Genomic DNA, 115,343 nt, shown 5'->3' on the forward strand with positions numbered 1-115,343 from the left:
GTGCACGGTGAGCAGTACCAAAGGCATCGTTAACATAAACATCGCCCAGTTTAGCAAGTTTTTGTGCAAAATCTGCATCGCCGGCTTCTTCTTCTGCATAAAAACGAAGGTTTTCAAGAAGCAGCACTTCACCCGGCTTAAGACCTGCAGCAGCAGCGTCAGCTACTTCGCCCACACAGTCTTCAGCAAACTTAACCTCTACACCCAGCACTTCGCTAACTTTAGCAAGAATGTGCTTAAGGCTGTACTTCTCCTCTTTACCTTTCGGGCGGCCCAGGTGGCTCATTAAGATCACGCTTCCGCCGTCTGCCAAAATTTTATCGATAGTAGGTTTAGCAGCAGTAATACGGTTATCGTCAGTAACGTTAAAGTTCTCATCAAGAGGTACATTAAAGTCTACACGTATAACGGCTTTCTTATCTTTAAAATCAATGTCGGCAAGAGTTTTCATAAAGTGTTTCTAAGATTTGTTTACATTAGGTGAAAGGCAAATATAGGCGTTTCTGTTAATAATTCGCTAAAAAATTGTTCATAAAGATTTTTACAATTCTAATAAATAATTGAATATCAATTGATTGTTAGTGTGTTAAATTTTAATTTCCTACATGAAACGGAAGAAATCTGTAATGAGATTTTGAGGGTAGAGATGAGCGAAAACGATTAAGTAAATAAATGGGGAGAGCTTATTTATCTGTAGTCTTTGCGAGCGGAGGAACGGAGCGCGGCAATCTTTAGAGTCTATTATATTTGCAACTTAATAAATTCTCTGTAACCTTGGCTGACACAGTTACGTCTAATCTACCCAATCGTATATAACTGCACAACGGAAAGCTTTGTCTATGAAAGATTGCCGCGCTCCGTTCCTCCGTTCGCAATGACTATACCTGAATAAAATGAACCATAACTTTGCTACTTTGTAACTCTGCAACTAACCAACTTTCCCCTATCTTTGCCCCATGCTTTTTTCAGAAATTTTAGGGCAGGACCACATCAAAAGCCACTTAGCCACCAGTGCCACTAGCGGCCGTATACCCCATGCACAGTTGTTTATAGGGCCGGAAGGTTCGGGTACGCTACCGTTGGCCATTGCCTATGCGCAGTATATTTTGTGCAGCAATACCGGTGGCGAAAACCAGGGAGGCAATGAAGCCTGTAACCTGAAATTCCGCAACTTATCACACCCTGATCTGCACTTTGTATTTCCGGTGGCGGCTAACAGCGAGGTAAAAAGCCACCCCGTAAGTGCCCACTTTTTAAAGCACTGGCGCGAGTTTATTGCCGAAACACCTTACGGCAGCCTGTTTGACTGGTACAAGAAGATAGACATTGCAAACAAGCAGGGACAGATAGGTGTAGACGAGGCGACCGAAATTGTAAAATCGCTTTCGCTAAAGGCGTATGAGGGCGGTTACAAGGTGATGATCATCTGGATGGCCGACCGCATGAATACCGCCACGGCAAACAAGCTGCTAAAGCTGCTCGAAGAGCCACCGCAAAAAACGGTATTCCTGCTTATTGCCGAAAGTGAAGATGATATTTTGCAAACCATACTTTCCCGCTGCCAGGTGCTGAATTTTAATGCGTTGCCTGAACAGGTTATTGCAAACGCTCTTGTTTCACGTGAAAATATAGAACCTAACGCCGCCATGAAACTGGCACACCAGGCGCAGGGCAACTACAATAAAGCCTTACACTTACTACATAAAACCGACGACGCCCTTCCGTTTGAGGAATGGTTTGTAATGTGGGTGCGCGCTGCCTTTCGCGCCAAAGGAAACGCCGCTGCAATACACGACCTTATAGCGTGGAGCGAGCAGATTGCCGGCATTGGCCGCGAGGCACAAAAGCAGTTCCTTAATTTTTGTATCGATATGTTCCGCCAGGCATTACTGCTTAATTATAAGGCAGATAAACTGGTATTTATGGAACCTAAAGTAGATAAGTTTAAACTCGAAAATTTTGCACCGTTTGTAAATGGCAGCAACATCAACGATATTTTTAAAGAGCTGAGCGATGCCCTGTACCACATAGAGCGCAACGGTAACGCCAAAATTATCCTGACCGATTTGAGCATTAAGCTTACAAGGCTAATTCATAAGAAGTAGTTTTTTAGTAGGCAGTGTTCAGTCGCAGTAGGCAGTAGCTTCACTTTACTGTAAAGCTTTGTGTCCTTCCTCCGCAGGAGGTAATCTTTGTGGTTCTTGGCGCCTTCTTTGTGCAACTTTGTGGTAAAAAAATCTGCAGTTGTAAAGCAGCAACGTCATCCGCATGCCATAAAAACAAAAACACCGCTCTCTTACAAAGTTTTACTATTTTTGACTACCAAAATAAACAAACACAATACAATGGAAACAAACCTGAATCCCGTAATCATTATTACCCTGGCGTTTTTTGCCATTACATTTATACAGTCGGGCTACGACAAGATCATGGACTGGAAAGGCAACATCGGCTGGCTAAAAGGCCACTTTGCCGCTACCCCAATTAAAAATATGGTACCGCTTTCGCTAATGCTCATTCTTGTTTTAGAAATACTTGCGGGTGCTTTTGCCGTTATTGGCATCATAAAAATATGGATGGATGAAGGTACAGAATTTGCTTTCTATGCCGGTGTGCTTAGCGCCATTACGCTGCTTTTTCTGCTACTTGGCCAGCGCCTTGCTAAAGATTATGACGGCGCCCGTACCATAGTAATTTACTTTATCCCCGCTATACTCCTGCTTACCTGGGTATAGTGCAGAGGGTTTGAATTGTCAGATAATTCTACCGTTAACTTATATTAAAAACCTGCGGGCCTTTGCTTCGCAGGTTTTTTTGTGTCGTATCAAAATTATTACTTTATCAATATTAATTGTATGTAATTATTAATCAGTAGCTTTATGTAGTAATTTAAACCCAAAAAATTATGAAAACACTACTACTCTGCATACTTCTCACTACTATTTCTACCGTTGCACAACAGCCTGCCATTACCTGGCAAAAATCTCTTGGCGGCACACAATACGACGGGCTAAATGATATAAACCCAACGCCCGATGGCGGGTATATTATTTGTGGATACACAACTGGCGTTGACGGACAGACCGTTGAAACCTTTGGTGGGAATGATGGATGGCTAACCAAGCTGGATGCCAACAAAAACGTAGTATGGCAAAAAGCATATGGCGGCAATAAAAACGACCAGTCTTCTAAAGTACTCCCCACGCCAGATGGCGGCTATGTTTTTACAGGATTTTCTTACTCAGACCAGGGCACGTTTGCAGCAGCCCACGGCAATGCAGATATGTGGGTAGTTAAAACCGATGCCTCGGGCAATGTGCTTTGGCAAAGGCTTTTGGGCGGAAACGAACAGGATATAGCAATGGGCATTGCCCTGGCTCCCGACGGCGGCTATGTGCTTACAGGCCAAACCTATTCTAACAATGGCGACGTTGCCCAAAACCTTGGCGCATCAGACTGTATTGTGTTAAAACTTGACGAACAGGGAAATACAATATGGACTAAATTATTTGGCGGTAATAACCTTGATTATCCTAATAGTGTGAGCAATACCGCTGACGGAGGATATATTATCGGCGGGCATCTTGGCTCTGCCGATAGTAATGCCCAAGGCCTGCATTACGACCCCGACTATGGCATGGCCGAAGCATGGGCCATAAAAATTGATGGCAGTGGCAACCTACAATGGGAACGGGCTTACGGAAGTATTAAAGGTGAGCAGGCTTACACCATAAAACAAACATCTGACGGAGGTTACATAATGGGTGCCATTACAGACCTTGAGCCTGATACCCAAAATGGCGATATAGCATCGGCATACGGAAACAGCGATTTCTGGATCGTGAAGCTTAATGCAACCGGTAACATTGTATGGGAAAAAACACTGGGAGGCACCATGGGCGATCATTACGCAGATATTGTAGCAACCACAGATGGTTTTATTGCTGTAGGCTCTTCAACGTCAGAAGATACAAACGTTAGTGCGAACTATGGTGAGACCGATATCTGGATGGTAAAAGTAAGCAGCAACGGGCAGTTAGTCTGGGAGAAAAACTTTGGTGGTATATTGTCTGACCGTGCAGAAAGAATTTTTATTGATAATCAGGGAACTATCATTGTTGGAGCCAATACAGAATCGCGTAATTTTGATGTTGCCCAAAACTTTGGGCGCAGCGATATATGGCTTTTTAGTGTCAACGATCCTACCTTGATATCAGGTACTTACGGGTTTTCTCAACCTACCCTCTACCCTAACCCGGCTTCAGAATACATTTACCTAAACAATATTTCTCAACCCTTGTCCAACTATAGCATTACAGATAATTCAGGACGTATAGTACTAAAAGGCAATAGTGTAAATAAGATAGATGTCAGCTCTTTAGCATCAGGCATTTACCAGATACAAACGGGAAATACAACGGGTTTAAAATTCATTAAGAACTGATTACGAAAGCGTTGCCTTGTATATCCTTAATTCGCCGTAGGTAAATTTATCACCATACTTTTCTTTAAGCGGTCCCAGGGCATCTTCGGTATAACCCTCAAACGCCTCGGCAAGTTCGGCTATCTTATCCTGTGGCAACAGGTCTTCAATTGCAATTTTTCCGCTTTGCACAAGCCCTGCAAGGTGGCTTTGCACAGTAGTTTCGGTAAGCTTGCGGTGTGCTGCTATTTCTTTAACCGTCATATTCTGCTGATGCAGCTCCAAGGTTTCTAAAAGAGTCGACTTTTTCGGCTCTTTTTTCTTTTTAGGAGCATAGCGGTCTTCATATTCCTCCGGTTCTTCTTCAATAATTGTGGTAGGGTTATTACGCATAATTACCATTATAGCTTCAATCTTATCTGCCTTATACGATTGTATTTCCTGAGTAGACAGCGTTTCTTTATTAATGGTTTCACCCGCAGCCAGTACATCAACGAGCTTTTTAGCCCGAAGCATTTTTAATACAGCATTGGTCTGCAACTCTTCAATCTCAGAGAGTTCGTCATAAAAAGCCTTGGCGCGCTTTGTGCGCTTTACCTCCTCTATTTTGCTGTACAGGCTTGTTGCAATGTTATCCATAACCGGAAAAAAGTAACCTACGGCGGCATATACCCGTTCTTTAATATGCTGAATATCTGCCGGGCGGTCTGCAAAAAGCTTTTCGAGCTGCAAAACAAATTTACCCGCCGCACCTATTAGCATATGAATGCGGTCTTCCTGCTGGGCTGCCCACTGGCGGTGCGGCGCTTTAACCGTTTTTTCACCTTCGTGCAGGTAACTGTGCTTGTGCCCCTGCCATTGCCTGGCAAGTGTTGTCCAGTTAAAGCTATTTTTTAGAAAGTTAGCAGCAAAGTTCAGGGTTTCCTGTTCCAGCGAGTTGGCCAATTCATCTTCTCCTGCCTTGCCCTGGGCATACTCCATTACGTCTTCATCATTACTAATACCATTCATACGCATCGGAGAAAGCAAAATAAGCCCCTCTAACGAACGCAAACGGCTTAAAGCAACATATGCCTGTCCCGGCATAAAAACGTGCGATACGTCGAGCACAGCTTTATCAAATGTTAATCCCTGGCTCTTGTGCACCGTTATGGCCCATGCCAAACGCAACGGATAATGCACAAACGTGCCCAAAACTTCTTCTATTACTTCTTTAGTATTTGGGTCTACGGTATAGCGCACGTTTTCCCATTCGTACTTGTCTACCGTTATGGTTTCTTTATCTTCAAACTCTACTACAACCTCGTCTTTAGTAAGCGATTTTATAATACCTATCTTCCCGTTAAAATAACGCTTCTCCGGCGAAAGGTCGTTTTTGATAAACATTACCTGGGCATTAACTTTCAGGCGTAACGATTGTTCCACGGGATAGATCTTCTCCGGAAAATCGCCTACAATATCCGGCATATAGATATATTCCTTCCCTTTCAGGTCGGTCAGTGCCGTAGCATTCATGGCATCGGCCTTATTGTTGTGGGTGGTAAGGGTTATGTAACCGGGATGGTCTTTGAGTTCGAAATCGGTCTTTACAAATTCGTTCAAAACCTTAAGGTCATCATTGGTTATTATATTGTTCCTCAAATTGTTAAGCACCCCTATAAAGCGGTCGTCGGTCTGCCTGTAAATTTTATCAAGCTCAATATACACTGGCGCATTTTCTTGCACTACATGACTGTGAAAGAAGAACTTACCTCTATAAAAATGCTGTAAAACACTCCATTCTTCATTGCGCACTACGGGCGGAAGTTGTAGCAAATCGCCAATAAACAATACCTGTACACCACCAAAGGGGGTATTGCGCTGGCGTACACTGCGCAGCATAAAATCCATGGCATCGAGCAAATCTGCACGCAGCATACTAACCTCGTCTATAACCAGCAATTCCATATTAAGCAGCACATTTTTCTTTTCGGCACGCATGGTAAAATGACGGCGCAGGCTAACTTTATTTTCAAACCTCACACTTTCAGATGCTTGCGGAGCCTGGTCTACCGTAGGCAAAAAACCGGCAAACGGCAGCTGAAACATACTGTGTATGGTAACGCCGCCCGCATTAAGCGCAGCAATACCCGTAGGAGCTACAACCACAACATTTTTATGCGTGGTACGGATAATCTCTTTAAGCAGTGTGGTTTTTCCTGTACCGGCTTTACCGGTAAGAAAAATACACTTGTTGGTTTGGTTTATAAAACGCAGCGCATATTCTGCCGCGGGCGAAAAGTTTTGCATGGCAAATGAAATAGTGGTTAAAAATACATCTTTTTAAGAAAATATTCTTACATTCTTTAAATAAAAAATGCTCCTAATTTAGGAGCATTGATTTTATATCAAATAGATATTATTTCTTTTCTTCTTTAGCTTCTTCCGCTTTAGCAGTAGTAGTATCTTCTTTAGCAGCACCTTTGTATTTAGAATTTACCTGGCTAAGTATCTCTTTTGTAATATCATAGCTGTCTTTAGCATAAAGAATACTTGCAGCATCGCCAGTACCATATACATAGTCATAGCCATTTTTCTTGCCATATTCTTTAATTACACGCTTCATCTGGCTTACAATAGTATCGCGTTTAACGCCAAATTCTTTAGCAAATTCCTGCTGAATTGTTTGTTGCTTAACAGTAAGCTCCTGGTTTCTTTTTTGAAGATCCTGGCCACGTAGCTGTGCCCATTGCTCACCTTTAACTGCTGCTTCTTTCTGAAAGCTTGCAGCATCCAGCTGTAACTGCCTTGCGTCATTTTGAAGTTCACGTCCCAGCTCTTCTTCTTTAACTTTTGCTTTATCTTCAAGATCTTTTAGCTCCTGAGATTCTTCTACAAGTTTAGAAGTATCTACATAAGCAGTTTTAAAACCTGAAGCGGTTGCAGCACCTTCTTTGTTACATGAAACTAATGCAAGGGCAGCGCCCAGTATTAAAAGTGATTTTTTCATTTTCTGAAATTAGTTGTTTTAAATTTTTGGTAAAAATAAGAATAATGCCCAACGTACCAAAAATGAAGCATTTTTTCTGTGATTTTTACACTATAAAGTTAATCTATTAATATTGCGTATTACTATAAGCTTCGTTAATCAAAACCGACTCAAAATAAAGCGATTTGCGGCACTTTTAAAAAATTGGCAACAAAAGCCATGTTAAGCCTTATAAACGTTTAATTGGCAGCTTTATTTTAGTTTTTAGTATTCTTTAGCACATAAATATGCGACGAATAGTCAAAATTTTTGCCTGCTTTGACATTTGATACCAATCCGCGATAAAAACCGCCCACAAAATTCATTTTCCCGGTTTTATACTTTTCCGAAAGTAAGCTTACATAAAAGCTGTCAAATTTCATTGGCAGTACTTCTATCAAATCTATACCCTGCAACCCAAAAAGTTTTTTGATAGCTGTTTTACTAAAATGCCAAAGGTGCCTTGGCACATCATAAGCTGCCCAAAACTTTCCGTAGTATTGGGCATCGTATGATTTGTAGTTTGGCACTGCAACTATAATAACGCCATCCGGCTTAAGGATACGCTTTAATTCTGTAATCTGCTGCTCTACGTCGGGCACGTGCTCTAATACATGCCACATGGTAATAACATCTTTACTGTGCGATGGTACATCTGATAATTGCGATGCAAAGCTTATACCTTTACCTATAGCTATACCCCTTGCCTTTTCACTTGGTTCTACACCCGTAATATTCCAACTTGCATTTTTTGCTACAACTAAAAAATCTCCGGTTCCGGCACCAATATCCAGCAATTCGCCTTTAGAGGGTTTAAACTTTTGTATTAGCGAAATTTTATCGCGCAATGCCTTTTGTTTTACCGTGTGGTATAATTTCTCAAAAAGCGAGCGCTTACCATCGGTATGTGAAATATAATCTTCGCTTTCATAATACCTGCCCAAATCTGCCGGTGCGGGCTGTGGATGCGTTTTAAGGAGTTCCAGGTCTTTGTCGAGCAACAGCTCAAAAGTTTCTCCGGAAACAGAATGGTCTTTTACTGTAATGTAAACGTTGTGGTCTTTAAAATCCATTTATAGGTTGTTGTATTCGTCTTTTAAGTTTTTAAGGTATTTTAAGGCAATGTTGTAGAAAAGTGAGTTTTCTTTAAGGCAATCTTCGTTAGCATCTGTAATCATAGAAATCCCGATAAATTTTTCTGTAGAACCAATCACGTTTTGCTCATTCTCCTGCTTGGTTACCATAAACTGGCCCATATCAAAATATTTCTGCAATTCATCACTGGTGTAAACAAATACTTTAAAACGATATCCTTCAACTTTTACCCAATAGCTTACTTCGTCATATTGCCCTACCGCATACTTATCTGCTGCAAACTGCGCAAAAATTATTTTACGCGGATTGTTTTCAAAAATAAATGCGGTAAGCCCTTCTTGTTTACCTAGTATTTGCTTTCCGTTTTCTACCAGTACATAATCCTGTATTTCTACAGTATGGCGCGGTGCTACACATGATGCAAATGTACACAGCACTAAAAACACCAAAAACCCTTTTATAAAAAGGGTTTTTATTTTTGCTTGTTTCACGTGGAACATCATTATCTGCCCATATGTATTAAAAGCACCGAAATATCGCTTGGCGTTACACCGCTTATGCGCGATGCCTGCGAAATGGTAACGGGCTTAATTTTTTTCATCTTCTCTTTAGCCTCAAAAGACAATGACTTTATTTTATCATAATCAAAATTCTCAGGAATTTTTACGTCCTCGAGCCTGTTTAGTTTATCGGCATTGTTTTTTTCCTTTTCGATGTAGCCTGAATATTTAACCTGTATTTCTGCCTGCTCTATCACTTCCCTATCCAGGTTGTGCTCGGCAATATATTCCTGTACTTTTTCGAATTTAAGAATATCTTCCAAATCCAGTTGCGGACGAGAGAATACCTTAAACATTTTATCGGCCTGTACAATTGGCGACGATTCTTTAGCTTCAAGAATAGGATTAGCTTCTGCAACGGTTACACTCGTTTCTCGGAAGAAGTTTACAAAGGCATCGCTCGCATCGCGCTTCTTTTCCATGCGGCGCAGGCGGTCTTCTTTAGCAAGGCCTATTTCATAAGAAAGTGGCGTAAGCCTAAAGTCTGCATTATCCTGACGTAATAGTGTACGGTATTCTGCACGGCTGGTAAACATGCGGTAGGGCTCTTCGGTACCTTTTGTAATAAGGTCGTCTATAAGCACACCTATGTAGGCTTCGTTGCGTTTTAGTACAAACGGATCTTTATCCTGCACTTTAAGCGCAGCATTGATACCGGCCATTAAGCCTTGCGATGCCGCCTCTTCATAACCTGTAGTGCCGTTTATTTGTCCTGCGAAATACAAACCGTCTACAAGTTTAGTTTCAAGCGTATGCTTAAGCTGTGTTGGCGGGAAATAATCGTACTCGATAGCATATCCCGGACGAAGGAATTTCACCTTCTCAAAACCTACCACACTGCGCAATGCCTTAAACTGAATATCCTCCGGAAGGGAGGTACTAAAGCCATTAACGTAAACTTCGATGGTATTCCATCCTTCTGGCTCTACAAACAACTGGTGGCTGTCTTTATCTGCAAAACGGTTTATCTTATCTTCTATCGACGGACAGTAGCGCGGCCCAAGGCTTTTGATGCGCCCATTAAACATAGGTGAACGGTCAAAACCCTCTTTAAGTACATCGTGCACCAGCTGACTGGTGTAGGTCATATAGCAAGAACGCTGTTCTTTTAAGGGCTGCGTTATATCCATGTACGAGAACTTTTCAGGGTTAATATCACCGGGCTGTTCTATCATTTTACTATAATCAAGCGATCGTCCGTCTACACGAGGAGGTGTACCTGTTTTCATTCTGCCCGACATAAAACCTGCTTTAACCAGGTCTTCGGTAATGCCGTAAGCAGCACTCTCTCCTGCCCTGCCACCACCAAATTGTTTCTCCCCAATATGGATCAATCCATTCAGGAATGTGCCATTTGTAAGCACTACGGTTTTACCTTTTATTTCTACACCCAACGATGTACGTATCCCTTTTACAACACCATTTTCGATGATGATTCCTTTAACCATTTCCTGGTAAAAGTCAAGATTCGGGGTACGCTCCAGCATCAGCCTCCACTCTTCAGCAAAACGCATACGGTCGCTTTGTGCACGCGGGCTCCACATCGCAGGCCCTTTACTCTTGTTAAGCATCTTGAACTGGATAGCGGTCTTGTCTGTAACAATCCCGGAATATCCTCCAAGTGCATCAATTTCGCGTACAATTTGCCCCTTTGCTATACCACCCATTGCAGGGTTGCACGACATTTGGGCTATGTTTTGAAGGCTCATGGTAACCAGCAATGTGCTGCATCCCATATTTGCTGCTGCCGCCGCAGCTTCGCTGCCGGCGTGCCCAGCACCCACTACAATTACATCATATTCTTCCTGAAACATTTTATTCTCCTTTCGATTGTTCCACGTGGAACTTTCTTTGTTTTATTTTGAAACCATAATCGTGTTCCACGTGGAACACGATAAATTTAAAGAGATGTTTAATCTACTGTTCCACGTGGAACAACTTCATTTTCTCCTCTTCTTTAACGCGCATTATCTGCTCATCTTCCTCTGTCTTGTCTTTATAGCCGCAATAGTGTAATACACCATGTGCCATAACACGACGAAGTTCTTCTTCAAAAAGCACGTTATACTCAACAGCGTTTTCTTTTACACGTTCTATAGATATAAAGATATCGCCACTTATAAGGTTACCCATTGTATAGTCAAAACTAATAATATCGGTAAGGGTATCGTGGTCTAAAAATTCTATGTTCTTTTCTAAAAGGTAAGCATCATCACAAAAAATGTAGTTGATCTCCCCCTCTGTTTTATCTTCACTTTCGATAACATCGGCTATCCATTCTTCATATTGAGCTTCATTAGTAAGCTCAAAATTTGTTTCGTAATTAAAACTAATCATTGCCTTTAAAATAGGTTTGCACCTTTTGGTTAAAATTTGGGCGCAAAGGTAGTGTTTGTCTATTTAAAATCTCTACGCTGTTTAAATAATCTTTCAGGGCATCAGGCAGTTGGTTAGCGGTGTTGTTAAACTCCTTTTTATTGGTTTCGCTCTGCCTTTTGTTATCCTGACCCTGCTCAAGCATTGCTTTATCAAGCTTTAAAAGTTCCTGTTTAAGGTTCTGCATTTTTTGCAGGGTTTCATTTTTAAAGCCTTTATTAAGCAACTGTTTTTCTATATCTTTCATTTGGCGCAAAGCTGCCTGGCCGTTGCCACCCATACCCTGCTTATCCAGCATTTGCTGTAGCGACTCACGCAGCTGCTGCTGTTCTTTATATATTTCTAATAGTTTCTCGGCATTGCCTTCTCCACCATCGCCGCCTTCACCGTCGCCCTGGCCTTCTCCCTGTTTACCACCGGGCTGTTTGCCACCAGATTCTTTGCCGTCTTTTTGTCCGCCTTTCTGTTTACCTCCTTCTTTCTGGCTCTGGCCATCCTGCTTACCTCCGCCTTCCTGACCTTTCTCTTCGCTACCATCTTTCATGCCTTTTTGCATTTTTTGAGAAAGTCCCTGTTGCTTCTGGATGATATCAGACAATTGCACATCTTTGCCAGACTTACCTTTGCCTTTACCCTGACCTTGTCCCTGTCCGCTCATTTCCATCTGCATATTATTAAGCGCATCACTTAAAAAATCGGCAAGCTTATTAGCAGACGTTATAGCATATTGCTGGTTAGACACACCGCGTGGCACTACATTATCGGCAAGATCTGTCAATGCCTTGTCTACATAATAATGCACATTGCCTACCTCTTTAGTAATCTCTTCGGTTATCTTAGGGTTGCGTAATGACATGGCAAAAATGCTATCGTCAACATGGTTAAACTGTACTTTAAGATCCTGTTGCTTTTTAAGATATTTGGCAAAGTTTGCATTACGGTTACCTGCATTTTTAAACTGCCCCATAACATCTTCCTGAGAGAATGAATATGCCAAGAGGTTATCCAATATCTGGCGGAGCACCTTTACATCTTCTTCAAGCTGATCTGCCTGTCCACCCTGCATTGAGCTTTGCATCTTTTGCCCCATCTGCTTCATTTTAGCAGCAGCACTTTTTTGCTTTGGTTTGGCTTTATCCTGTTTGCTTTTTTGATCGCCGCCTTCTTTTTGAAGTTCCTCTTTAGCCTTATCCTGATCCTGGTCGATGCTTTGTTCCTGCTTTTCATCTACCGGAATATCCATAGGTTTTTTAAGTTCCTTGTTTTGTTTATCAAGGTCGCGCATTTCCTGTTGCAGCTTGTCAAATTCTTTATTAACCTTATCCTGCTCCTGAGCATTGTTATCTTTACTGTCAGATAATTTATCCTGCTTTTCGGCAAGCTTATCCAGTTTTTCCGCAACCTGTTCAGCTTTCTTTTCTACATAAAAACGCTTGGTAAGTTCTACCAGCTGCTCCAGGTTTTTTGTCTGGTCTTTGCTTTGTTTTTTAAGCTGGTCTACCTTATCAAACAATTCTTCTTCCTTAAGCTTATTGGTAAGTTCCTTAAGTTCGTCAAGCAGTTTTTTATTTTTTTCAGATTCTTTTTCATTCTTTTCAAGGCGCTTCATCAACTCTTCCTTAATCTCATCTTTCTTTTCAGGAAGAAACTGCTCCAGGTTTTCCTGAAGTTTTTTGCTCATCTCCTGCTTGTTTTGCTCAAGGGTTTGCTGACGGTTTATAAAGTCCTGAACTTTTTTCTGGTCTTTAAAATCCATGTTAGATTTCTCCTTGCCCATTTGTTGCAGCTTATCAAGCTCAGTATTTTGCTTGTCCTGGTTTTTGATCGATTTCTCTAAACCGCTAATACTGCTGTTTTGCTCTTGGAGTGCTTTATCCTGCTGCTCATCCTGCGTAAGTTCTCTGTGCGAAAATACCGATGACTTTGTACTCTTAAAACCATGCACGGCATCGTTATCAAAAACCTCAAAATAGTATTCGTAGTTAACACCATCCTTTAGCGCAAGCCCATCCGGGAAGCTGTAGTAAAAACGGTCTACCGTTTGTTTCTTAACCGGAAGTGTTCCACGCTTGGCAGCCGCAGGGTTATCCTGAGGGTAATACACCACCTGAAGTTTTGTAAGCCCATTATCATCGCTCAACTGCCCCAGCACAATTTCTCTTTTAAGCTTTAAACCGTCAGGAGCGTTCTGTGCGGTAATGGTTGGGTACTGGTCTTTAAGCGTTGTGATCTGATATTGCAGCTTTTCGTGGTTTTTTACCTTAAAATTACTCGTAAGAATTTGATATTCTGTATTTTGAAGTATATTTTTAGATAATGTAAAGCTGTTTTCATTGTTAGAGAACGGCGTAACAGCATTATCAGTCATATAGTTGACAGAATTTGTTGCCAGGGCGTTAATTTTCCAGGTTACCTTAGTGCCTTCCGGTACCACGGCATTGCCACTACCCTTAACCACTTCCTGCTTTTTGCCAAGGTAACCGGGGAACTGTAATACCATTTCAAAATTTGCAATGGTAGGCACCGCCACCACATCCAGCTCATACGGCTTAGAAATTACATTATTTGCGTTAAGCTGAAATTCAATATTTTTTGTAGGCTTTTCAAAACGGTAGGTAAACACGCCGGGCTTTACGCTTTCAAGGTAATAGTTTTCATTGCCTATAGTTATCATCGCATTCTCCGGCACTACACTCCCCTGCGTTTTTACTTCGAGTACAAAATCAGTATCCTGCTGTGCCATCAGCGATTTGTTTACAATTACAAATTCAAACGGAGCCGGTGGCGCGTAGTGCTTATTGTAATTAACAACACGGCCAAAACTGTTTGTTATAACTGCGCTGTTACCACTAATAAGGAAAACCAAAATAAGCAACACGGGTATGGCTGCATATGGCAGGTACTTTATATTCTTATTAAAATTTACGGCATTAGTAAACGGTACCGGTTGCAGGTTGCTTGCCTTTTGTTCTATCGAAGCCAGTAACAATTCGCTTTGGTTAGCATCATTGCTCAGCTGAAGGAAATTTGTAAGCTTATCGCTCACCTCGCTAAAGTGACTGCCAATGATGGCCGATGCCTGTTTGTAGTCGATACCCTTTTGAAGTTTGAACAATTTAAACAGCGGAAACAAAATAAAACGTGCCAGGAGAATCGCTTCTACGAAAATAAAAATCCAGAAGAGTGCTGTACGCCCTTTTTCAGGCAGCCACAAAAAGTACTCCACCAGAAAGGTAATGATAAAGTAAAGTAACCCGAGGGCTATAAAAAAGATTGTTCCACGAATAACTTCGTTTGTGTAATACTTTTTAATAAAGGCTTCGAGCTTTGCGTATATGATGTTTTTTGCTTCCAAATTGTTCAAAAAATAGTGGCGATTGTTAATAACCGATAAAAATACAAATTCTTATAATGCGGTGGTGTTATTTTTTAAGTGTTCAGTATTCAGTACCAGTACGCAGCAGCTTCACTCTTACCGACCGGTTTTTTAATGAAGCTTAGTCTGTTATTTGATATTTCTTATTTGGAATTTTAATAAGTCCTATCTTTGTGCCTTTAAAAAACAAAAAGTTATGTCAAGACCGGTACGTGTGCGTTTTGCACCCAGCCCTACAGGCCCGCTGCACATAGGTGGTGTGCGCACGGCGCTATTTAATTATTTATTTGCCAAAAAACATGGCGGTACTTTTTACCTGCGCGTAGAAGATACCGACCAAAACCGCTTTGTGCCCGGTGCCGAAGAGTATATTGTTGAGGCACTTAACTGGCTTGGAATACCTTTTGACGAAGGTGTGGGCAAGAACGAAAAGTTTGGCCCGTACCGCCAAAGCGAACGTAAAGAAATGTATCAGCAATATGCACAGCAGCTTATAGACAGCGGCTGGGCTTACTATGCTTTTGATACTGCCGAGGCGCTTGATGAACTTCGCAAACAGTTAGAGGCAGAAGGAAAAACCTTTATATACAACCATGCTAACCGTGGAACATTAGACAACTCGCTTAAAATAACTGCTGAGGCAACCCAGGAGCGCATTGCAAACGGTGCCGAATATGTTATCCGTTTTAAGACACCGGTGGGCGAAACACTACACCTTAACGACATTATTCGTGGGGATATAAAATTTGATACCAGCCTGCTTGATGACAAGGTATTGTTTAAAAGCGATGGTATGCCTACTTATCACCTTGCAAATATTGTAGACGACCACCTTATGGAAACATCTCACGTTATTCGTGGAGAAGAGTGGTTGCCATCTATGCCATTGCACGAACTGTTATACAAAGCCTTTGGTTGGGAAGCGCCTAAGTTTGCACACCTTCCACTAATATTAAAGCCTGTAGGCAATGGCAAACTAAGCAAGCGCGATGGCGATAAGCTGGGCTTCCCGGTGTTTCCGCTGGAGTGGAAAAATGCCGATGGCACATCCTCTATGGGTTACCGAGAGCAGGGCTTTTTGCCTGATGCCGTTATTAACTTCCTTGCGCTGTTAGGCTGGAATCCGGGTACTGACCAAGAATTGTTTACACTTGATGAACTGGTACAATTATTTGATTTAGAAAGGGTACATAAGGCTGGAGCAAAATTTGATCCGGATAAGAACAAGTGGTTTAACCACCAGTATTTCCAGAGAGAAGATAATGCTGTTCTTGCCAAAGGGCTATCGCATACGCTGATAGAAAAGGGTATTAACAAACCTATTGAAGATGTTACCCGTATTGTAGGCCTGGTTAAAGAGCGTGCTACTTTTGCCAGCGAACTGTGGAACCTGAGTGATTACTTTTTTGTAGCCCCGGAAAGTTTTGAAGAAAAAGCTGTAGCCAAACAATGGAAGCCCGATACTGCAGAAATACTAAAAGAGGTAGCCGATGTGCTTTTAAATACTTTGGATTTTAGTTCTGCCAATACAGAGAGCGTTGTAAAAGCCTGGATTGAGCAAAAAGGCATTGGGATGGGTAAAGTTATGCCTCCATTGCGATTAAGCCTTGTAGGCGATTTAAAAGGCCCGCATTTGTTTGATATCATCGAACTGATAGGTAAAGACGAAACCCTGAAAAGGATACATAAAGCGGTAGATACGCTATAAAATTTTAAAGCCTCTGTAACAAGAGGCTTTTTTTTGCGTATAACTTATATAACAATTATAAAACCAATTAAATCATGGGAACAATTTTTCTCGTAATTATCCTGTTTTTCGGGCTTATCATTCTATTTTCATCCTTCTTTACGGTAAAGCAGCAAACATCTGTTGTGGTAGAACGTTTTGGTAAATTTCAGGGCATTCGCCATGCGGGTCTTCAGCTTAAAATTCCGATAGTAGATAAAATAGCAGGCCGCATTAACCTGAAGATACAGCAGCTGGATGTTATTATCGAAACCAAGACTAAAGAGAACGTGTTTGTAAAGATGAAGGTTTCGGTACAGTTCAAGGTAATACAGGACAATGTGTATGATGCTTTTTACAAACTTGAATATCCGCACGACCAGATAACATCGTATGTATTTGACGTTGTACGTGCCGAGGTACCTAAGCTAAAGCTGGATGACGTTTTTGAACGCAAAGATGATATTGCCATTGCCGTAAAGCGTGAGCTTAACGAAGCCATGACTACATATGGATATGATATTATCAATACCCTGATAACAGATATTGACCCGGATCCTCAGGTTAAAAATGCAATGAACCGCATTAATGCTGCCGACCGTGAAAAATCTGCCGCTGAATATGAAGCAGAAGCACAGCGCATACGCATTGTAGCCAAGGCTAAAGCTGAGGCAGAAAGCAAAAGACTACAGGGACAGGGTATTGCAGACCAGCGTCGTGAAATAGCACGCGGCCTTGTAGAGAGTGTAGATGTACTTAATAAAGTGGGCATTAACAGCCAGGAAGCATCTGCGCTTATTGTGGTTACACAACACTATGATACGCTACAGGCTATAGGCAGCGATACTAACAGTAACCTTATCTTATTGCCTAACACGCCACAGGCAGCTAATGATATGCTAAACAACATGATCGTATCTTTTGCAGCATCTAATAAGATAGCTGAAATGCCCGGCAGAAAAGAAAACCATAAAAAAGATGACCATGGCTATAAAAGGCCAAACCTTGATAAACCGGATGCACCATCTGAGTCAAACGACTAATACTAAAGCTACCCTAACCGGTAGCTTTTATTTTTTAAGGGTATATTTTTTATATAGGGTATAAAGTGCATATATTATAACAGCCGTTAGGGCTACCATAAATAACTGCCATAAAAATAAAGATGTAGAAAATTCAGATACAGACGTTTCCATAGTAAAAAGATTTAATTGGTTGACGTAAAAATACAAAAAAAGGCTACTCATTGGCAGCCTGTACTGTTATTATTCTACAGAATATAACTTAAAATATCTTTTTAAAAAGCCAGGTTAATGCGGCATTTTTTAATGGGCCGGAGAACGCACCTACAACATTTAAAATCTTTTTGGGCGTCTCCCCTATTATGTTGCCGGGTTTAAGGCTCTCTTTAGTTTCATCAAGATCTTTCTTAAAACGCAGGTATGCAATATCCCTTTCCATCTTAAGAATTTCAAGATCTTTATTTATCTCATCAAAGGTGCGGTAAACTTTAGTACTTCTTACTGCCATAACTATTCGTATGTTTTAAATAATAATCTTGAAAAGGTAGCTACAAGCGGCCCTTCCACTATCTTATCCTGAACTTTGTATATTACTATAGCCATGATAAGATAAATAAAACCTACGGTTAAAAAGCCGTAAGCAAAGTTATCGAACCAGTAACCAAAAGCAAGTGCCAGGGCAATTGAAAAGAAAAGAGTTACAATAACCAGCATGGTAGCAAGCAAAAACAACTTGAGCATCATGGCGGTAGACTTCATTGCAATCTTAAAACCCCACAGCTTATAGTATGCTAAGTTAGCATCTATTAACCGTTTGGCTTCATTTTTTAGGTCTTCTGCGTTTTCTTTAATTTCTTCAAATGCCATAGCACGCTTTATGATTTAGAATTAGTTTGCAGATGGCGCATCGGCCTTAGCATTCTTTTTAAGTTCTTCAAGTTTTTTTTCAAGGGTAGAAATTACTTCATCAGCTTTATTTTCTACGCTCGATACAAGGTTGTTAAGACCGGCTTCGATATCCTGCTTAGCAAAACCAAATTTGCTTTTTACAGTTTCTGTAAAATCGCCCACTTTGTGCTTAAGCTCATCTGCTTTTTCAGTAGCGCCGTCTTTAATTTTTTTTCTTGTCTTTTTACCTTCGTCCGGGGCAAACAAAATACCCAGGGCTGCACCTACGGCCGCACCTGCAAGTACGGCAACGATTGTTCCTGTTTTACCAGCCATGATTAAAATTTTTAAAGATTAAAATTCTTCTTTTTGTTACTTATTATAAAGGTAAGGCATTTTAACACTCGCAGGGTGTTAATTCGAAGTTAATTGAAAGCTAAATATTACAAAAATTAAATGCAGACCATTTACAGAACGTATATGATAGTAAATAAGGATTTACCTTACCCATTTTTAAAAATGTCTTAGAAACAATTTATAGAGGTCACTTTTAATAAATTATAATTATACAATTTAAATAAAACATAGTATTTATATATAATAAAAAACTCCCACTATAAGTGAGAGTTTCTATAAACAAAAATTATATTGAGTTTGGGTTACTCCTTATTTTCGACTTTTGCCCAGGTATCACGAAGGCCAACTGTTTTGTTAAAAACTAATTGTTCTGCATTCGTATCTGTATCTACGCAAAAATATCCTAAACGCTGAAACTGGTAACGCTCGCCCGGCTCAGCACTTTTTAGTGATGGCTCCAGGTAACCGGTAATAACTTCAAGCGCATTAGGGTTAATGTATTCTTTAAAGTCTACATCTTTATCGCCATCAGGGTTTTCATGGGTAAAAAGCCTGTCATAAATACGCACTTCTGCCTTAACAGCATGTGGTACAGATACCCAGTGTATAGTACCCTTTATTTTTCTAAGGCTGGCTTCGCTACCGCTTCCACTCTTAGAATCAGTATCATAAGTGGCATGAATTTCGAGTATATTACCCGCTTCATCTTTTACAACACTTTCACCTTTAATTATATAAGCATTTTTTAAACGTACTTCTTTACCCAGCGTAAGACGGAAATACTTGTTGTTAGCATTTTCCATAAAGTCTTCGCGCTCTATGTAAAGTTCACGGCTAAACGGTACTTCACGAAATCCTGCAGCTACGTCTTCAGGGTTGTTCTCTGCCTCCAGCCATTCTTCCTGCCCTTCCGGATAGTTAGTAATAACCAGCTTAACAGGGTCTAATACAGCCATAACACGAGGGGCAGTTTTATTAAGCTCCTCACGCACACAAAATTCTAATACACTAACGTCTATAAGGTTAGTACGTTTTGCAATACCTATGGTATTGGCAAAGTTTACAATAGACTGTGGCGGATATCCCCTTCTGCGCATACCACTAATGGTACTCATACGCGGGTCATCCCATCCGGTAACATAGTTATCCTGTACCAGTTGTAATAGCTTACGCTTACTTACTACAGTATGGCTAAGGTTACGGCGGGCAAATTCGCGCTGTTTAGGACGTGTTTTATTGTTGTCGTATATCTGGTCTAAGAACCAATCATACAATTCCCTGTGCATCATAAACTCAAGTGTACAAAGCGAATGGCTTACCCCTTCAAGGTAGTCGCTTTCGCCATGTGCCCAGTCATACATAGGGTATATGTTCCACTTATCGCCGGTGCGGTGGTGGTGTTTTTTAAGTATGCGGTACATAAGAGGATCGCGCATTAGCATATTGCTGCTGCTCATATCTATCTTAGCACGAAGCACATGCGTACCTTCGTCAAAATCGCCGTTCTTCATACCTTCAAATAAGGCAAGATTCTCATCTATAGACCGGTTACGGTACGGGCTATCAGTACCCGGCTGGCTTGGCGTACCTTTTTGCTTAGCCATATCTTCAGAACTCTGGCTGTCTATATAAGCTTTGCCCTGTTTTATAAAGGCTACAGCCCAGTCATACAGCTCCTGAAAATAATCTGAAGCATACAGTTCTTTATCCCATTTAAAGCCCAGCCACTCTACGTCTTTTTTAATGGCATCTACATACTCCTGCTCTTCTTTAGCAGGGTTAGTATCGTCAAAACGCAGGTTTACAGGGGCATTGTACCTAAGGCCAAGGCCAAAGTTAAGACAGATAGAACTGGCGTGACCCACGTGCAGGTAGCCATTAGGCTCTGGTGGAAAACGAAAACGCAGTTTATCATCCGGGAAGCCGTTACCCAGGTCTTCCTCTATAATTTGTTCAATAAAATTGAGTGAACGCTCTTCAGTTGACATAGCTTGTTATAAATAAGATTGCAAAGGTATGAAATAGTGGCAAAGTTGCAGAGTAGCTAAGCAACTTTGTTACTTTGACATTAATCAAAAAGCTAAGGGGCTAAAAACTTTGTAACTTTGCTACTTAATAACTATGCAACTCAAAAAAAATGGGCATTATAAAACTTAAGAACATTCGTACTTTTTCATACCATGGCTGCCTGGTTGAAGAAAGTAAAATAGGCAGTGATTATACTGTAGACCTGGAAATTAAGACCGACCTGCGCAAAAGTATGATTACTGATGAGCTGGCCGATACCGTAGATTATGTGCACCTTAACCGAATAGTAATGGAAGAAATGGCCATACGTTCTAAACTTTTAGAACACGTGGCACACCGCATTGTAAAACGTACTTTTGATGAGCTGCCACAGGTAAGCCGTGTATTATTATCGGTTTCTAAGGTTAATCCGCCCATTGGTGGCGATGTAGAGGCCGTAACCATACAGATAGAGGAGTTCAGAGCGTAATGTTTGTTTGAGGTTTAAAGTTTCAGGTTATTTTCAACGTTGAAACATAAAACTGCCTGAATTGTATGCGCTTATGTAAAAGGCTTAGCTTTGTTAGCAGATTATTATAAAAATGCTTCATGCACTTTTTTATAAAAAATAAATATTTTAATGATTTAAAAATTAAATGATTAAGAAACTCATGTCAAGAATTTTTAAATCTTTTGAATTTTTAAATCTTTCAATTTAAAAAAATGTTTACATTTGCCATCCAATAAAGACTGGCATCTTGGCCGAGCGGCTAGGCACAGGTCTGCAAAACCTGCTACAGCGGTTCGAATCCGCTAGATGCCTCTTAACAAAAAAGCTCTCATTTCTGAGAGCTTTTTTTATGCTTATAACTTAAGTAGTATTACTGGTTTGAGTGTTCTATCTGGTTTATGGTTTCTTCCATTTTAGAAGGAAACCAGCCCTGCAGTAACAATGCCACACCAAATATCATGAGGATAACGCTTATTATTTGTTTCATTTTCATGATGTTTTTTGTGGTAAGCTTGCTTCGCAGTTGCTTAGCCAGTGCTATCTTGCCCAGGTCTATAATAAAGTAGGTACTTACTATGGCAATAAAGAACACCAGCATGCGCGATGGTTCAAGGTCTAATTTTGGCCCCCAGGCGATGATAATAGTAAGCCAGAAGCCCAATACCCCAATATTGATAAAATTAAGCAGGAAACCCTTTATAAACAGGTTTAGGTAGTTCTTTTTTACAATGTCTTTACCGGCATCGTTTATAAGTGCTGTGCGCGATGTTTTTTTAACCTTTACAAGCGATATAATACCGTAGGTTAATAAAACAAGCCCGCCAAATATAAACAGGGCGGGCTCATCTTTTATTTTTTCGAGCAGTTTATAACTGCTAAAATATGCAATAAGTATAAAAACAATATCTGATGATATAGCGCCCATATCAAAAGCAATAGCTGCTTTAAACCCTTTTAAAACACTGGTTTCCAAAAGCACAAAAAAAACGGCTCCCGGCATGATGCTTAAAATAAAGCCTATGGGAATGGCACTAAAAATGTCCTGTATCATTAAATTTATTTAACGATGCAAGTTACCATTTTTAATTCATAATAAAAATATAACAAAGAGCAGGTATTATATAAACTTAAATTACAGTTTGATATTTTATTACTTAACTACTTCTATGTGCGCATCAGATCCTTTAGTTTCTGTAACCTTTTTTGGATTGCCATAAATTTTAAGTGAACCGTCTGAAGATACTACTGCTTTTACACTACCCCTGGCTGTAATAACACCCGAAGCATCTGAAGATAAGGAAATAGAAGTATTTTCTGTTATCAGGTCCTGGCCTTTAAAAACGGCATCAGATGCAAATGATGCATGATGGTCTGTAGCAGTACCTGTAAGTGTTACTACCGCATCTGAGTTTGCAGCTGTACTAAGGTTTTTAACGTTTATGTTAAGCGATACTTTTGCATCAGATGCAGCTGTTACACTAAGCGATGGCGTTTTAATTTCGTCTGTACTGTTTATTTGTGCATCTGCGGCAGCCACAATATTTTCGAGTGCATTTTTATAGTATATGGTAATATTATTAACATCGCCGTTTAAAGTAAGCATACCATTTTTAACGTCAATTTGAAGTTCACCATCTTCATAGTTGTTAGTAACCAGTTTATTTTCGGTAGATTTTACCAATGTAACTTTTAAATCTGCACCTATCGTTACACTTTTAAATTCATTAAGCTGGATAGTTTTTTGAGCAGTAGCCAGGCTAATGGCAGCCAGGGCAGTAATGGTTAAAAATGTCTTCATATTTTTCAATTTTAAAAATTTACAGATTAGTTCTTATCACAAAGACAGTATAGTTTACAGGATGTTACAGCAGGCCTAAAAAAAATAACCTCACAAGAAAAATTCTTATGAGGTTATCTTAATATCTGTGATAGATTATTTTATAACGTTGATGCTGCCACCGGCAAATGTTTTCTGGTCTACCTGCTTAGGGTTACCATAAATATCTATATCGCCACCTGCCTTAGTTTTTGCATCTACATATTCTGTAGCAAATATCTTAACATCGCCACCTGCACTTACACTTACCGTAGTTTGTGTAGTAGTAAGCGATTTACCTCTAAATATACCGCCCGATGTAACGCTTATATCATTGTTAGTGGCAGTACCGGTAACTTCTAATATACCGCCAGAGTTAGCTTTAGATTTTAGTTTAGATACCTCAAGGTTAAGCTTTATGGTAGCACCTTCTTTAGCATTTATCTCAAATCCGGTAGACTTAAACGTATCTGCAGATCCTACAAAAGATCCTTCACTGGCTTCTACCGTATAAATAGGCCCCGAGTAGTATACTGTTGCAGTAACATCATCTCCGGACAAGAGCTTGGTTACCTTCATCCTGATCTTAAGATCGTTGTTTTTTGTTACAACCTCTACATCATTGGCCCTGTTACCATTGATAACTATTTTATCTTCAGTAGATTTTACAAGGGTAACGTTTATTTTATCAAATACACGTACTGTGGTAAAGTCGCCCAGGTTCTTGGTTACCTGCGCCGATACAAACTGGCTGATGCCAATAAAGGCAAATAAAATTAATTTTTTCATGTTTTTATTTCTTTGATTGCTGATGTTACTACTTCGCTTTATTCTTACAAAGTAAGCACTACTACAAAGACAGTGCCGTTAAAAATTTGTTACACTTTACAATAAATATTATTAATAATATGTAAACATTACACTTACCGTTTAACGTTATAAAAATGCCTTTCATCGAAGTATAATATGCAATCGTCTGATTATTTTACAATTAAATTTTTCATAATATAGTTTTACACGAAACTACACTATTATGAGCAAGCTATTTTCTGGACAATTGTTTCTTATTGATCATGATGAAGATCGTGTCACCTCATTTAAAAACAATCTGAACAGTTTAAATCATTCTATTTTCTTCAATCACTTCAACTCTGTACATGAAGCTTTTAAAATGGTATTAACACCCGGTATTATAGCTCCTGAATTTATTTACATTCATGTTTGCCTGGCTACTTTTGAAGCTAAAGATATCTTGAACAAAATAAGGAAAATACAAAAAACAACATATACAAAAATTATCGTTTTTGGCAATGTTATACCAGATGGTATGGTAGCAGCATCTATAAAATATAATTTCCGGATTGTGAAGACACATCCGGAAATTGAAAAATCTGAATGCTGCTTATTTTATTCAGATTTTATTAGCTTAAATAGAAAATTAATATGTTCTCCACTTTGCAAATGTTGCTAAAGTATGCTTTACTACTTAATATAGTTTCAAACTTTGAGGTAATTGTTACTCATTCTTTCGCAGGTAAGTAAAGTCGAGCTGTTTTTTAACCAGGTCAGCATTTTTAACTTTTACATATACCTCGTCTCCCAGCTGTAGTATGTTACCACTACCCTCGCCTACTAAAGCATACTGCTTATCATCAAAGGTGTAATAATCATCCCGTATCTCGCGGATGCGGCACATGCCCTCACACTTGTTAGAAACAATTTCTACATAAATGCCCCACTCTGTAACACCCGATATTACACCCAGGAACTCTTCGTCCTGATGGTCCAGCATATATTTAACCTGCATATATTTAATACTGTCTCGCTCTGCATTTGCAGCCAGGCTTTCCATGGTAGATGAGTGTTCGCACATCTCTTCATAATGTTCTTTATCGGCCGTAGTACCGCCATCTATATAGTGCTGTAACAGCCTGTGTGCCATAACATCGGGGTAACGGCGTATGGGCGATGTAAAATGCGAATAGTAATCAAACGCTAAGCCATAGTGGCCTATGTTATCTGTACTGTATTTAGCTTTGCTCATACTGCGTATGGCAAGTGTATCTACAAGGTTTTGTTCTTTTTTACCCTGAACATCAGTTAATAAATTATTCAGCGATTTAGAAATATCTCCCTTAGACCTGAAGTCTATTTTATAACCAAATTTAGAAATTACCGTTTGCAGGTTGATGAGCTTATCTTCATCAGGCTCATCGTGAATACGGTACACAAATGTTTTTTCAGGACGTTGCTTACCAATAAATTCGGCTACTTTTCTGTTAGCCAGCAGCATGAATTCTTCTATAAGGTGGTTAGCATCTTTAGCTACTTTAAAGTATACACCTACCGGTTCTGCGGCTTCGTTAAGATTGAATTTTACTTCTACCTTATCAAAAGATATGGCACCGTTTGCCATACGCTTACTGCGCAGTATTTTAGAAAGTTCGTTAAGCTTAAGTGTTGCAAACTGTATCTCTGGCGAAACAGTGTACTCCTCCCCTGTCAGCGATATATCTGCCGAAATGGTGTTGCCTTTTGTTTCAATAATATGCTGCGCTTCCTCATACGCAAAACGCTGGTCAGAATAAATAACTGTACGGCCAAACCACTGGTTTCTAACTTCTGCTTTTTCGCTAATTTCAAATATGGCAGAGAATGTATATTTTTCTTCGTGCGGGCGCAGTGAACATGCAAAGTTACTAAGCACCTCAGGCAGCATGGGTACTACCCTGTCTACCAGGTAGACTGATGTGGCTCGTTGGTATGCTTCGGCATCAAGCACGGTACCTTCCTGCAGGTAGTGCGATACATCTGCAATGTGTATACCTACTTCATAATTACCGTTCTCTAATTTTTGGAAAGATAAGGCATCATCAAAGTCCTTAGCATCTTTAGGATCTATGGTAAAGGTTAAAACATTACGCATATCCCTTCTGCGGGCTATTTCTTCAGGATGTATCTCTGTATCTATCTTTTGCGCAAAAACCTCTACATCGACAGGAAAATCGCTCGGAAGGCCATATTCTGCCAGTATCGCGTGTATCTCGGTATTATGTTCTCCGGGTTTTCCTAAAACTTTAATTACACTACCAAAGGGGCTGTCTGCTTTTTCTGGCCAGTCGTCCATCTTTACCAGTACCACATCGCCGTTTTGTGCATCGCCCAGTTTATTTTTCGGGATAAAAATATCTGTGTACATCTTGGCATTGGCTGTGCTTACAAAAGCAAAATTCTTTTGTATGTCTATAACACCCACAAATTCTGTTTTGTGGCGTTCTATAATTTCTACTACTTCGCCTTCTGGTCTGCGGCTCTTGCGACGGTTATAAATATATACCTTAACCTTGTCTTTATCAAGGGCTTTGTTAAGGTTATTAGTGGGTATAAATACATCATCTTCCAGCTCAGGAGAAACAAAATAAGCTGTTTTCCTACTGGTCATGTCAATTTTTCCTTCCACATAATCCGTCCTGGCTATCACACGGTACTTACCTTTTTCAAGCTCTTCAATCTGCTCTTTAGCTGCCAGTAGCTTTAGTTCTTTAATGATAAGGTTCCTGCTTTGGGTATCATTAAGTTCTAATGCGGCCGATATCTGTTTGTAGTTGAATGACTTATTAGGGTCTTTGGAAAGTATCTTGTAAATTTTGTGTGAAAAGTCTTTTTCTTTCTTCGCTGACGGTTTTCCGTTCTTCTTACTCATATAAAATCTTAAATATTGGCTGAAAATTACGAATATCTATCAGAATTATAAGACACCTTAATGAAATAATAACGTTTAAATGCCTACTTTTATATTCAATCTACGTTTCAAAATATTGGTATGAAGCAATTTGTAACCGCAGCAGTATTTACTTACCCTCACGAAATAGCCATTTTAAAACACCTGCTAACCGATGCCGGCCTTAGTTTTTACTTTGAAAACGAAGCTATGGTACAGGTTGTACCTATGTATACACACGCACTGGGTGGCATAAAACTTAAAGTACACAAAAATGATCTGAGCACTGTACAACAAATTATAGAAGACTTCAATTTTAATAATCACTTAAAAATTGTCTGAAGCTGCTTTCAAAGTTTTCAACATACATTAAAAATAAAAAAAAGATTTTTTAAAAATTTAAATTTTATTGATGGTTATTATTGCTTGTTGAAAAGTGGGATAACTTTTAGCAAGACCCTTTGATTAACGACTTATACAATCTTATACAATTGTTTCAACAATGTTAAGAGAATGTAAAATTATAAAAGTGAGGTGTTTTCGTAATTTTCGTAAAAGGTTATTAACAATGGTCAACTTATGGTTTGATATACTTTTTATGGATAACTTGTCCTGTTAATAATTGTTAATAAACCCTACCGGTATGCTGATAACTCCACAACAAAAAATAAGAAATTTATTTGCACACGTCACTTCTATTTTGCCTTATAAAAAATTACCGGATTTCTATAAAAAGATAAATTTTTCAATTGTAGAGTTATCAACAAAGTTGTGTAAAACCTATTCCCTTTGTTTTCAGTACCTTTTTAAAGTTACCAACATCGTAGGATTTTAACATAATTGTTTGTAAGTTATACACGTGGGTACGTAAGTACTTATAACCTAATTATTTGGCATAGGTTTATAAGAATATGCCTAATTTTGGTACCTTTGTGTATAATAACACACTAATTAAGACTATGAAAATTTCTATTGGTAACGACCACGCAGGCCCTGAATATAAAAAAGCCATTGTAGCACACCTGGAAGCTAAAGGCTACGAAATTATTAACCACGGTACAGATACGGCAGATAGTGTAGACTATGCAGATTTTGTACACCCGGTGGCTAATGATGTAGAAAATGGTGTGGTAGAATTTGGTATTATAATTTGCGGCAGCGGAAACGGGGCATCTATGACTGCTAACAAGCATCAAAAAATTCGCGCTGCACTGTGCTGGACTAAAGAAATTACCGAACTGGCACGCCAGCATAACGATGCTAATATACTAAGCATACCTGCGCGTTTTACCAGTAAAGAACAGGCTATAGCCATGGTAGATACTTTTTTAAATACCGCTTTTGAAGGTGGCCGCCATAAAACACGCATTGATAAAATGCCGTGTATGTAATACAGGAATTGACGGAATTAATGTAAATTCCGTCAACTGACTGACTCAATTAATGTAAATTCCGTCAATCAACTGACGGAATTTACATTTTTTTGTATAATTTTGTTTCTGTAAAAAGCAAAATTATTATGGCTAATTTTTATCAACGCATTGTTTTAGAAGAATTTAAAACTAAAGTTGTACCTAATAAAGTACTTATTTTATTAGGAGCACGCCGTGTAGGTAAAACCCGCCTGATAAAAACCTACCTCGAAACCCATACCGATGCAAAATATTTACAGCTAAATGGAGAGGATATTAATGATGCCACCCTGTTGCAGGAACGGTCTGTAGCTAATTATAAAAGGCTGCTGGATGGTACTAACCTGCTTGTAATAGACGAAGCCCAAAACATACCCGATATAGGCCTGATTCTTAAACTTATTGTAGACAGTATAGAAGGTATTAAAGTTATTGTTACAGGGTCGTCTATGTTTGACCTTACCAATAACCTGGGCGAGCCACTTGTGGGCAGAAAAAACACACTCTACCTCTACCCGCTTGCGCAAATGGAATTTAACGAGTTTGAAAATTATAAGCAAACTACCGAAAATTTAGAGCAGCGCCTGCTCTTTGGTGGTTACCCTGAGCTGGAGCAATATCCTGACTGGGAAGAAAAAAAGGATTACCTGTTCGAGATTATTAATGCCTACCTGTTTAAGGATATACTTGTTTTTGAGGGTATCAAAAACTCTGATAAGATTTATGACCTGCTGCGTATGATAGCGTTTCAAGTGGGTAAAGAAGTATCGTTACAGGAGCTGGGCAACCAGTTGCAGCTGTCTAAAAATACGGTAGAAAAATATCTTGACCTGCTTACTAAAGTGTTTATACTTTTTAAACTTGAGGGTTACAGCAAAAACCTGCGTAAGGAAATTACCAAATCGAGCCGGTGGTATTTTTATGATAACGGTATTCGGAATGCCATTATTAACAACTTTAACCGCCTGGATAACCGTACAGATGTGGGCGACCTGTGGGAAAACTACCTTGCTGCAGAGCGTATTAAAAAACAGCAGTACCGCAAAATAAGGGTTCGTAATTATTTTTGGCGTACGTATGACCAGCAGGAACTCGACTGGCTTGAAGAAGGCACAGACAGCCTTGCAGGTTTTGAATTTAAATGGAACGAAAAGCGTAAGGCTAAAATACCCACAGCCTTTGGCAAAGCCTACCCGGAAGCTACGTTTGAGGTTATAAACAAGGGCAATTACCTAGATTTTATAATGTGATGTGTATTATGATGACTTCTTTTTAATATCCTTTATAAGCCTGTTGTAGCAACCTAAAACCAAACCCTGAGAAGATTTTACAAGGTGTACATCGCTGGTGCTGTCAGTAGGTTTATGTGCGCTGCCCTGTGCGGTTTGAGAGTAAATAACCATACCATTTTTAAGGTCGTAAACTTCGAGGGTTACGGTACTCATATTTTGCCTGTTGTCTGACATATGCGAAACGTTGAGGCTTACGGCAGCAAGGTTATCTTTAACCATATTAGTCTTGATGTTAATAAAGTAATCAAACTTAGTGCCCTTATATAAATCGGTAATTTGTTTTTGAGACGGGTTTAGCGGAATTTTAACGCCCAGTAAAAGTCCGTTTGTGTTTCCGGTTTCGCTCAGGCGGGTGCCCACAAAGCCGGAGAAATCTTCTACCGCTTTTTTATAGATCATGTTGTTAACATCATTATTACCGTCTATGCTGTTTAGCAGCCATTTTCCATCTTTAAAACTAAGGCCGGCCTGTGCCGGATTTGTAAATACATAAGATGGTACAGAACACGAAAGAAAAAGAAATGGCAGTAACAAAAGTAATCGGGTAATACGCATGATGGTTGGTTTTTAAGCAAATATAACGAAGAGATTTTAATAAAATTGCACTTCCCTACTACCTGGCCTCAGCATTTTTGTCATGCTGACGATAGGAAGCATCTCAGATATATTTAAATAAAAAAATCCGCCATCGGCGGATTCCTTATATTATCTTCAGCTGTGTTTTCCATTTCGACGGCAGGAGAAATCTCGATACTGAAATTAACTACCGCAATAGAAAATGCTAATATGCAAACATACTATCCCAGCACGTGCTGCGCCAGTACCCTTTGCACATCATAAATATCAACCGACTTGTTGAATTTTTTAGTGATGCTTGGCAGCGCCTCGCTCGATACCCATATTTTAAGTTCGGCATCAAGGTCAAACGTACCCGCTGTTTCTACGCTAAAGCGCGAAATGCTCTTGTAAGATATAGAAAGGTATTCGGTTTTTTTACCGGTTAGTCCCTGAACGTCAACAATAATAAGGCGCTTGTTTGTAAAAATAAAGGTATCGCGTATTAGCTTAAAGCCTATTTCTATCTGTTCGCCATTGGCCAGTAGCTTGCCATATTCGTCCTGAAGTTTAGCTTGGTCTACCACGCCGGCATTGCCCAGTAATGAAGAAAAAATTCCCATGAGTTATAGATTTTTTGTTTTATGATTCAGCGGCTAACATACAAAAATTAACAACGGCTTGTTGTTATGATTTTAAGAAAAATCACTCCGTAAACTTATCAATATAATGTTGACGTTGCGGTTCATCTATTTGCAGTACTTCGTGAATGTAATTATCAACAGATCCATATTGCTGCTCAATAACGTCAAACGTAGCGGCAAGGTAACCACTTTCTATCCAGCTAAGTTTTTCCAGTACGCCTACATCCAGCTTAGGGTATATGATATGTGCCCTTTTAGCCATTTTCAGTCGTTTGTAGACAATATCTTTGCGTAGGTTATTAGAGTTAAGGTAATCGTTATAAATCGTTGCATCGTCAAACCTAAGCACTTTTAGCACCAGAGCCGTAATAATGCCCGTACGGTCTTTACCGGCGGTACAGTGGTAGAGCAGGGGAGCATCGGCCTGTAGCACACGGTGCACAATGTCCCGAATTACCTCGGGCCTTTCTACGGCATAGGTTTTATAGAAATCCAGCATACGGTTTTCGGCATCGGTGCGGGTTACTTCGCCATGCAGTACCAGTTTGCGTGCCTGTTGCAGCTGGTCGCCCTTATCTTCAAACGCCGCCAGGTTTACATAGTCTACACCGGGCGGAATGTTATCGGGGCTTTTAGCAATCTCGGCAGGGGTGCGCAGGTCGATAACCTGTTTTATGCCCAGTGCCTCAAAATCGTCATATAGCTTAGGCTTTAGCCCGTGCAGGTTGGCACTGCGATATATAAGCCCGTCCTTAAGTTTTTTACCCTCGGTATTTGTAATGCCAGATACATTGCGCAGGTTGGCAATACCTTTTACGGCCACGGTTTTTTCAGTATTGTCTTTTGCATATTCAGGCTCGGTAAATTTAAACGAAGAGCAGGAGGAGAGCGTGCTTACAAACAGTATAAAGCTTAGCTTTTTCAGCATTTTTTATTTTAAAGGTACGGATTGTTGTGGGTATAAAAAAATTAGGCTAGAGGGCGTGATTGGTTGTCGTAAGATTTTGGTTCTCGCTGGTGTAAATAGCAAATACATATTACAATATATAATCGTATTACATTGAAATTATTATAAATCATTTAAAACTGAATGATAGCATTTCCTTTTAGGCAATTATTTATAAATGAGTTAAGAAAATTTTTCCCACCTCCTAAACTATTATAAAATCCTATTGTACGCGGAGTAATTTTTGTATCAGTATCATAGATTTTGGATTTAATAGTAGCTAATGCCATAATCGCATTTTGGATAGATGTAGGACTAATTTCAGAGGGCATAGGAATTAATCCTGTAATTTTATCTCCACTTATTCCTAAAGATTGAACAACTAAGGATCCAGAAACTTTTTTAGCTTGTGCAGCAATTCCTAATGCAAAAAGATTTCCTAAGTCAATACTTCCTTCATTTACAGTAATATTTACTGTAAGTCTTAATCCAATTCCTACATATAGAGGTGTTGATCCATTTATTGCGGTAACTCCTGCGGGAATATTTTCAACTAGATCAAATAGTAAGACATCATCGTTATTCTTAGAATATCTAAAAAGTTTAGGATAAGTTTGAAATTTCATATAGTCCATTATTACTTCATAACTATGACCTTTGTAACCAATTTTTGCAGGACCATAAGTAGCTCCTCCACTTCCATCAATCTCTCTTATTGCTAATCTCATGGTTTCATCGCCTAAAGCATTTAATATTTCATTATGTTTTGATAGTGGATCTACAATGCTAGCACCTACTTTTACATCAACGGGTAATGGATCAAGAGGCTGATATCCATATGCTACTACTTTTTCACCTGACGTCGCTGGCAACGTGGAATTACAACTATACAAAAAACTAACTGTACAAATTATTAAAAATAAATTTTTCATAAAATAAATTTTAAGTTATTGAAATTGAATATATAAACATATAAAATTAACAAAAAAACTATTACATATTATAAATTATTAAAGTTTTTCTTAAACAAGAATTATATAAACTTTTTCTCCATATTTGCATCCCATATTATAAAAACCATGACAAACATTCAATATATATCCGGACAGGTAACTGCCCCGGCAAAAAGCATCGAAGCCACACTAAAATTACTTTCAGAAGACTGCACCATACCCTTTATTTCCCGCTACCGTAAAGATGCTACCGGCAACCTCGATGAGGTAGTTATAGAGCAGATAGCCAAGCTGAGCCAGGTGTATGACGCCATTGTAAAACGCAAGGATGCCATTATAAAAAGCATACAGGAGCAAAACGCCCTTACGCCGGAACTTGGTACTAAGATTAACCAAAGCTTTGACCTTACCGAACTGGAAGACCTGTACCTGCCGTACAAAAAGAAAAAGAAAACCCGTGCCGATGCCGCCCGCGAAAAAGGGCTGGAACCACTGGCTAAAATAATAATGGCGCAAAATGCCGATGATGTCGACTTTATCGCCGCCAAATACCTGAACGATAAAGTAGCCAATGAAGACGAGGCACTACAGGGGGCACGCGACATCATAGCGGAATGGATCAATGAGAACGTGTACATACGCAAATCGCTGCGCCGCATCTTTGGGCGCAAAGCAGCCATTACAACCAAGATCGCCAAGGATGCCGACCCTGAGAAAGCCAAGAAATTTGAGCAATACCTGGACTGGAGCGAGAACCTTACTAAAGCGCCATCGCACCGCCTGCTTGCCATGCTGCGTGCCGAGAATGAGGGCGTGATTAAATTTAAGGTTGAGGTAGACAACGAGGAGGCCATCGACCTGATGGAGCAAACCGTTATTAAGAACAAGCGCGACACTGCCACCCAGCTTAAAAAGGCCATAGACGACAGCTACAAACGCCTGCTGGCTCCGGCCATAAGCAATGAGGTTTTGGCCGAAGCCAAAGCCAAGGCAGATGCTACCGCCATTCAGGTTTTTGCGGGTAATTTAGGGCAGCTGTTGCTTGCACCGCCGTTGGGTCAAAAACGCATTCTGGCTATCGACCCGGGCTTCCGCAGCGGATGCAAAGTAGTGTGCCTTGACGAACAGGGCGGACTGCTGTATAACGAAACCATATTTCCGCATGCGCCTCAAAATGAGAGTGCCATTGCCATGAAAAAAATTCGTTCTATGGTTAACGCTTATAAGATTGACGCTATATCGATAGGCAACGGCACCGCCAGCCGTGAGACGGAGCATTTCATTAAAAAAATAGCTTGGGATAAACCCGTACAGGTGTTTATTGTGAGTGAAGCCGGGGCTTCGGTATATTCTGCGTCAAAAATCGCGAGGGATGAGTTCCCTAAATACGATGTTACCGTTAGGGGTGCGGTGTCTATTGGGCGTCGCCTGAGCGACCCGCTTGCCGAACTCGTTAAGATAGAGCCTAAAGCTATAGGTGTGGGGCAGTACCAGCACGACGTAGACCAGAGCCAGCTTAAAGATGAGCTGGATACCGTGGTAATGCGCTGCGTAAACTCGGTGGGCGTAAACCTAAACACGGCGAGTAAGTCGCTGTTAGGATACGTATCTGGAATAGGGGAGAAGCTTGCCGAAAATATAGTTACCTACAGGAGCGAGAACGGCCCGTTTGAAGATCGCAAGCAGCTTAAAAAAGTGCCAAGGCTGGGCGAGAAGGCCTATCAGCAGGCAGCGGCGTTTGTACGTATCCCGAATGCAAAAAACCCGCTTGATAACAGTGCTGTGCATCCGGAAGCGTATGCCATTGTAGAAAAAATGGCAAAAGACCTGAAACTAAAAACCAGCGACCTTGTTTCTAACAAAGACGCCATTAAAAAAATAAACGTAGACAGCTATGTAACGCCACAAGTGGGCAAACTTACGCTACAGGATATACTAAAGGAACTTGAAAAACCGGGCCTTGACCCGCGCAAAGCTGCTAAGGTTTTTGAGTTTGACCCTAACGTAAAATTAATGGCCGACTTGCGCACGGGCATGGTGCTGCCGGGTATTGTAAACAACATTACTAACTTTGGCTGCTTTGTAGACATAGGTATTAAAGAGAGTGGCCTAGTGCACATTTCTCAACTTAAAGAGGGCTTTGTAAGCGATGTAAATGAGGTGGTAAAGCTGCACCAGCACGTTACCGTTAAAGTTACCGAAGTAGATGAAGCCAGGAAACGTGTGGCATTGACGATGATTCTTTAGTTTGGTTGATGGTTGTCAGTTGCCGGTTGTTGGGAGCTTCGCTCAGGTGTTGTTTCGTAGGTTGTCGTCCTGACCTGCCTTTTGCCGGCCGGCAAGCGATAGGAAGCATCTTAAAGTTGTACCGAGGTTTTCCATGCCGACCGCAGCGCAGCGGAGTGGAGGTATCTCAAAAAGGAGCCAGCCTTGCCTGCCGGCAGGCGCGGATGCTCCGTATTCACGATTAATACGCATTTAAACAGGCGCGAAGCTATTGCCCTCTCAGATGGGTGCCCGTAGAGCAAGGTGGTTAACATACAAGCTAAGTAACAGAAATCACAATAATATATTTTACTCTAAAGCCTTGCTGTTGCAGGGCTTTTCTTATTATTAGCCATAGCACTAAAAAAATATTTTACACTTTTTGTAAATACATTTAAATAAAATGTATATTTGTACTATGTATAGTAAAGAACTCACTAAAGGAACCCTGCAGCCCATTATTTTAAAGCTGCTAAGCGATAGCGAAAAGATGTATGGGTATGAAATTACCCAAAAGGTAAAAGAACTTACGCAAGGTAAGATAGACATCTCTGAAGGTGCGCTGTACCCTATACTGCACAAGCTTGAGGCAGATGGGATACTGGAAACCGAAAAGGTGTATATAGGTAAACGCGTGCGTAAATATTACACAGTAACGGGTAGCGGAAAAACTGCTGCCGAAAATGTTACCCGTGAAATATCTGACTTTATAAAGACCCTGTCGATAATTTTTAACCAAAAACAACCTGCGCATGATACTATCGGATGATCAGGTAACATACATAGAGAATAGCCTTACCCAGTATGGCGTTATAGAAACAGAACTTAATGAAGGCCTTACCGACCATATTTGCACGTACATAGAAAATGGCGATCATACAGATTTCCAAATAGCATATAATGAGGCGCTGCAAAAGTTTGGCGGGCAGTTTGGGTTGTTTGCCCTACAGCGCCAAACGTTTTATGCAGTAGCGCTAAAAAAGATTCTGCGCCGCAAAAAACTACAGTTTATAGTAGGTTTTTTAGCTGCATTTTTAATTAGTACCGCACTAATATTTAAGCTTATGCACTGGCCGTATGCGGGGCTGCTAATTTTTATAGGCTTTATAATATTAAACTTTGGCTTCCTGCCGCTGTTTTTTTATAATCGCTATAAAAGTTCAAAAAATAAATTATTCATCAATTAAATATCATCAATCATGAATCGAGCAGTTAATCTATTTGGCTTTTTAGCCGCATTTACCCTTAGCACGGGTTTCTTGTTTAAACTTATGCACTGGCCGTTTGCAGGTATAATTGTATTTACGGGTTTTATGTTGCTCAATTTTGGGTTTTTACCCACTTTCTTTTATCAACGGGCAAAAACTGCCTAAAACACGAAAGCCGCTTATAATGAGCGGCTTTTTTGTGATCAATTTTTAATTTTAAAATGACTTAGATAAAAACACGATACATGCCCAAAATACCCAGGGAATACAATTAATCAGTAGCCACCAGTATTTGTTATGCTCTTTAAAGTTTACAACCCTTAAAATGTATACAGCGTTAATAAACGAAGCCAAAAGACTTATTAAATGCAATGAAATTACAATGATAAAGAAAGCTTTTTTATTTATTAAAAATGAAAAAGTACGCAGTAATTGAGCAATTATAAACCCAAGGGTAAAGAGTGCCAGCACCCAAAAAGTGTTGGTCTTATAACTGCTGAATTTTAAATTCAAAGCATTTACTAGACTATTTATTTTTTGATTTTCTTTCATAAATACTGATACATACGGTTACAGTCATACATAGACCGGTGAAAATATATGGCTAGCTTTTTTCTTGTAGATACTTAAAATAAGCCTTAAAACTTACAGATGCATTAAGATGGTACACAGCCATGCCGTAGATGAGTATCATTAACAGTATAGCTATATGTGCCGGCCAGGTTAGCACAAATAATGAGATTATCCCTAAAAATATCGCCAGGGTACAGAGTATCGTGAGCATTACCCTTGCCCAGTTTTTACCCTGAAAAACAAAGTACATTATTAAAATTGTAAACCCAAAGCGGACAATCTGCTGAATGAGTTTTTTGGTGTCTAAAAATTCTAATGGAAGCTGATAGGTAACTATTGTGAAGATGGAAATTAACAGTATACCTGCAAATATGCGTATTGTAATATTTCTTCCCGTAATTTGTAAATGGTTCATTGTCTATCGCTTTGGTTGGTGCGTAAAAATATAAAAACTGTATAATACCATAACCGAAAAAGTTTCAAAATGATACCGGGATAAGATTGATTGTAGAATTACAAATTCAATTTTTTTGATTCAGGCTCAATTTAGAATATTCTCCATATTTAACCCTCACATAACTCTAATATCAAATTTTAATATTTGCATTGCCACTATGCGTTTGTAACAAAAACAGAATCAGGAGTTACACCTGTAACAGTGCTATTTCGCTTAACGGGTAGAAAGCGGTTTTGGTCGAAAGATAGCAGTATATTCATCTAAAATTTTAACATTTGCAGTATATCCTTTTATAACTTTGCGCGTCCTAAACCTGAATAGTGCATGATTGGAAAAATACCTGCATCGTTAACCGAAAAGCTTTCACGTCGTGAGATCGAAGAAACACTTCACATTCCCGGAGTGGTAGAACCCGGCATGGCCGATTTTTCGTCTAACGATTATCTGGGCCTGGCTGCTTCTACAGAACTTTTTGAGGCTACACACGCATTCATTATACAAAACAAGGTGGCTACCAGCGGTGCCACGGGTTCGCGTGTTCTAAGCGGAAGCCACAGCCTGTTTGAAGTAGCAGAAAAGTATATTGCCAATTATCATGAGGCCGAAGGTGCGCTGATATTCAATTCGGGCTATGATGCCAATGTAGGATTTTTTAGCAGTGTGCCCCAAAAGGGCGATGTGGTATTGTATGACGAGCACATACACGCCTCTATACGCGACGGATTGCGCCTTAGTGGTGCTACAGCCTATAAATTTCCGCACAACGATAAGGAGGCTTTATTTAACCTTGTAGAGCGCTATCGCCCCAAGGCTGGCGAACTCTATATTGTTACAGAAGCTGTTTTTTCGATGGATGGCGATACTCCAAACCTTGCTGCTTTTGTAGAAATTACAGAAAAATACCGCTGCCGCCTTGTGGTAGATGAGGCACATGCTGTAGGTGTTTTTGGCGAAAAAGGTGAAGGCTTGCTACAGGCATACGGGCTGCATAACAAAGTATTTGCCCGAATTATAACCTTTGGTAAGGCATTGGGTTGCCACGGTGCTGCTGTACTGGGACCCGAAGAACTTATTAAATACCTGGCTAACTTTGCGCGTAGTTTTATTTATACAACAGCATTACCGCCACACTCGCTGGCTACCATCATATCGGCGTATAAAATTCTTGAGTCGTCGCCTGAGAAACTTACCCAGCTGCACGACATTACCATGTTTTTTAAAGGAGAAACAGAACGCTGTAACCTTAAATTCATACTTAGCTTTAGCACCATTCATTGTATTGCAGTGCCGGGTGTTGGTAAAGCAAAAAAAATTGCTGCCACATTACAACGTGCAGGCTTTAGTGTAAAGCCATTACTGGAACCCCGGGTACCGGCAGGGCAGGAGCGCCTGCGCTTTTGCATTCATGCGTTTAATACCAAGAGAGAAATTTCTACCATGATGGATATCCTTACTCAGGCCCTTCGCTTTTCATAACTTTTTTAGCCTCGGCATCACTTTTTTGGTCGCGCTCTTTTTCGGCGGGTCCTCGCTTGCTTTTGCGCTCACGCCGTTTAAACCAGTTGCTGTCTTCTTCGCCAAAGAGGTAGGCATAGGGCTGCGTATCAGGGCTTAGCTCAAAGAGCTTCTTCATTATGGCTATGGTAGGTATTATAAGTATCATGCCCACAATACCCCAAATGGCACCGCCTACAAGCAGGCCTATAAAAGTTACCAGCGCGTTGAGGTTTACATTACTACCCGTAATTTTTGGCGTAAGGAACGCCCCTTCTAGCAACTGTATGCAGGTAAAGGCTACTACTACCGCTATGGGGTAAAAAAGACTGTCTTTAGTTACCAGTGCAAAGAAAAAAGGCAATACCGCACCCAGCGTAGGCCCCAGGTACGGAATGATGTTTAGCATACCGGCCAGTACCCCAAAAAAGATAGCGTGCTTAATGCCGAGTGAAAACAGTATCCCCGTGTTTACAATAGCAAGAATGCACATTACCTTACCGGCACCCATAATGTAGGCGTGTACGATCTTGCGGATGGAGGTAAGCTTACGCAATAAAAAATCGTTATCCTGGCGTCGGAATACCTTGGTTACAAACACAGCAAGATGGTCGCGGTATATTAACAGGAAAAATATAAACACGGGCAGCAGTATGATATCGCTCAGGGTATCAAACATATTGAATATCATTTTTGTAGGACTTGTATTTTCAGGCCCTACAATGGCTACCGCCTTTTTAACCTCAAACCCGTGAGGCATTCCCAGGTCTGTACCCAGGTTATCTTTTGCCCATTTGTTTGCTTCTATTACAAAGCCGTTTATTTTTTCAGACAGTCCATCGCCCAGGTCAGCCCTGAATCCCTTTACCTGAAGATAAATAAAAAACAGTATGCCACTTATCAATGCTATAAAGGTAAGCAGTACTACAGCTGCCGAAATAGATCTTGGTATCTTTCTGCGTTCGAGTGCGTTGCATGGTGCAGTAAGCAGCATGGCGATATAACCAGATACGAGCAGGGGTACAAGCAGCCCCTTAGCCATGATCATAAAAAATATGATCATGATGATGAGCAGCCCAATAAACACCGTGCGTACATAGGGAGGTAACTTAAGTTCGGCCTGTTCCATGATGAGTTAGATTATTCTCTCAAAATTAACAAGATTAGCCGCCTTAAAATGGTAAGGATATACTAAAGTATTGATAATAAGCACATGATTGTTTTAACATTATTTAATAAGCCTATTGCAAGTTATAGGGCAGATATTTAAGCAATAATTATAATGTAAATAAAACCCATGTGTCTTAAAGTGTTAAATCAGAACAAATCTACCTTAAAATATAAGGGCAGGTTGTAAAATGTAGCTACATTTGTTGCTCGAACCCTCGAATTCCTCCTTGCTGTCACGATCATTATATGATGTCTGACAGGGGGAGGTTTTCTTTTTTACAAAACCTGTATTACAATCTTCGCTACCTTTACAATATGGAACACGCATTTAAAAAAATAGCCACATTTCAGTATTCGGCATAGGCCATGATAACAAAAGGCAGGCTGGAAGCCGATGGCATAGAGGTTTTATGGCCGATAGCATGACGGTAGATACAGATCCGTTAATAAGCAATGCCATAGGCGGTGTGAAGCTATATGTACGCACAGAAGATACCGAAAGGGCAGAGGCATCGTTAGCAGAGATTAGCCGCTATTCTGTAGACAATAAAGGCAACAGCATTGTATGCCCTGAGTGCGGCAGTACTAAGGTAGAACTTATGACAACGGTTAAAGACAGCAAAGGCTTTCTGGGGTTTATATTTGGTATATTTCTGGGTACACTTCCACCTGTTATGAAACACAAACAACACTGCGATAACTGCGGACATGAGTTTGATTTGAAGTAAATGAAAAAGCCAACCCGAAGGCTGGCTTTTGTGTGTATTTATTTTATGTCGAAAAGGGATGGCTGAGTAAGCAACTTTATAACTTTTGACTTTAAAACTTTATGACCTAGCTATTCATAAGCGTTTCTATCTCCTCTGCCTCAATAGGGATGTTGCCCATCAGGTTAAACGGTTCGCCGCTAGGCTGTACCACTACGTTATCTTCCAGGCGAATGCCAAAGCCCTCTGCCGGAATGTAAATGCCGGGTTCTACGGTAAACACCATGTTGGCTTCCATAGGCAGGTGCAACAGGCCATAATCGTGGGTATCTAACCCCATGTGGTGGCTGGTGCCGTGCATAAAGTATTTTTTATAAGCAGGCCATGCAGGGTCTTCGTTCTGCACATCGGCTTTATTTAAAAGGCCAAGGCCAAGGAGTTCGCTGGTCATGATCTTGCCCACCTCTATGTGGTACTGTTTCCACAACGTACCCGGAGTAAGCAATTTGGTAGCTTCGTTCTTTACGCGCAGTACGGCATTATAAACCTGACGCTGGCGTGGCGAGAAACGACCATTTACAGGAATGGTACGGCTAAGGTCTGAACTGTAATTAGCATACTCTGCAGCAACGTCAAGCAATATTAAATCGCCGTCTTTACACTGCTGGTTGTTCTCGATATAATGCAGCACATTAGCATTGTTACCCGCTGCTATTATTGGTGTGTATGCAAAGCCTTTACTACGGTTACGCACAAACTCATGAATAAGTTCTGCCTCCAGTTCATACTCCCAAACGCCGGGTTTTGTAAAGCCCAGAAGTCGGCGGAAGCCTTTTTCGGTAATGTTACACGCATTTTGTATCAGGTCCAGTTCTTCCTGTTCTTTAACAGAGCGCAGGCGTTGCAGTATTGGGTTGCTTTTAGCTACCTGGTGTGCAGGGTATTTGTCTTTCCACCATTTAATAAAGCGTGCTTCGCGCGTTTCTGTCTCTACAGATGAGCGGTAGTGCTCATTGGTATTTACATAAATGGTATCGCAATAGGTCATTACCTCAAACAAGTTTTTTTCAAAATCCTTAAGCCATACAATGTTTTTGATGCCGCTAACTTGGGTAGCGCGCTGCTTAGTCAGCTTTTCGCCTTCCCAAACGGCAATATGCTCGTTAGTTTCACGCAGGAAGAGAATCTCGCGCAGGTGTTCATACGGCGCATCCGGGCACAGCAGGAGAATGGACTCTTCCTGGTCGGCACCACTTAGGTAAAATATGTCTCGGTGCTGGGCAAACGGCAGGGTACTGTCGGCACTCACGGGGTAAATATCATTAGAGTTGAATACGGCAACACTCTTAGGCTTCATTTCGGCCATAAACTTTTTACGGTTTTTGATAAAGAGGCTGCTGGGTATCTGGTGGTATTTCATGATGAATGAATTTTTTTATTTGCGATACCAAATTTACGGAGAATTGGGGGAATGGGGGTAAGGGTTGGGAATTTTAATATATTTATGTCAGAAATGCCAAACTATATATAAAAAATGAAACCCAGTCGCTTGAATTTCTTCAGTGGCTACCGGGAATAAGATGTGGCAAGATATAAAAAATCAGTAGTATGAACATCAAAGCCATAAATACAGAAGAAGATTATAAGGCTGCATTAGAACGTCTTGAGGTTATTTTTGATGCGATCCCGGGTACACCTGAAGGTAAAGAAGTAGAAATGCTTGGAATATTGATAGAGAATTATGAAAATGAGCATTATCCAATGGATTAGATAATTCTATCTTTGCTTATCATTACTCTATAACAATGCTTATAAAAACCCGTGCCATAGTAATTAGTGCCCTGCGCTACCAGGAAAAAAGCCTGGTGGTAAAATGCTTTACGCAAAGCAGCGGCCTTAAAAGCTACTACGTGCGCGATGCATTCTCATCTAAAAAAAGCACGCAAAAAACTATTTACTTCCGCCCGCTGAACATACTGGAAATAGAGGCGTCGCATAAAGACAAAGGTACGCTGGAGTATTTTAAAGAAGTGCGTATGGCTTACCCATACCACACCCTGAATACCGATATTACTAAGACTACCGTAGCACTGTTTGTAAGTGAAATGCTGCACCACTGCATAAAAGAAGAGGAGCAGAATGAAAGCCTGTATGCTTTTCTGGAAACTGCTTTGTTGTGGCTCGATGGGCACGATGGTACCGCTAACTTTCACCTTATACTGCTTATGGAACTAACCAAGTTCCTGGGCTTTTACCCTAATGGAGATGATAACCATCCCTATTTTGAAATGACCGAAGGCGTGTTTATGCCTTACCACGGTATTACCTGCCTTACGACTGAAGATACTGCACTGCTGCGCCGTCTTATGGCGCTAAAGCTTGATAACAGCACGAAGGCTTTTCATGTTACCGAAAGACAGGCATTGCTTAAAATACTGTTAGATTATTATGCCTTTCACCTTGATGGTTTCCGCAGGCCAAAGTCGCTGGAAGTATTGAGGGAAGTGTTTAGTTAGGGTTATATGTGGATTTGAAAAGCCTTTTGGGATATCATTATCGAAGACGAAGTAATCGAATTTATTATAACAAAATAATTTATATTTGTTTGCCAAACCGAAATCAAACTACCCTGAAATATTTCATTTACATACTATATCGTTATTATAAAAATAGTAAACATAACCATGATATTGCCATGTTTATGGCAATATTGTCTTTTACCGGATTTTTTTATTTGAATGTGATTTCGGTTTTGCTGATTTCAGGTTCTCTTACTAAAATTGCATCATTTGGTTTATCGCAAATACCCAATATTAATTGGCTTTATGTAAATATGGGATTTTATTTTTTAGCCTGTGTGATTATTGGTGTTTTTATACGTGAAAAGAATATGACTGGGCTGGATAAAAAGTATAAGAGTTTGCATGGATGGTTAATGCTGCTTTATTTTATAAGTTCGTTCTTTTTCTTCTCGTTTGCAGCCACACATAAACCCGAAGAACAAAATCGACCCGAAGAAATTTTTATAGAAGTGCCAAGACGTAAATAACATTACTTAATATAACCACTTAATTCAGTCTTAGACATCTCTAAAGGCTTATCCACTTTGTTATGTATTGTGCCATTTTTACTGATGATGGTAAATGTAACCCCGCCATAACAAAACGCTTCAATCTTGTCGCTGCTAAACTGTTTTAATGTATTGGCATTTGTTTCAACAGGCATAAAGTAATGATTGCCTTTCCAGCTGTGGTCTATTATCCGCGCTGCCCAAAGGTTTTTATTGGTAAGCTTATCAATGCAGATGTTGATTATTTCGACATCATTATTCTTTTTAAAATTATTTACCGCCGGAATATTGTCAAGGATATACGCTCCGGCATATTCTGCCGACCAAAAGATGACCATTACATTTTTGTTTTGGTGCTTTTTAAGGAGGGTGGCAAATTTAGCGTCGTCAAGTGTTTGCGGTTCTGCCCCAAGTCTGTATTTTTTGTTTTGAAGTTCTGACTCTAGTATATTTTTAAAGCTGTTAATACGGGTAATGTATTTAGTGTTGGATCCGCTTTCTTTTAAATGGTTAATGTTATCTGCGGCATCCATTCCCATTGTCATATACGATGCAGCCAGGTTACTAAAGTACTGATCATAAACTTCTGAATTGAATTTTGTTTTGAGGTTAGTGCACACCCATAAAAGGTAATCATCCCATTTTATTGATGAATTCCAGTATTTAAAAGGCAGGGTGTTATTAGCGAATGTGCTTTTTAAATACTCATACTTAAGTATAAAATCTAAGGCTTCTTCGGTATTCCATGCGTTCAGATTCTGTATTTGGCTGTAGTATTCATGAGGAGTGAAGGCTTTAAATATGGAGCTGTTGAAATCGATATTTTGAGAGGCATATTTTTCTGTTTCACTAACCTCGTTGATAAAATTAACAAGGTGGAATTTTAGCAATCCCACCCTGTTTTTAAGAAAGCTTAACTCTTTTTCAGATAAAGGCGACTCTTTAATAATGCGTTCTAAAACTGCCCGGTTCTTTGCACCGGCTATTGCCCTGTCATTAGTGTTTTTCGCATAAACGGCATCTAAAAGGTGCAGCTGTGCGGCAATTGTACTGTCTGTTTTAGCAACAAATTTTTCGGGTGTCCAGTCATTTTCATATGGCTGATATTTAAACTGCTCCAGCCGTAGCATATTTATCTTTCCTGCTCCGCGCCCAGCCGCAAAAAAAGTACCGTGCGGGTCATTACCATCAAAATAAACTGTAAAAGCATCACCAATAAACAGGGGTAATGATATAAAGCTATTATTTACACTGATATTGTAAATGGCTCCGTCAGTTATATTTCCGGATTTAATTTTAAAAGTTCCTTTTGTACTTACCTGTGTACCTATGCTTTTAAAATTATCGAAGTTTAAATTGCCACGCATCCTGGGCTGGTGGATCAGGGTTACAAAGGCATCATTGGCATTTTTTGTATTGCCCTTAATGCTGATGCCGCTATGGGCATTAGCATTAAAAGTTACAGCAAACAAAGTAAGTGTAGTAAGGATATTCTTCATTAGATGGTTTAGCTTGGTATAAAGGTAACGACTGGGGCAATAATGTTATTGCCTTTTAAAGCTAATCTCTACCGGACGAGCAAAAATCCGCCTGCTAAACCAATGCCCAGCCACACATACCATTTTTTGTATATAGGTACAGGGAGGTTGACTTCGGCTGCCATAAGTGCCGTTACTTTAATATGCGGATTGGTATTGGTAACTTCTGTAAATACTGTTTCTTTCCCTAAAAACCATTTGCGTTTGGTGCCTGTAATTATTGTTGTAGTGTTAGGAAACGATAGGCTATCGAGTGTTATGCCCTTTTGGTCGGCTGTGTAACGAAAGCGGTACCAGGGTTTTTTAACCATACCATTGCGCCGGAAGATGCAGGGCACCGAGTCGTGGTACACTACATTAAGTGTATCGTAGCGGGTAAATGTTTTATATTTTATTACATGATACACTTTAGCATAGCTTTTTGTAAGTGCTGCCAGTTGACTGTCTTTTTTAAAGATGAGATCGTTAAGCAGGCTTTTATCAAGCTGTAATGTTTTTATGGCGGCAGTTTGTGTACCCAGAACATTGGTAAAATGCGCTACAGTATCAGTAAGGGTGCTAAGGTTTTTGCTTTCGCGTAAAATCTTTTTTCTGCATTGCCTTACCGAAAAAAGCAGAGCTAGTGTAAGCCCTGCTATAATGATGTTTGAGAAGTTTATTTTCATATTAAGTTGTCGATAGTTTTAGCAACTGCCTTTAACGTACCGGAATAGTTAGGTGCTGTGGCATAACCTGCTTTTGAAATAGCGTCGATAAACAAATAAGGATTGTGTTTTACGGTAAGTGCTTCGGTATACCGCTTGTTTTTCAGGAAAAAACGGGCATGGTCTGTAAAGCATTCTTCGGGTGAATCATACTTCCTGAAATAATCTTTTACTTTATAACGAAACATTTTTACACCATTTCTAACAATAGGCGTAACGCTTATTATGTGTGGAAATTTGAGGTCGGCGCGGCGGCTGTATTCGGTTGTGGTAAGCAGCTGTTCGTTACCGTTAATGCCGTCGGTATCTTTCACGCCAAAAAACATGTTACCGGGAGCCGCTTTGCCCCAGCCACTCTCAAGGGCAGCCTGGGCAAGTATGGCTATGGCAGATATTCCGGTTTTTGCCTCAGTTTGCCTGGCGTAGGGCAGGTATTGGTTTACAAATTCACTTTGGGTCATTTTTTAAGGTTGTGTACAAATCCCATGCTTTGGCAGCTACATTTTTTAGCTCAAGAATAATATCAAACCCCATGCGTTTTATATTTTCAAAAACAATGGAGTATGTTTCAATAATGCAGCAGAAGGCTACTACAATAGTAGTAAGGCTCATTTGTTTAAGCGCCTCGTGAGGACTGAATTCCTGTGCTATGAATGCCCATTCTATTCCCGCACCTATGAGTATGGCCATGCCATATGCACAAAACTTTACGATAGATATTCGCAGTTTTGATGATTGTATTGCGTATTGTTTTACGGCATTTCCAATCTTAGGAGGATTGTTTCTAAATTCGATACAGCTTGCCGCTATACCTGTAATAAAATCGGCCACAAACAACCCTGCGAGCAGCAACAACCCTTTTTGAATTGTTGTAAAATTAGCGGAAGCGATTAGTGGCGTAATACATACTGGTTTTTTATAAAACACGGTACTGGCCAAAAGTATTTTTTTAAATGGATTGAAAAATAATATGGATGGGTTCATAAAGTTACTTTGTCGAAGTCTTACAGATTCCCATAATATTTACATAACTTTTATAAGCAAGCTGTTTATTAGTCGTATCATTTTTCTATGTTATTCCGCCGTCGTTAATAGTCCAACCTTTAGTTCCGGTTAAAGTGTTGCGTGCGGCTAGTCCGGCAGAGGTATATTTTATAGTTCCAAAAGAAGTAACACGCCCCACTGCAATATTCTGCGATGCCCATGATATTAATAAATTATTATAATTAGTAGCGGAGTACTGACTTGCGGTCCTGCTAGCCATAAAATTTGCAAAATTTGTACAGGCAGATAAATTCCATGAAGACAGGTCTTGGTTAAAAGCCCCACCTACATTTGATATTACCAAAAACATTTGCTGCACTGATGTAACCTTAGATGTGTTCCAGTTATTAAGAGGTCTATTAAATACTGAATTCGCAAGGAATGTTTGGTATAAGCTAGTTACATTAGATGTATCCCAATTATTTAGTGGTTGGTTGAAAGAATTTGAAACTGCGAATGTTCCCTGTAACGAGGTAACTTTACTTATATCCCACATAGATATATCCTGGTTAAACGTATTATATCGTATAAATGTGGTATAAATCCCACAGAAAGTGTTTGCAAGCGTTACCACGTTCGACGTTTTCCAATTACTTAATGGCTGGTTAAAAGAAGAAGCTCCCTGGAATGTCGCTGCCATGCTTGTAACATTTGATATGTTCCAATTATTTAGTGGCTGGTTAAAAGTGATACACTGATAAAACATATTTCTTATTGATATTGCCGATGACATATTCCAAGTATCAAGTGGTTGATTATAAAAGGTGCTAAAAGAAAACATGTACCCAAAATCCGTTACTTTTGACACATCCCAATTACTAATGTTTTGGTTAAATTTCATATTATCCACCAAAACAGCATCTGCATCTGCCGAACCTCTAAACATATTATACATAGATGTTACCTTTGATGTATCCCAATTATTTAATGGCTGGTTAAAAGATTTAGCCCGGCCAAAGGTTTGAATCATGTTTGTAACATTAGAAGTGTCCCATGTATTTAGGGGCTGATTAAATTTATAACAGTAGCTAAATGCCTGTTGCATATTGGTAACTTTAGATGTATTCCAGTCAGCTACGCTCATATCAAAGTTCTCACACAAATAAAATGTTAAATATAGAGAGTTAACATTTTTAGTATCCCACGTGCCAATAGAATCATTGAAGTTCGTACATCCCCAGAAAGTTCCATATAAAGTAGTAATCTCGGAGACATCCCACTCATTAATTCTATTTATGGTAGAAAGAGAGCTACATCCTCTGAATAACTGATAAAGGCTTGTAATACCTTTTAAATTTAAAATATCATTAACCGTATTAAGAGTTAGGTTAGCACATCCAAAAAATGCCCCTAGCTGTTCTGTTCCTGTACCAATTTTTAAGCATCCCCATTTTTGAACATCCAGTATTTTTAATACATCTCCCTCATTATTAAATTGCCAGCCATCAATCAATCCTGTTATTTTTATTGTGTATGTACCCTCTGAGTTATATGTATGTGTCACTTCAAATTGTTCATAAGAAGTTATATGAGACTTACTGCCATCGCCCCATCTGACAGTAAAATTGTAATGGCCCGTAGCCACAAGTGGCAGCTTTACCTGTGTAGAAGTACTGCTTCCTGTAGAAGTGTTACTTGTTTTCCAGATACTGACAAAGGTCTTTGCTGCATTTGTAGATTTAATTATATTCATATTAGGCCTGTTCTAAGCGTCCGTAAAGTAAATATTTGTCGGTGCTGTAACTGTCAAGTCCAAATACAGCAAACTGGCCGGCGGTAAAGTGCGCATCATCCGAATAGACATTAATACTTGTGCCAGAGATGCATATTTGACCTGTACCCAATTGTTTACCTTCATATCTGTTACTTTCGTTTAATCCATCAGGAACAGTCAAAACAATAGGGTTGTTGGCTGTAAAATGCAGTATTTTTGAAGTATCTTCATTCTGTAATGTATATGAAGTTGCAGATATTACTTTAACGGCTTTTTTATAATTATTAAAATAATTATCTACGTATGTTTTTTGAGTGTAATCAAAATCAGTGATAATATTAGAAAAATCATTTCCTGCCGTAATGCCTCTGGATGTAGGATCACTAGTTGTGTAGGCAACATTTCCATCATTTGTAAAGCTAAAATTGTAATGATGATGATTTGTTGTGTTGATTTTTTTTAATGTTAAAGTGTCATTCTCGAATAACAAATAGTTTTCAATAGAGTTATCGTTCGATTTAGAGTAAACTTTTTTATTAACGGATATCTCAATATCACCAAGCACCGGTTTGTTTTGATTTGTTCCTGTAATGGGCACATAAAGGCCCTCAACATCGCTTACCATAGCAAATGTGTCGTCAGCTGTTTTTGCAGGTATGGTATAAGTCACTTCTGCAGGATGCGCTCCGGTAGGTGTTGCTCCAACAATATTTATGTTATAGCCTAATTTTTTAAATACAAAGCCTGCAGAGCTAACCACCAGTGTACCTAAGGCGCTTGCCCAACCTGTTATTTGGTTCAAAATTGTATTACCGGCACTATTTACAATATTCATGTCCGGCACAGGAGGCGTTTCGCTAGTTGGTCCGGTTGCAAACATTTCTTCTGTAAAATCAGCCATTGTACCTCCTCCATAAAAACCGGGCGTACCAATAAAACGCTGTGTATAACTAACAGCATTAGTCACATATACAAAATAGTATGCTTTCTCGGGGTCGCCAAAGTCATGTTCTGACACATTACCGGCCGTTAGAAAATCGCCATCGGTTACTGTACCTAAATCAACTGTAACGGTATTAACATCACCATCAATATCTGAAATAGTTAAAGTACGAATGTTCAGCAATTTTAAATCTAATTGCCCTATATATTCGCCACGATAACCCCAAGAACCAGCACCTCCTGTAAACAGGTATTGGTAAATTGAAATGATACCGTTTACATTTTCCTGTACCTGAAATATTACAGGAGCATTCAGTCCGTTAACCACAATAGGAAAGAAGCCACGTGGAAATGTTGTTGATTGAAAACCCGTAGCACTGTTTAAAGATTCGGCAACATTTTCAGTTGTAGCCGGCCTGCCCAAAGCCATAAAAAAATACTTTAGCAAAGGCATTACAACCGTTGGTATATTTTCGTCAAGCAACTGAAAATCATCTGCAATGCTCTGTAACTGTCCGGCTCCATAATTACCGGTATAGCCCGTCCAAAGGTAAGCCATTGCATTTCCGTTAACCGTGCCTTTAAAAATGGTATAACCGTCGGCTTGAGATTGTATAGTTAATGCAGGAGTGTGTGTATTTAACCATTGTGAAATGGTTTGTGTTCCGGAAATTACAAAAGGTATAATTTCTGTTCTGGGATCTGAATTAGCTGTGAAACTATCCCGATTAATAAATGTCAGGTTCTCATATGTAATTGGTGTTCCACCGGCACCATATGTACCCTTTCCTAAGCCGGTAAGAAGGTACTTTTCTGTTTTGCTATTAAAATAATCCTGTATGGCGAGGCAAGAAAATAATACATTTTCGGTATCTGAGACGGTAAAAGATTCGCCCGTGTTTATTTTGTTTACTATTGCAAATATATCATCTTGCATATCCACAAAATAGTATTGCACCTTAAAGATATTATCCTGGTTAATTTCGGCTACGTCGTTACCTAATGTACCGCGTGAGAATATTACCGAAAGCAAGGCCGACTGTAATGCCGCCGCTGTGTTAAACACCACGCCATCTACCCTGAATTCAGAATAGTGTTGCAATGGAACCAGCACATCACTACGTTCATAATTATTGAATATTTCAATTTTATCTCCCGCTACCCTCGATGCGTAATTTTTAAGGTATTCAATACCGTTAAGCAAAAAGCGCTTGTTGCTTATTGTGTTGATAATATTCATGATCAGCTAATTTTTTTAAGTCGAAATCCTGTGGTATGCTTGGCAGGGCAGCCAATGTAGTCAGGCTGAAGCGTGCGGATGAGGTAGTTCTTTACATTGCCCCATACCTGCTGGGCTGTCTCCCGGTTTAAGTTGTAAATGGTTTTTTTGGCTAATGGTTCTACAGGGCGGCTATTGTCAGAAAGTTTTTCTACTACAGAGAAAGGTGTATCCACGGCCGATGAAAACATCATATAACGGGCATATGCATAATAGCATAACACCATTTTAAGTCCGTAATTTGTGTAACTAATGCCCTCATGCTCATAAATGCCTCCCTCAAGCAAATCATCAAATTCCTGCGGGGCTGCAAGTATCTTGTTAAAAAGGCTTTCGCCGATGAGGGGCTGCAGGTCTAATAACTGGGCATCAAGTATCTGTTCATTAAGTTTATCGTCATGGGTAGTTTTAGCCAGCTGCTTATAGCGGGCCATGTCATTCCGTGTTATCAGGGGCTGCATCATCGGTAAGTTGTAAGGGTTGCACAATAAGGCTCGGGTAGTCTTGCGATGCCGCAAGTAACTGGTTGAGGGTAGCTGTAAGCAGGTTACGCTCTTTAGTGGTATTTTCCCAATACGTGCGCTTCATCTCGCGGATGGCCTCGCCCGAATTACCAAACAGCGCATTATCATTTGTTTTAATTAACCCTGCCGGCAGGTTGTTAAAGGCTACGAGTATATTTTCGCGCACGCTGGTTTCGGTATAGTTAAATAGCTGGTCGTCAATGCGGCTTTCTATCTGCTTTATCAAAATAGCATCTTCCAGCTTTTCGCCGGCAAAGTCCATTTCCAGACAGAGCACACCGCCCGTATTTTCGGCACCCAGGCTTTCCTTTATGGCTTTCTGAAAAGCTTCACGTTCGCTCTCTGCCTCTTTAAATGCATGGCTGCCCGGTTCAAGCCCATCGCCTACAAGCGGACGTGTTACTACTAGCGTATTACCAAAAAAGCCCTTGCGCAGCAGCCTGTTTTTGTAGATGGACGCCTGCGCTTCGCTATCACAATCTTCGGCGACAGAGTCTATTCGCGAAAGCGGATAAATAAGCTTGGTGTCCATATTTACATACAGCACTTGTCCTTTATAATGCTCCCAGCCTCCTGCTTTTTCTACCTGTGCGTCAATTACCGCTTTGCGCGGATTATAGACATCTATCAGCTCTATATCGCTGCGTTTTGGCTTTAGCCACTCTTTACAAATGGCTATTTTTCCTGAATAATCTGTACTGTCTTTTTTGCCAATGCGACACCACTCAAAAGGCAGCACACTACAATCTGCCACCTTGTAGAGTGCATTGTAATTGATGTGGATGTACACGCCACGCTGCTTTACCAAATCATCTGCCACATCATCTGCAAAATCAATAAGCTTCAGGTTTTTTTGTTTGTTAATGATGAGGTTGTCTGCATCAGTTCCATAGCCTTTCCCTATAAGGTACTGCACCATAATGGCGGCAGCGCTTTTTGCGGTAACGCTGTTGTTTACCAGGCGGTCCATACGCTCTGGGTAGGCATTATCTACATCATTAGCATAAACGTCGGCGCTTTTGCTCCAGGGGGTAAGGCGTTTCCATACGTCTACTAAAAGCGTTTTCATTCCGGTCCATGTTTTATAAAATCTTTATTGGCAGGGTTTGCTTGCGTTTCGGGCAACTGCGAAAAGTAACGCGCGCCATTAGGGTGGGAGAGGAGTACCCTGGCATAAGCATTGTTAATATTATCGTTGTTAACCAATACCGGCGACCCAAATTGCAGCGGAATATTTTCAAACTCCGGGTGCAGCCTGTAGGCACATTTTTTTGCCAATGCCCTGTAGTGGTCTTTATATTTGGTTAAATACTGATTAAGGCACAAGGGGCAGGCAGGGTTAACAGGCCCCGGAAAAATAGCGGTATACTCCCTGAGAAACAGCTCAAGGTACCGCACCCCCTCACCCGTAACATTGTGGGTGAGGGTAGCGATATCCATAGTGGTAAAATCCATATCCGGATATTAAGCCTGATTAAAACACGCGTCAAAAAGTGTTTTCCTTTCGGTGTAACCTTCAATTGCGGTTTCATCGCCGGTTGGGGCCCAGTAGTATGTTTTTGGCATCGTGGTTTCTTCAAAACCATCGGCGCTGGCAAGCTCAAACATAATCATGTTATCGTTCTCCTTACTACTGTTAGTCATTGTGGTAAGTTCCAGGCCGCTGGTGTAGCCCAGTATCTCAAAGGCATCGGCGTTAGCAGCACCTTTCCATACCTGCTCTACCACCACTACATATTTAGCACCTTTACTCAGGCTGTCTGCCTGTAGCTTGTTAAGCGCGCTGGGGTTAAAGATCACGCCACTAAAGGTGTGTTTAAATTTGTCGGGCGCATTTTCTTTTTTGACCAGTTCCCATGCTTTGCCATTGGCCTGTTTAACGCCGGTAAGCTTATAGCCTTTTTTACCTGTTTTTAGTTGCAGGTGGGTTACTAAAATCCTGTTAGCGGCATCTACGGTGGTTGTAGCCACATCAATATCTTCTTTATTGATAAGTACTACGTTTTGTTCTATACCACCGATGGGCGCGTTTATACAGTCAAAAATAATATCGCTGGTAAGGCTACCGGTACAATCTATAGGCATGTTTTTTGATTTTGATTTGAAAGATTTAATGATTGAAAACTGGAGATTCGTGGATTTGGTAATTTGGTAATTTGGAATTTCACCCTCCGGTACTGTTTGTCATGCTGACGATAGGAAGCATCTCAGATTTCACTACGATTTTGGCAGGCAGGCAATAGGAAGCGTTTGCGCTTTAATTTAATTTCTCGCGAAGACGCTAAGTCGCAAAGTTGAGATCCTTCACTCCGCTTCTGCGCTCAGGATGACATACTGAACTTTAAAAAAACTTTAAACCTGAAACTCTAAACCGCGCAGCGTTAATACGCCGCCACTGTCATATAACTTTCCAGGTGCTTGGCATCAAGGGTGTAAGCAGCATCAATGATGTTGGTTTTTAATGTTTTATCATAAAACACATCCAGCTTGGCAAGATCTTCTGCGCTAAGCGTACCTACAGGTATGTTACTCTTAGTGGTAAACACGGCACGGTGTGGCAGGTTGTACTTGGTACCGTTGTCCTGATAGGTTTTAATGTAACGGTCCCAGTCGTAGCGCACTTTAACCTCAATACCGTCAAACAATAGTTTAGGGCGGCCTTCTTCTACCACTTCCATATAGCCTGACCCCAGGTTTTTGTTGCGCAGGCTTGCACGGTAGTTATCGGCTATAGAGCGTGTAACCAGTATCATCGCATCATCGGCAGCCACAAGGCGGTCATCGGCTACGGTAACCAGTTTTTCTAAAATACCCAGTGCAGCATCAGCAGCAAGTGCCTGCCCGGTATAAGACGTTCCGGCATTCGCCGAAATAGGTACCAGCGTAACCTTACTGGCTGTAACTTCGTCGGCAATTTGCTTAAAGAGGCCGTTAAAGGAGTTAAAATAATCCAGGTCGGTACCTGTCTTAAACACACCGCCGTTAGCAACAAGCTTAGCCGTTTTATCGTTAAACCATACCTTACGGTGAATGTTCTCTATAAGGGCCTGCTCTACAGCAGCTATGATAACGCCAAACTCCTGCGAACCCACCATGTCAAAAAAGTCGGGGTTAATGCGCTTTGCCTTGCGGAAAATTTTAAACAGCGCATCCATATCTGCCTGGCAGTGCGAAAGGCGAAAATCTTCCAGCACGGGTTCCCAGTATTTTTGGGTCAGGGTAAAGGGTCCTGCTTCACTTGGCGTGCAGCCCTCGGCTTTTTTGCCCAGTAGCCCCAGCCTTCCGGCAAATGCAATTTGGGTTTTAACGTCGATACCCGTTTCTATGTCGTGGTATTCGGCAAGGTCTGAGTCGTTAAATACACGTTCAAAAATTACTTCGCTTACGGCTTCTGCCTCGCGCGGGTTCAGGTCAAACGACTGTGGGTCAAATTGAATTAACGACATTACTTCCTGTTTTTAGATTGCAAATATTGGCGGATGCCTGCAGCCCTGTCCGTTCCTGCCTGTGGCCTGCGTGCAGCTACCTTGCGGCCATCTACACTATAGCTGCTGGTTACCTGCCTTTTTAATGCCATAACTTCGCTCTTAATGCTGTTTAGCTGGCGTTTAAGCGCCTTGTTCTCGGTGCGTAGTGCGGCAGCTTCTTCTTCGGCAGCGCCATCTTCGGGTTCAATAATTTCGGTCAGTTCGCCCGCTACAAACACATAGGTAGTACCGTCCGGCAGCAGGTATTCGCCCTCGGCAGGTTGCCCGTCTACTGTTGCAACAGCTCCAATTTCGATAACGGCATCGTCTTCCAGTTCTGTAAAGTCGAGTTCGGCACCTGTGGCATCCTGTACTACTTTGTTAAACATGTGGGCGTTTTTAAACTTGCCCAGTGCGCGGGTAAACAGGCTTTCCATCCAGTGCCTGTCCCGTTCTGTAAAAGTTCCTCTCATAGAGTTAGGGTTAATGAAAGCTTTGGCTACAGCCTTAACCGGCTGCGTGGTTGTGGTAAAGCCCAGTGCGCTGAGCTGCTTTGGCGTAAGCCACGTTTCGTTTTTTAGCAGGGGCAGTATGGCTTCTTTTTGTACGCTGAGGGCTTTAGTATAAAAGCCTACCATTTTGTGTTCTACCTGCCGTAGTTGTGCGGCAAACTGTTCCAGCTCATCGGCAGTGCCCATAGAGCCGCCCCAGGGCAGGTGAATCATAAACGGTGTGTTTTCGCGCAATTGCCTTTTGCTGCCTGCCATAAAAATTACCGTGGCAATACTGGCTACAATACCGCTGCCTATGGTGGTAAGCGGCTTGCGGAGCGATTTAAGGTAGTGGTAAATGTCAAACCCCACATCTACCAGCCCGCCCTCGCTGTTTATGTGCACATTAAAGGCACTTGCTTTAGGCTGCTTTTTTACCTGGGCTACCACGTCGGCCAGGGCTATGCCGGCGGTGCCGTCAAAAGTGCCTATCTGGCCGGAGATGTAAATGTTTCCTGTCATTCGGGAGATTGAATGATTGAAATATTGGTTGTTAGTTGTTTGTTGTCGGTTGCTGGTTGCTGGTTGTCGGGAGCTTCACTCGGTGTTTAAATCTTCTGCAAAGTTACGGTGGGTTTTAGGCTAGAGTACTGAAGCTTGTTGTGCAGTAGTTTATGGTTGCTGGTTGTCGGTTGTTGGGAGCTTCACTAAAATGTTATCAATAGTCAGCAATTGTAAGTAGGATTGAGTGAAGCTACTCTGTGCGCTCTCACACCGCAGGTGTTTCTTTTTCTCTGTGTATCTCTGAGGTTCTCTGCGAAACTCTGTGTTATAACCTGTAGTAATTTTCTTTTGCAAAGTTATGGTGGGTTTTAGGGTAGAGTACTGAAACTTTTTGTGCAGTGGTTGCTCGGGGATTTTTGTCATGCTGACGATAGGAAGCATCTTAGGTTATTTTGAGATCCTTCGACTCCGCTGCGCCTGCCTCTGCCGGCAGGCAGGCTGCGCTCAGGATGACAAACCGTGTACTGGGGTACTAAAATTCTTTTGCAAAGTTACGGTGGGTTTTATATTAAAGTACTGAAAGTATATTTGCAGTGTCAATCTAAAATCTCAACTCAGAAACACTACTCGATGTAAATATCCGTTACTTTGTTACAGCCAATTAACAAGAATTCTTATGAAATACTTATTTCTCCTGATATGCTTTAGTAGCTTTACATTCTTTGGACAGCAAAATAAAGATTATAATGGTTTCTTGTCTAAAGAGACTGATGGTAATTATCATTTCTACGAAACGCGCCATGATAGCCTTTTGCCGGCAAGGATAGTTATTTTTAAAGATATAGATACGATAGGGTTATATAAAATTGCGTACGACGGCTTTCAACATAATGGCAGACATGTTCAGGTTACAGGGCGAAAAATTGATGGGCAGAAACAATTTAGGAATGGACTTGCTTATGATAAAATCGAAATTAGCTATGTAGTTGATTATAGTGTGGGAGTTTTTATATGAAAAACCAGCGAAATATAGTTGACTATGTTTCAGATAGCATTTTTACTGGATTTTACGTTGATAAATTTGAAGGCCAGGCATTTACTGAATTTAAAGATGGAAATCTTGAAAAAGTAAAGGGTTGGACGAGTTTTAATCATAATGAAATACGGGATTCTATTCGCCAGTTACCGGGAAATTACGGGCGAGCAAAAATGGGAATACTCTTAACCGTAAAAGGGAAAAAACGATATGGTAATGTATATGGGTATGGGCATTTTGGGATGAGTCAGTATGAAATAGAAATAGAAAAGGTGCTTGCAATTGACACTACAATTACACTTGAAACACTGAGAGCTATTGAACTTGAAAAGGGGATTGTTTATCAAGGTGTTACCATACCGCCTCCGTCAGATTTTGAAAGAGGGCAAAAATATTTATATAAGCACACCAACGGTAACTATATAGTGCACTTTAAAATTGAAAAAACAGGACCAGGCCGTTTGAAATGCCTTCATGCAATTTATAAAAATAAAAGAATGGTGTATGAGCAAATATGCTATCTTACACTGGAAACGGATCGCTATATTAACGAAATTTCTGAAAAATGCCATGGAAAGTCCTATTACACATATATAGGGGATATGTCTTTAAAAGGGGATCAGCCAAGTTCATTTATAAAAATGATAGTTCCCTGCAACACCTCTATGCCACCGCCATATATAGAGATACCCGATATAACCAACTTATATAAAGATTTCGATTCATTAACACTAGAGTTGTCCAAAGAGTAGTGGACGATAATGATACGCCATGTCGTAAAGACTTACTTAAATCATCGTTTTACTACCTTTGCACTATAGCATCATTCAAAATTAAAATAAGTCAAATGTTTTCCTGGTTTAAAAAGAAAGAACAACAGTCTGCACCTAAAGTGAACCTGAGCCATTTGCCGGCGCTTAATGCGTGGGAAGTATTTTTTCAGGGCGGTGGGTTTAATCTCTATGGTCGCAGTGCTGCCAGAATGCCCGGCGCACAAAGTGAACACATTTACCTCAAAAGCTACCCCGAAGTACCGCAACTGGAACGTGCCCTGTTTGCTGACTGGCTCTTTATAGCGTTTGATGGCGATGCTGCCGGTGTGTTTCTGCAACGTATAGATACCGATGGTATTACACTGATTTTCGTTCGGTTTGCAGACCAGGAATTTAAGGTTATAAAAACGGGTCTGCCAGCTTTAGTCAGTGCAGTACTTACAGATAGTACTACCGTAACCTTTAACCACGCAGAGATATCATTTGCTGTTAATGCCGGGGCTATAAACCACAAACCATAAACGCTGAACAATTAAGAGCCCTCCATAAACGCAATGATGCTAAACATACTGCGCTCGCTTATTTTAAAATCATCGGCTACATTGCCTGCCGCCCGGGTTTTTTTTGGTTTTCCGCATTGCTTATACAGCACTTCCATTTCTTTAAGATAAGCTTCATAATATACTTTCCAGTCGAGTATATGGGTGGGTATAAAGCCCTTGCCCATTAGTTTTATAAAGTTGTCGCCAAGGCTTGTTATGGTTTCATAACGGGTCATTTCCACTTGTTTATGGGGCAAATATCTGTACTGCGCACTTTAGCGCTAAGCGGGCATTTGCAGAGGTTGCAATAAGCACCTTCTACTTCTGTAAGATGGTCTTTTACAAAAGCTAATAGCTTGCCTTGCTTTGCATGGGGGCAGGTGGCACAATGGGCAGCGCGCTCTTTAGCTACATTCTCTGTAACATCGGTTTTATCAAGATAGTTTTTCCATCCTGAAAGAATATTTTTTACCATTAACAGAAAATAATCTTATAAAATATTTGTGTATATCAAAATTGATTTTAAATTTGTAAAATAAAATCAACCCATACCATGAAAAAAATTATGCTTGTAGCAGCATTAATGCTGTCTTTGTCCGCTATTGCTCAGGAAAGTTTTCCGGCTAAACACCCCGACTTATTAAAAGGAAAGGATGTAAAAGTTATAGCCACACATGAAAGCGAAATATCCGGATATTCAAATTTTTATAGTGATAGCGAAATGACGAAAACCTACATGCCATCTAAAAAAAATTATGACACAGATACCAAATCCTTGCTTGGAAAACAATTTAAAGTTGTCGAAGTTGACAGTTTGATAAATCCTTATCAAAAAATGTGCAGAGTTACCATTGTCAGCGCTGATGGAGCAAAGATTTATTATAAATATGATGGTCAATTTGATATTGATTATCCTTTTGAGGTTGTAGGTGGCCTTACGCTTCCTGAAGGCTTTTACTGCGACTACATTACTAAAGAAGCTTATGGCTCGACAGTAGTTTATAACACACTTATAGGCAGGGGTATCGTTATCAACAAAAGGGTAGAGTTAGGTAAGGCTTCTTACACTATGGGCTTTTCTGTTTTTGGCCCAAAAGATACTAATGGTCCGATTACTAAAGTAACGTTGTTGCTAGAGAATAATAAAACGATTGTAGACACCAGGCAAATGTTCTATTCTGCACTACAGAGTGAAGAGTATAAATATTCTTTTACAATAGCGCTTACCGAAGCGCAGGTGCAATTGCTTATACAAAATAAAATTAAAAATGTGAGAGCAGGCGAACTTGATTTACCTTTTCAAAAAAACCTTAAACTTCAGGGTGTGCTCAAATGCATGCAAAAACTTAAATAAAATAAAAGGCTTTGCTGCAAACAAGGCCTTTATAATTTCTCTATCCACATTTTGCTTTAAAGGCTCCCCGCGCTGCAATGGCGGGGAGCCTTTTGTTTTTTAAAAGTTAGCCCCATCCCTTACACGCACATAGCTGTTGCCCTGTGTAATAATATCCTGCACGGCCACCACAGGCGCGGGTATTGCGGCATTTGCCTGTGCTATTTTAGCGGCAAGCTCATCTACATTAAGGCTTTGCTGTGCCACCTCTCGAGACACTATGCCACCACCGGCAAAGTAGTTTGGCGCACTGCCTCCCCCAGCCGGAAAAGCATTATTAAATGCCATAAAGTGGCGCGCTGCATTACGGTTCATTACCCCTATGAGTTCGCCCTTTTCTGCCTCAAACTGAGTGCCGTCTGCACCGGTAAAGAGCGTGCCGCCGGCACTGTGGCGCTGCCCGCCAATGTTAAATAGTGCGCCTTTCTCGGCTTTTGGAGGTTTAGTTGCCGTTATTTTTTTTACATTTTGTATGCCCGCAGCTACTGCTGCCGCGGCAGCAACAGCACCTAGTGCAGGCCCTACAACGGGTATGCCACTCATGGCACCATAAGCAGCGGTAGCGCTTTTATAAGTGTCTATGGTAGCCTGTGCCACTGCCATAGCTTTGCCTGCCGCACTCTCTTTGCCCAATATAGACTGCAGGCTGCCAAAGGTTTGGTTAGCAAGGTCGAGTTTATTGTTAAATGCTGCCTGATTTATTTTTTTTTGCTCTTCGGCAGTCTTTTTATTTTCATCAATTTCCAGTAGGTTATACTGGTCTTGTGTTATCTTTTTATCTGCTAGTTGCTGTTTCAGGTCGGCTATCCGTGTTGTATGCCTTTCTTCTTCATCTATGCGCTGTTTTTCAAAGTCAGTAGCTGCGCCTTCTCTCCTTTTTTGATATTCGGCTGCTAAATCGGCTGCTTTTTTATCTTTATCCTGTTTTACAAGGGCTTCGTCAAGGGTTTTACCGGCTGCATTATTATCAGCCTTTAGCTTTGCAATAGCCGCATCATAAGCTTTTTGCGTAATGAGGCCATTATCTAAACGGGCTTTTTCATACTTATTTTGTTCAGCTAATAAACCGTCAAGCTTTGTTTTCTCCTCTGCTATACTTTGGGCAGTTAATGCTTTGCTATCTTCTAAATTTTTTTGGTTTGCCGCTACATACGCTTGTAATTCTTTATCGGCATTTTCTACAGCTACTGCGCTACGGTATTGTAGGATTTTATTTTGCTCTTCTGCAATTGCTATTTCTTTTTGCAGCTTTGCATTTGCCGATTTGTCTGAAGCAGCAAACTCAGCATTAATAATAGCCATCCTTTTTTTATAGACCTGCTCCTGAATATCCAGTTCTTCTTTCAGGGTACGGGCCTTTGTGCCCTGATTTTTAATAAACAATTCAAGTTCCAGTTTTTGTTTTGTTATGGCATCCTGCCTTAGCTTATCTCTTTTTTGTTGGCGCGCCTCTTCGGCACGGTCTTCTGCTGCATTTGCTGCATCGCGCTGGGCTTTAGCATCGGTGCTTATTTTTTGTCTTGCTGCTCCATGGCCTTTAAGCATTTGTTTCTCCTCGTTATTAAGCTTTAACTTTGTTATACCGGCTTTTGTAAGTGCCTCTATTTCTTCTTGTGTAAAACCTTTTACGGCACGCATTTTTTCGGCATAAGCTGCACCACCATTTTTAAGATCTGTAATTTCCTGTGCAGTAAGGCCTCTTTTTAGTGCGGCCTCTTTTACCGCTGCATTATATGCATTATCTGCTAATTTTTTGCGTTCGGCCATATTCTGCCTTTCTATAGCAGCGGCAGCTTCCAGGGCTTTAGTGCGCTCGGCTTCACTTTTTGCCTGGTTGTTTGCAATTTCCATGAGTGCCTGGGCATCCTGTTTTGCCTTTTCGTTTTTTTCTTCCTGTACACTCATGGCGGCACTAAGGGCTTCCTGCTCTTTTTTTAGTGCTTCCTGCGCCTTTTCTAACTCCTGTGCCGCCCTGCCTGCCTCGGTAGATGAGTTTACAAAATTTGTAAAGCCATCTATAACCGCACCTATTATATCTACTATAAATATTAGTGGCTTAGTAACAGTTTCGAGAACAGGCCCTATTGCTGCCATGGCTTTTTCTACGGCATTAGTAATGGGTGGCATGCTCATAAGCTTTTGTATGACCGGACCCAGTATTGCCAGGAAAATTCCGAGAGGATTTGACAAAAATGCCTTGCCCATACCTTTAAAGCCTTCTGCCATGCCGCCAAAGGCGCCTTTTAAAAGTGAGATACCTCCACCGGCTTCCTGCGCGCGGCTAATAAGCCCTGTAAGACCGCCGTTAAAAACGTTGATTTCAGCAAACGACTCTGCAAATTTTGTTTTGGCATCATCCATGGTTACCATAAGGCTGGCATGGGCACTGCCATTTTCTTTAAGCCAGGTATTATTTTCGGCAATCTTGGCATTTATTTTAGCCAGGCGTTTTTCATAATCATCGTCGCTTATGCTAAGTTGTTTTTTTAGCTCTATAAGCTGCTTGTTATTTTGTACATAGGCATTTTCGCTGTCGTTTTGTTGCTTAACGGCCTGGTTTACATTTTTTTTTATATTTATAAGCTTTTCCTCTTCGGCTATTTGGGCACTAAGGGCGGCCTGCTGATTTTTGTAAGTTGTCTCCAGGTTTTTTAGGGCAGCGGCATTGGCTACAAACTGCTTCAATGCTTCTTTGTTACTTAAATCTAATACATCCTGCTGCTCTTTGAGATCTTTAATAGCCATGGCTGTTTTAGCAGTATTTTTTATCAGTTTTTCGACATCAATATCCAGTGAGGCTATGTTTATGTTCGTTCCCATTTTTTGATTACAATTCCAAATATTGTTAAGGCTCCAAGTGCATACCGGTTACCTCTCATTTTCCGGCAGTACCCTTAAAAACTCGCATTGCACAGGCTTACCGGGTATGTAGTTGTTTATTTTATTGATAAGAAAAGTACCCGAAAGCTGTTCTATATAGTATCGTTTCTTAAAGTCGAATTTTGACACATCGGCTTCGCTAAGCCAGAGTTCGGCGGTTATTACCCGGCTATTGTGTGTAATGCGGTTTAATGGGCCGTAGTATTTTTGCACCACATCTTTAAATGATAGCCCACTATAGTTTTCAAACCAGGCGCCACGTTGGTCTGCAATTTGCTGCGTTACCATAGATGTTACAAAAAAGAGGCGGCTGTCATACACGGTGCGCATAAAATAGTAGCGCTTGTCTAAGGGCTTATAGTTAGTAACGGTGCGTGTTATGGTTTCGCCATTTACTTCTTCCTGCTCCTGGGTAACCTCTTTATCCCACATTTTATAGCGGTTTACAAACTTTTTTGCAAAAAGGGTCATGGCATATTCCGGACTGTATATTTTACTTTTTATGAGTGTTTTGCTTTCCGGAAGATGAGCATTTGTAATGTCATAATATCCGTCATCATAAGAGGCATCTTTATCGTTATAGGTATGTGTAAACCAGTTGCGCTGTGCATAGTTGCCCGTAATGTAGTTTTCTGAAACCTGCCGTACAAATTTACTGCTCCAGTTAAGTACCTGGCTGTTAAACAGCTCTGCAAGTGTTAAGCAGGTATAGGTATTAGAGTATTTGCTTTTAAAAAGGGTAAGCCCAAAACGGTACACCACTTCGTTAAGGAAATCTCGGATAGAGAAATCTGAAAAGGCATCGGTAAAGTTAATAACCGTATCTTCTATACGCACCAGGCGCAGGTTTACCTTACCATTGTTATGAAAATCGAACGATGCGTTGTTATAATCAAAAAATACGCAGGCCGTGTCTCCGGCATTAAGCTTTACGGTCCTGCCATAATTAAATTCTTCGCCATTATTAGGATGGGCTTCTTTTATAATTGATCTGTTTGTAATGTTTTGAGGGCGTGTGGCATTTGGCGCATTAATGCCTATGCTTATATTTACTGTTTTGTTTGCCCTTAGTGTACCGCTAAGTTCTATGCGGTAATTACCAGATGTGTTTACTTTTATATGCCTGTTGCCTGTAACGCTTACGGCATCTGCCACAGGCATTTGTACAGTGCCGGCAGGCAGTGGCAGGTAATAAAGGTACCGGTCGTTAAGGGGGCTGCCGTTTATAAGGATGTCATTACAAACAAGAAGTTCTGTTTCCTGCTCTTCGCCGGATGTTGCGCCTTTAGGAAACGTCATCCACAGGTTTGTAAAATCGTCAGAATCAAAAATGGCACCTGTAGCGGGCTCGCCATTATTGTAAACTGAAAATATCTTATTCCATAACCATTTTACATTAACCGATGGGACTAAGTATTCCATTTCTGCAATTACAGGGGTATCTGCTACTGCAAGGTAGTTATGGTTACCATTGTAGTCGGCAAAAATGTAGCGGTAGGGACTGGTTGCTGCCCAGCTGTTTACCACCGTTTGCGGATTTTTAGTATGATCTATGGCCGACAATTCAAGATCTGACAGGTTTTTGTTTTCAATGGCCTTATACAGGCTGATTATACCATCATAAATAACGGCATCATAACTGTCGCCACCATCGGTTATCATGGCCCAACCTTTGTATACAAAGCATTCGCCCGAAGCACTGTACAGGCTACACTCATTTTTTTGGTACGGAATGTTACTTTCATTTCCCGGCAGGGTAAGATACCCCATAAGCCTAACGTTGTGCGCAGTTTTTGGCAGGCTGAATTTATTGGTATAACTGGCCTGTCGGTTCTCAAGGCTGTTAAGGTCGTTTACCTGCCGGGTTTGGGCTATAACGGTACCCGGCTCAAGGTCTGCCTGCTGCCCGTTTATGTAGAGTATAAGAGACACTTGTTTTTTAGTTAATGAAGTATTTTGAGTGGTGGTTGGTTGTTGACGGTTGTTGGGAGCTTCATTCAGGCGTTTGTCATGCTGACGAAGGAAGCATCTCTTTATTTATTCTCGCGAAGCCGCTAAGTCGCAAAGAGATCCTCACTCCGTTCCTCCGTTCAGGATGACACATTCGCTTTGTCATGCTGACGAAGGAAGCATTTGTTTATTTACTTGATCGCGCGGATCTGTAATCCGTGCGTAAATTCCGTGAAGGATATGGTAGCTAAATCACGGATCACAGATCCGCGCCATCTAATTGTTGGCTAGGGAGGTATTCATTCAGGCGTTTGTCATGCTGATGAAGGAAGCATTTGTTTATTTACTTGATCGCGCGGATCTGTGATCCGTGCGTAAATTCCGTTAAGGGGCATGGTTGATAAGTCACGGATCACAGATCCGCGCCATCTAATTGTTGGCTAGGGAGGTATTCATTCAGGCGTTTGTCATGCTGATGAAGGAAGCATTTGTTTATTTACTTGATCGCGCGGATCTGTGATCCGTGCGTAAATTCCGTTAAGGGGCATGGTTGATAAGTCACGGATCACAGATCCGCGCCATCTAATTGTTGGCTAGGGAGGTATTCATTCAGGCGTTTGTCATGCTGATGAAGGAAGCATTTGTTTATTTACTTGATCGCGCGAATCTGTGATCCGTGCGTAAATTCCGTTAAGGGGCATGGTTGATAAGTCACGGATCACAGATCCGCGCCATCTAATTGTTGGCTAAGGAGGTATTCACTCAGGCGTTTGTCATGCTGACGGAGGAAGCATCTCAAATTGATTTTCTCGCAAAGCCGCAAAGAGATCCTTCGACTCCGCTGCGCTGCGCTCAGGATGACAAACCACATGCCCATGACCCGAGTGAAGCTCCCAACAACCGTCAACCGACAACTATAAAGTCTGAGTATACCGCACCGGCAGTTCAATATCAAAGGTAAAATTAGTGAGTGCCTCACGCGGATTCCTGATGCGGGCAGCTGTGGTTTTAACAGAAACTTCTATCCAGCTGCGGTAGTCGCTCTGGCTGTAAGGTGCACCGGTAAAGAGATATACCTTGGGACTTTCGAGCAGATTTTGAACAATGTTTCGCTGGGCATCGGTAAGGAGTTCGGCTACTATTTTTACGGTATCTTGTACTTCACGGCCTATTTGGGCAGTACGGGCAAAGGTGTTTTCGAGGTTTTCAAAATCACGGTCGAGTTCGCCGAGTGATTTTGCACTACGGTCTACCGCATAGGTGTTTTCAAAAAGCCAGTAGCTGTAGCCACCCTGGGCATTAAACCATTTAAGATATATGCCGGGGCAGGCAGCAGCTTTGTCAAGCAGTATAAACTTAACATCAGCAGGAGCATCTAAAGAGCGTTGCAACTTAAGGCGGTTATAACCATCTACCAGTGGCAGCGTGTCTTCGAGGGTTTCATTAGTACGGCCATCGCTAAGAAATAACCGTGTAGCCCCTCTGCCGAAAGGCTGAATGTTTGCTGCGCAAGGTTTGTGCTGTTTGTAATGGTTAGTGTATCTTCTTTACTAAACAGTGCCATATCAAACGGGTAACCCTCCCAGTATTTTAGGTAGGTGGTATTGGCAGCATCGGGCAGTGGGGGCGATAGCACCAGCATTTCGTTAACCGTGTGGGGTGTATAGCTGCCTATTTGCTGTGTAGCTGCCAGCCAGGTAAGGTTTTGCGTATCATTTTCTATAATATCGTTTCTGCTGTCGTATACCCAAAAGTTAACCTGCTTTTGCAGTACTGCCGCCCCATGGCCGTAAATAAAACTTTCGGGAGCTGTGGTAACAAGGTTGGTTACGGTAGTGTCGTCAAAATTATTAGTGTTGATGAGCGCCGAAACATACGCCTTAAAGTTGAAGTAAAACACAGCATCGGGCGACGGGTACAACCTTATGGTACTGCCATTGCCAATTTGAATAACAGCATAATCAGGTTCAGTAAGAAAAGAGCTTTTAAAGCGCACCACATCATTATTGTAAGCCATGCGCAGGCGGTCGGCATTTATGGGCTGGGTAAATTGTATCATGCAAAGGCGGTGTTTAGGTAAGCCAGAATATCAGCGGTGAAGTCTTGTACATACAGTGGCGTTACGGCATCGAGTATCTGCTGAATGCGCTGTGGGGTAGCAGTATTTTCAACTATATCCTCAGCACCTTTTTTGGGTTGCCAGCCCTGGCGTGCAATTTTTCGTGCTATGAGGTAGGCGAGGCTGGCGGTAGTTATTTCGCCTTTAAGCCGTGCAGCAATGCCTTTTTGAGTAATCCACTTTTCTATGGCTTCGCTGGGCGGTGCCTTACCGGGTTTACGGCCGTTAATGTAATCATCTGCCACTATGGTAAAACCGTTGGGCAACTCCTGCACCTGCACACTGTCGCCCCAGTTACCCGATGCTTCCATGCCACTGGCCTCATACTTTGCCACGATTTCATCGCGGAGTTTTTCAAACTCGGCACGCAGCGTTTCTTTAATGTTACTGTTCATAATTGGCAGGAATACGAACCTTATAGGTACAAAGCAGCCCGTCCATATTGGCATCGAGCGCATCGGTAACGTCTATGTTTTCCCACTGGCTTACCTCGGCCTGCACGCATGCCAGGCTGTTGCCCAACTCACTAAAGATGATAATTAGCGGCTCTATACCGGTGGTATATTTAGAGGTTTCGGGCATGCCGGTTTCGGCAAAATAAGGCTGGTTGAAGTCAGCGTGCTTAACCAGAAAGAACTTGCCCTCATAGTCTACCGCTTCTATTTTAGTACCCGATGTGTTGTAGCTGCTCTTGCGGTTGGTAAACTCGTGCAGCAGGTATATCTTATCGGTTTCGAGGGTACTGTCGAGTAGGTTTAGGGCTGCTTTCTTGCCATAGTGATATTCTATCTGGTGGGTATTGGCAAGGTTGTTTAGTATGCGTACGATGTCTTTCATTGTGATTTTTTGTTTAAGATTTGAGGTTGTTTTTGTTAAGAGCTTCACTCTTGTGATTTAGAACGTGGGTGAAGCGGATGCTGCGCAGGCGCGGATTCAACGGATTTTTTAGCGATACGTTTTGTCATGCTGACCTGCCTTTGCCGGCAGGCAGGCAATAGGAAGCATCTCTAACAAGTGTAATTGATTTTCTCGCAAAGCCGCTGAGTCGCAAAGTTGAGACCCTTCGACTCCGCTGCGCTGCGCTCAGGATGACAAACCGCATAGATGGATCTGCAGTTGCGTAGCCTCTACGCTATCCGAGCATGCCTGCTGGCAAAGCGCAAACTTGAGGTCTTTCGCTGAGTAAGGCAAGGCACTATTTGTCATGCTGACGATAGGAAGCATCTCAGGAGTTGAATTTCTCAGAGAGGTGCTGGGGCGAGGACTTTTGAGTGAAGCTTCTGCCTACTGCAAACTGAATACTAATTACTGCCTACTCAATTTACTATACTCCGCTTCTACTTCATTCTGGGTTTTGGTTTGTGCCAGGAGGCTGAAAATTTCGCCGTAAGGCTTGCGGCCGAGGTCAAACGGGTATTGCCCAAACATTTTGCCGAGTTGCAGCAGCGGAAGGGTATCGCTGTAGGGCTTAAGTTTATCGGCACCGGCCATGTGCCATAAGTGGCTATCAGTGCTCAGGGTTTGCAGTAATCTGGCTTCAGTTTCTATAATGCGGGTAAACTCGGCAATCATAAACTTTCGGGCAGCAAAATATTCGGTTATCGGCGCACGCCAGAAATCCCTTTTGCTTACGCCAAAGCAAATCTCAAACAGTTTTTGTATTCCTGCCCAGCCTGTAACCTTTGGCAGTAGCCGAATGCAGTATTTTACGTTGGCATAGGGCATAGCACTAATGTCCATTTGTTTATTGGCGAATGTGTTTTTAGGGTTTAGGTATTCGAGTATGCTGTCGTAAGTCAGGGTGTCGCGCAGGGCAGTGTATTGGCGGAGGGTGAGGTTTTTCATTTATTGTGGATTTGTTAATGGTTATCGGTTGATGGTTATCGGTTGATGGTTGCCGGTTGATGGTTGCCGGTTGTCGGGCAGCTTCACGCAGATTTTGTCTAGCTGTTTTCCATGTCGACGATAGGAGACATCTCTATTCAATTTACTTCGCTTCTTGGTGAGGTGTTTTATACCGCAGAGTTGCACAGAGGGTACACAGAGATGCACAGAGGTTTTGAGTTAACCTCCTACGGAGTGCGAACGCAGAGGAGCTTCACTCAGCTTTTGTCTAGCTGTTTTCCATGTCGACGATAGGAGACATCTCTATTCAATTTACTTCGCTTCTTGGTGAGGTATTTTATACCGCAGAGTTGCACAGAGGGTACACAGAGATGCACAGAGGTTTTGAGTTAACCTCCTACGGAGTGAGAACGCAGAGGAGCTTCACTCAGCTTTTGCCTTTACGTTTTATCATGCTGACCTGCCTTTGCCGGCAGGCAGGCGATAGGAAGCATCTCTAACAAGTGTAATTGATTTTCTCGCAAAGCCGCTGAGTCGCAAAGTTGAGATCCTTCGACTCCGCTGCGCTCAGGATGACAAATTGTGCAGTTAAAATCCGTGAGAATCCACGACTGCGCAGCACCCGAGTCACCTGCCTGCCGGCAGGCAGGTCCGCGTTCCCTTTTCATTCTTAGCTCTGTTTCTATGTTTATTACTGTAAGGTGCTATTTGTTATGCTAATAATAGGAAGTCTAGAGATTGAATTTTCGCAAAGCCGCAAAGTTGAGATCCTTCGACTCCGTTCCTCCGCTCAGGATGACAAACCGACCAGGTAGCAGGTCTGATTGAAGCTGCCCGACAACCAACAACCGGCAACCATCAACTATTCTATCCAATACGAACCCGGGCACTATAACTCTTTCGCAGCGCAAACCAATACCGCATCATGATGCTGTCCCACTCATCGGGCGATCGGCCTATGAGTTCTTTAACACGCTCTTTTGGGAGGATGCCCTGCCTGCCATCGCGGTCAATGTCTTTTAGTTTTACCTGTTCCATTTCTTCGGTGGTGGTTTGCTGTACGGTGTCGCTGGTGCAAATCTCTCCCGAAAGGCGGTTGGTTATCATCTCGGCCATTTTGATGCTGCACTGGCTTTTAAGGTTGTCAAAGTTAGGCTTGATGTAGGCATTGCCCTCGCGCATTTCGAGCGGACTCGAATTATTGATGAAGCCCTTACATTTCAGGAAGTCGACTACCCCGCCGCCCACCCCGTCTTCATCGGCAATAATGTTGCTTAGCGCAATGCCGTGTTTTGTCTGGAGTATGCGTGCACGGCCTACCACCTCGTCCAGCCCTGATTTTGCAATGGCCTCGCGGGCAATGCACACCCAGCCGTGCCAAATGCGAAATACTGTTTTATCGCGACCCTTGCGGGCAACGTCTATGGTCATGTACTTAAGCCCTTGCTGCGGAATGTGGATGGGGTTGAAATAGTCGGCAATGGCATCGCGGTCTATCAGGGTTGCGGGGTCGTCATCATACTCCCAGTTGCCAAAGTAAAGGCGTTCGCGGCTGTTTTTATCGAGCCGCAAAAGCGATTGCAGATAGCTGGGGTGCAAGTGCGGATTGTCCGTAGGCAGGCTCTGGATAAAGCGGCGGTGCGGTGCTAGCAATCCATCGCGGCAGGGTTTGTAGAACTCCTTATATGCCCAGTTTTTTGCAGGGTTACAGCTGCCCAGCATCTTGGGTATAAGGCCATATTCGGTAAGCTTATAACGAATGCGGCTCTTAACAATTTGCCATGCGTGATAGGCCACCTGGCTGCATTCGTCTATAAAAGCACCGGTAATTTCTAGCGAACCCAGGCTGTCAAAATTGGGATCAGACGGGTAGTAGAACAAATCTTTAAGCAGTATCTGGCTGCCGTTTTTAAACTGGATAATATGCTCTACCGACTTATAGCTGAACTGGTTGCCCAGCTTTAGCAGCGTGGCAAGCTCAAAAAAGGTATTGAGCGTGGTTTCTTTAAGGGTTTTGAGCTTGCTGCGCCCCATGAGCCAGCGCGTACCGGGGTATTTTTGGCACATTTCTATAAGCCACAGGCATCCCAGGGCACTCTTGCCACCACCGGCAGCACCGCCATAAAGCACCTCTTCGGTAAGGTTGTCTTTAAGGTAATAAATGGCGTGTTCCTGTTTAATGAGCAGCTTCATCATCGCCCAGCGGATTTTGGCCATAGCCCAAATTAAGGGTTACGCCGCGCTGTTGCGGGTCATCGGCATCGTCATACTTTTCGTTCCACTGTTTTGGGTTGCGGTTGCGCAGCCAGAACTGCTGCGAACGGAAGTCGGCCGGAATGTGCTTTTCTACCTCTACAATTTCTACGCGTTCTTTCTCTACACGCTTGCCGTTTTCGTCGTAGTAAATTTCCTTGCATTTAATGGGCTGGCGGGTGGTAATAACCCTGTCTAACGTTGCCTGGTATAGCGAAGCCACGACTTCGAGGTCGGCCATTTTTTTGCCGCGCAGCAGGGCATCTTTAAACTCGGCGTGCTGTTTTTTCCAGTAGAGTATGGTGTCGCGGCTTACGCCAAACCATGCCGCCAGCGATCCGTCTGTAGCGCCGATAATGCAGAGTTTTTGTGCCTGCGAGGCATAATCAGGGTTATATGCGGGTTTGGGTTTTCTGGGTACGGAAGCAGGGGTTGCTGCTTTCATGTTGGGGTGGTTAGGGGAATATTGGGTAAAGAAAAACCCTCAGTTAGGTTGAGGGTTCTTTTTCAAAATAAGGAGTAACCCCTTTATTTTCGATGTATTCTCTGATCTTATCGGTTTCGCTAAAATCAATATATTCAACTAATTTATTGTTCTTAACATATGTCCAGGCCTGATGTTTTCTTATTTGGATCTTATCAGGCTCTCGTCCGATAATAAAATATTTACCGTCTTTTTTATCTTTAGAATTTGCGGCGGTTGCAAAAGTTACATATTTATTCAAATCACTCTCCAGGTAATAAACATGTTTGGAGAAATCAATGGTTTGCCCTGCTACTATAATTCCATTCTTGCCGATAAAGTCAACAGTTACAGGTGTAATTAGTTCTTCAAATTCAAAGGGAGTAATTGTTTGTTGTATGTTAACTTTGCCCTCTATTTTTGGGAATAGTGCAATTTCTACCTGTTGCTCAAAGGTGGTTTCAGCATCTTCTATCATTTCTTCATAGCGGAAGATGTACTTTTCAAAAATTCTTTTAAAATTTTCCTGATTAAGGGGTATGTCAATCGACTTTACCTCAGAAAAAGAAACAAGATTATTATTATACCTATGCAAATAAGACATATATGATTCTTGAACCCATGCCGTTTTCTTGTTGGTAATGTCAAATTTAATACTGCCTTCCTCTAAGGCTTCGTTAATATCCTTGTGCAGGCTTTTAAAGTATGTTTTCAGTATGGTGTAATTCTGAACCGGAATCAGACTTTTAATGGCCTGTAATTTTGATTCAGACACCCTAAACTGATTATTTTCATTATCAAACATAATAAGCCCAATGCTTACTTTTTCGTCTAAAGCTGCATTAAGTGGAATGTAAACTATGCTGAAAAATGTTTTCATTTGTTGTAAAACTTTATCTGAATGAATGACCTGAAAGATGTTATACAATCTTTAAGCCATTTTTCGTTAAACAATTGTTTTCTGAGATTTTCTTCAAGTGCTTCAGTATCAATTTTCCATTCGGCGGGTATAAGACTGATGATGTTTGGAAGAGCTTCTTTGCATTCAGATACGCAAAGGTAGAAAGTTTCTACAATGTTATCGACTGCTGTCTCTAATTTTGTGCCTTTTTTAAATAATATACTGGTTAAGTCTGTGTTTATAATTGATTCATCTTCTGTAATCTGAGCCAAACCGTATTTTAGGCTCCCGGAGTTAAAAATTTCTCCATGGTCAAATACGCAGAATCTATAATCTGATATATCTGTAATATTCAATAACAAATTACTGTTATTGTGTGTCCGGTCTTCGTTGCTTAACCAAATATCAAACAACCCAATCAGTAACAGGTCTTCCTTTTGTTTGATTTTCTTTCTAAAAGAGTGATCTTCAAAAATGGAAGTTGAAGATTTATCGACATGAATAGAACTCTTTAGATAAAAGGATCCAAAGCATAGCTTTCTGAAATTTCGAATCTGGAGCGATTTGTTTTGGGGTATGTGTTCATCTTGTGCGTTTATTAAACAAATACCAGGCGTATCTAAACCCCACACCTGTGCAAATTTAGATCCTAATATCTCATTGATGAGTTTATAAGGATCATTATGCTTAAGTACCCAATCATTTAAATCATCACAGGTTACTAACAGCGGTTTTGCACCGGTGTCATACACTTTCGTAGCCTGATGAATGGTTTTTCGTACTGGTAGCACTTGGCTGGTAAATTGGTTTTATCAAATATAGAACTTTTGATTATAAATACTTTAATTCATTTTCAATATGTCAAAGAACACTTTTAGTATTAAAGCCGTCAGGTCACAAGCCGAAAGCCCCCTACAAAAACCTGCTACTTTTGCCCTGCTACCAGCGCTTCACGTTTCGTGAACAGTTAAACTCATCGCGGCTACTAAAGTCGGCGTGGGTGCGGAGGGAATCTTCGGCGGCGGCAAGGCAGCGTTCGTCAAAGTACTCACGAAAAAAGCTTAACACCTTAGCAATACTCAGGCTCTCGTAGAACTCGCCATACTGCCCGTTGATAATGCGGCGGAACAGAAATGCAGGGTCTTTCATGTTAGGGTAATTTGTTGATTCGATAATTGATTTTCTTGAACGGCCATGAAGTTGAGATACTTTCACTCCATTCCTCCGTTCATGATTACATCATGCCTTGTCATGCCGGCGACAGGAAGGATCTCACATAATAATTTTTTCTCGCGAAGGCGCTAAGGCGCAAAGTTGAGATCCTTCACTCCATTCCTCCGCTCGGGATGACAAATCAGATTGAGTGAAGCTGCCATCAACCGGGAACCATCAACTAACAACCAATTGCTACACCCTGATAATATTATCAATAATCACGTTATTATATGTGCCTTTGCTGCCCGAGATGTGAAATTCTATCTCGGCTACGTCGCCGGGCAGTACGTCCTGTAGCATCTCTATTTTGGTCCCCAGGGCAGAGGGGTAAAACACGCGCCCGGTTTCCTGTTCAAAGTGCAGCTGCTGAACGGCAGTACCCAGTTTGGTTGTTTTTACATCGCCTATGGCAGTAATGATGCCTTTTATTTTGTAGTTCATGATTTTGAATTTAAAGATTGAATGATTGAAAAATTTAAAGATTGTGAACGGGCTGGTTGTTGTGTTCAGGATGACAAAGCCGAGTGAGGCTTCCATCAACTAATAACCGGCAACTAACAACAATTAGCTACGCCTCGCGCACCGCAAAAGCTACCAAGTTGTTGTACTGTATGCCGCTGTTTTTGCTTATTTTACCTTCCAGGGTAACGTCTACCTGTATTTCGTCGTTTTCTTTGTAGGTGGCAATTTCATCCATACGGCGGCCGCGAAATTCTACAAATGCTTTTTGCCTGTGGTCTGGCACAAGGGTTACTACTTTCTTTTCGTGGCCTGCGGTATTGCGGTATTCAATGCTTTCGATGGTTCCTGTTATTGTCATGATTTTTGTTGATTTAAAGATTTTATGATTGAAAAATTGGTTGGTTGGATTTAGATGGGACCTGCCTTTACCGTCAGGCAGGCGCGGATGCCGCGGATTTTGGCGGATAATCGCTTATTAATAGTAATCCGGATTATTTAAGGTTTCTTGTCTTGCTGCTTACTGCGACTGAACACTGTTACTTCTTCACTCTGTTATCGTAAATCGCCTGTCGGCATTAAACAGCATTATGGCTTTCATGTTTTGCAGGTAGCGCTGTTGTTTTGTGTTTATGGTTTCTGGTTGGGTTGGGTTGCTGCCTGCTGTAAACTGATCACTGCTTTTGTGTGTCGCGGCCGTTATCTTTTGTTTTTCATCTTTATCTCTTTTATTCAAATCTTTTAATTCTTCATACAATCCGCGCAATGTTGCACTTAGCGTTTTTAGGTTTTGCTTTATCTGTGTGGTGTTTTCCACTTCAAACTGCGCGATATGAGAGGCTAAGTAGTAGTTATATGAAGCTTTAATTGCGCATAGTTCCACTATTTCTTTCATAACGTGTTGTTTGTTTCGCATATTGTTATATCTTTGTAGAAGTATAATGCAAAATTAAGTGGAATATTCCACACAACAAAATAAAAGAAGGTAAAATTTTCCACATTTGGTGTAAAATTTTCTCATCCGCTGCGTAAAGTGTTGACTATGGAAGGATTGGATATAAAAAAACGTCGTGAAGAACTGGGGCTGACCCAAAAAGAGCTTGGCGACCTTATTGGCGCCAGCCGCGAAACCATTATTAATTATGAGAAGGGCAAGCCTATACCGCGCAGCAAAAGTGAAATATTAAACAAAGTGTTGCAGGAGGGTACTGTATATAATAAGAAAGTAGTGGGCGAGGAAGTAGTGCGTTTTGCCGAGCCGATAGAAAATAAAAATGGTAACCGTTTTCTTGAACTACCAAACGGCAAGTTCTATATGCTTATGCCGTTGGCCGAGTTTGAAGTGCAGGCGGGCTTTTTAGACAATTATCAGGATTCTGATTTTCTTATGGACCTTAGTCAACACGGCATCATGGTAGATAAAACGGTACAAGGGCGCTATGTGGCTTTTCGCGTAAACGGCGATAGTATGGATAACGGCAGCAGCCACGCCATAGGCCGAAACAGCATTGTTACCACCCGCGAGCTGCAACGCCAGCACTGGGTTAGTAAGTTGCGCTACCGCGATTTTCCGTACTGGGTTATTTACACTACGCAAAGTAAGCTGCCGCTTTTAAAAGAAATCATAGAGCATAATACTGAAGAGGGCTACATTACCTGCCACTCGCTAAACGATAGCCCTGAGTTTACTGATTTTCGATTATATATGAATGATATTCAGGCGCTGTTTTATGTTATAGACGTAAACAGAACCGTGAGTAAGAAGGTGGTGTATTAGATGTGGGTTTGTTTGATGCTTTTGTCATGCTGACGATAGGAAGCATCTCGGGTAATCAAAGTTGAGATCCTTCGACTCCGCTGCGCTGCGCTCAGGATGACAAAGCGATGCTTGGTACAGGTGCGGTTTTTGTCATGCTGACGATAGGAAGCATCTCACATAATCAGAGTTGAGATCCTTCGGCTCCGCTGCGCTGGGCTCAGGATGACAAAGATTCCCTTTAATACTGATGTAGTTTTTGTCATGCTGACGATAGGAAGCATCTCAATAAATTTTCACGCAAAGCTGCAAAGTTGCACGTTATTAGATTTGAGATCCTTCACTTCGTTCCTCCGTTCAGGATGACAGAGGGTATGATTTGTTATGCTGACCTGTCTTTGCCGGCAGGCCGGCGATAGAAAGCATCTCTATTCAAAATACATTAAATACCAACCAATGATTAAAACTTTAGGCACGCATAATTACTACGTCTATATTTTAACCAATAAAATTAAGACGGTTCTTTATACCGGTGTAACAAATAATTTAAAAGACCGGTTATACTTCCATCAGAATCCAGAGGCTAACAGCAAAGCATTTACAACAAAATATAAGTGCTTTTATCTGGTATACTGGGAACATTATAGTGATATAAATATTGCAATTGACAGGGAAAAACAGATTAAAGGATGGAAAAGAGATAAGAAAGATAAACTGGTGTCGGAATTTAATACGGAATGGAGATTTTTAAATGATGAAATATAAGAAGTGTCTATTGAGATCTTTCACATCGTTCCTCCGTTCAGGATAACAAAACGTTCCTTGATGCAGGTGCTTTTTGTCATGCTGACGGTAGGAAGCATCTCGGTTTTTTAGGCTTGAGATCCTTCGACTCCGCTGCGCTGCGCTCAGGATGACAAAGCGTTTCTTGATGCAAGTGCGGTTTTTGTCATGCTGACGATAGGAAGCATCTCACGTAATCAGAGTTGAGATCCTTCGGCTCCGCTGCGCTGCGCTCAGGATGACAAAGATTCCCTTTAATACTGATGCGGCTTTTGTCATGCAGACTATAGGAAGCATCTCAACAGATTTTCACGCAAAGTTGCATGTTATTAGATTTGAGATCCTTCACTTCGTTCCTCCGTTCAGGATGACAGAGGGTATGATTTGTTATGCTGACCTGCCTTTGCCGGCAGGCCGGCGATAGGAAGCATCTCGCGTAATTAGGGCTGAAATGCTCCGCTCCGCATGATGTCCCACCGACTTTAAAACTTTCTACTTTAAGACTTTAAGACGTCATTAACTTTATTAACCACCATTTGCGGTGTTATGGTGCGCATGGCATCTTCATAGCCTGGTACTACCTTGTTGCCATAAATAGAGGTCGGTAGCATAGGGTACTGCTCGCGGTTTGACGTAACGGCGTTAGTTGCCGGTTGTAAAAACGGCGCAAAGCCCGCATAAGGGTGCGTGGCTCCCCAAAGGGTAACTACTTTAACACCATACATGGCGGCCATATGCGCATTGGCACTGTCCATACTCAGCATCAGGTTAAGGTTACTTATTATTTGCAGTTCCTGCTTCAGGAGCATTTTTCCGCCTGCTATAACCTGAATGTTAGTGTGGCCTTTGGCAAATTTTTTAAGTTGTTTTGCTTCATCTTTTCCACCGCCAAACAAAAACAGGGTAGTATTGGGTTGTGTTGCAAGGGTGTTTATTACCTCCTGCATCAGGTCTTTAGGGTATACCTTGCCACGGTGCTGGGCAAAGGGTGCAATGCCTATCCATGTGCCGGCTTTCTCTCCGGTTACGGCTACCACATCGCTGCTAAGTTCTAATTTTGGCAATAGGGCATTATCATCTAAAACGATAGGAAAACCCAGTTGTGCCAGTACTTCGGCATGGCGCTGTGTAACAGGGGTTATTTGTTCGAATACCTTATTTTTAGCGGCTGTAAGCTGCTTGCGGGTATCGCGCATTTTATTTGTAGTTGCGGTTTTTTTTCCGCGCCATGCAAAAAGCTTCGTAATGATTTTTGATCGCAGTACGTTATGCAGGTCGGCCACGGCATAAATACGCAGTGCCTTTAATTCTTTATAAAGCCGCCAAAGCCCTATAAAGCCTTTATGGAACTTATTAAAATCGGCCTCATAAATATTTACCCCGGGTATGGCCTCAAAAAAGGGCTTGTATAGACTGCGCGAGGCAATGGTTATCCTTACATCAGGATACTGGTGCGCCAGGGCATTAACTAAAGGTACCGTCATGGCTACATCACCCATGGCAGAAAAGCGCAACAGGAGCAGGTGTTTGTGGCCCATTTTTTTTCTGTGTGGCATAAGTGTCGATTGGTTAGTGCCTGGGTTTGGCCTCTGGGGTAAGCCGTGCCGGGCTAAAATATAAAACCTTCCCACGGGCTATGGGAAGGTTTAAGTATGTTTTGGTATTACTTCTTGTTTTGGTACAGCACCGGGTTTAGTTCCTCGTCGTTGTACATTTTCATTTGCTTGTACACCTTCATGTACTTGTCGCCGTTTTGTATATCGGTAAGCAGGTCGTCTATAGCTGTGCTAAGGTCTTTTTTCTGCTCCAGCAGTACGTTTAGTTTTTCCTGGCACTTAGCCTTGTGCTCATCACTTGCTCCGGGGCGGGTAGCCTCTTCGCTCATATGATAGATCTTAAGGGCAAGTATAGACAGGCGGTCTAATGCCCATGCAGGGCTTTCGCTGTTTATTTTGGCATCGGCTTTAGGCTGTACCTCTTTATATTTATCAAGAAAGTAGCTGTCTATAAACTCTACCATATCTGTACGCACCTGGTTACTGGCGTCTATTTTACGCTTAAGTACAAGGGCTGCTACAGGGTCTATTTCCGGATTACGAATAATGTCCTCAAAATGCCACTGCACGGTATCTACCCAGTTTTTGGCATACAACAGGTGCTCTATCTGGTCTTTGCCATAAGGGTTGTTAATAGGCTGGTCTACACTGTCGTGCACATGATAGTCGTTAATGCTTTGCTCAAAAATGGCGAATGCGGTGCTTGAAAACATGGTTTTTATTTTTTTACAAATATAGTTTTAATACTTTTATCTTACCAAAACAAAATTTTTATCAAAATGATACGTCATACACTGTCTGAAAACAACAGCATCCTTAACCATTTTATGGCGCAACTGCGCGATGTATCGCTGCAAAAAGACAGTATGCGCTTTCGCCGAAACATACACCGCATAGGCGAAGCCATGGCTTATGAGATTAGCAAAACCCTCGATTACGTTCCGTTTGATATTAACACGCCACTGGGCATTAAGCAATCGCACAAAATTAAAGACGGCATAGTGGTGTGCAACATACTGCGTGCGGGGCTGGCCTTGCACGAAGGGCTTATTTCGTTTTTTGATGATGCAGAGAACGGCTTTATTTCGGCCTACCGCCATCACCCGTTTAACGATGACCGTTTTGAAATTGTAACCGAATATAAGGCAGCACCATCATTATCCGGTAAGACGGTTATTATTGCCGACCCTATGCTGGCCACCGGGCAGTCGTTAGTAGCATCGTGCCAAAAGCTGCTGGAAAACGAAACCCCCATTGCAGTGCATATTGCCGTGGTTATTGCCGCGCCAGAGGGTATTGCCTACCTGGAAGAGTACCTGCCAAACAACTACCACCTGTGGATTTGTGATGTAGACAGCCACCTGAATGATAAAAAATATATTGTTCCCGGACTGGGCGATGCCGGCGATTTAGCTTATGGCGTTAAGTTGTAGAAAAAGGTGCTGCAATAAAATACACAATGTATTAGAACCAACGACATTAACGTTGCTGTCGCGGATTTGTGGTTTATTACTGATTGTTATTGTTTTACACACGGATAAAAATCCGCGCGATCGGATAGAAGTAGCAAATCAAAAAGTTATTTTACATTAATTTTACGTTTATCATCACTCCAATACCAAACCTAAAATGAACTTCGCACTTATGTTCATGTTATTGCCGGTAATATTTCAGGTAGTATTTGGCATCAAGGCCATTCGCAAAACCACAGTACTACCTTTACCCGTGCTACTGCCTATAAGCCTGGGGTTGCAGTTTATATGTACCTGTGCAGGTTTTGTATCGCTATACAGTCTATTACAAAACAATGTGCCATGCCGGCCTTTGGTGTATTTGGCATGGGTATTTTATATGGTATTATAATCATTGTTATTTTATAATCCAGCTTATAATAGCAATCATGTACAGAAACAAGAAACTGAAGTAATCTTATATCTGTACAAATTTTTGATGTCACATATCTGTGATCCTCGTGTAAATTCCGTAGAGCTATCGTCGTTATAACGCACGGATTACAAATCCGCATAATCGGAGCAGAGCCTTACTGGAGAGTAGTGGGGTCTCAGGGGGATGTGGGAGGTATTATTAAATAAATTAATGAGTTATGAAAATATTTAAAGTTCTGAATACTTTAGCTTCGTCAAAAGAAGAACAAGTAAGCTATCTTATAGCCATAGGTACGTTCCCTTCTACAGATGAACTGGCAATAGAGTTCGACGACGAATACAAAATTTTATTGGGTATCCTAAATGATAAAAAAAATAGCTTTTTAAATTCTCATTTAAATTTTTTAAATAAGCTTAATGAAATTGATTCCATTTTTGCAGAAATGAATCATGCGAATGTAAAAATATTTTGGGATGCAGCTTCACTTGGTTCTGAGAAGTGGAACAAAATTCGAGAACGAGCTAAAGATGCATTAAATTACAGTAAAATATCAGATATTATGAATTTACTAGTCTAAAATGCTATACCTATTGCTCGGATATGCAATAAACATAACCGTTGAGTATAGCGTGGATTTTTAATCATAAGTGTTCGAAACCCCTGATGGCGAGTATCTGTAATTCATGATTTATTTTACCCTACTTTATCACTGTAGTTTACGCATGGCTTAGCGCGATTAGCCCGAAAGAAGCAGCCAAAAAAACGCAACTGTAAACCTAATATAATCATCAATCAAAAATAAAAACCCCTTTAAAGCCACCAGCTTTAAAGGGGTTTTAACAGTATAACTAATTAAATATAGCTATTACAGTTTATTTTCTTCCTGCGCTTTTTTAGGAGCAGAGGTTTGATGGTCTTCGTCTTTGGCGGCATTCTTAAATTCTTTAATACCAGTACCCAATCCTTTCATAAGTTCGGGGATTTTCTTTCCGCCAAACAGCAATACAACAATTACCAGTATTACAAGTATTTCGGTGATACCTAATTTTCCCATGACAATATAACATTTTAAATATTAGACAAAGTTAATTATAAAATATATTCGTTTAACTAATTACGACAATTATTTGACTTTGGTTTGCGTTAAATAAACTAAATTCATCAATTGCCTTTATTTTTTAGTAGACTATTGCAGCTGGCAAAACCCTAAAATAAGGCAGTATTACTATATTTGTCAATTAAACGGTTATTATGGCAAAACGGCTCAAAAAGCAAATCATCCGGAAAAAACTCTTCAATAAAAACCGCCTGGTCATATTGAACGAAGATACCTTTGAGGAAATTTTTTCGCTCAGGCTAAACCTGATGAATGTGTTTGTAGGCATTACCAGTATCTCTATTGTAATGATAGCACTGGTTACTTACATTATTGCCTTTACGCCGCTGCGCGAATACATTCCCGGATATGCCAGCACAAAGCTAAAGCGCGAGGCTACGGCCAATGCCATTAAGTCTGACTCGCTTATTAAAGAGCTGGAAGAAGAAAAAGCCTACCTGGCATCTATAAAAAAAGTACTTACCGGAGACCTCGACAAAACAAAACTAAGTCGCGACAGCATAGTACCTTCTGAACAAAAAGAGCTTACCGCCGAGGAAATGAAGCCCAGCGCTGCTGACCAGAAACTGCGTCAGGAAGTGGCACACGAGGATAAATACAACCTTTTTGAAAAAGCCACACCACGTGTAAACCAGGTACTATTTGCACCGGTACAGGGCAAGGTAACACAGGCTTACAATGCCGCCAAGAAACATTTTTATGTAGAAGTAGCAGTGGCAAACAACACGCCGGTAAAGGCCATATCTGCCGGAACGGTTATACTGGCCGACTGGACCCCCACTAACGGTAACGTAATGGTGGTGCGCCATAACGACGGAATCATGTCGGTCTACAAACAGCTTACATCAATAACCAAGGAGCAGGGCGATGTGGTAAAGAGTGGCGAAGTACTGGCACTGGCGGGCTTTAGCGGCAAGCAGGGTGGCGTGCAGCTGCACTTTGAGCTGTGGAAAGATGGCTACCCAATAGACCCAACCCAGTTTATAGATTTTGAATAATGGATGCTTTTTTTGATAACATAGCCATACCCTCACTCTACTCTGGCATTGCCTTTGCCTTTGTGGGTTCTATGCTGCACTTTAGCCCTCCGTCAGAAATTAACGGGGTTATAGGCTACCGCACTAAGGCGTCTATGAAATCGCAGGAACGGTGGGATTTTGCCCAAAAGTATTCGGCTATGTTTATGGGTATTTGCGGTGTTATCATGGTTGCGCTGTCTTTGCTGTCTTACTTTATACCCATAGATGCCGAATTAAAAAACATAGGTGGTTTAGGACTGCTTCTTACAAGCGCAGTATCTATGATAGCCGCTACCGAAATAGCACTTAAAAAAAGATTTAAAAACAACTACTGATGGAACTATATCTTGGCAATACAGGTTTACTATGTGGTTTGGTGTTTTTTATCATGGGTGGCATTATGTATAAATGGCCGCCAAAAAACATAAACGGCCTGTATGGCTACCGCACGGGTTCGTCTATGCAGTCTCAGGAACGGTGGGAGTTTGCCCAAAGGTTTTCTGCCATACAAATGATCAAAGCCGGTGGTGCACTAATGCTTGTAAGCCTTATATTGGCACTGTTGCAGGTGGGCATAGAAGTTATAACCACCATAGGTACCGTACTGCTTTTAGCATGCACCGGCTATTTGCTGTTTAGTACCGAAAGGGCTATCAAAAAGAATTTTGGAAATAAATAAAAAGAGTCATTCAGCTATGAACCCACTTGTCGGCAGGCAAGGTTTACGGCTAAGATTTATATAAAAAACAATCCGTTACAATGTCATTAAAAACATTAGGAGCGCAACTATTCGCAAAAGTTATTCACGGTAAAACCCAAAAATGGGCAAACAATCCTGTAGCCACCCAGCAAAAGGTATTCGGCGAACTTTTGGCGAAAGCCAAAGGCACACAGTTTGGCAAAGACCATAATTTTGAGGGCATAGATAGTATGTCTGATTTTGCTGCTCATGTACCCGTACGCGATTATGAGGGGCTTAAGCATTATGTAGACCGCGTGGTACATGGCGAAGAAAACATATTGTGGCCGGGCAAGCCGCTGTATTTTGCCAAAACATCGGGCACTACAAGCGGTGCCAAGTACATTCCGCTTACGGCAGAGAGCATGCCTTATCATATAGAGGCAGCACGAAATGCCATACTAAGCTACATTAACGAAACAGGCAATGCAGGGTTTGTAGATGGCAAGATGATATTTTTGCAGGGCAGCCCGGAGCTTGATGAAAAGCACGGCATTAAATTTGGCCGTCTTAGCGGTATCGTGGCGCACTTTGTGCCCGCCTACCTGCAAAAAAACCGTATGCCAAGTTGGGAAACCAATGTTATAGACGACTGGGAAACCAAGGTAGATGCCATTGTAGCCGAAACCATTAACGAAGATATGACCGTAATATCGGGCATACCTAGTTGGGTGCAAATGTATTTTGAAAAGCTGCACCAAAAGGCAGGCAAGCCCGTGGGCGATATCTTTAAAAACTTTAACCTGTTTATATACGGCGGGGTAAATTATGAGCCGTATCGTGCCAAGTTTGAAAACCTGATAGGGCGCAGGGTAGACAGCATAGAGCTTTTTCCTGCATCTGAAGGTTTTTTTGCCTACCAGGACAGCCAGTCCGAAAAAGGTATGCTGCTGCTGCTTAACTCGGGCATTTTTTATGAGTTTATAAAAGCTGACGAATTTTTTACCGAAAAGCCGCGCCGCTACACCATTGGCGAAGTAGAACTGGGCATAAACTACGTGCTTATTATTTCTACCAATGCAGGCTTGTGGGCCTACAACATAGGCGATACTGTTGCCTTTACCAGCCTTGCGCCCTATCGGGTTATAGTTACCGGCAGGATAAAGCATTACATTTCGGCATTTGGTGAGCACGTTATAGGCAAAGAGGTAGAAAGCGCACTTAACGAGGCTATGCAGGGCAGCTATGTAAGCGTAAATGAGTTTACCGTAGCCCCGCAAATAAACCCTGCAAGCGGACTGCCTTACCACGAGTGGTTTATAGAGTTTGAACAAGAGCCTAAAGACCTTGCCACATTTGCCCTTGCGGTAGATACCGCCATGCGAAAACAAAATGTATATTATGACGATCTTATAGCCGGTAATGTGCTGCGCACGCTGGTAATTACTAAAGTGGGCAAAAATGGTTTTCAGGAATACATGAAATCAATAGGCAAGCTAGGCGGGCAAAACAAGCTGCCCCGCCTGAGTAATGACCGTAAGATAGCAGCGTTTTTTGAGTAAAAAGTTTAACTAATAAAAAATAAACCACATAGATATATAGCCTTGATTTCCGGTAAAGATTGCAGAGAAAGCTTCGCTTTACATAGCTATGTGCGGAGTTTATTCCCTATAATTTTCTTTTAAAGTGTCTAAAGCTATGTGCCTATGTGGTTAAAAAATAATGTAATATGCACATGTTAACCAAAATATCATTTCGTTAACACGTTGCTTTTTTTAATATAAATTCAACTAAAAATAAACCATATAGATACATAGCCTTCGTTTTCGGTAAAGATTGCAGAGAAAGCTTCGCTTTACATAGCTATGTGCGGAGTTTATTCCTTATAATTTTCTTTTAAAGTGTCTAAAGCTATGTGCCTATGTGGTTAAAAAATAATGTAATATGCACATGTTAACCAAAATATCATTTCGTTAACACGTTGCTTTTTTTAATATAAATTCAACTAAAAATAAACTATATAGATACATAGCCTTCGTTTTCGGTAAAGATTGCAGAGAAAGCTTCGCTTTACATAGCTTGTGCAGAATGTTATTCTCTATCTGTACTTTTAAGGCATTAAATGCTATGTATCTATGTGGTTGAAAATAATGTGAGATAAACGATGTTAACCAAAATATCATTTCGTTAACACGTTGCTTTTTTTAATATAAATTTGGCTAAAAATAAAAATCCTACATTTGCTAACAAACAAACATTATGCAGGGAATTAAAAACATAACACGTTCGCGTGCCCAGGAATCTTCAGCAGCTATAGAGCGGCTTTACATTACTATGCGCCACCTTTTTAACCGTGGGTTCTACAAGCCTATGGGTATAAGCGGCGATACCTTGCGCGAAGCTTTGCTTTCGCTAAGGCCTGAAATTTATGGTTCAATAGCCGAAGAAAAAGCCGAACTAAATGGCTTACTGTATGTTATAGAGCGCCTTCCGGTGGGTATAGAGCAATGCCGCTTTATAAACCTTACCAGCGATGAGGGCTATGGCAAGAGCCATTTTAAGGCCATAGTGCCGCCAAAACGTAAACGAAACTGCTACCGCATAGACGATGAGCAGATGAATATAGAAATTACTCGCGGGCGCAGCGATATTTACGATATCCTTACGCACCTTACGTTTATCTACGTAGAGTCTGATAAAATTAAGAATCGTGTACTTATAGACGATAATGGCGAGATAGCGCGCGACTGGGTAAAACTGGAGCAGATTATTGCTAAAGAAGAAAAGCTTACGTTAGAGGAGCGCGAGCAGGCCATAAGCCATGTAAGCAACGTGCTGGGCCGCACTTTTGCAGAGCTCACCGATATTTACGACGGTTTTGGCACCAAGGCAGACCCTGATCGTTTTCTTAAGGTAATATACTGGCTGGGCAAACTGGCCATAGAAGAGGCTATGGGAGCCCAAAAGCGTACCATAACCTTTACCCCTATACTGCGCGAAAGGCTGGGTCACCACATTCATGGTGAAATATGGGCAGACAACATTAAGGCGGTACTTAAGCAAAACGGCTTGCTGGAACGCCCTATACATATTATAAGTGCCAATATGCACAGTGTTATGAACTCGCTGTTTGCACACCAGCTGCTTAAGGCCAAGTATAAAGATAAAGATGCGTTCTTTATTTTTGAAGAACTGAGCAAATCGGGCAACGACCCGCTACGCGAAAAGGTGCAGGAATTTGCCATGAAAAACGGCATGATCTATATGCCGGATACATCGGGTACTAACATAGACGTGCAGATTTTTGATACCGATAAGATCGACTTCTCTAAAACAGCATTCCCAACATCTGATACGGGCGATAAAAAACCGGTTATCATTGTTATGGACTATGCCTTTGGCGAACAGGCTTATGAAACCATAGATGAGCTGCTTAAACCTTACAAAGAGGGCGATAAGCGCACACTGGTAAATGTAGAGTCGGTTTCTATAATGGGTAAGGCAGGTATACTTGAAGGCAGCAAAGGCGACATCATGATACCATCTGCCCATATAAATGAGGGTACCGGCGATAACTATCCGTTTGATAACGAGCTTACGGCAGATATGTTTGAGGGGCAGGGCATACCGGTATATAGCGGCCCTATGGTTAGCGTACTGGGTACATCACTCCAAAATAAAGACCTGCTTAAGTTTTTTAACGAGAGTACATGGGGTGTTATTGGCCTGGAAATGGAAGGTGCTTATTATCAAAAAGCCATACAGAGTGCCAGTAAAATCAGAAAAAGCATTAACCCGGATGTTAAGGTACGCTATGCCTACTACGCATCTGATAACCCGCTCGAAACGGGCAGCACGCTTGCAAGCGGTGGCCTGGGTACTACAGGAGTAAAGCCTACTTACCTGATTACCATAAAAATATTAGAACAAATTTTCAATATCCGATAAGCTGTAATGGAAAACCAAAACACAAACCAGAATAACGACGTAGACATCAATGAAGTAAAACAGCGCCTTAAAGGGTATGCTGCCAGGGTTAATGATTCTTTTTTTGACGTTATACTTTTTATAAGGCATTATATAATTGCTGTAATTATACTGGTTGTAGCCGGTGTGGGGCTTGGTATTTATTTAGATAGTGGGGCTAAGACATACAGCCACAAAATTTTTGTTACGCCTAACTTTGGCAGTGTAGATTATTTGTACGAACAAATTGAACGCATAAACGGCAAGCTAAAGGAAGGCGATACTACCTACATTAAAAACTTAGGAATCAAGAATCCTAAAAAAATTCTGAAGCTGGAAATAGACCCGGTTGTAGATATCTATGATTTTATGGATGAGAACAATCCTGACCAGCAAAATAAAAGGATAGACCTGTTTAAGATTATTGCCGAAAACGGGGAGATGTCTAAAACCCTGGAGGATAAAATTACCAGCCGTAATTATAAAAACCACCTGGTAACGTTTACCACGACCGAAAGAACCGATGCAAATAGTCTTATAGAGCCGTTTCTTAAGGCACTAAATAACGACCCTTACTGGAAACAGATGCAAAAAGAAGGGCTGCAAAACCTTGAGGTTAAAAATGCAGAAAATGATGTAATGATTAGCCAGGTAAACAAAGTACTGTCTGATTATGGTAACACAGGCAGCACATCGGGTGTATCTATGCGTACAGATAATACCAACCTTACTGACTTGTTTTACTTTAAAAACATGCTTGTAAGAGAACAAGGCCGCAACAAAATAAGCAAAATCGATTTCCAGAAGGTTATAAAAGACCGTGGTACGGTTTTAAACATTTATAAAAGCGGCATAGTAACCGGGCATACTAAGCTTATCTTACCAATTATCTTTTTGTTGCTGTTTACCTTTATTGTTAAGTTCAGAGATTATTATCGTTCTCAATTAGCTAAACGTAATCTAAAATAATTCCTGCATTTTGAAAAAAGTTTTAGTAACAGGTGCCGGTGGGCAGCTGGGCCAGGCACTTAAAAAAGCCGCACCCGCACACACCGGCCTTGAATTTTATTTTGCATCATCGGGCGAAGTAGATATTACATCGGGCGAAAGCCTTGAGGCAGTATTCAGCACATTTAAGCCAGATTATGTTATTAACGCTGCTGCTTATACCGCTGTAGACAAAGCCGAAACAGAACCGGAAAAAGCACAGCTTATAAATGTAACCGGCGCTGCAAACCTTGCTAACGCATGCCTTAAATATGGCTGTGCATTGCTGCACGTTTCTACCGACTTTGTTTTTGACGGAAACAGTATCACAGCTTACACCGAAGAGGATGTGCCTAACCCTACTGGGGTATATGGCAAGACCAAATTAGAAGGCGAGCAGCAGGTAGCGGCAATACTGCCACAGCATTACATCATCAGGACGTCGTGGGTATATTCTGAGTTTGCTAATAACTTTAAAAAAACCATGTTGCGCCTTGCCGCAGAGCGCGATACCATAAACGTGGTAAACGACCAGCGCGGCACGCCTACAAATGCTAACAGCCTTGCCGAAGCACTTATTGCCATTATAAACAGTAATAAGGCGGCATACGGCATTTATAACTACAGCAACGAAGGTGAGGCAACATGGTACGATTTTGCAAAAAAAATATTTGAAGTAAACAATGTTTCTATAAATTTACGGCCTATACCTACTTCAGCATTTCCAACACCTGCTAAAAGGCCGGCGTATAGCGTGCTGGACAAAACCAAAATTAAAGAGGTTTTTAACCTTGTAATACCCAAATGGCAAACAGAAGTCTAACAAATGGATATATCAGAATTTTCGAGATTAAACAACAAAGCGAATTATGATAGGCATCCGTGGGAAACATCCCGCGTTAATGTTTTAAAGCACCTGCTAAAAAGCTTTAAGCTAAAGTTGCCTGTTCAGCGCATTGTAGACATAGGTGGCGGCGACGCTTTTTTGATAAACAACCTGTATTCAGAAAATTTTGCAAACCAGTATTTTGCCATAGACATTGCCTATACGCCAGAGGTTATAGCACAGTTAAAGACTAATTATAATAACAGCCCTATTACCTACTTTAACAGCATAGAAGATTACCTGGCTGAGTATGACGATGGTGTGCCCACCTTGTTTTTGTGCATGGATGTTTTAGAACACCTGCCGGATGAGGGGCTTATACTATCGCACTTAAGCAGCAACCCGGCTAATTATTACTTTTTTGCCGTACCGGCATTTCAGTCTATATTTTCAAGCCATGATGTGCTGCTGGGCCACTACAGGCGTTATACCGTAGCAGGGTTTAAAAATATGCTTATGCAGCATGGTTTTAGCATAAACAAAAAAGGCTACTACTTTACCTCGCTGCTATTTTTAAGATGGGTAGAAAAACTGCTTAAAAAAGATAAAAAAGAATCGATAGACAACTGGGAAGCCGGCAAACAAAAAACGGCATTGATAAATACAATGCTTACGCTCGATTTTAAAACCACAACTTTACTGGGTAAGCTGGGTATTACCGTACCCGGATTGTCCTGCTACTGCTTATGCAAAAAATAGCCATAATAATACCTTGCTATAACGAAGAAAAAAGGCTTAGCGGGGCTGCCCTCGAAGAATTGCATAACACTACAAATGTGCATATATACCTGTGCAACGATGGCAGTACAGATGGCACTGCGGCATTAATAGATGGTTTTGCTAACACTATGGAGCGTTGCTTTGCCATACAATATTCTAAAAACCAGGGCAAGGCAAATACCATATACAAATCTGCCAATGCGCTTTTAGCAAAAAACGACTATACCCATATAGGCTATTTTGATGCTGATTTTAGTACTCCCGTAAGCGAAATGAAGCGTATGCTTGAGCGCCTGGAGCAGGTGCCTTCGCAGTTTATAATAGGATCGCGCGTTAAGCTGCTAAACAACGACATACAAAGAAAAACACACCGCCACTTTATAGGCCGGGCAATTATTACCCTTGTAAATATCAGGCTTAAACTGGGCATTTATGATACCCAGTGCGGGGCAAAGCTTTTTCCGGTAACAATAGCGGCAGAAGGTTTTACGCAGCCGTTTAAAACATCGTGGCTTTTTGATATCGAACTCTTTATCCGCCTTAAGAAAAAGGGATTGCTCATACAGGGCGAAGAGTTTCCGCTGCGGCACTGGAAAGATGTAGATGGCTCTAAGCTGGGCTGGAAAACATCATTCAAAATTTTAAAAGAGTTACTGATATTACAAAAGCTATGAAAAGGATACTTGCCGGCCATTACCTGATTGCCTACCTCATTGCTATCATTATTTTTTATTTCAGTTACGGGCTGGGCATATTAAACCCACAAAACATTAACTGGCTGCTAAGTGCACGCCACGACTGGGGTACGCACTACCTGGGCTGGGCATTTTACCGCGACTCTGCCTGGACGTTTCCGCTGGGCCAGATGGAAGGCTATGTATACCCCGTGGGCGCTAACGTAGGCTTTACCGATTCTATTCCGCTTGTAGCCATTCCGCTAAAGCTTATCAGCGGCATTTTACCAAACGATTTTCAGTTTCTGGGCTTCTGGCTACTGTCCTGCTACATCATGGCAGCGCATTTCACCCTAAAAATATTCGATCTTTATAAAATACCTACTTACGTTAGCCTGCTGGCAGTAGTGCTTATTGTGGGTAACCCGGTACTGTTTTACAGGGGTATGCACCCGGCACTGTGTGCACACGGTTTTATACTGGGTTCTATATACTACTACCTTGTTGCTGCTAATGCAGAAAATGTAAAACGCATTAACCGCAAGCAGTTTTGGCTTTCTTTTTTAAGCGGGCTTATAAACCCTTACCTGTGCCTGCTGGTAGTAGGCTTTAGCTTTATACTACCCATTAAAAATTATTTTTATGATAAGCTGCTTACCGCTAAGCAAACCATACTCATACCGGTAATTACCTGTGCGGCCATAGTACTTTCCTGGATTATTGTGGGTATGGTAAGCCTGCACCATGGCGAGCGCCTGGATGTGGCAGATGGCTACGGGCTATATGGCTTTAACTACAACTCATTTCATAACTCCAGCGGGTTTTCAGCATTTTTGCCGGGTATGCAATGGGTGAGTCCGCACCAGTATGAGGGCTTTATGTACCTGGGCGTGGGCTTTATGGTGCTAATAGCACTTGCACTGGTATATTTTATTATTAAAGGGCAGCCGGTCCAGTTCTTTAAAAACCATAAGTGGCTGTTACCGCTTATTATACTCACAGTGCTGCTATCGTTGTTTGCTACAACAAACCGCGTTACATATGGCGAAAGCGTACTTTTTGAAGTGCCTATACCTAAGATCATTAAAAAGTTTGGCAACATATTCAGGGCAAGCGGCCGTTTTTTCTGGCTTACCTATTACCTTATCATATTATTCTTTACTGTTGTATTTTTAAAATCAAAAATACCGGCGTGGGCAAAGGCTATTGTACTTGCCCTTATAGTAGCACTACAGGCGTATGATATTAAGCACCTTTATACAAAAAACCTTCCGTCGGGCACGTATGATTCTCCGCTGGATGAAGCTAAGTGGAATGCAATCCTGCCCCATTTTGAAAAGATGATTACCTATCCGCCATTTAATAATCATGTGCTAAACAACATGGATTATCAGGATCTGGCATTACTGGCACTAAAAAACCATAAACAAATTAGCCTGGGCTATACTGCCCGCGAAAATGGCAGGGCATACCGCAAATTTTCGCAGGCATTAAACCTGCGCATAGCCAGCGGTAGCCTTAGTAGCGACGAATTGTATATAACCACACCGCAATACCTTGAGTTTTTTAAAAACTCATTGCAACAAAAAAAGCTACACAGCAAATACCTGGACGGATATTACCTGCTGTACACAAATAATGAGGTACCCGTTGTAAATACCGATGCCGCAGTTCAAAGACATATAGATTCTATTACGCAAATTGTAGATAAGAAATTTGTAACATCGTTTAAAACTCCTGCTTTTGATAATAACAGGATAGACTATAATGTAGAAGAAGCTGCAGTAAACAAAAATACCATTTATATGAGGGGATGGGCTTTTTTAACTGAGCAGGATAATAATAAGAACGACTCTGTTTTTATAGCAATTTCTGATAAAGGAAAAACAGACATAGCCTACACCAGGCAATTTAAAAGACCAGACCTTACACCTACATACAACAAACAGTATCTTGAAGATTCCGGGTTTATGCTGGCGCTGTATAATGGCAAAGCATTTAATGGTAATGAGCATGTAAGCATTGCTATAAAAAGTGGCGGTACCTGGACATTAAATGACCTGGGACCTATTAGCAAGCTTAAATCGGGCAAGAAGCCAAGTGATAAACATAAAAAATAAGGTCGCAACTACTAATCATCCGCATTAAAAATAACAACACCTTTTAAGAATACAGATAACAGACTTAATACCAAACCAATGAACAAAATTATCTTAAAATTGCGTAACAGAGATACCCAGATACTAACAGTAATTATGGTATTGGCCGTATTTCTACGCTTTTTCAGGCTTGATTTTCAAAGCCTGTGGATGGACGAGATTTATACCCTGCTTATTACTGACCCTTCTAAAGGGTTAAAAGAATTTGTAAGTTCTATAGAGGCTACAGAGGGGTTTCCTTATATGTATTACTTTGTATTGAGAGGCTTTTATGCAATATTGGGATATTCCAGCCTCGTTGCACGCATTCCTTCGGCTATTGCAGGGGTTGCGGCCGTATATGTAGTGTATTTGTTTGTAAAACATATTTATAACAAAAACGCAGGGCTTATAGCTGCGCTACTATTAGCCGTTAATGAGTTCCACATACATTTTTCGCAGGAGGCAAGGTCTTACAGTATTTATGCTTTTTTAGTACTACTGTCTTTTTACAGGTTATCGGTTTTAATAAAACAACTTTCGCTTAAAAATACACTATGGTATGCGCTGTCTGTAGCGCTGGTATTAAACATCAGTTTTTTTGGCGCTATCAATATTGTTTCGCAATTTTTTATCCTTGCACTGGTATTTGCCTATGCCCCAAAAGAAGAACGAAAACAGATTTTTAGTTATGGGGCAATTACAGCAGCTATAGCGCTGGTTTCTTTTTTGCCAAATTACCGCATTCTTAAAAACATGATGGCCATAAAATCATTTTGGTTAGGCCCGCCACAGCCAGACTCTTTAAAAAATATGTTCTACATCTTTTTAGGCGAGTTTGAAATAACAATATTCATTTTCTCTACCCTTATCATATACTACTTTTTTTGTGTGTTTAAAAAACAAGACACACCGGCAACTACAAATACTTTTAGCGCAAACAAAGACCGCTACAGCTTTACACTGCTTATTTCGTGGTTTGCCATATTTATAGCCGGTATGTATCTAAAATCATATACAGGTACATCTGTTGTGTTAGACAGGTATTTTATAAGCATCATGCCGGTAGCAGTAATTGTTATTGCCATTGCAATAGCTAAAATTTCCGGCAAAATGGTGCGCACAGCCATTGTAGTTAGTATTTTTACCTTTACGCTGCTCAATATTTTGTATATCAAAAAGGTGTATACATCTGTATATAAATCGCAGTACCGCGAGGTTGCCACATATATACTGCATAATAATAAAGCGCACGACCCGGTATACACAAGCCTTGCCCAAATGTATAGTTACTACCTTAAGGTAAAAGATAAAACTACAGACCTTAGAGACAGTAACCTGGATAACCTTCTTACAACAATGGCGGCAGATACTACAAAAATTAAATCTTTTTGGTATGCAGATGCACACGTTAGGCCATTTAACATTACAGATGCCAATAAAGAGTTTTTAAGTAAATATTTTACCCTCGAAGATAATTTTGAAGGATTTGATGCCTGGTCGCACCACTATATTTTAAATACAGCAGAAAACAAAGAATTAAGTCCTGAGAAAATTGCAGCCATTAAACAAAGTAAGGTTGAGATGGCCTACAATTTTGACGAATTTAATCAAAACGGAGCAGAGATATCTGTAAGCGGATGGGCATATTTACCTGACCAGGATGCAACGAACTCGCGCATCAATGTTTTATTGGTAAAGGAAAACCGAACAATAAAAATGCAAACAATACAAGTTGTGCGTAAAGACGTAACTGCTGACAGGAAGAGTTTTGACTTTGACAATTCAGGTTTCAGGTATGTTGGAATTCCTAAAAATGTACCTGCGGGAACATATCAGGTGGGTATTTATATTCTGGATAAAGCAACTAATAAAGAATCTGTTGTTGTAACAGATAAAACAATTGAGGTGCAATAAAGCATACTAAAAAATGACCATGATCAATAACCAAAAGGGCTTTAATGATAATCACAAAACCCTCTAAATAATAGCTTACTAATAATAGCTTTGATATTTGGTGTAAACCTGTGTTATTTTATAGATGCATGCGTTTAGTCTACGCGTTCGTCTATAAAGTAGCGCGGGCGCTTTTTAACCTCAAGGTATATCTTGCCAATGTATTCGCCCATGATGCCGAGGCAAAACAGTTGTATACCGCCAAGAAAGTACATGGGTAGCACTGTAGAAACCCAACCGGGCACTACATGGCCCAACGAGTAGGCAAAAATAACATAGCCGCTTAACAGCAGGCATATAAAAAATATAACAAACCCTATTATGGTAACAAGCTTTAAGGGGTAGTTGCTAAAAGATGTAACGCCGTTCCAGGCAAAGGCAGCCATTTTCCTGAAAGGATATTTAGACTCTCCGGCGGCGCGCTCTAAACGGTCGTAATAAACCGCACCAGACCTAAAGCCAATCGTGGGTATTATACCTCTTAAAAACAGGTTTACTTCTCCATACTCGGCAAGAGCCTTAAGTACGCGCTTGCTGCACAGGCGATAATCTGCATGGTTATACATTATGTTTACCCGCATCTGCTTCATAAGCTTATAAAACAACAGTGCGGTATTTCGCTTAAAAAAAGTATCGGTAGTGCGTTCCTTCCTTATGCCATATACCACATCTGTGCCGGCCTTAAATTTTACTACCATTTCTTCTATAACAGCAATATCGTCCTGAAGGTCGGCGTCTATAGATATTAGTGCATCGGCCTCATCCATAAAAGTATTTAGCCCTGCCAGCAGTGCCTTTTGGTGGCCCACATTGCACGATAGCCTAAGCCCTTTTACATAATTATACTCTGCGGCTTTTTGCGCTATAATGGGCCATGTGGCATCTTTGCTGCCATCGTCTACAAAAACGGCAAAGCTATTTGAGGATATTATGTTTCGGGCTACCAAATCTTCAATCAGCGTATTTATCTGGCTGGTAGTAAGGGGCAGCATCTCTGCTTCATTATAGCACGGTAAAACAATGCCTATAACGGGTAGTTTCATAGGTTTTTGTTTATTGTTTATTGCTGCTCAACCCACAACGGAGCACCCTTTACACTGTTAAGCTTTACAATAACTGTTTCGCCCACGCGCTTAACAGATCCCTGCCTTGGCCATACCGGCATATCGGTAATAGAATCTCTTATTTTAAGCCACGAATCTCTATTGTCTACCATCTTATAGTTTGCTACATCATTATACTTAAAAAAAGGTATAATACGGGTATTAGCACCGCCATCCCACTGAAAGAACGCCCCTCCAAAAACCTCAGACTTAGGCAGCCTGAACCTGTCTATCTCTAAATCGGGCATAGCACCATAAAAGTATACATAATCGCGTGCGCTTTCAAAATCAGGCACAACAGTACGTATCCTGTTATCTATGCGTTTTGCCATTTCAAGCTCATGGTTGTGTATACGGTTGTGCGACAGGTATAGCAGTGTTATAAAATATATATTAGTAAGGCCTATAATCCAGCAAATGGCAGTAGCCACTTGTGTGTAGCGTATTTTTGAGGGATTTAATACTGATATAAATTGTGTAATTATAAAACCAAACACAATGCCAGAGCCTACATAAAGGCGTGGCGGATGGCCGCCGTTAGTTATAAAAAGCGAAATAATAAAGGGTACTATAAGCAATAGCAGCATAAGCAGTGCCCTTACGGCAAATAGTTTACGCTCTTTTAAAAATACAATTACCAGTAAGGCAAGCGCAGCAAGTGCTGCTACAAAAAACAAGCGGTCGCCATAATACATATCGCCCCTCATGTTATCTACCCACAGGTTATAAAAATCTACAAAGCGGTTGTTTTTATTAGGGGCAGCATAACTAGAAAGGTAGCCGCTGTTGCTCATTTGCGGACAAAGTATTTTTACTGATATGGCATAAAAAATACCGCCCAGTACCATGAGCCCGCCAAACAGCATAAGCTTTTGAAACTCTTTTTTAAAGTTATAATCGTCAAGATAGGTGTTACGAAAAACATAAGCCAGGTATATTACTGCCGGCAAAAAAACAAGGGCCTGGTAAACGGCAATAATAAACATTATTATAAGCGCGCTTAAAATAAACAGCCCTGCCTTAACAGCTATATTTTTACTTACCCTTAGCTTTTCGAATAGCATTATGGTAACTAACGAGAGCAAAAAGCCAAAAGAAACGGCATCTGCCTGCATGTAAAATATGAACTGGTAAGCCATTTGCGGAAACGTTAAAAACAAACCGCAAAACAAGTATGCCGCAAGCCCGTCAAAACGAAACAAACGTGTAAGCCCCACCGCAGTAAAGCTCATGACCACAAGCGATATAAACAATGTAAAATAGGGTACGATGCCATTAAAAATGTAATAGCGCACAACGGTACTACCCCAGCGCCCCAGCTCAAAATAAGATGTAGGCAGATATTGATGATACTCGCTATCTATACTTACTGTAAAGTTATTAAGGCCATAGCCATAAGTTAAGAGGCTGGCGAAAATTGAAAAAAAGAGTAGTTGAGAGTATTTTAAATTAATTTCTTTAATCATGGCTGGTAAAAAATTTTTGAGACAAAAATAAGGTTTAATTCTATGGATGTCAATTTTGTTTGTTAATGTATTTAACTTTTTTTTAAGCAAAAGCACGGTTAAGCAAAAACAATTATATTTGCACAAAAAATACCTTCCACAATGAAATTAAAGTATTGTTTCGTAGCCCTTTTAGCCCTTAGCAGCGTTGTAAGTTGTAAAATAGATAACGGAGAGACAAAACCGGCAGAAGCCGCGGCTCCTAAAGAAGAGGTAGTAGCTACCGGAAAAGTAATGGTTACCCTTAATGCTGTAGTAGCTAAAGATGATAACTTCCAGATATTTTATAACGAAAACGGTTCGCTTGATTTTAACGGAGAGCAGACTTTAAGTGTTTCGGTAATAGGAAAACCGGAAGCACAAGACATAAGATTTGCACTTCCTGACGATTCTTTGCCTACTGCGCTAAGGCTTGATACCGGAGATAAAGACCTGGGTCAGCTTACAGTAAACAGCCTAACTGTTAACTATTATGAAAAAAGCCTGGTTATAAAAGGAGGCGATGAGTTTCTTAAAAATTTTCAGCCAAACAATCTGGTAACTGATAAATCTGATGCTACATCTGCCACATTTACCGTAAAACCGGTAAAAGACGGCTCTTATGACCCACAGTTTTACCCTACAGGCGACCTTATAAATGCACTTAAAGGCATTTTGGTAAAATAAATACGGGCGGTATAATTACCACCCCATATTAATGAAGAGATTAGTACAAAAAACTATAAAGCCCTTTTTGCCCATGCAGCAATTGCTCAAGGCAGGAGGGCTTACCTTTTTTTTCAGGATAGGCGGCCTGGGGCTTAATTTTTTAATTACAAAAATTATTACCGGCCAGTATGGCGAAGCCGTTTTTGGCAACTACGGCCTGGCATTTACCATAGCGCAGGCTACGGGCATATTGTTTGCACTTGGTTTTCCAAATGCCATAATTACCTACATTGGGCTTAAGCCCATACACGACTCATATTCACAGTACATATTAAGAAAAGGCCTTACGGTACTCGCCCCTCTTACACTGTTGCCGCTACTGGCTTACTTTTTTGGTGCGGCTTTTATATCTCAGGAAATTTTTAATAAGCCCGGCCTGTACAACTATATACTTATTGCCGCATTTACAGTACCGGCCATGATACTGCACGAGTTTTTGCTATACTTTTTTATAGCTACAGGAAACAACCTTAAGTTTAACATCTTTATGTTTGGCGTGCCAAATGCCATACTGCTGTTACTGCTGTTGTGTGTACAAAACGTGCCGGGGCATTACAGCTTTTTGTTCTATGCCGCATCTGTAATTGTAACACTGGCAATAGAAAGTTTTTTTGCGTTTAAGCAAACAGCACGGCACGAACAAAAAATACTTACCGCACGGCAAATGATAAGCTTTGCATCGCCCATGATGTTTAGTGGCATAATGCTGTACCTGCTAAACTGGACAGATACTTTTATGCTGGGTGCGCTTGTAAGCGAAGAAGAGCTGGGCCATTATAACCTGGCTTATAAAATAGCATCGCTAAGCATGCTGGTTATCATATCTATGAATGTGGTACTGGCGCCCAGGGTAGCAGCACTCTTTAATAGCGGAGACCTTACAGAGCTGCATAAAACCGTGCGCAAAACCACACACATTATTATAGCTCTTACCACACCGCTGGCACTGGGCATTATAGTGCTGTCAGATTTTTTACTGTCTTTTTTTGGGCATGGGTTTACAGGCGGTAAAGAGGCGCTTATAATTATTACCGTGGGCTTTTGGCTCAACGCCCTTACCGGAAATGTAGACCAGGTGCTTAATATGACGGGCAACCAAAAGATATTGCAAAACATTACCATATTTGGCTTTATAGCTAACGTGGCGCTTAACCTGGCGCTCATACCACGGTATGGCATTAATGGCTCTGCAATGGCAAGTGTGTTTACTAACATACTGTTTAACGTTACCTGCCTGCTTTACGTAAAAAAGAAACTGGGTTTTTATACTTTTGCCTGATACCACAACCCTAATGGAAATAACATTATCTGTAATTATAGTAAACTACAACGGGCAGCGTTACCTTGATGCCTGCTTTGCATCTATAGCAAAACAGCTACAGGGTATACCCTACGAAATTGTGGTTACAGATAATAAATCGGCCGATGGTAGCTGTGCCTATATAAAAGAGCATTACCCTAACGTTATACTTATAGAAAGCCCCGATAACCTGGGTTTTGGCAAAGGCAACAATGTAGCGGTAAAGCGTGCAAAAGGTAAATACATACTACTGCTTAATAACGATACTATACTGCAAAGCCACCTGGCACCCGCGCTTGCTGTGCTTAAAAACAATGACAATGTAGGTGCGCTGGGTATTAATATGCTTAATGGCGAAGGTCATTATTTAAAAGCCGCGGGTAATCTGCCATCACCTTTTAACCTTTTCAGGATAAAAAATATTATGTGGCTGGGGCCCGAATTTAAGAAGGGCATATTTAGCAAAGAAATATATGAAGTGGGCTGGATTACAGGTTCTTTTATGCTAATGCCAAAACAGGTGTACGATAGCATAGGGGGGTTTGACGAAGACTATTTTATGTATGTAGAGGATGTAGACCTGTGCAAAAAAATTGCCAATGCCGGATATAAGCGTATTTTTATGCCGCAATTAAACTACCTGCACTTTGTGGGCTACAACAGTTCTAAAGACCATCTTATATTAAGGGGCTACGACACCTACATTAACAAACATACCCGGGGTATATACAAAGTACTTATGCGGCTTTCGCTCGGGATAAACAAACTGGTAAAAAAAGTAAAAAAACTACGATGAAGGTAGCCGCAAACAAAATATACCTGCCCCTGTTTGTACTAATACTTTTAGTACAGCTGTACCTGCCCTCTTTTAAAGCGTGCATACTAATGCAGCTGGCGGCGCTTGGCGGTATTTTTATTTTTGGAAATGTAAAGCTGTCCGGTAATTTTTTAGACATGCTTAAGCCCTTTTTGTTTTTGTTGCTACTGGGTTTTGTAGCCACCATTTTTAACAGCTATGCTTTTTACAACATTTCAAAAGACATTTTCCATTTTATAAAGCCCATAACGGGGCTGCTTTTAGGATATGTAATATTCAGGCAGGTAAATAACGAAAAGCTTTTTGTAAAAAGCATAGTCGTAGCCGGTATCCTGTCATCGCTCATACACCTCTTTATCGTGTTTGTAATTATAGGCTTTAGTACCGCCATCGAAGAGATAAGGCTGTTTACCCGCGATAATTTCCTCGATCTTTTTGCACTGTTTTTCCTTATCTATTACAAAAAGTTTTTTAAGGCAGATATGTTTAAAATCAAGCTTATATGGTGGCTGGCACTAGCGCTTATAATCATATCTGTAATATTATATTTTTCGCGCACCATGATCATACTGGCATTTTTGCTGGTAGTAGCCATACATGGCCTTACACGTATTACCCCGGTTACGGTTAAGCTGTTTGCAGTATTTGTAGTATCATTAGCACTGCTGTTTACTTATCTTTCTAATGCCAATATAAGACGAGATGCTAAGGGGCTTGAAGGCTTTTTATATAAGGTAAAAATTGCCCCCGAAGAAATGTTTAAAACCCGCATAAACCGCGAAGACCACCGCGACCTCTGGGACCACTGGCGCGGGTATGAAGCAAACAGGGCATACATGCTAATGGAAGAAAAGCCCTATAGCTTTGTAATAGGCACAGGGCATGGCTCGTTAGTAAACCTTAAATTTAATGCTCCGCTTACAGGCGAGAGCAAGGGCATGCGCTATATATCAGAACTGCATAATGGTTACATGTACATATTTTATAAAACCGGCATTATAGGTATAATGGTGTATCTCTCAATAATGTTTTGGTGGTATTCTTATATTTACCGCAAGCAAACGTTTATAAATATAATTATATCGGCTATAGGCCTGTTTTACCTTATATCATCCTTAACCATTACAGGCATTTATAACAGCAGGGATATTATTATAATGATACTGGGTGCTGCACTATTTTTTGCAGAGAGCAATCTAAAAAAAACAAACAACATTGAGCCAATACAAACAACTTAGCATATTTATAGACTGCCATGTTTTTGACGGTACGTTTCAGGGCACTACAACTTATTTAAAGGGCATATATACTGAGATGGTTAAAAACAAGGGTATCAACTTTTACTTTGCCGCCTTAGATATAATCCACCTGGAAAAAATATTTGGCACTGCGCCAAACATAAACTACCTGCAATATAAAAACCATAATAAATTTTACAGGCTGTTGTTTGACATTCCTGCCATGATAAAGCAGCATAAAATAGATTATGCCCATTTTCAATATGTGGTACCACCCATAAAGCACTGTAAATACATTGTAACACTGCACGATGTAATATTTATGGAACACCCTGAGTTTGTACCCGCAGGCTACCGCATTAAAAACAACATACTGTTTAAATGGAGCGCAAAAAAGGCCGATATCCTGCTTACCATATCTGAGTACTCTAAAGCACAAATAAAAAAGCATTTTGGCCTTGTGGCCGATGCCATAACCATTAATACGGCCGAAGATATTTTTTTTGAGCCATATGATAAGCCGGCAGTGCAAAAACAAGTAGCAGCGCGTTTTGATTTTAGTAACTACTTGATATTTGTAAGCCGCTGGGAACCCCGAAAAAACCATCATGGGTTGCTAAAGGCATTTGCCCAGGGCGAATTTTACAAGAACTACCATTTAGTATTTGTAGGCGACGACGCCATTAAAAATGCAGAATATGAAGCGCTGTATGCCAGCCTTCCGCCGCAGGTAACTCAAAAAGTGGTATGCCTTAGAAAAGTGGGCTTTGCAGATTTACTTTTGCTGGTGCGCGGCGCATCATTATCTGTATACCCGTCGTTTGCAGAGGGTTTTGGCATATCGCCATTAGAGGCCGTTGCCGCCGGAATACCCGTAGCCTGCTCTGGCGCTACCGCCATGGCCGATTTTACTTTTTTAAGCAACACCCTCTTTGACCCTCATAGCACTAACGATATGATAGCCAAGATAAACATAGCCCTTACTACAGATAACAGCGGCGTTGCCGGGGCATTAAAACAAAAATACAGCTGGGCAAATGCAGCAGGCGTTTTACAATCGCTGCTTAAGCCATCGGTTCAAAAAAATTAAATCACTATTTTTGCACCCTAACCAATAATTCTACATGAAAATAGCGATAGTAGGCACACGCGGAATACCTAACCATTATAGTGGTTTTGAGCAGTTTGCCGAATACTTTTCTGTTTACCTTGCAGAAAAAGGCCATGACGTATATGTGTACAACTCGCACAACCACCAGTGGCAGGAGCCTACCTTTAAAGGTGTAAAGCTTATACACAAGCACGACCCGGAGTATAAATATGGCACCTTTGGCCAGTTTATATACGATTTTAACTGTATTAAAGACGCGCGCAAGCATAATTTTGATGTCATATTGCAGCTGGGTTATACCAGTAACTCCATCTGGTTTTTCATGCTTCCAAAAAACGCTGTTAGCATAACCAATATGGATGGACTGGAGTGGAAACGCTCTAAGTACTCTAAACCAGTGCAGCAGTTTCTTAAATTTGCAGAAAGGCTGGCTGCCATAAGCAGCGACTACCTCGTGGCAGACTCGCTGGGCATACAGTCGTTTCTTAAAAACAAATACAATAAAGACAGCGCTTACATACCTTATGGCGCGCACCCGTTTACTAACCCCGATGATGCCATACTTAAAGAGTATGGTGTAGCAAAGGGTAAATATAACATGCTTATTGCCCGTTTTGAACCAGAGAATAATATTGATATGGTACTACAGGGCATTGCAAATGCCGGCGATACCACTACTATGCTGGTAGTGGGCAACCACAACACTAAGTATGGCGAGTATCTTAAAACTAAGTATGCGGCATACAGCAATATAAGGTTTACAGGAGGTATTTTTAACATTACTTACCTTAACAACTTGCGTTACTATTCTGCGTTATATTTCCACGGGCACTCAGTAGGCGGCACTAACCCGTCTTTGCTTGAGGCCATGGCATCAAACGCGTTTATACTGGCGCATAATAACGATTTTAATAAGGCGATCTTAAAAGATAATGCCTACTATTTTGCAAACCCGGACGAAGTAGCCGCCCTGGTAACTACCCTTAAAAAGGAAGATAACACGACCAAAGTAGAAAATAATTACAATGCCATAGTGCACGATTTTAACTGGGAAAAGATAAATGGCCAATACTTACAGTTCTTCGAAGATTGCCTTGCTAAAAAAAATAGGGCTATCGCCGGGTAAAAAACTCCTGGTTTCGCTTTTATCGCTTATAGCCATAACCATACCCATGGGGTATGTGTATAACAGTATAGCCATTATTTTGTTTGTGCTCATATCTGTACTTTCTGCCCGCCCGCAAGACAGGTCTTATAACCTGGGGTTGTTGCTTCCTGTAGGGCTGTTTATACTTATGGCAGCATCTGCACTCTGGTCTTTAGACCCGCACATAACCATAAAGGCACTGGGCAAAGAAGCATCGCTTATATTTATACCCCTGGCATTCATTATCAACCGTCCGTTGGGCAGGCGCGGTGTGTATAGCGTGCTTAAAAATTACAGTCTGGGCATGTATGTTGTGGCGCTGTACTTTTTTATACGCGCCGTTATACGCTACATGGGCACCGGCAATGCTAATGTGTTTTTTTACCACGAGCTTTCTACCATGCAAATAAATGCCATATACCTTTCGGTACTGTTTTCGCTGGCACTGATGGTATTTGTTTCTAAGCAAAAAAAAAACACTGTGGGGCTATGCCGCCATGTTGTTTTTACTGGGTATGATATTTTTACTATCGTCAAAAAATATCATTATCATAGATGTTATCCTTATAATAAGCTACTACCTGTTTTTTAGCGGCCTGCCAAGAAAAACGATGCTTACCGGCATAGCATCATTTAGCATATTGTTTTTAATATTAGGCTATTATGGCAAAATACACGAACGTTTTCAGCACGAATTTGAATCGGTAGGCCAAACCGAAGCCTCAAACGGCATACACTATGTAACCGTGGGCGAAGCCTTTAACCGCGACAAATTTGGGCAAAATTGCTATTTTAACGGCACGGCTTTCAGGGCCTACCAACTACGCATTTTTAAAGAAATGCTACAACAGGACAATATAGCATTACAGGGCTACGGGCTTAATACATCGTCTATAAAAATAGAGCAAAAAGGCTTGGAACACAATGTGTACCATAGTAATAACGGAGAGGCGGTACCGTATAATAAAATGAACTTTCATAACCAGTATGCAGAGGTATTTGCAGATCTGGGTTTTATAGGCTTTGCTATAGTAATTGCCATGTTGTTTATTAACCTTAAAAACGGTTTGTCTGATAAATATTTTATACATATTGCTTTTGCAATTCTTATGATAAGTGTATTTTTGACCGAATCATTTTTATGGAGGCAACGCGGTGTAGTGTTCTTTACCCTGTTTTACTGCCTGTTTAATGATGTGCTGCCACCAGGCTTCAAAAAAAACCAATATGAAAAAAGTACTGATAACGGGCGCAGCAGGCTTTCTGGGCTCCCACCTGTGTGACAGGTTTATAAAAGAAGGCCATTATGTTATAGGTATGGATAACCTTATAACAGGCGACCTTAAAAACATACAACATTTATTTAAGCTCGAAAACTTTGAGTTTTATCACCACGACGTTACAAAATTTGTAAGCATACCGGGCGACCTCGATTATATACTGCATTTTGCTTCGCCGGCAAGCCCTATAGATTATTTAAAAATACCCATACAAACCCTTAAAGTAGGATCGCTGGGCACGCACAACTTGTTAGGACTTGCCCGTGCTAAAAATGCACGCATACTTATAGCCTCTACATCTGAGGTATATGGCGACCCGCTGGTACACCCGCAAACCGAAGATTATTATGGCAATGTAAACACCATAGGCCCGCGTGGGGTGTATGATGAGGCTAAGCGTTTTCAGGAATCTATAACCATGGCCTACCATACCTTTCATGGTGTCGACATTCGCATTGTAAGGATATTTAATACTTATGGCCCCCGCATGAGGTTAAATGATGGCCGTGTTATACCGGCATTTATTGGGCAGGCACTGCGTGGCGAAGACCTTACCATTTTTGGCGAAGGGCTGCAAACACGTTCGTTTTGTTTTGTAGACGACCAGGTAGAGGGTATTTACAGGCTGTTGCACTCAGACTATACCAGTCCTGTAAACATAGGCAACCCAGACGAAATTACCATTAAAGACTTTGCCGAGGAAATTATAAAGCTTACCGGTACACACCAAAAAGTGGTGTACCACCCGCTACCTGTAAACGACCCTTTGCAACGCCAGCCGGATATTACACTGGCAAGAAAACTATTTGGCTGGGAGCCAAAGGTGGGCCGTGCAGAAGGTATGCAAATAACATACGATTACTTTAAATCGTTATCTACAGAAGAGCTGCTTAAAGAGGAGCATAAAGATTTTTCAGGTTATATACGTTAAGATGGTTTTATCCGGCAGAGAAGGTTATTCAAAATATTTAAGGCTCATCAATGTAACTTTTGATGTACTGGCCATTAACCTTGTGTTTCCTGTTTTTATGGCAGGGCTGTCTTTAAACTACCTGCACTTTGTTATATATATAAATGCGGCATGGGGCATTATAGCTTATTTTTCAAGCTTTTATGAGGTGTACCGCTACACGCCCATTACTAAAGTTATAACAGGCCTGGTAAAACAGGCCGCCCTTTTTGTGCTTACGGTAATAGCTTATTTTCCGTTTGCAAAGCACACGGTTTTTAGCGGAAACGCCACGGCGCTCTACACAGGTGTAGCCATGGGGCTGGTAGCCTTTTTTAAGCTATCGTTATACTACTACCTTAAGCGTTACCGCATTGCTACGGGCAGCAACTTCAGGTCGGCTATTATCATTGGGCATACGCCCGATGCGCTGAGGCTAAAAAGCTTTTTTGAGAGTGCGCCAGAGTATGGCTATCGTTTTAAAGGCTTTTTTTCTGATACAGATAACCACCCCGAAGTTATAGGCAGCATTGCCGTTGCAGAAGCCTTTGCCGCAGAGCACAGTATAGACGAGATATACTGCTCGCTGGGCGAAGTAACTAACCAGCAATTAAAAGACCTTGTAGCCTTTGCAGACCTGCGTGGCAAAACCATAAAATTTATTCCGGATACTAAAGAGATCTTCTCTAAAAACCTGCGGGTAGATTATTATGAAATGTTTCCGGTACTGTCTTTAAACAAAACGGCACTGCACGACCCTGTGGCAAAAATTATAAAACGTGCTTTTGATATTGCCTTTTCGCTATCAGTTATTGTACTGGTACTGTCATGGCTGGCTCCGCTGCTTGGGTTGCTGATACGTTTAGAATCTAAAGGATCGGTGTTTTTTAAGCAAAGCCGCCCGGGTTTAGACGAGAAAGAGTTTTTTTGCTACAAGTTTCGCTCAATGCAAATAAACGAAACCACAGAGAAATCTGTAACCAGGAACGACCCCCGCGTTACCCGCATAGGCAAGTTCATCCGTAAAACAAGTATTGATGAGTTGCCACAATTTTTAAACGTACTTAAGGGAGAAATGAGCATTGTGGGGCCGCGCCCTCACCTCTGGACGCAGAATAACCTGTATGGTGCCACCATTAAAAAATATATGGTGCGCCTGTATGTAAAGCCCGGCATTACCGGCCTGGCACAGGTAAGGGGCTATCGTGGCGAAATTGCTACCGATGAAGATATGATAAACCGCATTCGCTACGATGTGTTTTATATAGAAAACTGGTCGTTACTACTCGATGTAAAGATTATTATACAAACGGTGGTAAACATTTTTATGGGTGAGGAGAAAGCCTACTAAAAATAGTACCTTTGCACAGTAAACAACATAACACACAAACTACATACACAATGAATATTTTACTACTTGGTTCTGGCGGCAGGGAGCATGCCCTGGCATGGAAAATGCTGCAAAGCCCACTATGCAATACCCTTTTTGTAGCTCCCGGTAATGCCGGTACTGCTGCAATAGCCACTAATCTTAATATTAGCCCTACAGATTTTGATGCTGTAAAGCAGGCTGTACTTAGCAATGGCGTTAATATGGTGGTTGTAGGGCCAGAAGATCCATTAGTAAAAGGTATATACGACTTTTTTAAGAACGATGCTGAGCTGGCTAACGTTCCGGTTATAGGGCCATCGCAATATGGTGCCCAGCTGGAAGGCAGTAAGGAGTTTGCTAAAAAGTTCCTTATAAAAAATAACATCCCTACGGCTGCATACGACAGCTTTACAAAAGATACGGTAGAAGAAGGCTGCAAATTTCTTGAAACCCTTAAGGCACCTTATGTGCTTAAAGCCGATGGCCTTGCTGCCGGTAAAGGTGTACTGATATTGCAGGACCTTGCCGAGGCACAACAAGAGCTGCGCAACATGCTTGTAGACGCTAAATTTGGCGATGCAAGTTCTAAAGTGGTTATAGAAGAGTTTTTAGATGGTATAGAGCTAAGCGTTTTTGTACTTACAGATGGCAAAAGCTATAAGCTGCTGCCTACCGCTAAAGACTACAAACGCATAGGCGAAGGCGATACCGGCCTTAATACCGGTGGTATGGGTGCTGTAAGCCCGGTACCGTTTGCCGATGCCGAGTTTATGGAGAAGATAGAAACCCGCATTGTAAAACCTACCATAGAAGGCCTTAAAAACGATAATATCGATTATAAAGGCTTTGTATTTATAGGGCTTATAAAAGTGGGCAACGACCCGTTTGTAATAGAATATAACGTGCGCATGGGCGACCCAGAGACTGAGGTGGTAATACCAAGGCTTAAGAGCGACCTTGTAGAGATATTTGTTGCCATGGCTAACCAAACACTACACGATGTGGCTTTTGAAATAGACCCACGCAGTGCTACAACCGTTATGCTGGTAAGCGGCGGATATCCTGAAGATTATGAAAAAGGTGCGGTAATTACCGGGCTTGAAAATGTAGAGGGCAGTATTGCCTTTCATGCGGGTACTACGCTAAAAGATGGCAAAGTGGTAACTGCCGGCGGACGTGTTATTGCCGTAACATCTTATGACGACGACTTTAAAGAGGCCATAAAAAAATCTTACCAAAATATAGATAAACTAAATTTTGATAAGATGTATTTTAGAAAGGATATAGGCTTCGACTTATGATAAGAACGAATGCGCTGTAGTATCCTGGTTGTCTTCGCCGGTTTCTTTAAATATTTTTAGCTGTTTCATCCAGTACACAAATGCAGCGATGCAAATGATGATGAATACCCAGGTAATAATGTTTGCAGCCCACCAGTTCTTAAGCTCAAGCTTACGGAAAAAATCAAGTGGTATAAAAAGAATATCAGTAAAAAGATATCCTAAGCCCTCAAAAAATGTTTTCATTTTTAGTAAGTATTATATTAACTGTCACAAAAGTATAAAATAATCGAATGCTTGCAAGTATTTTTAGTAAAACCAGGCCTATAAATTATGTTTTAATAGGTATCGCGCTTGTTTTATTCTACGGGCTGTCTCTTACGCGCAATATGGCCTGGTCTGCAGACGGTATAAGTATAGCCACTAAAGGCGTGCTGTTGCTGCTGCTTGCAGCATCGTTACTGCTGGTGGGCTTTATAAGCCTGCGTAATAACCTTACTAAGGCAAGCAGTTATGCGGTGGTATTGTTCCTACTGTTTTTGGTACTGTTTCCTACTACGCTGGGCAATACTAAAATTATTGTGGCAAACTTTTTTTTGCTGCTCGCACTACGCAGGCTTATCTCGCTGCAATCACTCATTACGCCAAAAGAAAAGATATTTGATGCCTCTTTTTGGATACTGGCTGCCACGGTGTTCCACTTCTGGAGCATTCTCTACCTGGTGCTGGTTTTTATCTCCATCGTCTTTCACGTATCGCGCGATTACCGCAACTGGATCATTCCGTTCATAGCCCTTACGGCTGTGGCGGTTATCTATATTATGGTAGGCTTAATGCTGGGGCACGATCTTTTTGACAGCGTTATAGCGGGCATGGAGCCGGGTTTTGACTTTACCTATTTCGAGAATGTTTACCAGAATATTGCCCTGGCACTCTTTGCACCTATAGCAGTATTATTTGTAATTCCGTATTCAGGCTCTATAAGCACTAAGCCTTTAAACCTACAGGCCAGCCATAAAAAGGTGCTGTTTTCTTTTCTTGCGGGTGTAGCCATTTATGTGCTGAGTAACCACAAAAACAACAGTTTTTTGATGTTTACCTTTGCACCCCTTGCCATTATGGGGGCTAACTTTATTGAGAGCCAGGAAAACCAGTGGGTGCGTGAAGCCATTGTGTGCAGCATCGCCGCCATTGCTATTTTTATTTTTTTGGTGCAGTTATAATATCGCCTAAAACTACTGTTTAAAAAGCACATAAGCTGATGGTTGCAGGAAGACTCCTTTTTTAGAGATTAACGGCTTATCTATACCCCACCAGTTAAAAACAAGGGCAAATTCCTTATACGTTGTTGTTATTTTAAAACTGAGTTTTTTGGCATCTTCACTCCAATTAAAATCATGCAGCTCTGTAAAAACATTATTCCCTGTTGCCCTGTGGTTATTTAATTCTCTAATTTCTAAACCTATAGGGAGTGTTGTATTCATGGGCTCAGAGAATTCCAACTGAACATCATTTATGGTTAGAGTAATGTAATTGTCAGAATCAGTAGTTAAGAGCACTGGCTGCGATATGGTTTTCTCAACTTTTTTAGTCCATTTCAGCAAAGGCTTATAGATGTTTTCAAACGGTTTGTTTTTGTTTTTTTTGTACAGTTCCTTTACTTTATCCGAGAAAAGGTTGTGCGCAAAAAAGCCACGGCTGGCATTTTGGTAAGCCCAGTACGTAGAACGTTTTTTGGCATCTTCAGGAAAATATTCTTCTAAAAACAAATCATAAAGTGCCCAGGTCATGTATTCGTTAAACGAATCAATGCCTTTGTAACCTGAATCTTTATCCCAAAATGTGTATTTAAAACCAGTATTTACGAGTTTTGTGTATTTAGAGGTAATGGGGTTAATATACTCATGGTCTTTTTCGGTAAAAATACCGTGGTTTGAGTCCAGCCTGTTTTCGATGCTTCCCATATCTTTTATGCCGTTAATAAAACCGGTGGAGGCAGAAGGAAAATCGGCCACGACGTATAAGCTCAAATTCCGGTGGCAGTTCATCCTTAATACAAGTGGCGACAAGATTATTTTATATGTTATACCCGTATCGCCAGTGTGATGCGCAATATTTTTCTCTAAAAAACGCAGGCTTTCATTTACGTAATTATAGGCTTCATAATCAGTAACAATGCGACGGTAGAGCTCTTTGTGACTATTGTAAAACTGCCTGTATCCAGATTTTGAAATAAAGTCATTGATCAAATCTAGATTTTTGTCAAAAGGGTTGTGGCCCTCATTAGCATAAAATTCGAAATCGCGTTTCAGTTTTCCGTTCCCGTCAAATGAAAAAGCAGCTGCATCAGTTCTAAAGCTCAGGTAGTCTTTCCATTTTTCTCTTGAATAGTTTACGCTATCAAGTAGTGGGTGGTTCTTTACGGGTTCAAAGTAACTAAGCACTTCCTTATAGTATGTTGTATTTTTCTGTACTTCCCACTCATCGGTAATGCCGTAATTAGTCAGTGCCAGAATAATGTTAGACAGTTCGTAGGTTTCGGGAATTTCTATTTGGGCATCCTGACCCTTAGCCTTTAAGGAAAGAAAGATTAAAATAACTACAAGAACATTTTTCATTAAGTGGCTGGTTTTATTAAAGACAAAATATTTAGAAATAAAATAACGAAACATTTTCATGAAAAGTTGCACACCAAATTAGAAATTTGAGCAAAAAGTGATTTTATACTGTAGCTTTAACCACATTTTGTACATCCACAGTCCTTGCGTAAACTAATAGCAATTTAAAGTAAATCGCGAATCACAAATCCGCGCCATCCGACTGTTAGCTATTAGGAGCTATATACATGTGGTTTATCATACTGATAGAAGCCTCTCATACATTGATTTTTCTCGCAAAGGTAACTGGCCTGAAAGAGATCCTTTGACTCCGCTGCGCCTGTCATTTCTGGCAGGCAGGCTCCGCTCAGGATAATAAGCACACCTTGATCGCTCGAATCTGTGATCCGTGCGTAAAATAACAGCGCCGGAAAGTAAGTCACGGATCACAGATCCCAGGCTATAAACGGATTTTGTTCCGGAATATGCTAGCTACAATAAACTGTATAATTGCGATAATAATTATTGCAAACATTGACATCATACCAAGGCCAATTATACCAAATACAGGTAAGCCGCATTCTCCACTAAATGACCATGCTGCAAGAAAGAATGCCAAAATAGTTAACACAATCTGTAGACAAAGACTTGTAATTAACACATCTAAAAGAGATTTTTTTGTAATACGATATATTATCCTGATACCATAAACTACTTGATACCCAAATGGCAGTACAACTATAAAATAAGACAAAAGAAAGAGGAATTCCATGTATAAATATTGTCTAAACTTAGAATTAATGTAAAATAACTTTTTGATTTGCTACTTCTACATTAAAATTAACCTTAGCATTCAGTGCCTTGAATACTTTTATGATCGTATCAAATCTTGCATCGGTAACGCTATTCTCAATTTTAGATATTTGTGCTTTTTTTACACCAACAAGCGTCCCAAGTTGCTCTTGTGTCAAATTTTGCTCTTTTCGAATTTTCCTGATGGTTTGTCCTACCAAATCAAGTTTTAACTCGTTTTCAAAGGCTTCGCGTTTAGACGTACCCTTTTCTCCAACAAATTTATCTGTTACTGCATCAAGATCATATGTTTTCATATTGTCTTATTTTTCATTAAAATATTGTACCCTTAGAGAGTCAGCTTTTTCTATCTCTCCTTTAGGAGTTTCCCCCGTCTTCTTTATTAATCCATGAGTTTAAATTACCACGGTGTCAAACTTATCACTCTTATCCCAAAAAGCGAAAAGCCTAAAGTACTGTTTCTTATAAATTGTTCTGAATTCCCATATTTCACCATCAAGCTTTTTAAATAATTCATTATCATTTACACTTCTTGATTTCCATATATTATATAGTATTTTCTCCCTTGACTTTTCGTCGAGGCTCTCTAAAAAATGTATAGCCGGTTCTAAGAAAGAGACTTTAAATTTATAATCCATTAAAAAATTAGTTGGTGTCAGTAAAGATACAAGTTTCTTTATTAGGAAACATAAAATGAAGAACGAAAAATAGTAAATAAAAAAAGGCCACCTTTTCAGGTAGCCTCTTTTCACTATGTTTGTTTGTAATCTTAATTGTTAAGTGCCTCTGCACCACCCACAATTTCAAGGATTTCGCCGGTAATGGCAGCCTGGCGGGCCTTATTGTAAGTAAGTTTAAGCTGGTTACGCATTTCGGTAGCGTTATCTGTTGCTTTGTGCATGGCCGTCATACGGGCACCGTGCTCAGAAGCAAATGAGTCGCGCACTGCCTTGTACAACTGCGTTTTAAGCGACAGTGGGATAAGGCTTAATACGATCTCTTCTTTAGAAGGCTCAAAAATGTAATCGGCAGCAGCAGGAGCGTCTTTAGCTGTAGTAGCCTCAGCAGGCGCCAGCGGAAGAAACTGCTCTGTAAGCACCTCTTGTGTAGCAGCATTCTTAAAGTGGTTATATACCAACTCTATCCTGTCATACTGGCCATCCTCAAACCTTGTCATAAGGTCTTTAGCTATCTGGGCAGTATGCTCAAAGGTAAGGCTGTCAAACAGGCTGCTCTCGTTAGCAATAATGGTGCACGATTTGCTAAGCGCATCGTTACCTTTTTTACCAATGGCTAGTACATCTACCTGTTTTCCTGCATAAACAACATCTTTAAGATTGTTGATCTGCTTAATAACGTTGGCATTAAAAGCGCCGCACAAACCCCTGTTAGAGGTTATGGCCACAATAAGAACTTTGTTTACCGCACGCTGTTCAGCATAAGCACCACCGGTATTACCCTCCAGCGTAGCGCTAAGGTTTTGCAATAGTTCGGTAAGCTTCTGGCTGTACGGCCTCATGGCAGTAATAGCGTCCTGGGCTTTTTTAAGCTTGGCCGCAGATACCATTTTCATCGCACTTGTAATTTGCATGGTCGATGAAACGGAAGCAATTCTGTTACGTATTTCCTTTAAGTTTGCCATTTATAATTTGAAAATTAGACAATTTGAAAATTTGAAAATGCATAGCACATCTTCAAATTTTCAAATCATCAAATTAATATAATTAGTATTTAGAAGCGATCTCAGCAGCTGCTTTTTCAAGCACGTCTGTAATCTCGTCAGTAAATTTACCTGCCTTAAGTGCGTTTAGCGTGTCTTTGTGCGTAGCGTTAAGGTAAGCAATATAGTCTTTTTCAAACTCTTTTACTTTGTTTACAGGTACCTTTTTAAGCAGGTTCTTAGAACCGGCATAAATAATAGCTACCTGGTCTTCAACAGTATAAGGGTCGTTTACCGATTGCTTAAGGATCTCTACGTTACGGCGGCCTTTTTCGATAACACCAAGGGTTACCGCATCAAGGTCTGAACCAAATTTAGCAAATGCCTCAAGTTCGCGGAACTGTGCCTGGTCTAGCTTAAGCGTACCAGATACTTTTTTCATCGACTTGATCTGTGCGTTACCACCTACACGAGATACAGAGATACCTACGTTGATAGCCGGGCGTACACCAGAGTTAAATAAATCTGACTCAAGGAATATCTGTCCGTCAGTGATCGAGATCACGTTAGTAGGGATATATGCAGAAACGTCTCCCGCCTGAGTTTCGATGATAGGAAGCGCTGTAAGCGATCCGCCACCTTTAACAATTGGCTTAAGCGATTCAGGAAGGTCGTTCATGTTCTTCGCGATATCATCATCAGCAATAACCTTTGCAGCACGCTCCAGTAACCTTGAGTGAAGGTAGAAAACGTCTCCAGGGTATGCCTCACGTCCTGGTGGACGACGAAGTAGCAGGGAAACCTCACGGTAAGCTACCGCTTGTTTAGAAAGGTCATCATAAATGATAAGTGCCGGACGGCCCGTATCGCGGAAGTACTCGCCTATTGCAGCACCTGCAAACGGAGCATAAACCTGCATTGGCGCAGGGTCAGACGCGTTAGCGGCAACAATAACGGTATACGCCATAGCACCTTTTTCTTCAAGGGTTTTAGCAATACCTGCTACCGTAGAAGCCTTTTGGCCTATGGCAACATATATACAGAATACAGGCTTGCCTGCATCATAAAATTCTTTTTGGTTAAGTATCGTATCGATACATACGGTTGTTTTACCTGTCTGGCGGTCGCCAATAACAAGCTCACGCTGGCCACGGCCTACCGGTATCATGGCGTCTACAGCCTTAATACCTGTTTGCATTGGCTCAGTTACCGGCTGGCGGTAAATAACACCCGGAGCTTTACGCTCTAATGGCATTTCATAAAGGGTACCGCCAATAGGGCCTTTACCATCTATAGGGTTACCAAGGGTATCTACCACACGGCCCACTACTTCTTCACCTACGCGAAGTGAAGCAATACGCTGGGTACGTTTTACAGTAGAGCCTTCTGCTATGCCTGTTGAAGGTCCAAGCAATACTACACCTACATTGTCTTCTTCAAGGTTAAGTACAATAGCTTCTAACCCGTTTTCAAACTGAACAAGCTCGCCATACTGCGCGTTGCCAAGTCCGTAAACACGGGCAATACCATCACCTACACTAAGAACAGTACCTACTTCTTCTAATGTAGCACCCGATTCAAAACCGGACAATTGTTTCTTTAATATTGCTGAAATTTCAGCAGCTTTAATTTCTGCCATGAGTATAATTACGTTTAATTACCTGTTTTATAATTGACCGTGCACGGTTAGTTGCTCAGTTCTCGTTTTAATGTTGTAAGCCTGTTAGCCACAGAAGCGTTAAACTGCCTGTCGCCAATGCGTATAATAAATCCGCCTATGATAGCCGGGTCTACTACGTTTTTAATTGTTACCTGCTTATTGCTAAACTCTTTTATTTTAGCAAGCACCTTAGCCTCAAGGTCTGCATCTATTGCAAATGCAGTAGTTACAGTAGCCACCTCTATACCGTTAGCAACATCATACTGCTCTTTATACTGTGCTGCTATTGCAGGCAGTATATTAAACCTTTTGTTGTCTAACAACAGGTGAAATAAACCCTGGGTAACATTTTGGCTTGCGCCAAAAATTTCTTTAAGGGCACTTTCTTTAACCTCACCTTTAATGGTAGGGCTGCTAATAAAGTCCTGAAGCTCTTTGTTATCTTTTACAGTAGCGGCAATAAGCGCCATATCGTCAGCCACTTGTGCTGCGTTTCCGGTACCTTGTGCCATTTCCAGTATTGCCTTAGCATATCTAACTGCTGCTCTGCTCATACGGGTCTAATTAGTTTAGTTTTACTTCTTCAAGCATTTTTTCTACAAGGTTGCTTTGCGCTTCTTTGTTAGAAAGTTCTGCCTTAAGCAACTTCTCAGCAATTTCTACCGATAGGGCAGAAACCTGCGTTTTAAGCTCTGCAATAGCTGCGTTTTTCTCGCCTGCTATAGTAGCTTTTGCCTGCTCTATAATTTTAGTGCTTTGTGCTTCGGCATCTGCTTTAGCTTCAGCAATCATCCTGTCTTTAATTTCGCGTGCTTCTTTCATAATAGCATCCCTTTCAGCACGTGCTTCCTTAAGGATAGCTTCGTTTTGAGACTTCAGGTTTTGCATTTCGGCACGTGCCTTTTCTGCAGAAGCTATAGCATCGGCAATACCTTCTTCCCTTGCAGCAAGAGATGCAAGGATAGGCTTCCATGCAAATTTAGCAAGAAGTATGATAAGGATTACCAGGATG

The 115,343-nt window shown here is 41.1% G+C and carries 115 protein-coding genes and 1 tRNA gene (2 of these 116 running past the window's edge); 51 read left to right on the top strand and 65 right to left on the bottom strand.

What is annotated here, in order from left to right; translation table 11 throughout:
- Positions 1-451, bottom strand: partial view of a phosphoglycerate kinase gene (locus DYH63_RS17945; protein ID WP_116790109.1) — the start only. 737 nt of this gene lie to the left of the window's left edge; the window shows 451 of its 1,188 coding nt (coding positions 1-451); the start codon lies at positions 449-451; the stop codon falls past the left edge of the window.
- Positions 452-956: 505 nt separating this feature from the next.
- Here DYH63_RS17945 and DYH63_RS17950 point away from each other — a divergent pair.
- The 3 genes from DYH63_RS17950 (at position 957) to DYH63_RS17960 (ending at position 4,444) form a co-directional block, all read left to right on the top strand.
- Positions 957-2,105 (top strand): DNA polymerase III subunit, encoded by a 1,149-nt coding sequence (locus tag DYH63_RS17950; protein WP_116790110.1) that lies wholly within the window; start codon positions 957-959, stop codon positions 2,103-2,105.
- Positions 2,106-2,345: 240 nt separating this feature from the next.
- Entirely contained in the window at positions 2,346-2,735 is a 390-nt protein-coding gene (locus DYH63_RS17955; RefSeq protein WP_116790882.1) for a DoxX family protein, read from the top strand.
- Between the two features lie 170 nt (positions 2,736-2,905).
- Positions 2,906-4,444: a T9SS type A sorting domain-containing protein gene (locus tag DYH63_RS17960; RefSeq protein WP_116790111.1), complete on the top strand. Its 1,539-nt coding sequence runs from the start codon at positions 2,906-2,908 to the stop codon at positions 4,442-4,444.
- Here DYH63_RS17960 and DYH63_RS17965 read toward each other — a convergent pair whose 3' ends face one another.
- The 7 genes from DYH63_RS17965 to DYH63_RS17995 all read right to left on the bottom strand — a co-directional run bounded on the left by DYH63_RS17965 (position 4,445) and on the right by DYH63_RS17995 (position 14,816).
- Positions 4,445-6,712 (bottom strand): helix-turn-helix domain-containing protein, encoded by a 2,268-nt coding sequence (locus DYH63_RS17965; protein WP_116790112.1) that lies wholly within the window; start codon positions 6,710-6,712, stop codon positions 4,445-4,447. It lies immediately after the preceding gene.
- Positions 6,713-6,821: 109 nt separating this feature from the next.
- Positions 6,822-7,412, bottom strand: a complete 591-nt coding sequence (locus DYH63_RS17970; protein WP_116790113.1) for an OmpH/Skp family outer membrane protein — start codon at positions 7,410-7,412, stop codon at positions 6,822-6,824.
- Between the two features lie 236 nt (positions 7,413-7,648).
- Positions 7,649-8,503, bottom strand: a complete 855-nt coding sequence (locus DYH63_RS17975) for a class I SAM-dependent methyltransferase (protein ID WP_116790114.1) — start codon at positions 8,501-8,503, stop codon at positions 7,649-7,651.
- Positions 8,504-9,016 carry a hypothetical protein gene (locus DYH63_RS17980; protein WP_162927085.1) on the bottom strand — a complete coding sequence of 171 codons (513 nt, stop codon included), beginning with the start codon at positions 9,014-9,016 and terminating at the stop codon, positions 8,504-8,506.
- Between the two features lie 11 nt (positions 9,017-9,027).
- Positions 9,028-10,899, bottom strand: coding sequence for a tRNA uridine-5-carboxymethylaminomethyl(34) synthesis enzyme MnmG (gene mnmG / locus DYH63_RS17985; RefSeq protein WP_116790116.1), 1,872 nt, complete (start codon positions 10,897-10,899; stop codon positions 9,028-9,030).
- 103 nt (positions 10,900-11,002) lie between these two features.
- Positions 11,003-11,422: an rRNA maturation RNase YbeY gene (ybeY, locus tag DYH63_RS17990; protein ID WP_116790117.1), complete on the bottom strand. Its 420-nt coding sequence runs from the start codon at positions 11,420-11,422 to the stop codon at positions 11,003-11,005.
- Positions 11,415-14,816 (bottom strand): DUF4175 family protein, encoded by a 3,402-nt coding sequence (locus tag DYH63_RS17995; RefSeq protein ID WP_116790883.1) that lies wholly within the window; start codon positions 14,814-14,816, stop codon positions 11,415-11,417. The genes ybeY and DYH63_RS17995 overlap by 8 nt, the downstream gene beginning before the upstream one ends.
- Before the next feature lie 217 nt (positions 14,817-15,033).
- Between DYH63_RS17995 and gltX the strand changes: the two genes are divergently transcribed.
- Entirely contained in the window at positions 15,034-16,545 is a 1,512-nt protein-coding gene (gltX, locus tag DYH63_RS18000; RefSeq protein ID WP_116790118.1) for a glutamate--tRNA ligase, read from the top strand.
- A 74-nt stretch (positions 16,546-16,619) separates the two neighbouring features.
- Entirely contained in the window at positions 16,620-17,606 is a 987-nt protein-coding gene (locus DYH63_RS18005; RefSeq protein ID WP_240409032.1) for an SPFH domain-containing protein, read from the top strand.
- A gap of 241 nt (positions 17,607-17,847) precedes the next feature.
- Here DYH63_RS18005 and DYH63_RS18010 read toward each other — a convergent pair whose 3' ends face one another.
- From DYH63_RS18010 to DYH63_RS18025, 4 genes are all read right to left on the bottom strand, one after another.
- Positions 17,848-18,093, bottom strand: a complete 246-nt coding sequence (locus DYH63_RS18010; protein ID WP_116790119.1) for a DUF6327 family protein — start codon at positions 18,091-18,093, stop codon at positions 17,848-17,850.
- Positions 18,094-18,095: 2 nt separating this feature from the next.
- Positions 18,096-18,452 carry a competence protein gene (locus DYH63_RS18015; protein WP_116790120.1) on the bottom strand — a complete coding sequence of 119 codons (357 nt, stop codon included), beginning with the start codon at positions 18,450-18,452 and terminating at the stop codon, positions 18,096-18,098.
- A gap of 21 nt (positions 18,453-18,473) precedes the next feature.
- Positions 18,474-18,809 carry a YtxH domain-containing protein gene (locus DYH63_RS18020; protein WP_116790121.1) on the bottom strand — a complete coding sequence of 112 codons (336 nt, stop codon included), beginning with the start codon at positions 18,807-18,809 and terminating at the stop codon, positions 18,474-18,476.
- Between the two features lie 323 nt (positions 18,810-19,132).
- Positions 19,133-20,818: a glutamine--tRNA ligase/YqeY domain fusion protein gene (locus DYH63_RS18025; protein WP_116790122.1), complete on the bottom strand. Its 1,686-nt coding sequence runs from the start codon at positions 20,816-20,818 to the stop codon at positions 19,133-19,135.
- A gap of 149 nt (positions 20,819-20,967) precedes the next feature.
- Between DYH63_RS18025 and folB the strand changes: the two genes are divergently transcribed.
- Positions 20,968-21,327 carry a dihydroneopterin aldolase gene (folB, locus tag DYH63_RS18030; RefSeq protein WP_116790123.1) on the top strand — a complete coding sequence of 120 codons (360 nt, stop codon included), beginning with the start codon at positions 20,968-20,970 and terminating at the stop codon, positions 21,325-21,327.
- 262 nt (positions 21,328-21,589) lie between these two features.
- Positions 21,590-21,660 (top strand) — tRNA-Cys (locus DYH63_RS18035).
- Between the two features lie 58 nt (positions 21,661-21,718).
- On the opposite strand, the gene DYH63_RS18040 is transcribed toward DYH63_RS18035, so the two are convergent.
- From DYH63_RS18040 to DYH63_RS18050, 3 genes are all read right to left on the bottom strand, one after another.
- A complete protein-coding gene (locus DYH63_RS18040) occupies positions 21,719-22,399 on the bottom strand; it encodes a LysE family translocator (protein WP_116790124.1) in 681 nt (226 codons plus the stop codon).
- A gap of 99 nt (positions 22,400-22,498) precedes the next feature.
- On the bottom strand, positions 22,499-23,146 hold the full coding sequence (locus DYH63_RS18045; RefSeq protein ID WP_116790125.1) for a GIN domain-containing protein: 648 nt from the start codon (positions 23,144-23,146) through the stop codon (positions 22,499-22,501).
- A 135-nt stretch (positions 23,147-23,281) separates the two neighbouring features.
- Entirely contained in the window at positions 23,282-23,953 is a 672-nt protein-coding gene (locus DYH63_RS18050) for a head GIN domain-containing protein (protein ID WP_116790126.1), read from the bottom strand.
- 244 nt (positions 23,954-24,197) lie between these two features.
- On the opposite strand from DYH63_RS18050, the gene DYH63_RS18055 reads away from it, so the two are divergent.
- Positions 24,198-24,635: a hypothetical protein gene (locus DYH63_RS18055; RefSeq protein ID WP_116790127.1), complete on the top strand. Its 438-nt coding sequence runs from the start codon at positions 24,198-24,200 to the stop codon at positions 24,633-24,635.
- A gap of 45 nt (positions 24,636-24,680) precedes the next feature.
- Here the strand turns inward: DYH63_RS18055 and rnr are convergent, their stop codons facing one another.
- Positions 24,681-26,867 (bottom strand): ribonuclease R, encoded by a 2,187-nt coding sequence (rnr, locus tag DYH63_RS18060; protein WP_116790128.1) that lies wholly within the window; start codon positions 26,865-26,867, stop codon positions 24,681-24,683.
- Positions 26,868-26,987: 120 nt separating this feature from the next.
- Here rnr and DYH63_RS18065 point away from each other — a divergent pair, with 120 nt between their 5' ends.
- From DYH63_RS18065 to DYH63_RS18075, 3 genes are all read left to right on the top strand, one after another.
- Positions 26,988-27,227: a DUF2007 domain-containing protein gene (locus tag DYH63_RS18065; protein ID WP_116790129.1), complete on the top strand. Its 240-nt coding sequence runs from the start codon at positions 26,988-26,990 to the stop codon at positions 27,225-27,227.
- Positions 27,228-27,844: 617 nt separating this feature from the next.
- Entirely contained in the window at positions 27,845-28,276 is a 432-nt protein-coding gene (gene rpiB / locus DYH63_RS18070) for a ribose 5-phosphate isomerase B (protein ID WP_116790884.1), read from the top strand.
- A 128-nt stretch (positions 28,277-28,404) separates the two neighbouring features.
- A complete protein-coding gene (locus DYH63_RS18075; RefSeq protein ID WP_116790885.1) occupies positions 28,405-29,547 on the top strand; it encodes an ATP-binding protein in 1,143 nt (380 codons plus the stop codon).
- A gap of 6 nt (positions 29,548-29,553) precedes the next feature.
- Here the strand turns inward: DYH63_RS18075 and DYH63_RS18080 are convergent, their stop codons facing one another.
- From DYH63_RS18080 to DYH63_RS18095, 4 genes are all read right to left on the bottom strand, one after another.
- The gene (locus DYH63_RS18080) at positions 29,554-30,144 is read right to left on the bottom strand and encodes a hypothetical protein (RefSeq protein ID WP_116790130.1); all 591 of its coding nucleotides are present in this window, start codon (positions 30,142-30,144) and stop codon (positions 29,554-29,556) included.
- Positions 30,145-30,386: 242 nt separating this feature from the next.
- Positions 30,387-30,767: a PH domain-containing protein gene (locus tag DYH63_RS18085; RefSeq protein WP_116790131.1), complete on the bottom strand. Its 381-nt coding sequence runs from the start codon at positions 30,765-30,767 to the stop codon at positions 30,387-30,389.
- Between the two features lie 82 nt (positions 30,768-30,849).
- Positions 30,850-31,716, bottom strand: coding sequence for a tyrosine-protein phosphatase (locus tag DYH63_RS18090; RefSeq protein ID WP_116790132.1), 867 nt, complete (start codon positions 31,714-31,716; stop codon positions 30,850-30,852).
- Between the two features lie 152 nt (positions 31,717-31,868).
- A complete protein-coding gene (locus DYH63_RS18095) occupies positions 31,869-32,666 on the bottom strand; it encodes a zinc-binding metallopeptidase family protein (RefSeq protein WP_116790133.1) in 798 nt (265 codons plus the stop codon).
- A 147-nt stretch (positions 32,667-32,813) separates the two neighbouring features.
- Here DYH63_RS18095 and DYH63_RS18100 point away from each other — a divergent pair, with 147 nt between their 5' ends.
- The 3 genes from DYH63_RS18100 (at position 32,814) to DYH63_RS21660 (ending at position 36,139) form a co-directional block, all read left to right on the top strand.
- Positions 32,814-34,934: a Tex family protein gene (locus DYH63_RS18100; protein WP_116790134.1), complete on the top strand. Its 2,121-nt coding sequence runs from the start codon at positions 32,814-32,816 to the stop codon at positions 34,932-34,934.
- A gap of 436 nt (positions 34,935-35,370) precedes the next feature.
- Positions 35,371-35,721 carry a PadR family transcriptional regulator gene (locus tag DYH63_RS18105; RefSeq protein WP_116790135.1) on the top strand — a complete coding sequence of 117 codons (351 nt, stop codon included), beginning with the start codon at positions 35,371-35,373 and terminating at the stop codon, positions 35,719-35,721.
- The gene (locus DYH63_RS21660; protein WP_240409033.1) at positions 35,705-36,139 is read left to right on the top strand and encodes a hypothetical protein; all 435 of its coding nucleotides are present in this window, start codon (positions 35,705-35,707) and stop codon (positions 36,137-36,139) included. Before DYH63_RS18105 ends, DYH63_RS21660 begins: the two co-directional genes overlap by 17 nt.
- A 625-nt stretch (positions 36,140-36,764) precedes the next feature.
- Here the strand turns inward: DYH63_RS21660 and DYH63_RS18115 are convergent.
- Positions 36,765-37,148 carry a hypothetical protein gene (locus DYH63_RS18115; protein WP_116790136.1) on the bottom strand — a complete coding sequence of 128 codons (384 nt, stop codon included), beginning with the start codon at positions 37,146-37,148 and terminating at the stop codon, positions 36,765-36,767.
- Positions 37,149-37,514: 366 nt separating this feature from the next.
- Here DYH63_RS18115 and DYH63_RS18120 point away from each other — a divergent pair, with 366 nt between their 5' ends.
- Positions 37,515-38,666 carry an aminotransferase class I/II-fold pyridoxal phosphate-dependent enzyme gene (locus DYH63_RS18120; RefSeq protein WP_116790137.1) on the top strand — a complete coding sequence of 384 codons (1,152 nt, stop codon included), beginning with the start codon at positions 37,515-37,517 and terminating at the stop codon, positions 38,664-38,666.
- On the opposite strand, the gene DYH63_RS18125 is transcribed toward DYH63_RS18120, so the two are convergent.
- On the bottom strand, positions 38,641-39,813 hold the full coding sequence (locus DYH63_RS18125) for an AI-2E family transporter (protein WP_116790138.1): 1,173 nt from the start codon (positions 39,811-39,813) through the stop codon (positions 38,641-38,643). The two genes, DYH63_RS18120 and DYH63_RS18125, sit on opposite strands and share 26 nt — an antisense overlap.
- A gap of 451 nt (positions 39,814-40,264) precedes the next feature.
- On the opposite strand from DYH63_RS18125, the gene DYH63_RS18130 reads away from it, so the two are divergent.
- The gene (locus tag DYH63_RS18130; RefSeq protein WP_240409034.1) at positions 40,265-40,582 is read left to right on the top strand and encodes a DUF2007 domain-containing protein; all 318 of its coding nucleotides are present in this window, start codon (positions 40,265-40,267) and stop codon (positions 40,580-40,582) included.
- 106 nt (positions 40,583-40,688) lie between these two features.
- Here DYH63_RS18130 and DYH63_RS18135 read toward each other — a convergent pair whose 3' ends face one another.
- Positions 40,689-41,981, bottom strand: coding sequence for an aminopeptidase P family protein (locus tag DYH63_RS18135; protein WP_116790139.1), 1,293 nt, complete (start codon positions 41,979-41,981; stop codon positions 40,689-40,691).
- Between the two features lie 188 nt (positions 41,982-42,169).
- Between DYH63_RS18135 and DYH63_RS21385 the strand changes: the two genes are divergently transcribed.
- The 3 genes from DYH63_RS21385 to DYH63_RS18145 all read left to right on the top strand — a co-directional run bounded on the left by DYH63_RS21385 (position 42,170) and on the right by DYH63_RS18145 (position 43,610).
- Positions 42,170-42,331 (top strand): hypothetical protein, encoded by a 162-nt coding sequence (locus DYH63_RS21385; protein ID WP_162927086.1) that lies wholly within the window; start codon positions 42,170-42,172, stop codon positions 42,329-42,331.
- A gap of 35 nt (positions 42,332-42,366) precedes the next feature.
- The gene (gene recO / locus DYH63_RS18140) at positions 42,367-43,077 is read left to right on the top strand and encodes a DNA repair protein RecO (protein WP_116790140.1); all 711 of its coding nucleotides are present in this window, start codon (positions 42,367-42,369) and stop codon (positions 43,075-43,077) included.
- A gap of 179 nt (positions 43,078-43,256) precedes the next feature.
- Entirely contained in the window at positions 43,257-43,610 is a 354-nt protein-coding gene (locus tag DYH63_RS18145; protein WP_116790141.1) for a hypothetical protein, read from the top strand.
- Between the two features lie 2 nt (positions 43,611-43,612).
- Here DYH63_RS18145 and DYH63_RS18150 read toward each other — a convergent pair whose 3' ends face one another.
- From DYH63_RS18150 to DYH63_RS18205, 12 genes are all read right to left on the bottom strand, one after another.
- Positions 43,613-45,130 (bottom strand): hypothetical protein, encoded by a 1,518-nt coding sequence (locus DYH63_RS18150; protein WP_116790142.1) that lies wholly within the window; start codon positions 45,128-45,130, stop codon positions 43,613-43,615.
- Between the two features lie 68 nt (positions 45,131-45,198).
- Positions 45,199-45,834 (bottom strand): hypothetical protein, encoded by a 636-nt coding sequence (locus DYH63_RS18155; protein WP_116790143.1) that lies wholly within the window; start codon positions 45,832-45,834, stop codon positions 45,199-45,201.
- Entirely contained in the window at positions 45,831-46,334 is a 504-nt protein-coding gene (locus tag DYH63_RS18160; protein WP_116790144.1) for a glycoside hydrolase family 73 protein, read from the bottom strand. Before DYH63_RS18160 ends, DYH63_RS18155 begins: the two co-directional genes overlap by 4 nt.
- A complete protein-coding gene (locus DYH63_RS18165; protein ID WP_116790145.1) occupies positions 46,321-46,857 on the bottom strand; it encodes a phage holin family protein in 537 nt (178 codons plus the stop codon). Before DYH63_RS18165 ends, DYH63_RS18160 begins: the two co-directional genes overlap by 14 nt.
- 85 nt (positions 46,858-46,942) lie before the next feature.
- Positions 46,943-48,610: a BspA family leucine-rich repeat surface protein gene (locus DYH63_RS18170; RefSeq protein ID WP_116790146.1), complete on the bottom strand. Its 1,668-nt coding sequence runs from the start codon at positions 48,608-48,610 to the stop codon at positions 46,943-46,945.
- Between the two features lies 1 nt (position 48,611).
- The gene (locus tag DYH63_RS18175) at positions 48,612-50,813 is read right to left on the bottom strand and encodes a hypothetical protein (RefSeq protein WP_116790147.1); all 2,202 of its coding nucleotides are present in this window, start codon (positions 50,811-50,813) and stop codon (positions 48,612-48,614) included.
- Between the two features lie 2 nt (positions 50,814-50,815).
- Complete coding sequence (locus tag DYH63_RS18180) at positions 50,816-51,286, bottom strand: DUF6712 family protein (RefSeq protein WP_116790148.1); 471 nt, start codon at positions 51,284-51,286, stop codon at positions 50,816-50,818.
- 1 nt (position 51,287) lies between these two features.
- Complete coding sequence (locus DYH63_RS18185) at positions 51,288-52,445, bottom strand: hypothetical protein (RefSeq protein WP_116790149.1); 1,158 nt, start codon at positions 52,443-52,445, stop codon at positions 51,288-51,290.
- Entirely contained in the window at positions 52,442-52,831 is a 390-nt protein-coding gene (locus DYH63_RS18190) for a hypothetical protein (protein WP_116790150.1), read from the bottom strand. The genes DYH63_RS18185 and DYH63_RS18190 overlap by 4 nt, the downstream gene beginning before the upstream one ends.
- A 9-nt stretch (positions 52,832-52,840) precedes the next feature.
- A complete protein-coding gene (locus tag DYH63_RS18195) occupies positions 52,841-53,461 on the bottom strand; it encodes a hypothetical protein (RefSeq protein WP_205528264.1) in 621 nt (206 codons plus the stop codon).
- 296 nt (positions 53,462-53,757) lie between these two features.
- Entirely contained in the window at positions 53,758-54,822 is a 1,065-nt protein-coding gene (locus tag DYH63_RS18200) for a hypothetical protein (protein ID WP_116790151.1), read from the bottom strand.
- Entirely contained in the window at positions 54,822-55,856 is a 1,035-nt protein-coding gene (locus DYH63_RS18205) for a Clp protease ClpP (protein WP_116790152.1), read from the bottom strand. The genes DYH63_RS18200 and DYH63_RS18205 overlap by 1 nt, the downstream gene beginning before the upstream one ends.
- 658 nt (positions 55,857-56,514) lie before the next feature.
- Between DYH63_RS18205 and DYH63_RS18210 the strand changes: the two genes are divergently transcribed.
- The 3 genes from DYH63_RS18210 (at position 56,515) to DYH63_RS18220 (ending at position 58,168) form a co-directional block, all read left to right on the top strand.
- A complete protein-coding gene (locus DYH63_RS18210) occupies positions 56,515-56,853 on the top strand; it encodes a hypothetical protein (protein WP_116790153.1) in 339 nt (112 codons plus the stop codon).
- Entirely contained in the window at positions 56,850-57,626 is a 777-nt protein-coding gene (locus DYH63_RS18215; RefSeq protein WP_116790154.1) for a hypothetical protein, read from the top strand. The genes DYH63_RS18210 and DYH63_RS18215 overlap by 4 nt, the downstream gene beginning before the upstream one ends.
- Positions 57,627-57,721: 95 nt before the next feature.
- Positions 57,722-58,168 carry a hypothetical protein gene (locus DYH63_RS18220; RefSeq protein ID WP_116790155.1) on the top strand — a complete coding sequence of 149 codons (447 nt, stop codon included), beginning with the start codon at positions 57,722-57,724 and terminating at the stop codon, positions 58,166-58,168.
- 11 nt (positions 58,169-58,179) lie between these two features.
- Here DYH63_RS18220 and DYH63_RS18225 read toward each other — a convergent pair whose 3' ends face one another.
- A complete protein-coding gene (locus tag DYH63_RS18225; RefSeq protein WP_116790156.1) occupies positions 58,180-58,425 on the bottom strand; it encodes a hypothetical protein in 246 nt (81 codons plus the stop codon).
- Positions 58,422-58,664: a hypothetical protein gene (locus tag DYH63_RS18230; RefSeq protein ID WP_116790157.1), complete on the bottom strand. Its 243-nt coding sequence runs from the start codon at positions 58,662-58,664 to the stop codon at positions 58,422-58,424. Before DYH63_RS18230 ends, DYH63_RS18225 begins: the two co-directional genes overlap by 4 nt.
- Positions 58,665-58,742: 78 nt before the next feature.
- Between DYH63_RS18230 and DYH63_RS18235 the strand changes: the two genes are divergently transcribed.
- Positions 58,743-59,543 carry a hypothetical protein gene (locus DYH63_RS18235; RefSeq protein WP_116790158.1) on the top strand — a complete coding sequence of 267 codons (801 nt, stop codon included), beginning with the start codon at positions 58,743-58,745 and terminating at the stop codon, positions 59,541-59,543.
- A gap of 99 nt (positions 59,544-59,642) precedes the next feature.
- Here DYH63_RS18235 and DYH63_RS18240 read toward each other — a convergent pair whose 3' ends face one another.
- The 15 genes from DYH63_RS18240 to DYH63_RS18310 form a co-directional block, all read right to left on the bottom strand.
- Positions 59,643-62,402: an AAA family ATPase gene (locus DYH63_RS18240; RefSeq protein WP_116790159.1), complete on the bottom strand. Its 2,760-nt coding sequence runs from the start codon at positions 62,400-62,402 to the stop codon at positions 59,643-59,645.
- Positions 62,403-62,450: 48 nt separating this feature from the next.
- Positions 62,451-64,394, bottom strand: coding sequence for a hypothetical protein (locus DYH63_RS18245; protein WP_116790160.1), 1,944 nt, complete (start codon positions 64,392-64,394; stop codon positions 62,451-62,453).
- Positions 64,395-65,326: 932 nt separating this feature from the next.
- Positions 65,327-65,803, bottom strand: coding sequence for a hypothetical protein (locus tag DYH63_RS18250; RefSeq protein WP_116790161.1), 477 nt, complete (start codon positions 65,801-65,803; stop codon positions 65,327-65,329).
- A gap of 20 nt (positions 65,804-65,823) precedes the next feature.
- Positions 65,824-66,471, bottom strand: coding sequence for a hypothetical protein (locus tag DYH63_RS18255; protein ID WP_116790162.1), 648 nt, complete (start codon positions 66,469-66,471; stop codon positions 65,824-65,826).
- Positions 66,468-66,926, bottom strand: a complete 459-nt coding sequence (locus DYH63_RS18260) for a hypothetical protein (RefSeq protein ID WP_116790163.1) — start codon at positions 66,924-66,926, stop codon at positions 66,468-66,470. Before DYH63_RS18260 ends, DYH63_RS18255 begins: the two co-directional genes overlap by 4 nt.
- On the bottom strand, positions 66,916-67,368 hold the full coding sequence (locus DYH63_RS18265; protein ID WP_116790164.1) for a hypothetical protein: 453 nt from the start codon (positions 67,366-67,368) through the stop codon (positions 66,916-66,918). Before DYH63_RS18265 ends, DYH63_RS18260 begins: the two co-directional genes overlap by 11 nt.
- Before the next feature lie 468 nt (positions 67,369-67,836).
- On the bottom strand, positions 67,837-68,376 hold the full coding sequence (locus tag DYH63_RS18270; protein WP_116790165.1) for a hypothetical protein: 540 nt from the start codon (positions 68,374-68,376) through the stop codon (positions 67,837-67,839).
- 867 nt (positions 68,377-69,243) lie between these two features.
- Complete coding sequence (locus DYH63_RS18275; RefSeq protein ID WP_240409035.1) at positions 69,244-70,593, bottom strand: phage terminase large subunit; 1,350 nt, start codon at positions 70,591-70,593, stop codon at positions 69,244-69,246.
- Entirely contained in the window at positions 70,553-71,074 is a 522-nt protein-coding gene (locus DYH63_RS18280) for a hypothetical protein (RefSeq protein WP_116790167.1), read from the bottom strand. The genes DYH63_RS18275 and DYH63_RS18280 overlap by 41 nt, the downstream gene beginning before the upstream one ends.
- Positions 71,075-71,117: 43 nt before the next feature.
- Complete coding sequence (locus DYH63_RS18285; protein ID WP_116790168.1) at positions 71,118-71,972, bottom strand: hypothetical protein; 855 nt, start codon at positions 71,970-71,972, stop codon at positions 71,118-71,120.
- The gene (locus DYH63_RS18290; protein ID WP_116790169.1) at positions 71,969-72,784 is read right to left on the bottom strand and encodes a HipA family kinase; all 816 of its coding nucleotides are present in this window, start codon (positions 72,782-72,784) and stop codon (positions 71,969-71,971) included. Before DYH63_RS18290 ends, DYH63_RS18285 begins: the two co-directional genes overlap by 4 nt.
- A gap of 148 nt (positions 72,785-72,932) precedes the next feature.
- On the bottom strand, positions 72,933-73,208 hold the full coding sequence (locus DYH63_RS18295; protein ID WP_162927087.1) for a hypothetical protein: 276 nt from the start codon (positions 73,206-73,208) through the stop codon (positions 72,933-72,935).
- A 192-nt stretch (positions 73,209-73,400) separates the two neighbouring features.
- Positions 73,401-73,649: a hypothetical protein gene (locus tag DYH63_RS18300; RefSeq protein ID WP_116790171.1), complete on the bottom strand. Its 249-nt coding sequence runs from the start codon at positions 73,647-73,649 to the stop codon at positions 73,401-73,403.
- A gap of 127 nt (positions 73,650-73,776) precedes the next feature.
- A complete protein-coding gene (locus tag DYH63_RS18305) occupies positions 73,777-74,028 on the bottom strand; it encodes a DUF3127 domain-containing protein (protein WP_116790172.1) in 252 nt (83 codons plus the stop codon).
- 186 nt (positions 74,029-74,214) lie between these two features.
- Positions 74,215-74,562 carry a hypothetical protein gene (locus tag DYH63_RS18310; protein WP_162927088.1) on the bottom strand — a complete coding sequence of 116 codons (348 nt, stop codon included), beginning with the start codon at positions 74,560-74,562 and terminating at the stop codon, positions 74,215-74,217.
- Positions 74,563-74,709: 147 nt separating this feature from the next.
- Between DYH63_RS18310 and DYH63_RS18315 the strand changes: the two genes are divergently transcribed.
- Together DYH63_RS18315 and DYH63_RS18320 are read left to right on the top strand one after the other, a co-directional pair.
- A complete protein-coding gene (locus tag DYH63_RS18315; RefSeq protein WP_116790174.1) occupies positions 74,710-75,444 on the top strand; it encodes a helix-turn-helix transcriptional regulator in 735 nt (244 codons plus the stop codon).
- 435 nt (positions 75,445-75,879) lie between these two features.
- The gene (locus tag DYH63_RS18320) at positions 75,880-76,188 is read left to right on the top strand and encodes a GIY-YIG nuclease family protein (protein WP_205528265.1); all 309 of its coding nucleotides are present in this window, start codon (positions 75,880-75,882) and stop codon (positions 76,186-76,188) included.
- 515 nt (positions 76,189-76,703) lie between these two features.
- On the opposite strand, the gene DYH63_RS18325 is transcribed toward DYH63_RS18320, so the two are convergent.
- Together DYH63_RS18325 and DYH63_RS18330 are read right to left on the bottom strand one after the other, a co-directional pair.
- Positions 76,704-77,762, bottom strand: coding sequence for a glycosyltransferase family 9 protein (locus DYH63_RS18325; RefSeq protein ID WP_116790888.1), 1,059 nt, complete (start codon positions 77,760-77,762; stop codon positions 76,704-76,706).
- A gap of 107 nt (positions 77,763-77,869) precedes the next feature.
- Positions 77,870-78,475: a DUF4254 domain-containing protein gene (locus DYH63_RS18330; RefSeq protein WP_116790175.1), complete on the bottom strand. Its 606-nt coding sequence runs from the start codon at positions 78,473-78,475 to the stop codon at positions 77,870-77,872.
- Positions 78,476-78,541: 66 nt separating this feature from the next.
- Between DYH63_RS18330 and upp the strand changes: the two genes are divergently transcribed.
- The 3 genes from upp to DYH63_RS18345 all read left to right on the top strand — a co-directional run bounded on the left by upp (position 78,542) and on the right by DYH63_RS18345 (position 80,226).
- The gene (gene upp / locus DYH63_RS18335; protein ID WP_116790176.1) at positions 78,542-79,195 is read left to right on the top strand and encodes a uracil phosphoribosyltransferase; all 654 of its coding nucleotides are present in this window, start codon (positions 78,542-78,544) and stop codon (positions 79,193-79,195) included.
- A gap of 196 nt (positions 79,196-79,391) precedes the next feature.
- Positions 79,392-79,625, top strand: coding sequence for a hypothetical protein (locus DYH63_RS18340; protein ID WP_116790177.1), 234 nt, complete (start codon positions 79,392-79,394; stop codon positions 79,623-79,625).
- A gap of 241 nt (positions 79,626-79,866) precedes the next feature.
- Positions 79,867-80,226 (top strand): hypothetical protein, encoded by a 360-nt coding sequence (locus DYH63_RS18345; RefSeq protein ID WP_116790178.1) that lies wholly within the window; start codon positions 79,867-79,869, stop codon positions 80,224-80,226.
- Between the two features lie 288 nt (positions 80,227-80,514).
- Here the strand turns inward: DYH63_RS18345 and DYH63_RS18350 are convergent, their stop codons facing one another.
- Positions 80,515-80,703 (bottom strand): Sec-independent protein translocase subunit TatA/TatB, encoded by a 189-nt coding sequence (locus DYH63_RS18350; RefSeq protein ID WP_116790179.1) that lies wholly within the window; start codon positions 80,701-80,703, stop codon positions 80,515-80,517.
- Between the two features lie 197 nt (positions 80,704-80,900).
- Here DYH63_RS18350 and DYH63_RS18355 point away from each other — a divergent pair, with 197 nt between their 5' ends.
- The 11 genes from DYH63_RS18355 to DYH63_RS18405 all read left to right on the top strand — a co-directional run bounded on the left by DYH63_RS18355 (position 80,901) and on the right by DYH63_RS18405 (position 93,752).
- Complete coding sequence (locus DYH63_RS18355; RefSeq protein WP_369692803.1) at positions 80,901-81,764, top strand: murein hydrolase activator EnvC family protein; 864 nt, start codon at positions 80,901-80,903, stop codon at positions 81,762-81,764.
- Complete coding sequence (locus DYH63_RS18360; protein WP_116790181.1) at positions 81,764-82,120, top strand: SdpI family protein; 357 nt, start codon at positions 81,764-81,766, stop codon at positions 82,118-82,120. The genes DYH63_RS18355 and DYH63_RS18360 overlap by 1 nt, the downstream gene beginning before the upstream one ends.
- Entirely contained in the window at positions 82,120-82,464 is a 345-nt protein-coding gene (locus DYH63_RS18365) for an SdpI family protein (protein ID WP_116790182.1), read from the top strand. Before DYH63_RS18360 ends, DYH63_RS18365 begins: the two co-directional genes overlap by 1 nt.
- 80 nt (positions 82,465-82,544) lie before the next feature.
- Positions 82,545-84,026, top strand: a complete 1,482-nt coding sequence (locus DYH63_RS18370) for a GH3 family acyl-acid amido synthetase (RefSeq protein WP_116790183.1) — start codon at positions 82,545-82,547, stop codon at positions 84,024-84,026.
- Positions 84,027-84,723: 697 nt separating this feature from the next.
- Positions 84,724-86,412 (top strand): DUF6909 family protein, encoded by a 1,689-nt coding sequence (locus tag DYH63_RS18375; protein ID WP_116790184.1) that lies wholly within the window; start codon positions 84,724-84,726, stop codon positions 86,410-86,412.
- Between the two features lie 6 nt (positions 86,413-86,418).
- Positions 86,419-87,399: a hypothetical protein gene (locus DYH63_RS18380; protein WP_116790185.1), complete on the top strand. Its 981-nt coding sequence runs from the start codon at positions 86,419-86,421 to the stop codon at positions 87,397-87,399.
- Positions 87,400-87,409: 10 nt separating this feature from the next.
- The gene (gene rfbD / locus DYH63_RS18385; RefSeq protein WP_116790186.1) at positions 87,410-88,240 is read left to right on the top strand and encodes a dTDP-4-dehydrorhamnose reductase; all 831 of its coding nucleotides are present in this window, start codon (positions 87,410-87,412) and stop codon (positions 88,238-88,240) included.
- A 3-nt stretch (positions 88,241-88,243) separates the two neighbouring features.
- On the top strand, positions 88,244-89,002 hold the full coding sequence (locus tag DYH63_RS18390) for a class I SAM-dependent methyltransferase (RefSeq protein WP_116790187.1): 759 nt from the start codon (positions 88,244-88,246) through the stop codon (positions 89,000-89,002).
- Positions 88,990-89,697: a glycosyltransferase gene (locus DYH63_RS18395; protein WP_116790188.1), complete on the top strand. Its 708-nt coding sequence runs from the start codon at positions 88,990-88,992 to the stop codon at positions 89,695-89,697. Before DYH63_RS18390 ends, DYH63_RS18395 begins: the two co-directional genes overlap by 13 nt.
- Positions 89,694-91,817, top strand: a complete 2,124-nt coding sequence (locus DYH63_RS18400; protein ID WP_116790189.1) for a DUF6311 domain-containing protein — start codon at positions 89,694-89,696, stop codon at positions 91,815-91,817. Before DYH63_RS18395 ends, DYH63_RS18400 begins: the two co-directional genes overlap by 4 nt.
- A gap of 78 nt (positions 91,818-91,895) precedes the next feature.
- The gene (locus DYH63_RS18405; RefSeq protein ID WP_116790190.1) at positions 91,896-93,752 is read left to right on the top strand and encodes a glycosyltransferase family 39 protein; all 1,857 of its coding nucleotides are present in this window, start codon (positions 91,896-91,898) and stop codon (positions 93,750-93,752) included.
- Positions 93,753-93,886: 134 nt separating this feature from the next.
- On the opposite strand, the gene DYH63_RS18410 is transcribed toward DYH63_RS18405, so the two are convergent.
- On the bottom strand, positions 93,887-94,834 hold the full coding sequence (locus DYH63_RS18410) for a glycosyltransferase family 2 protein (protein ID WP_116790191.1): 948 nt from the start codon (positions 94,832-94,834) through the stop codon (positions 93,887-93,889).
- A 17-nt stretch (positions 94,835-94,851) separates the two neighbouring features.
- Complete coding sequence (locus DYH63_RS18415; protein WP_116790192.1) at positions 94,852-96,360, bottom strand: glucosyltransferase domain-containing protein; 1,509 nt, start codon at positions 96,358-96,360, stop codon at positions 94,852-94,854.
- 141 nt (positions 96,361-96,501) lie between these two features.
- Here DYH63_RS18415 and DYH63_RS18420 point away from each other — a divergent pair, with 141 nt between their 5' ends.
- From DYH63_RS18420 to purD, 11 genes are read left to right on the top strand one after another with little or no spacing between them, the layout of a single operon-like run.
- Complete coding sequence (locus DYH63_RS18420; protein WP_116790193.1) at positions 96,502-97,065, top strand: hypothetical protein; 564 nt, start codon at positions 96,502-96,504, stop codon at positions 97,063-97,065.
- 31 nt (positions 97,066-97,096) lie between these two features.
- On the top strand, positions 97,097-98,386 hold the full coding sequence (locus DYH63_RS18425; protein WP_116790194.1) for a flippase: 1,290 nt from the start codon (positions 97,097-97,099) through the stop codon (positions 98,384-98,386).
- 13 nt (positions 98,387-98,399) lie between these two features.
- Positions 98,400-99,203 (top strand): glycosyltransferase family 2 protein, encoded by an 804-nt coding sequence (locus DYH63_RS18430; protein WP_116790195.1) that lies wholly within the window; start codon positions 98,400-98,402, stop codon positions 99,201-99,203.
- Positions 99,200-100,462, top strand: a complete 1,263-nt coding sequence (locus tag DYH63_RS18435; protein WP_116790196.1) for an O-antigen ligase family protein — start codon at positions 99,200-99,202, stop codon at positions 100,460-100,462. Before DYH63_RS18430 ends, DYH63_RS18435 begins: the two co-directional genes overlap by 4 nt.
- Positions 100,440-101,552, top strand: coding sequence for a glycosyltransferase family 4 protein (locus tag DYH63_RS18440; RefSeq protein ID WP_116790197.1), 1,113 nt, complete (start codon positions 100,440-100,442; stop codon positions 101,550-101,552). The genes DYH63_RS18435 and DYH63_RS18440 overlap by 23 nt, the downstream gene beginning before the upstream one ends.
- A 34-nt stretch (positions 101,553-101,586) precedes the next feature.
- On the top strand, positions 101,587-102,699 hold the full coding sequence (locus DYH63_RS18445) for a DUF1972 domain-containing protein (RefSeq protein WP_116790198.1): 1,113 nt from the start codon (positions 101,587-101,589) through the stop codon (positions 102,697-102,699).
- The gene (locus DYH63_RS18450) at positions 102,668-103,312 is read left to right on the top strand and encodes a hypothetical protein (protein WP_116790199.1); all 645 of its coding nucleotides are present in this window, start codon (positions 102,668-102,670) and stop codon (positions 103,310-103,312) included. The genes DYH63_RS18445 and DYH63_RS18450 overlap by 32 nt, the downstream gene beginning before the upstream one ends.
- Positions 103,236-104,003 carry an O-antigen ligase family protein gene (locus DYH63_RS18455; protein WP_162927089.1) on the top strand — a complete coding sequence of 256 codons (768 nt, stop codon included), beginning with the start codon at positions 103,236-103,238 and terminating at the stop codon, positions 104,001-104,003. The genes DYH63_RS18450 and DYH63_RS18455 overlap by 77 nt, the downstream gene beginning before the upstream one ends.
- A complete protein-coding gene (locus DYH63_RS18460; protein WP_116790201.1) occupies positions 103,948-104,931 on the top strand; it encodes a UDP-glucuronic acid decarboxylase family protein in 984 nt (327 codons plus the stop codon). Before DYH63_RS18455 ends, DYH63_RS18460 begins: the two co-directional genes overlap by 56 nt.
- Position 104,932: 1 nt before the next feature.
- Positions 104,933-106,300: an exopolysaccharide biosynthesis polyprenyl glycosylphosphotransferase gene (locus tag DYH63_RS18465; RefSeq protein ID WP_116790202.1), complete on the top strand. Its 1,368-nt coding sequence runs from the start codon at positions 104,933-104,935 to the stop codon at positions 106,298-106,300.
- Between the two features lie 50 nt (positions 106,301-106,350).
- Positions 106,351-107,622, top strand: coding sequence for a phosphoribosylamine--glycine ligase (gene purD, locus DYH63_RS18470; RefSeq protein WP_116790203.1), 1,272 nt, complete (start codon positions 106,351-106,353; stop codon positions 107,620-107,622).
- On the opposite strand, the gene DYH63_RS18475 is transcribed toward purD, so the two are convergent.
- A complete protein-coding gene (locus tag DYH63_RS18475; RefSeq protein ID WP_116790204.1) occupies positions 107,617-107,847 on the bottom strand; it encodes a DUF6341 family protein in 231 nt (76 codons plus the stop codon). The two genes, purD and DYH63_RS18475, sit on opposite strands and share 6 nt — an antisense overlap.
- A gap of 47 nt (positions 107,848-107,894) precedes the next feature.
- On the opposite strand from DYH63_RS18475, the gene DYH63_RS18480 reads away from it, so the two are divergent.
- On the top strand, positions 107,895-108,824 hold the full coding sequence (locus tag DYH63_RS18480) for a DUF6427 family protein (RefSeq protein ID WP_116790205.1): 930 nt from the start codon (positions 107,895-107,897) through the stop codon (positions 108,822-108,824).
- Positions 108,825-108,836: 12 nt separating this feature from the next.
- On the opposite strand, the gene DYH63_RS18485 is transcribed toward DYH63_RS18480, so the two are convergent.
- From DYH63_RS18485 to DYH63_RS18520, 7 genes are all read right to left on the bottom strand, one after another.
- Complete coding sequence (locus tag DYH63_RS18485; RefSeq protein WP_162927090.1) at positions 108,837-110,219, bottom strand: DUF4932 domain-containing protein; 1,383 nt, start codon at positions 110,217-110,219, stop codon at positions 108,837-108,839.
- 776 nt (positions 110,220-110,995) lie between these two features.
- Positions 110,996-111,307, bottom strand: a complete 312-nt coding sequence (locus DYH63_RS18495; RefSeq protein ID WP_116790208.1) for a helix-turn-helix domain-containing protein — start codon at positions 111,305-111,307, stop codon at positions 110,996-110,998.
- 99 nt (positions 111,308-111,406) lie between these two features.
- Positions 111,407-111,649: a type II toxin-antitoxin system RelE/ParE family toxin gene (locus tag DYH63_RS18500; RefSeq protein WP_369692804.1), complete on the bottom strand. Its 243-nt coding sequence runs from the start codon at positions 111,647-111,649 to the stop codon at positions 111,407-111,409.
- A 131-nt stretch (positions 111,650-111,780) separates the two neighbouring features.
- The gene (gene atpG, locus DYH63_RS18505; RefSeq protein ID WP_116790209.1) at positions 111,781-112,653 is read right to left on the bottom strand and encodes an ATP synthase F1 subunit gamma; all 873 of its coding nucleotides are present in this window, start codon (positions 112,651-112,653) and stop codon (positions 111,781-111,783) included.
- A gap of 82 nt (positions 112,654-112,735) precedes the next feature.
- Positions 112,736-114,310: a F0F1 ATP synthase subunit alpha gene (atpA, locus tag DYH63_RS18510; protein ID WP_116790210.1), complete on the bottom strand. Its 1,575-nt coding sequence runs from the start codon at positions 114,308-114,310 to the stop codon at positions 112,736-112,738.
- A gap of 47 nt (positions 114,311-114,357) precedes the next feature.
- Entirely contained in the window at positions 114,358-114,885 is a 528-nt protein-coding gene (gene atpH / locus DYH63_RS18515) for an ATP synthase F1 subunit delta (RefSeq protein ID WP_116790211.1), read from the bottom strand.
- Positions 114,886-114,895: 10 nt separating this feature from the next.
- Positions 114,896-115,343: the 3' portion of a F0F1 ATP synthase subunit B gene (locus DYH63_RS18520; RefSeq protein ID WP_116790212.1), read on the bottom strand. Its footprint extends 53 nt past the window's final position; 448 of the gene's 501 nt are visible here — the last part of the coding sequence; the start codon falls outside the window, past its right edge; the stop codon is at positions 114,896-114,898.

The sequence above is a fragment of the Flavobacterium psychrotrophum genome (genome assembly GCF_003403075.1).
Lineage (GTDB): Bacteria > Bacteroidota > Bacteroidia > Flavobacteriales > Flavobacteriaceae > Flavobacterium > Flavobacterium psychrotrophum.

Excerpts from the sequence above, each read along its gene's own strand:
- DYH63_RS17950 (WP_116790110.1), top strand. The coding sequence starts at position 957 with ATGCTTTTTTCAGAAATTTTAGGGCAGGACCACATCAAAAGCCACTTA.
- DYH63_RS17955 (WP_116790882.1), top strand. The coding sequence starts at position 2,346 with ATGGAAACAAACCTGAATCCCGTAATCATTATTACCCTGGCGTTTTTT.
- DYH63_RS17960 (WP_116790111.1), top strand. The coding sequence starts at position 2,906 with ATGAAAACACTACTACTCTGCATACTTCTCACTACTATTTCTACCGTT.
- DYH63_RS17965 (WP_116790112.1), bottom strand. The coding sequence starts at position 6,712 with ATGCAAAACTTTTCGCCCGCGGCAGAATATGCGCTGCGTTTTATAAAC.
- DYH63_RS17970 (WP_116790113.1), bottom strand. The coding sequence starts at position 7,412 with ATGAAAAAATCACTTTTAATACTGGGCGCTGCCCTTGCATTAGTTTCA.
- DYH63_RS17975 (WP_116790114.1), bottom strand. The coding sequence starts at position 8,503 with ATGGATTTTAAAGACCACAACGTTTACATTACAGTAAAAGACCATTCT.
- mnmG (WP_116790116.1), bottom strand. The coding sequence starts at position 10,899 with ATGTTTCAGGAAGAATATGATGTAATTGTAGTGGGTGCTGGGCACGCC.
- ybeY (WP_116790117.1), bottom strand. The coding sequence starts at position 11,422 with ATGATTAGTTTTAATTACGAAACAAATTTTGAGCTTACTAATGAAGCT.
- gltX (WP_116790118.1), top strand. The coding sequence starts at position 15,034 with ATGTCAAGACCGGTACGTGTGCGTTTTGCACCCAGCCCTACAGGCCCG.
- DYH63_RS18005 (WP_240409032.1), top strand. The coding sequence starts at position 16,620 with ATGGGAACAATTTTTCTCGTAATTATCCTGTTTTTCGGGCTTATCATT.
- DYH63_RS18010 (WP_116790119.1), bottom strand. The coding sequence starts at position 18,093 with ATGGCAGTAAGAAGTACTAAAGTTTACCGCACCTTTGATGAGATAAAT.
- DYH63_RS18015 (WP_116790120.1), bottom strand. The coding sequence starts at position 18,452 with ATGGCATTTGAAGAAATTAAAGAAAACGCAGAAGACCTAAAAAATGAA.
- DYH63_RS18020 (WP_116790121.1), bottom strand. The coding sequence starts at position 18,809 with ATGGCTGGTAAAACAGGAACAATCGTTGCCGTACTTGCAGGTGCGGCC.
- DYH63_RS18025 (WP_116790122.1), bottom strand. The coding sequence starts at position 20,818 with ATGTCAACTGAAGAGCGTTCACTCAATTTTATTGAACAAATTATAGAG.
- folB (WP_116790123.1), top strand. The coding sequence starts at position 20,968 with ATGGGCATTATAAAACTTAAGAACATTCGTACTTTTTCATACCATGGC.
- DYH63_RS18040 (WP_116790124.1), bottom strand. The coding sequence starts at position 22,399 with ATGATACAGGACATTTTTAGTGCCATTCCCATAGGCTTTATTTTAAGC.
- DYH63_RS18045 (WP_116790125.1), bottom strand. The coding sequence starts at position 23,146 with ATGAAGACATTTTTAACCATTACTGCCCTGGCTGCCATTAGCCTGGCT.
- DYH63_RS18050 (WP_116790126.1), bottom strand. The coding sequence starts at position 23,953 with ATGAAAAAATTAATTTTATTTGCCTTTATTGGCATCAGCCAGTTTGTA.
- DYH63_RS18055 (WP_116790127.1), top strand. The coding sequence starts at position 24,198 with ATGAGCAAGCTATTTTCTGGACAATTGTTTCTTATTGATCATGATGAA.
- rnr (WP_116790128.1), bottom strand. The coding sequence starts at position 26,867 with ATGAGTAAGAAGAACGGAAAACCGTCAGCGAAGAAAGAAAAAGACTTT.
- DYH63_RS18065 (WP_116790129.1), top strand. The coding sequence starts at position 26,988 with ATGAAGCAATTTGTAACCGCAGCAGTATTTACTTACCCTCACGAAATA.
- rpiB (WP_116790884.1), top strand. The coding sequence starts at position 27,845 with ATGAAAATTTCTATTGGTAACGACCACGCAGGCCCTGAATATAAAAAA.
- DYH63_RS18075 (WP_116790885.1), top strand. The coding sequence starts at position 28,405 with ATGGCTAATTTTTATCAACGCATTGTTTTAGAAGAATTTAAAACTAAA.
- DYH63_RS18080 (WP_116790130.1), bottom strand. The coding sequence starts at position 30,144 with ATGCGTATTACCCGATTACTTTTGTTACTGCCATTTCTTTTTCTTTCG.
- DYH63_RS18085 (WP_116790131.1), bottom strand. The coding sequence starts at position 30,767 with ATGGGAATTTTTTCTTCATTACTGGGCAATGCCGGCGTGGTAGACCAA.
- DYH63_RS18090 (WP_116790132.1), bottom strand. The coding sequence starts at position 31,716 with ATGCTGAAAAAGCTAAGCTTTATACTGTTTGTAAGCACGCTCTCCTCC.
- DYH63_RS18095 (WP_116790133.1), bottom strand. The coding sequence starts at position 32,666 with ATGAAAAATTTATTTTTAATAATTTGTACAGTTAGTTTTTTGTATAGT.
- DYH63_RS18100 (WP_116790134.1), top strand. The coding sequence starts at position 32,814 with ATGACAAACATTCAATATATATCCGGACAGGTAACTGCCCCGGCAAAA.
- DYH63_RS18105 (WP_116790135.1), top strand. The coding sequence starts at position 35,371 with ATGTATAGTAAAGAACTCACTAAAGGAACCCTGCAGCCCATTATTTTA.
- DYH63_RS21660 (WP_240409033.1), top strand. The coding sequence starts at position 35,705 with ATGATACTATCGGATGATCAGGTAACATACATAGAGAATAGCCTTACC.
- DYH63_RS18115 (WP_116790136.1), bottom strand. The coding sequence starts at position 37,148 with ATGAACCATTTACAAATTACGGGAAGAAATATTACAATACGCATATTT.
- DYH63_RS18120 (WP_116790137.1), top strand. The coding sequence starts at position 37,515 with ATGATTGGAAAAATACCTGCATCGTTAACCGAAAAGCTTTCACGTCGT.
- DYH63_RS18125 (WP_116790138.1), bottom strand. The coding sequence starts at position 39,813 with ATGGAACAGGCCGAACTTAAGTTACCTCCCTATGTACGCACGGTGTTT.
- DYH63_RS18130 (WP_240409034.1), top strand. The coding sequence starts at position 40,265 with ATGGCCGATAGCATGACGGTAGATACAGATCCGTTAATAAGCAATGCC.
- DYH63_RS18135 (WP_116790139.1), bottom strand. The coding sequence starts at position 41,981 with ATGAAATACCACCAGATACCCAGCAGCCTCTTTATCAAAAACCGTAAA.
- DYH63_RS21385 (WP_162927086.1), top strand. The coding sequence starts at position 42,170 with ATGAACATCAAAGCCATAAATACAGAAGAAGATTATAAGGCTGCATTA.
- recO (WP_116790140.1), top strand. The coding sequence starts at position 42,367 with ATGCTTATAAAAACCCGTGCCATAGTAATTAGTGCCCTGCGCTACCAG.
- DYH63_RS18145 (WP_116790141.1), top strand. The coding sequence starts at position 43,257 with ATGTTTATGGCAATATTGTCTTTTACCGGATTTTTTTATTTGAATGTG.
- DYH63_RS18150 (WP_116790142.1), bottom strand. The coding sequence starts at position 45,130 with ATGAAGAATATCCTTACTACACTTACTTTGTTTGCTGTAACTTTTAAT.
- DYH63_RS18155 (WP_116790143.1), bottom strand. The coding sequence starts at position 45,834 with ATGAAAATAAACTTCTCAAACATCATTATAGCAGGGCTTACACTAGCT.
- DYH63_RS18160 (WP_116790144.1), bottom strand. The coding sequence starts at position 46,334 with ATGACCCAAAGTGAATTTGTAAACCAATACCTGCCCTACGCCAGGCAA.
- DYH63_RS18165 (WP_116790145.1), bottom strand. The coding sequence starts at position 46,857 with ATGAACCCATCCATATTATTTTTCAATCCATTTAAAAAAATACTTTTG.
- DYH63_RS18170 (WP_116790146.1), bottom strand. The coding sequence starts at position 48,610 with ATGAATATAATTAAATCTACAAATGCAGCAAAGACCTTTGTCAGTATC.
- DYH63_RS18175 (WP_116790147.1), bottom strand. The coding sequence starts at position 50,813 with ATGAATATTATCAACACAATAAGCAACAAGCGCTTTTTGCTTAACGGT.
- DYH63_RS18180 (WP_116790148.1), bottom strand. The coding sequence starts at position 51,286 with ATGGCCCGCTATAAGCAGCTGGCTAAAACTACCCATGACGATAAACTT.
- DYH63_RS18185 (WP_116790149.1), bottom strand. The coding sequence starts at position 52,445 with ATGAAAACGCTTTTAGTAGACGTATGGAAACGCCTTACCCCCTGGAGC.
- DYH63_RS18190 (WP_116790150.1), bottom strand. The coding sequence starts at position 52,831 with ATGGATTTTACCACTATGGATATCGCTACCCTCACCCACAATGTTACG.
- DYH63_RS18195 (WP_205528264.1), bottom strand. The coding sequence starts at position 53,461 with ATGCCTATAGATTGTACCGGTAGCCTTACCAGCGATATTATTTTTGAC.
- DYH63_RS18200 (WP_116790151.1), bottom strand. The coding sequence starts at position 54,822 with ATGTCGTTAATTCAATTTGACCCACAGTCGTTTGACCTGAACCCGCGC.
- DYH63_RS18205 (WP_116790152.1), bottom strand. The coding sequence starts at position 55,856 with ATGACAGGAAACATTTACATCTCCGGCCAGATAGGCACTTTTGACGGC.
- DYH63_RS18210 (WP_116790153.1), top strand. The coding sequence starts at position 56,515 with ATGAAATACTTATTTCTCCTGATATGCTTTAGTAGCTTTACATTCTTT.
- DYH63_RS18215 (WP_116790154.1), top strand. The coding sequence starts at position 56,850 with ATGAAAAACCAGCGAAATATAGTTGACTATGTTTCAGATAGCATTTTT.
- DYH63_RS18220 (WP_116790155.1), top strand. The coding sequence starts at position 57,722 with ATGTTTTCCTGGTTTAAAAAGAAAGAACAACAGTCTGCACCTAAAGTG.
- DYH63_RS18225 (WP_116790156.1), bottom strand. The coding sequence starts at position 58,425 with ATGACCCGTTATGAAACCATAACAAGCCTTGGCGACAACTTTATAAAA.
- DYH63_RS18230 (WP_116790157.1), bottom strand. The coding sequence starts at position 58,664 with ATGGTAAAAAATATTCTTTCAGGATGGAAAAACTATCTTGATAAAACC.
- DYH63_RS18235 (WP_116790158.1), top strand. The coding sequence starts at position 58,743 with ATGAAAAAAATTATGCTTGTAGCAGCATTAATGCTGTCTTTGTCCGCT.
- DYH63_RS18240 (WP_116790159.1), bottom strand. The coding sequence starts at position 62,402 with ATGGGAACGAACATAAACATAGCCTCACTGGATATTGATGTCGAAAAA.
- DYH63_RS18255 (WP_116790162.1), bottom strand. The coding sequence starts at position 66,471 with ATGATACAATTTACCCAGCCCATAAATGCCGACCGCCTGCGCATGGCT.
- DYH63_RS18260 (WP_116790163.1), bottom strand. The coding sequence starts at position 66,926 with ATGAACAGTAACATTAAAGAAACGCTGCGTGCCGAGTTTGAAAAACTC.
- DYH63_RS18265 (WP_116790164.1), bottom strand. The coding sequence starts at position 67,368 with ATGAAAGACATCGTACGCATACTAAACAACCTTGCCAATACCCACCAG.
- DYH63_RS18270 (WP_116790165.1), bottom strand. The coding sequence starts at position 68,376 with ATGAAAAACCTCACCCTCCGCCAATACACTGCCCTGCGCGACACCCTG.
- DYH63_RS18275 (WP_240409035.1), bottom strand. The coding sequence starts at position 70,593 with ATGGCCAAAATCCGCTGGGCGATGATGAAGCTGCTCATTAAACAGGAA.
- DYH63_RS18280 (WP_116790167.1), bottom strand. The coding sequence starts at position 71,074 with ATGAAAGCAGCAACCCCTGCTTCCGTACCCAGAAAACCCAAACCCGCA.
- DYH63_RS18285 (WP_116790168.1), bottom strand. The coding sequence starts at position 71,972 with ATGAAAACATTTTTCAGCATAGTTTACATTCCACTTAATGCAGCTTTA.
- DYH63_RS18300 (WP_116790171.1), bottom strand. The coding sequence starts at position 73,649 with ATGAACTACAAAATAAAAGGCATCATTACTGCCATAGGCGATGTAAAA.
- DYH63_RS18305 (WP_116790172.1), bottom strand. The coding sequence starts at position 74,028 with ATGACAATAACAGGAACCATCGAAAGCATTGAATACCGCAATACCGCA.
- DYH63_RS18310 (WP_162927088.1), bottom strand. The coding sequence starts at position 74,562 with ATGAAAGAAATAGTGGAACTATGCGCAATTAAAGCTTCATATAACTAC.
- DYH63_RS18315 (WP_116790174.1), top strand. The coding sequence starts at position 74,710 with ATGGAAGGATTGGATATAAAAAAACGTCGTGAAGAACTGGGGCTGACC.
- DYH63_RS18320 (WP_205528265.1), top strand. The coding sequence starts at position 75,880 with ATGATTAAAACTTTAGGCACGCATAATTACTACGTCTATATTTTAACC.
- DYH63_RS18325 (WP_116790888.1), bottom strand. The coding sequence starts at position 77,762 with ATGCCACACAGAAAAAAAATGGGCCACAAACACCTGCTCCTGTTGCGC.
- DYH63_RS18330 (WP_116790175.1), bottom strand. The coding sequence starts at position 78,475 with ATGTTTTCAAGCACCGCATTCGCCATTTTTGAGCAAAGCATTAACGAC.
- upp (WP_116790176.1), top strand. The coding sequence starts at position 78,542 with ATGATACGTCATACACTGTCTGAAAACAACAGCATCCTTAACCATTTT.
- DYH63_RS18340 (WP_116790177.1), top strand. The coding sequence starts at position 79,392 with ATGAACTTCGCACTTATGTTCATGTTATTGCCGGTAATATTTCAGGTA.
- DYH63_RS18345 (WP_116790178.1), top strand. The coding sequence starts at position 79,867 with ATGAAAATATTTAAAGTTCTGAATACTTTAGCTTCGTCAAAAGAAGAA.
- DYH63_RS18350 (WP_116790179.1), bottom strand. The coding sequence starts at position 80,703 with ATGGGAAAATTAGGTATCACCGAAATACTTGTAATACTGGTAATTGTT.
- DYH63_RS18355 (WP_369692803.1), top strand. The coding sequence starts at position 80,901 with ATGGCAAAACGGCTCAAAAAGCAAATCATCCGGAAAAAACTCTTCAAT.
- DYH63_RS18360 (WP_116790181.1), top strand. The coding sequence starts at position 81,764 with ATGGATGCTTTTTTTGATAACATAGCCATACCCTCACTCTACTCTGGC.
- DYH63_RS18365 (WP_116790182.1), top strand. The coding sequence starts at position 82,120 with ATGGAACTATATCTTGGCAATACAGGTTTACTATGTGGTTTGGTGTTT.
- DYH63_RS18370 (WP_116790183.1), top strand. The coding sequence starts at position 82,545 with ATGTCATTAAAAACATTAGGAGCGCAACTATTCGCAAAAGTTATTCAC.
- DYH63_RS18375 (WP_116790184.1), top strand. The coding sequence starts at position 84,724 with ATGCAGGGAATTAAAAACATAACACGTTCGCGTGCCCAGGAATCTTCA.
- DYH63_RS18380 (WP_116790185.1), top strand. The coding sequence starts at position 86,419 with ATGGAAAACCAAAACACAAACCAGAATAACGACGTAGACATCAATGAA.
- DYH63_RS18390 (WP_116790187.1), top strand. The coding sequence starts at position 88,244 with ATGGATATATCAGAATTTTCGAGATTAAACAACAAAGCGAATTATGAT.
- DYH63_RS18395 (WP_116790188.1), top strand. The coding sequence starts at position 88,990 with ATGCAAAAAATAGCCATAATAATACCTTGCTATAACGAAGAAAAAAGG.
- DYH63_RS18400 (WP_116790189.1), top strand. The coding sequence starts at position 89,694 with ATGAAAAGGATACTTGCCGGCCATTACCTGATTGCCTACCTCATTGCT.
- DYH63_RS18405 (WP_116790190.1), top strand. The coding sequence starts at position 91,896 with ATGAACAAAATTATCTTAAAATTGCGTAACAGAGATACCCAGATACTA.
- DYH63_RS18410 (WP_116790191.1), bottom strand. The coding sequence starts at position 94,834 with ATGAAACTACCCGTTATAGGCATTGTTTTACCGTGCTATAATGAAGCA.
- DYH63_RS18415 (WP_116790192.1), bottom strand. The coding sequence starts at position 96,360 with ATGATTAAAGAAATTAATTTAAAATACTCTCAACTACTCTTTTTTTCA.
- DYH63_RS18420 (WP_116790193.1), top strand. The coding sequence starts at position 96,502 with ATGAAATTAAAGTATTGTTTCGTAGCCCTTTTAGCCCTTAGCAGCGTT.
- DYH63_RS18425 (WP_116790194.1), top strand. The coding sequence starts at position 97,097 with ATGAAGAGATTAGTACAAAAAACTATAAAGCCCTTTTTGCCCATGCAG.
- DYH63_RS18430 (WP_116790195.1), top strand. The coding sequence starts at position 98,400 with ATGGAAATAACATTATCTGTAATTATAGTAAACTACAACGGGCAGCGT.
- DYH63_RS18435 (WP_116790196.1), top strand. The coding sequence starts at position 99,200 with ATGAAGGTAGCCGCAAACAAAATATACCTGCCCCTGTTTGTACTAATA.
- DYH63_RS18445 (WP_116790198.1), top strand. The coding sequence starts at position 101,587 with ATGAAAATAGCGATAGTAGGCACACGCGGAATACCTAACCATTATAGT.
- DYH63_RS18455 (WP_162927089.1), top strand. The coding sequence starts at position 103,236 with ATGATATTTTTACTATCGTCAAAAAATATCATTATCATAGATGTTATC.
- DYH63_RS18460 (WP_116790201.1), top strand. The coding sequence starts at position 103,948 with ATGAAAAAAGTACTGATAACGGGCGCAGCAGGCTTTCTGGGCTCCCAC.
- DYH63_RS18465 (WP_116790202.1), top strand. The coding sequence starts at position 104,933 with ATGGTTTTATCCGGCAGAGAAGGTTATTCAAAATATTTAAGGCTCATC.
- purD (WP_116790203.1), top strand. The coding sequence starts at position 106,351 with ATGAATATTTTACTACTTGGTTCTGGCGGCAGGGAGCATGCCCTGGCA.
- DYH63_RS18475 (WP_116790204.1), bottom strand. The coding sequence starts at position 107,847 with ATGAAAACATTTTTTGAGGGCTTAGGATATCTTTTTACTGATATTCTT.
- DYH63_RS18480 (WP_116790205.1), top strand. The coding sequence starts at position 107,895 with ATGCTTGCAAGTATTTTTAGTAAAACCAGGCCTATAAATTATGTTTTA.
- DYH63_RS18485 (WP_162927090.1), bottom strand. The coding sequence starts at position 110,219 with ATGAAAAATGTTCTTGTAGTTATTTTAATCTTTCTTTCCTTAAAGGCT.
- DYH63_RS18495 (WP_116790208.1), bottom strand. The coding sequence starts at position 111,307 with ATGAAAACATATGATCTTGATGCAGTAACAGATAAATTTGTTGGAGAA.
- DYH63_RS18500 (WP_369692804.1), bottom strand. The coding sequence starts at position 111,649 with ATGGATTATAAATTTAAAGTCTCTTTCTTAGAACCGGCTATACATTTT.
- atpG (WP_116790209.1), bottom strand. The coding sequence starts at position 112,653 with ATGGCAAACTTAAAGGAAATACGTAACAGAATTGCTTCCGTTTCATCG.
- atpA (WP_116790210.1), bottom strand. The coding sequence starts at position 114,310 with ATGGCAGAAATTAAAGCTGCTGAAATTTCAGCAATATTAAAGAAACAA.
- atpH (WP_116790211.1), bottom strand. The coding sequence starts at position 114,885 with ATGAGCAGAGCAGCAGTTAGATATGCTAAGGCAATACTGGAAATGGCA.